Origin of the sequence: Leptospira barantonii (genome assembly GCF_002811925.1) — a bacterium.
Lineage (GTDB): Bacteria > Spirochaetota > Leptospiria > Leptospirales > Leptospiraceae > Leptospira > Leptospira barantonii.
In genome coordinates, this window is sequence record NZ_NPDS01000001.1 from 525001 (window position 1) to 640343 (window position 115343).

108 protein-coding genes, 4 tRNA genes, 2 pseudogenes and 1 riboswitch (2 of these 115 only partly in view) are annotated in these 115343 nt (G+C 45.0%); of the genes and pseudogenes, 62 read left to right on the forward strand and 52 right to left on the reverse strand.

Going from position 1 to position 115343, the window contains the following annotated elements; translation table 11 throughout:
- The 3 genes from CH367_RS02570 to CH367_RS02580 all read right to left on the reverse strand — a co-directional run.
- Nucleotides 1-996, reverse strand: the 5' portion of a protein-coding gene (locus CH367_RS02570; protein ID WP_100760916.1) for a putative Ig domain-containing protein. Its footprint begins 906 nt before the window's first position; only the first 996 of its 1902 coding nucleotides appear in the window; its start codon is at nucleotides 994-996; its stop codon lies off the left edge, out of view.
- Nucleotides 980-2461 (reverse strand): FG-GAP repeat protein, encoded by a 1482-nt coding sequence (locus CH367_RS02575; RefSeq protein WP_165783195.1) that lies wholly within the window; start codon nucleotides 2459-2461, stop codon nucleotides 980-982. The genes CH367_RS02570 and CH367_RS02575 overlap by 17 nt, the downstream gene beginning before the upstream one ends.
- Nucleotides 2462-2872: 411 nt before the next feature.
- Nucleotides 2873-4885 carry a 1-acyl-sn-glycerol-3-phosphate acyltransferase gene (locus CH367_RS02580; protein ID WP_100760918.1) on the reverse strand — a complete coding sequence of 671 codons (2013 nt, stop codon included), beginning with the start codon at nucleotides 4883-4885 and terminating at the stop codon, nucleotides 2873-2875.
- 371 nt (nucleotides 4886-5256) lie between these two features.
- On the opposite strand from CH367_RS02580, the gene CH367_RS02595 reads away from it, so the two are divergent.
- The 5 genes from CH367_RS02595 (at nucleotide 5257) to CH367_RS02620 (ending at nucleotide 8567) form a co-directional block, all read left to right on the forward strand.
- The gene (locus CH367_RS02595) at nucleotides 5257-6291 is read left to right on the forward strand and encodes an ATP phosphoribosyltransferase regulatory subunit (RefSeq protein ID WP_100760919.1); all 1035 of its coding nucleotides are present in this window, start codon (nucleotides 5257-5259) and stop codon (nucleotides 6289-6291) included.
- Between the two features lie 37 nt (nucleotides 6292-6328).
- A complete protein-coding gene (locus CH367_RS02600) occupies nucleotides 6329-7606 on the forward strand; it encodes an adenylosuccinate synthase (protein ID WP_100760921.1) in 1278 nt (425 codons plus the stop codon).
- Nucleotides 7607-7680: 74 nt separating this feature from the next.
- Nucleotides 7681-7753, forward strand: a tRNA-Lys gene (locus CH367_RS02605).
- A gap of 17 nt (nucleotides 7754-7770) precedes the next feature.
- Nucleotides 7771-7845, forward strand: a tRNA-Glu gene (locus tag CH367_RS02610).
- Between the two features lie 332 nt (nucleotides 7846-8177).
- Entirely contained in the window at nucleotides 8178-8567 is a 390-nt protein-coding gene (locus CH367_RS02620; protein ID WP_125226085.1) for a hypothetical protein, read from the forward strand.
- A gap of 61 nt (nucleotides 8568-8628) precedes the next feature.
- Here the strand turns inward: CH367_RS02620 and CH367_RS02625 are convergent, their stop codons facing one another.
- On the reverse strand, nucleotides 8629-9561 hold the full coding sequence (locus tag CH367_RS02625; protein WP_100760925.1) for a TIGR02757 family protein: 933 nt from the start codon (nucleotides 9559-9561) through the stop codon (nucleotides 8629-8631).
- Nucleotides 9558-10454 carry a hydroxymethylglutaryl-CoA lyase gene (locus CH367_RS02630; RefSeq protein ID WP_100761324.1) on the reverse strand — a complete coding sequence of 299 codons (897 nt, stop codon included), beginning with the start codon at nucleotides 10452-10454 and terminating at the stop codon, nucleotides 9558-9560. The genes CH367_RS02625 and CH367_RS02630 overlap by 4 nt, the downstream gene beginning before the upstream one ends.
- 124 nt (nucleotides 10455-10578) lie before the next feature.
- Between CH367_RS02630 and CH367_RS02635 the strand changes: the two genes are divergently transcribed.
- Entirely contained in the window at nucleotides 10579-11343 is a 765-nt protein-coding gene (locus CH367_RS02635; protein WP_100760926.1) for an ABC transporter ATP-binding protein, read from the forward strand.
- Between the two features lie 6 nt (nucleotides 11344-11349).
- Here the strand turns inward: CH367_RS02635 and CH367_RS02640 are convergent.
- Nucleotides 11350-12040: pseudogene (locus CH367_RS02640) on the reverse strand (hypothetical protein).
- The gene (locus tag CH367_RS02645; protein ID WP_425268794.1) at nucleotides 12037-13047 is read right to left on the reverse strand and encodes a tetratricopeptide repeat protein; all 1011 of its coding nucleotides are present in this window, start codon (nucleotides 13045-13047) and stop codon (nucleotides 12037-12039) included. The pseudogene CH367_RS02640 and the gene CH367_RS02645 overlap by 4 nt, the downstream one beginning before the upstream one ends.
- A gap of 59 nt (nucleotides 13048-13106) precedes the next feature.
- Here CH367_RS02645 and CH367_RS02650 point away from each other — a divergent pair, with 59 nt between their 5' ends.
- From CH367_RS02650 to CH367_RS02705, 12 genes are all read left to right on the forward strand, one after another.
- A complete protein-coding gene (locus CH367_RS02650) occupies nucleotides 13107-13763 on the forward strand; it encodes an ABC transporter ATP-binding protein (protein WP_100760929.1) in 657 nt (218 codons plus the stop codon).
- Entirely contained in the window at nucleotides 13735-14406 is a 672-nt protein-coding gene (locus CH367_RS02655; RefSeq protein ID WP_100760930.1) for a heme exporter protein CcmB, read from the forward strand. The genes CH367_RS02650 and CH367_RS02655 overlap by 29 nt, the downstream gene beginning before the upstream one ends.
- Nucleotides 14407-14462: 56 nt before the next feature.
- Nucleotides 14463-15155, forward strand: a complete 693-nt coding sequence (gene ccsA / locus CH367_RS02660; RefSeq protein WP_100760931.1) for a cytochrome c biogenesis protein CcsA — start codon at nucleotides 14463-14465, stop codon at nucleotides 15153-15155.
- Between the two features lie 6 nt (nucleotides 15156-15161).
- Entirely contained in the window at nucleotides 15162-16295 is a 1134-nt protein-coding gene (locus CH367_RS02665) for a PP2C family protein-serine/threonine phosphatase (RefSeq protein WP_100760932.1), read from the forward strand.
- Nucleotides 16292-17158 (forward strand): phosphoribosylaminoimidazolesuccinocarboxamide synthase, encoded by an 867-nt coding sequence (locus CH367_RS02670; protein WP_100760933.1) that lies wholly within the window; start codon nucleotides 16292-16294, stop codon nucleotides 17156-17158. The genes CH367_RS02665 and CH367_RS02670 overlap by 4 nt, the downstream gene beginning before the upstream one ends.
- On the forward strand, nucleotides 17134-17382 hold the full coding sequence (gene purS, locus CH367_RS02675) for a phosphoribosylformylglycinamidine synthase subunit PurS (RefSeq protein WP_010573788.1): 249 nt from the start codon (nucleotides 17134-17136) through the stop codon (nucleotides 17380-17382). The genes CH367_RS02670 and purS overlap by 25 nt, the downstream gene beginning before the upstream one ends.
- Complete coding sequence (gene purQ / locus CH367_RS02680; RefSeq protein WP_100760935.1) at nucleotides 17379-18038, forward strand: phosphoribosylformylglycinamidine synthase subunit PurQ; 660 nt, start codon at nucleotides 17379-17381, stop codon at nucleotides 18036-18038. The genes purS and purQ overlap by 4 nt, the downstream gene beginning before the upstream one ends.
- A gap of 227 nt (nucleotides 18039-18265) precedes the next feature.
- Nucleotides 18266-19282, forward strand: coding sequence for a cytochrome-c peroxidase (locus tag CH367_RS02685; protein ID WP_100760936.1), 1017 nt, complete (start codon nucleotides 18266-18268; stop codon nucleotides 19280-19282).
- A 119-nt stretch (nucleotides 19283-19401) separates the two neighbouring features.
- Nucleotides 19402-19728: a methylamine utilization protein gene (locus CH367_RS02690; protein WP_244284448.1), complete on the forward strand. Its 327-nt coding sequence runs from the start codon at nucleotides 19402-19404 to the stop codon at nucleotides 19726-19728.
- Nucleotides 19725-20084 carry a c-type cytochrome gene (locus CH367_RS02695; protein WP_100760937.1) on the forward strand — a complete coding sequence of 120 codons (360 nt, stop codon included), beginning with the start codon at nucleotides 19725-19727 and terminating at the stop codon, nucleotides 20082-20084. The genes CH367_RS02690 and CH367_RS02695 overlap by 4 nt, the downstream gene beginning before the upstream one ends.
- A 27-nt stretch (nucleotides 20085-20111) precedes the next feature.
- Nucleotides 20112-21824 (forward strand): methyl-accepting chemotaxis protein, encoded by a 1713-nt coding sequence (locus CH367_RS02700; RefSeq protein ID WP_100760938.1) that lies wholly within the window; start codon nucleotides 20112-20114, stop codon nucleotides 21822-21824.
- Nucleotides 21825-21942: 118 nt separating this feature from the next.
- On the forward strand, nucleotides 21943-23325 hold the full coding sequence (locus CH367_RS02705) for a cyclic nucleotide-binding domain-containing protein (protein WP_100760939.1): 1383 nt from the start codon (nucleotides 21943-21945) through the stop codon (nucleotides 23323-23325).
- A 50-nt stretch (nucleotides 23326-23375) separates the two neighbouring features.
- Here the strand turns inward: CH367_RS02705 and CH367_RS02710 are convergent, their stop codons facing one another.
- A complete protein-coding gene (locus CH367_RS02710; protein ID WP_100760941.1) occupies nucleotides 23376-24338 on the reverse strand; it encodes a hypothetical protein in 963 nt (320 codons plus the stop codon).
- Between the two features lie 154 nt (nucleotides 24339-24492).
- On the opposite strand from CH367_RS02710, the gene CH367_RS02715 reads away from it, so the two are divergent.
- The 8 genes from CH367_RS02715 to CH367_RS02750 all read left to right on the forward strand — a co-directional run bounded on the left by CH367_RS02715 (nucleotide 24493) and on the right by CH367_RS02750 (nucleotide 31310).
- Complete coding sequence (locus CH367_RS02715; RefSeq protein WP_100760943.1) at nucleotides 24493-25737, forward strand: EAL domain-containing protein; 1245 nt, start codon at nucleotides 24493-24495, stop codon at nucleotides 25735-25737.
- 256 nt (nucleotides 25738-25993) lie between these two features.
- Nucleotides 25994-26761: a Fe-S cluster assembly ATPase SufC gene (sufC, locus tag CH367_RS02720; RefSeq protein WP_100760944.1), complete on the forward strand. Its 768-nt coding sequence runs from the start codon at nucleotides 25994-25996 to the stop codon at nucleotides 26759-26761.
- Between the two features lie 7 nt (nucleotides 26762-26768).
- Nucleotides 26769-27959 carry a Fe-S cluster assembly protein SufD gene (gene sufD / locus CH367_RS02725; protein ID WP_100761327.1) on the forward strand — a complete coding sequence of 397 codons (1191 nt, stop codon included), beginning with the start codon at nucleotides 26769-26771 and terminating at the stop codon, nucleotides 27957-27959.
- 2 nt (nucleotides 27960-27961) lie between these two features.
- On the forward strand, nucleotides 27962-28273 hold the full coding sequence (locus tag CH367_RS02730; protein WP_100760945.1) for a non-heme iron oxygenase ferredoxin subunit: 312 nt from the start codon (nucleotides 27962-27964) through the stop codon (nucleotides 28271-28273).
- Nucleotides 28274-28278: 5 nt separating this feature from the next.
- Nucleotides 28279-29520, forward strand: coding sequence for a cysteine desulfurase (locus CH367_RS02735; RefSeq protein WP_100760946.1), 1242 nt, complete (start codon nucleotides 28279-28281; stop codon nucleotides 29518-29520).
- The gene (sufU, locus tag CH367_RS02740; protein ID WP_100760947.1) at nucleotides 29504-29941 is read left to right on the forward strand and encodes a Fe-S cluster assembly sulfur transfer protein SufU; all 438 of its coding nucleotides are present in this window, start codon (nucleotides 29504-29506) and stop codon (nucleotides 29939-29941) included. The genes CH367_RS02735 and sufU overlap by 17 nt, the downstream gene beginning before the upstream one ends.
- Before the next feature lie 8 nt (nucleotides 29942-29949).
- Nucleotides 29950-30273, forward strand: a complete 324-nt coding sequence (locus CH367_RS02745; RefSeq protein WP_100761328.1) for a metal-sulfur cluster assembly factor — start codon at nucleotides 29950-29952, stop codon at nucleotides 30271-30273.
- Nucleotides 30270-31310, forward strand: a complete 1041-nt coding sequence (locus CH367_RS02750) for a BPSS1187 family protein (protein ID WP_100760949.1) — start codon at nucleotides 30270-30272, stop codon at nucleotides 31308-31310. Before CH367_RS02745 ends, CH367_RS02750 begins: the two co-directional genes overlap by 4 nt.
- A gap of 45 nt (nucleotides 31311-31355) precedes the next feature.
- On the opposite strand, the gene CH367_RS02755 is transcribed toward CH367_RS02750, so the two are convergent.
- From CH367_RS02755 to CH367_RS02765, 3 genes are read right to left on the reverse strand one after another with little or no spacing between them, the layout of a single operon-like run.
- The gene (locus CH367_RS02755) at nucleotides 31356-31736 is read right to left on the reverse strand and encodes a VOC family protein (RefSeq protein WP_100760950.1); all 381 of its coding nucleotides are present in this window, start codon (nucleotides 31734-31736) and stop codon (nucleotides 31356-31358) included.
- Between the two features lie 57 nt (nucleotides 31737-31793).
- A complete protein-coding gene (locus CH367_RS02760; RefSeq protein ID WP_100760951.1) occupies nucleotides 31794-32300 on the reverse strand; it encodes a hypothetical protein in 507 nt (168 codons plus the stop codon).
- The gene (locus tag CH367_RS02765; RefSeq protein ID WP_100760952.1) at nucleotides 32290-32757 is read right to left on the reverse strand and encodes a RidA family protein; all 468 of its coding nucleotides are present in this window, start codon (nucleotides 32755-32757) and stop codon (nucleotides 32290-32292) included. The genes CH367_RS02760 and CH367_RS02765 overlap by 11 nt, the downstream gene beginning before the upstream one ends.
- 121 nt (nucleotides 32758-32878) lie before the next feature.
- On the opposite strand from CH367_RS02765, the gene CH367_RS02770 reads away from it, so the two are divergent.
- The 5 genes from CH367_RS02770 to CH367_RS02790 are packed head-to-tail and all read left to right on the forward strand — an operon-like array spanning nucleotide 32879 to nucleotide 38559.
- On the forward strand, nucleotides 32879-33682 hold the full coding sequence (locus CH367_RS02770; RefSeq protein ID WP_100760953.1) for a class I SAM-dependent methyltransferase: 804 nt from the start codon (nucleotides 32879-32881) through the stop codon (nucleotides 33680-33682).
- Nucleotides 33679-35355, forward strand: coding sequence for a DEAD/DEAH box helicase (locus CH367_RS02775; RefSeq protein ID WP_100760954.1), 1677 nt, complete (start codon nucleotides 33679-33681; stop codon nucleotides 35353-35355). The genes CH367_RS02770 and CH367_RS02775 overlap by 4 nt, the downstream gene beginning before the upstream one ends.
- Complete coding sequence (locus CH367_RS02780; RefSeq protein WP_100760955.1) at nucleotides 35322-36413, forward strand: N-acetylmuramoyl-L-alanine amidase family protein; 1092 nt, start codon at nucleotides 35322-35324, stop codon at nucleotides 36411-36413. The genes CH367_RS02775 and CH367_RS02780 overlap by 34 nt, the downstream gene beginning before the upstream one ends.
- The gene (locus tag CH367_RS02785; protein WP_100760956.1) at nucleotides 36394-37182 is read left to right on the forward strand and encodes an LIC_10740 family protein; all 789 of its coding nucleotides are present in this window, start codon (nucleotides 36394-36396) and stop codon (nucleotides 37180-37182) included. The genes CH367_RS02780 and CH367_RS02785 overlap by 20 nt, the downstream gene beginning before the upstream one ends.
- A gap of 42 nt (nucleotides 37183-37224) precedes the next feature.
- Nucleotides 37225-38559 (forward strand): hypothetical protein, encoded by a 1335-nt coding sequence (locus CH367_RS02790; RefSeq protein ID WP_100760957.1) that lies wholly within the window; start codon nucleotides 37225-37227, stop codon nucleotides 38557-38559.
- A gap of 54 nt (nucleotides 38560-38613) precedes the next feature.
- Here CH367_RS02790 and CH367_RS02795 read toward each other — a convergent pair whose 3' ends face one another.
- The 3 genes from CH367_RS02795 to CH367_RS02805 all read right to left on the reverse strand — a co-directional run bounded on the left by CH367_RS02795 (nucleotide 38614) and on the right by CH367_RS02805 (nucleotide 41521).
- Complete coding sequence (locus CH367_RS02795) at nucleotides 38614-39510, reverse strand: DUF2167 domain-containing protein (RefSeq protein WP_100760958.1); 897 nt, start codon at nucleotides 39508-39510, stop codon at nucleotides 38614-38616.
- 38 nt (nucleotides 39511-39548) lie between these two features.
- Nucleotides 39549-40571: a hypothetical protein gene (locus CH367_RS02800; RefSeq protein WP_100760959.1), complete on the reverse strand. Its 1023-nt coding sequence runs from the start codon at nucleotides 40569-40571 to the stop codon at nucleotides 39549-39551.
- A gap of 101 nt (nucleotides 40572-40672) precedes the next feature.
- Nucleotides 40673-41521: a tetratricopeptide repeat protein gene (locus CH367_RS02805; protein WP_100760960.1), complete on the reverse strand. Its 849-nt coding sequence runs from the start codon at nucleotides 41519-41521 to the stop codon at nucleotides 40673-40675.
- A 112-nt stretch (nucleotides 41522-41633) separates the two neighbouring features.
- Here CH367_RS02805 and CH367_RS02810 point away from each other — a divergent pair, with 112 nt between their 5' ends.
- Nucleotides 41634-41813 carry a hypothetical protein gene (locus CH367_RS02810; protein ID WP_010573811.1) on the forward strand — a complete coding sequence of 60 codons (180 nt, stop codon included), beginning with the start codon at nucleotides 41634-41636 and terminating at the stop codon, nucleotides 41811-41813.
- 8 nt (nucleotides 41814-41821) lie between these two features.
- On the opposite strand, the gene CH367_RS02815 is transcribed toward CH367_RS02810, so the two are convergent.
- Nucleotides 41822-42649 (reverse strand): crotonase/enoyl-CoA hydratase family protein, encoded by an 828-nt coding sequence (locus CH367_RS02815; RefSeq protein WP_100760961.1) that lies wholly within the window; start codon nucleotides 42647-42649, stop codon nucleotides 41822-41824.
- A gap of 113 nt (nucleotides 42650-42762) precedes the next feature.
- Between CH367_RS02815 and CH367_RS21115 the strand changes: the two are divergent.
- Nucleotides 42763-42882 (forward strand): annotated as a pseudogene (locus CH367_RS21115) (LIC12628 family protein); the annotation flags it as partial.
- Here CH367_RS21115 and CH367_RS02825 read toward each other — a convergent pair.
- The 6 genes from CH367_RS02825 to CH367_RS02855 form a co-directional block, all read right to left on the reverse strand.
- Nucleotides 42877-44262 (reverse strand): histidine kinase dimerization/phosphoacceptor domain -containing protein, encoded by a 1386-nt coding sequence (locus tag CH367_RS02825; RefSeq protein WP_100760963.1) that lies wholly within the window; start codon nucleotides 44260-44262, stop codon nucleotides 42877-42879. The pseudogene CH367_RS21115 and the gene CH367_RS02825 sit on opposite strands and share 6 nt — an antisense overlap.
- 292 nt (nucleotides 44263-44554) lie before the next feature.
- Nucleotides 44555-45652 carry an alpha/beta hydrolase gene (locus tag CH367_RS02835; protein WP_244284449.1) on the reverse strand — a complete coding sequence of 366 codons (1098 nt, stop codon included), beginning with the start codon at nucleotides 45650-45652 and terminating at the stop codon, nucleotides 44555-44557.
- 192 nt (nucleotides 45653-45844) lie between these two features.
- A complete protein-coding gene (locus CH367_RS02840) occupies nucleotides 45845-46963 on the reverse strand; it encodes a peptidoglycan DD-metalloendopeptidase family protein (RefSeq protein ID WP_100760965.1) in 1119 nt (372 codons plus the stop codon).
- Between the two features lie 54 nt (nucleotides 46964-47017).
- Nucleotides 47018-47428, reverse strand: a complete 411-nt coding sequence (locus CH367_RS02845; protein WP_100760966.1) for a bactofilin family protein — start codon at nucleotides 47426-47428, stop codon at nucleotides 47018-47020.
- A 70-nt stretch (nucleotides 47429-47498) separates the two neighbouring features.
- Nucleotides 47499-49991, reverse strand: a complete 2493-nt coding sequence (locus CH367_RS02850; protein ID WP_100760967.1) for a penicillin-binding protein 1A — start codon at nucleotides 49989-49991, stop codon at nucleotides 47499-47501.
- Nucleotides 49992-49997: 6 nt separating this feature from the next.
- Nucleotides 49998-51074 carry a zinc dependent phospholipase C family protein gene (locus tag CH367_RS02855; RefSeq protein ID WP_100760968.1) on the reverse strand — a complete coding sequence of 359 codons (1077 nt, stop codon included), beginning with the start codon at nucleotides 51072-51074 and terminating at the stop codon, nucleotides 49998-50000.
- 76 nt (nucleotides 51075-51150) lie between these two features.
- Here CH367_RS02855 and CH367_RS02860 point away from each other — a divergent pair, with 76 nt between their 5' ends.
- Both CH367_RS02860 and CH367_RS02865 read left to right on the forward strand, forming a co-directional pair.
- Nucleotides 51151-52422: a diaminopimelate decarboxylase gene (locus tag CH367_RS02860; RefSeq protein ID WP_100760969.1), complete on the forward strand. Its 1272-nt coding sequence runs from the start codon at nucleotides 51151-51153 to the stop codon at nucleotides 52420-52422.
- Nucleotides 52400-53125 (forward strand): IspD/TarI family cytidylyltransferase, encoded by a 726-nt coding sequence (locus CH367_RS02865; RefSeq protein ID WP_100760970.1) that lies wholly within the window; start codon nucleotides 52400-52402, stop codon nucleotides 53123-53125. The genes CH367_RS02860 and CH367_RS02865 overlap by 23 nt, the downstream gene beginning before the upstream one ends.
- A 100-nt stretch (nucleotides 53126-53225) precedes the next feature.
- Here CH367_RS02865 and CH367_RS20960 read toward each other — a convergent pair whose 3' ends face one another.
- Nucleotides 53226-53822 (reverse strand): heavy-metal-associated domain-containing protein, encoded by a 597-nt coding sequence (locus CH367_RS20960; RefSeq protein WP_244284450.1) that lies wholly within the window; start codon nucleotides 53820-53822, stop codon nucleotides 53226-53228.
- A gap of 164 nt (nucleotides 53823-53986) precedes the next feature.
- Between CH367_RS20960 and CH367_RS02875 the strand changes: the two genes are divergently transcribed.
- The 5 genes from CH367_RS02875 (at nucleotide 53987) to CH367_RS02895 (ending at nucleotide 57290) form a co-directional block, all read left to right on the forward strand.
- A complete protein-coding gene (locus CH367_RS02875; RefSeq protein ID WP_165783196.1) occupies nucleotides 53987-54274 on the forward strand; it encodes a 2Fe-2S iron-sulfur cluster-binding protein in 288 nt (95 codons plus the stop codon).
- Between the two features lie 19 nt (nucleotides 54275-54293).
- Nucleotides 54294-54689, forward strand: a complete 396-nt coding sequence (cueR, locus tag CH367_RS02880; RefSeq protein ID WP_100760972.1) for a Cu(I)-responsive transcriptional regulator — start codon at nucleotides 54294-54296, stop codon at nucleotides 54687-54689.
- Nucleotides 54690-54724: 35 nt separating this feature from the next.
- Nucleotides 54725-54806, forward strand: a tRNA-Leu gene (locus CH367_RS02885).
- A gap of 122 nt (nucleotides 54807-54928) precedes the next feature.
- On the forward strand, nucleotides 54929-56341 hold the full coding sequence (locus CH367_RS02890; protein WP_100760973.1) for an MBOAT family O-acyltransferase: 1413 nt from the start codon (nucleotides 54929-54931) through the stop codon (nucleotides 56339-56341).
- Nucleotides 56310-57290: a hypothetical protein gene (locus CH367_RS02895; protein ID WP_100760974.1), complete on the forward strand. Its 981-nt coding sequence runs from the start codon at nucleotides 56310-56312 to the stop codon at nucleotides 57288-57290. The genes CH367_RS02890 and CH367_RS02895 overlap by 32 nt, the downstream gene beginning before the upstream one ends.
- Here the strand turns inward: CH367_RS02895 and CH367_RS02900 are convergent, their stop codons facing one another.
- The 7 genes from CH367_RS02900 to CH367_RS02930 form a co-directional block, all read right to left on the reverse strand.
- Nucleotides 57291-57938, reverse strand: coding sequence for an FFLEELY motif protein (locus tag CH367_RS02900; RefSeq protein WP_100760975.1), 648 nt, complete (start codon nucleotides 57936-57938; stop codon nucleotides 57291-57293). It lies immediately after the preceding gene.
- Nucleotides 57939-57989: 51 nt separating this feature from the next.
- A complete protein-coding gene (locus tag CH367_RS02905) occupies nucleotides 57990-58727 on the reverse strand; it encodes an SPOR domain-containing protein (RefSeq protein WP_100760976.1) in 738 nt (245 codons plus the stop codon).
- On the reverse strand, nucleotides 58724-59347 hold the full coding sequence (gene coaE, locus CH367_RS02910; protein ID WP_100761330.1) for a dephospho-CoA kinase: 624 nt from the start codon (nucleotides 59345-59347) through the stop codon (nucleotides 58724-58726). Before coaE ends, CH367_RS02905 begins: the two co-directional genes overlap by 4 nt.
- A gap of 95 nt (nucleotides 59348-59442) precedes the next feature.
- Nucleotides 59443-62487 carry an NHL repeat-containing protein gene (locus CH367_RS02915; protein ID WP_100760977.1) on the reverse strand — a complete coding sequence of 1015 codons (3045 nt, stop codon included), beginning with the start codon at nucleotides 62485-62487 and terminating at the stop codon, nucleotides 59443-59445.
- Between the two features lie 440 nt (nucleotides 62488-62927).
- Nucleotides 62928-63380 (reverse strand): hemerythrin domain-containing protein, encoded by a 453-nt coding sequence (locus CH367_RS02920; RefSeq protein ID WP_165783197.1) that lies wholly within the window; start codon nucleotides 63378-63380, stop codon nucleotides 62928-62930.
- 2 nt (nucleotides 63381-63382) lie between these two features.
- A complete protein-coding gene (locus CH367_RS02925; RefSeq protein ID WP_100761331.1) occupies nucleotides 63383-65053 on the reverse strand; it encodes a GGDEF domain-containing phosphodiesterase in 1671 nt (556 codons plus the stop codon).
- 160 nt (nucleotides 65054-65213) lie between these two features.
- The gene (locus tag CH367_RS02930; RefSeq protein WP_100761332.1) at nucleotides 65214-65618 is read right to left on the reverse strand and encodes an STAS domain-containing protein; all 405 of its coding nucleotides are present in this window, start codon (nucleotides 65616-65618) and stop codon (nucleotides 65214-65216) included.
- A 323-nt stretch (nucleotides 65619-65941) separates the two neighbouring features.
- Between CH367_RS02930 and CH367_RS02935 the strand changes: the two genes are divergently transcribed.
- From CH367_RS02935 to CH367_RS02955, 5 genes are all read left to right on the forward strand, one after another.
- Entirely contained in the window at nucleotides 65942-66355 is a 414-nt protein-coding gene (locus CH367_RS02935; RefSeq protein ID WP_244284451.1) for a globin family protein, read from the forward strand.
- 58 nt (nucleotides 66356-66413) lie between these two features.
- The gene (locus tag CH367_RS02940) at nucleotides 66414-67910 is read left to right on the forward strand and encodes a methyl-accepting chemotaxis protein (protein ID WP_100760979.1); all 1497 of its coding nucleotides are present in this window, start codon (nucleotides 66414-66416) and stop codon (nucleotides 67908-67910) included.
- A 33-nt stretch (nucleotides 67911-67943) separates the two neighbouring features.
- The gene (locus tag CH367_RS02945; RefSeq protein WP_100760980.1) at nucleotides 67944-68384 is read left to right on the forward strand and encodes a hypothetical protein; all 441 of its coding nucleotides are present in this window, start codon (nucleotides 67944-67946) and stop codon (nucleotides 68382-68384) included.
- Between the two features lie 244 nt (nucleotides 68385-68628).
- Nucleotides 68629-69717, forward strand: a complete 1089-nt coding sequence (locus CH367_RS02950; protein ID WP_165783213.1) for a helix-turn-helix transcriptional regulator — start codon at nucleotides 68629-68631, stop codon at nucleotides 69715-69717.
- Nucleotides 69718-69726: 9 nt separating this feature from the next.
- Nucleotides 69727-70989 (forward strand): NHL repeat-containing protein, encoded by a 1263-nt coding sequence (locus tag CH367_RS02955; RefSeq protein WP_100760982.1) that lies wholly within the window; start codon nucleotides 69727-69729, stop codon nucleotides 70987-70989.
- Between the two features lie 75 nt (nucleotides 70990-71064).
- On the opposite strand, the gene CH367_RS02960 is transcribed toward CH367_RS02955, so the two are convergent.
- Both CH367_RS02960 and CH367_RS02965 read right to left on the reverse strand, forming a co-directional pair.
- The gene (locus CH367_RS02960; protein WP_165783198.1) at nucleotides 71065-72243 is read right to left on the reverse strand and encodes a DUF1577 domain-containing protein; all 1179 of its coding nucleotides are present in this window, start codon (nucleotides 72241-72243) and stop codon (nucleotides 71065-71067) included.
- A gap of 280 nt (nucleotides 72244-72523) precedes the next feature.
- On the reverse strand, nucleotides 72524-72961 hold the full coding sequence (locus CH367_RS02965; RefSeq protein ID WP_100760984.1) for an ATP-binding protein: 438 nt from the start codon (nucleotides 72959-72961) through the stop codon (nucleotides 72524-72526).
- Nucleotides 72962-73067: 106 nt separating this feature from the next.
- On the opposite strand from CH367_RS02965, the gene CH367_RS02970 reads away from it, so the two are divergent.
- Nucleotides 73068-73310 (forward strand): hypothetical protein, encoded by a 243-nt coding sequence (locus CH367_RS02970; protein WP_010573842.1) that lies wholly within the window; start codon nucleotides 73068-73070, stop codon nucleotides 73308-73310.
- Nucleotides 73311-73325: 15 nt separating this feature from the next.
- Here CH367_RS02970 and CH367_RS02975 read toward each other — a convergent pair.
- Nucleotides 73326-73398, reverse strand: a tRNA-Phe gene (locus CH367_RS02975).
- A gap of 94 nt (nucleotides 73399-73492) precedes the next feature.
- Here CH367_RS02975 and CH367_RS02980 point away from each other — a divergent pair.
- A complete protein-coding gene (locus tag CH367_RS02980) occupies nucleotides 73493-74158 on the forward strand; it encodes a protein-L-isoaspartate O-methyltransferase family protein (RefSeq protein ID WP_100760985.1) in 666 nt (221 codons plus the stop codon).
- Between the two features lie 167 nt (nucleotides 74159-74325).
- Here the strand turns inward: CH367_RS02980 and CH367_RS02985 are convergent, their stop codons facing one another.
- Nucleotides 74326-74664, reverse strand: a complete 339-nt coding sequence (locus tag CH367_RS02985; RefSeq protein ID WP_165783199.1) for an LIC10421/LIC12816 family protein — start codon at nucleotides 74662-74664, stop codon at nucleotides 74326-74328.
- Nucleotides 74665-75329: 665 nt separating this feature from the next.
- On the opposite strand from CH367_RS02985, the gene CH367_RS02990 reads away from it, so the two are divergent.
- Nucleotides 75330-77030, forward strand: a complete 1701-nt coding sequence (locus CH367_RS02990; protein WP_100760987.1) for an acyl-CoA dehydrogenase family protein — start codon at nucleotides 75330-75332, stop codon at nucleotides 77028-77030.
- A 138-nt stretch (nucleotides 77031-77168) separates the two neighbouring features.
- Here CH367_RS02990 and CH367_RS02995 read toward each other — a convergent pair whose 3' ends face one another.
- Together CH367_RS02995 and CH367_RS03000 are read right to left on the reverse strand one after the other, a co-directional pair.
- Nucleotides 77169-78119 carry a porin OmpL1 gene (locus CH367_RS02995; RefSeq protein WP_425268795.1) on the reverse strand — a complete coding sequence of 317 codons (951 nt, stop codon included), beginning with the start codon at nucleotides 78117-78119 and terminating at the stop codon, nucleotides 77169-77171.
- A gap of 248 nt (nucleotides 78120-78367) precedes the next feature.
- A complete protein-coding gene (locus CH367_RS03000) occupies nucleotides 78368-79327 on the reverse strand; it encodes a porin OmpL1 (protein ID WP_100760989.1) in 960 nt (319 codons plus the stop codon).
- A gap of 445 nt (nucleotides 79328-79772) precedes the next feature.
- Nucleotides 79773-79867, forward strand: a riboswitch (TPP riboswitch).
- Between the two features lie 124 nt (nucleotides 79868-79991).
- Between CH367_RS03000 and thiC the strand changes: the two genes are divergently transcribed.
- On the forward strand, nucleotides 79992-81560 hold the full coding sequence (gene thiC, locus CH367_RS03005; RefSeq protein WP_100760990.1) for a phosphomethylpyrimidine synthase ThiC: 1569 nt from the start codon (nucleotides 79992-79994) through the stop codon (nucleotides 81558-81560).
- 159 nt (nucleotides 81561-81719) lie between these two features.
- Here the strand turns inward: thiC and CH367_RS03010 are convergent, their stop codons facing one another.
- From CH367_RS03010 to CH367_RS03025, 4 genes are all read right to left on the reverse strand, one after another.
- Nucleotides 81720-82691, reverse strand: coding sequence for a fumarylacetoacetate hydrolase family protein (locus CH367_RS03010; RefSeq protein WP_100760991.1), 972 nt, complete (start codon nucleotides 82689-82691; stop codon nucleotides 81720-81722).
- 129 nt (nucleotides 82692-82820) lie between these two features.
- Nucleotides 82821-83747: an alpha/beta hydrolase gene (locus CH367_RS03015; protein ID WP_100760992.1), complete on the reverse strand. Its 927-nt coding sequence runs from the start codon at nucleotides 83745-83747 to the stop codon at nucleotides 82821-82823.
- A gap of 23 nt (nucleotides 83748-83770) precedes the next feature.
- Nucleotides 83771-84577, reverse strand: a complete 807-nt coding sequence (locus CH367_RS03020) for an SDR family oxidoreductase (protein ID WP_100760993.1) — start codon at nucleotides 84575-84577, stop codon at nucleotides 83771-83773.
- Nucleotides 84578-84739: 162 nt separating this feature from the next.
- Complete coding sequence (locus CH367_RS03025) at nucleotides 84740-85138, reverse strand: DUF2721 domain-containing protein (RefSeq protein WP_100760994.1); 399 nt, start codon at nucleotides 85136-85138, stop codon at nucleotides 84740-84742.
- A 125-nt stretch (nucleotides 85139-85263) separates the two neighbouring features.
- Here CH367_RS03025 and CH367_RS03030 point away from each other — a divergent pair, with 125 nt between their 5' ends.
- Nucleotides 85264-85983 (forward strand): fatty acid desaturase CarF family protein, encoded by a 720-nt coding sequence (locus CH367_RS03030; protein WP_100760995.1) that lies wholly within the window; start codon nucleotides 85264-85266, stop codon nucleotides 85981-85983.
- On the opposite strand, the gene CH367_RS03035 is transcribed toward CH367_RS03030, so the two are convergent.
- Both CH367_RS03035 and CH367_RS03040 read right to left on the reverse strand, forming a co-directional pair.
- Nucleotides 85955-86809 (reverse strand): LA_0991 family prenyltransferase-like protein, encoded by an 855-nt coding sequence (locus CH367_RS03035; RefSeq protein WP_100760996.1) that lies wholly within the window; start codon nucleotides 86807-86809, stop codon nucleotides 85955-85957. The two genes, CH367_RS03030 and CH367_RS03035, sit on opposite strands and share 29 nt — an antisense overlap.
- Nucleotides 86806-87843 carry a mechanosensitive ion channel family protein gene (locus tag CH367_RS03040; RefSeq protein WP_100760997.1) on the reverse strand — a complete coding sequence of 346 codons (1038 nt, stop codon included), beginning with the start codon at nucleotides 87841-87843 and terminating at the stop codon, nucleotides 86806-86808. The genes CH367_RS03035 and CH367_RS03040 overlap by 4 nt, the downstream gene beginning before the upstream one ends.
- A gap of 105 nt (nucleotides 87844-87948) precedes the next feature.
- Between CH367_RS03040 and CH367_RS03045 the strand changes: the two genes are divergently transcribed.
- From CH367_RS03045 to CH367_RS03065, 5 genes are all read left to right on the forward strand, one after another.
- Nucleotides 87949-88383: a YHS domain-containing (seleno)protein gene (locus CH367_RS03045; protein WP_100760998.1), complete on the forward strand. Its 435-nt coding sequence runs from the start codon at nucleotides 87949-87951 to the stop codon at nucleotides 88381-88383.
- A 155-nt stretch (nucleotides 88384-88538) separates the two neighbouring features.
- Entirely contained in the window at nucleotides 88539-90767 is a 2229-nt protein-coding gene (locus CH367_RS03050) for an adenylate/guanylate cyclase domain-containing protein (RefSeq protein WP_100760999.1), read from the forward strand.
- Nucleotides 90764-92407, forward strand: coding sequence for a hypothetical protein (locus tag CH367_RS03055; RefSeq protein ID WP_100761000.1), 1644 nt, complete (start codon nucleotides 90764-90766; stop codon nucleotides 92405-92407). Before CH367_RS03050 ends, CH367_RS03055 begins: the two co-directional genes overlap by 4 nt.
- A 4-nt stretch (nucleotides 92408-92411) precedes the next feature.
- Complete coding sequence (locus CH367_RS03060; protein ID WP_100761001.1) at nucleotides 92412-93230, forward strand: fibronectin type III domain-containing protein; 819 nt, start codon at nucleotides 92412-92414, stop codon at nucleotides 93228-93230.
- A complete protein-coding gene (locus CH367_RS03065; RefSeq protein ID WP_244284452.1) occupies nucleotides 93227-93940 on the forward strand; it encodes a DUF1554 domain-containing protein in 714 nt (237 codons plus the stop codon). Before CH367_RS03060 ends, CH367_RS03065 begins: the two co-directional genes overlap by 4 nt.
- Before the next feature lie 32 nt (nucleotides 93941-93972).
- Here the strand turns inward: CH367_RS03065 and xrtN are convergent, their stop codons facing one another.
- The 8 genes from xrtN to CH367_RS03105 form a co-directional block, all read right to left on the reverse strand.
- The gene (gene xrtN / locus CH367_RS03070) at nucleotides 93973-95346 is read right to left on the reverse strand and encodes an exosortase N (RefSeq protein WP_100761003.1); all 1374 of its coding nucleotides are present in this window, start codon (nucleotides 95344-95346) and stop codon (nucleotides 93973-93975) included.
- Between the two features lie 12 nt (nucleotides 95347-95358).
- Entirely contained in the window at nucleotides 95359-97983 is a 2625-nt protein-coding gene (locus CH367_RS03075; RefSeq protein WP_100761004.1) for an XrtN system VIT domain-containing protein, read from the reverse strand.
- A gap of 284 nt (nucleotides 97984-98267) precedes the next feature.
- A complete protein-coding gene (locus CH367_RS03080) occupies nucleotides 98268-98933 on the reverse strand; it encodes a hypothetical protein (protein WP_100761005.1) in 666 nt (221 codons plus the stop codon).
- 12 nt (nucleotides 98934-98945) lie between these two features.
- Nucleotides 98946-99401 (reverse strand): MarR family winged helix-turn-helix transcriptional regulator, encoded by a 456-nt coding sequence (locus tag CH367_RS03085; RefSeq protein ID WP_100761006.1) that lies wholly within the window; start codon nucleotides 99399-99401, stop codon nucleotides 98946-98948.
- A 125-nt stretch (nucleotides 99402-99526) separates the two neighbouring features.
- Nucleotides 99527-100195, reverse strand: a complete 669-nt coding sequence (locus tag CH367_RS03090) for a response regulator (RefSeq protein ID WP_100761007.1) — start codon at nucleotides 100193-100195, stop codon at nucleotides 99527-99529.
- Nucleotides 100192-101253 (reverse strand): sensor histidine kinase, encoded by a 1062-nt coding sequence (locus tag CH367_RS03095; RefSeq protein WP_100761008.1) that lies wholly within the window; start codon nucleotides 101251-101253, stop codon nucleotides 100192-100194. The genes CH367_RS03090 and CH367_RS03095 overlap by 4 nt, the downstream gene beginning before the upstream one ends.
- Before the next feature lie 89 nt (nucleotides 101254-101342).
- Nucleotides 101343-102635, reverse strand: a complete 1293-nt coding sequence (locus CH367_RS03100; protein WP_100761009.1) for an LruC domain-containing protein — start codon at nucleotides 102633-102635, stop codon at nucleotides 101343-101345.
- A 254-nt stretch (nucleotides 102636-102889) separates the two neighbouring features.
- Nucleotides 102890-104416, reverse strand: coding sequence for an HDOD domain-containing protein (locus CH367_RS03105; RefSeq protein WP_100761010.1), 1527 nt, complete (start codon nucleotides 104414-104416; stop codon nucleotides 102890-102892).
- 567 nt (nucleotides 104417-104983) lie between these two features.
- On the opposite strand from CH367_RS03105, the gene CH367_RS03110 reads away from it, so the two are divergent.
- Both CH367_RS03110 and CH367_RS03115 read left to right on the forward strand, forming a co-directional pair.
- Nucleotides 104984-106465, forward strand: coding sequence for an aldehyde dehydrogenase family protein (locus CH367_RS03110; protein ID WP_100761011.1), 1482 nt, complete (start codon nucleotides 104984-104986; stop codon nucleotides 106463-106465).
- A gap of 132 nt (nucleotides 106466-106597) precedes the next feature.
- Nucleotides 106598-107503, forward strand: a complete 906-nt coding sequence (locus CH367_RS03115) for an alpha/beta hydrolase (RefSeq protein WP_100761012.1) — start codon at nucleotides 106598-106600, stop codon at nucleotides 107501-107503.
- A gap of 75 nt (nucleotides 107504-107578) precedes the next feature.
- Here CH367_RS03115 and tpx read toward each other — a convergent pair whose 3' ends face one another.
- Complete coding sequence (tpx, locus tag CH367_RS03120) at nucleotides 107579-108094, reverse strand: thiol peroxidase (RefSeq protein WP_100761013.1); 516 nt, start codon at nucleotides 108092-108094, stop codon at nucleotides 107579-107581.
- Nucleotides 108095-108426: 332 nt separating this feature from the next.
- Here tpx and ilvB point away from each other — a divergent pair, with 332 nt between their 5' ends.
- The 4 genes from ilvB to CH367_RS03140 are packed head-to-tail and all read left to right on the forward strand — an operon-like array spanning nucleotide 108427 to nucleotide 112374.
- Nucleotides 108427-110109 (forward strand): biosynthetic-type acetolactate synthase large subunit, encoded by a 1683-nt coding sequence (ilvB, locus tag CH367_RS03125; protein WP_100761014.1) that lies wholly within the window; start codon nucleotides 108427-108429, stop codon nucleotides 110107-110109.
- A gap of 36 nt (nucleotides 110110-110145) precedes the next feature.
- Nucleotides 110146-110472: a hypothetical protein gene (locus tag CH367_RS03130; RefSeq protein ID WP_100761334.1), complete on the forward strand. Its 327-nt coding sequence runs from the start codon at nucleotides 110146-110148 to the stop codon at nucleotides 110470-110472.
- On the forward strand, nucleotides 110390-111772 hold the full coding sequence (locus tag CH367_RS03135; RefSeq protein ID WP_100761015.1) for an anthranilate synthase component I family protein: 1383 nt from the start codon (nucleotides 110390-110392) through the stop codon (nucleotides 111770-111772). The genes CH367_RS03130 and CH367_RS03135 overlap by 83 nt, the downstream gene beginning before the upstream one ends.
- The gene (locus CH367_RS03140; protein ID WP_100761016.1) at nucleotides 111769-112374 is read left to right on the forward strand and encodes an anthranilate synthase component II; all 606 of its coding nucleotides are present in this window, start codon (nucleotides 111769-111771) and stop codon (nucleotides 112372-112374) included. Before CH367_RS03135 ends, CH367_RS03140 begins: the two co-directional genes overlap by 4 nt.
- 9 nt (nucleotides 112375-112383) lie before the next feature.
- Here CH367_RS03140 and CH367_RS03145 read toward each other — a convergent pair whose 3' ends face one another.
- Both CH367_RS03145 and CH367_RS03150 read right to left on the reverse strand, forming a co-directional pair.
- Nucleotides 112384-114075 carry a GAF domain-containing hybrid sensor histidine kinase/response regulator gene (locus tag CH367_RS03145; protein WP_100761335.1) on the reverse strand — a complete coding sequence of 564 codons (1692 nt, stop codon included), beginning with the start codon at nucleotides 114073-114075 and terminating at the stop codon, nucleotides 112384-112386.
- A gap of 62 nt (nucleotides 114076-114137) precedes the next feature.
- The gene (locus CH367_RS03150) at nucleotides 114138-114611 is read right to left on the reverse strand and encodes an LIC13081 family protein (RefSeq protein WP_100761017.1); all 474 of its coding nucleotides are present in this window, start codon (nucleotides 114609-114611) and stop codon (nucleotides 114138-114140) included.
- Between the two features lie 71 nt (nucleotides 114612-114682).
- Between CH367_RS03150 and CH367_RS03155 the strand changes: the two genes are divergently transcribed.
- A protein-coding gene (locus CH367_RS03155) for a pirin family protein (protein ID WP_100761018.1) crosses the window boundary here: on the forward strand, nucleotides 114683-115343 show its 5' portion. The gene runs 224 nt beyond the window's last position; 661 of the gene's 885 nt are visible here — the first part of the coding sequence; it begins with the start codon at nucleotides 114683-114685; the stop codon falls past the right edge of the window.

The window sequence follows — 115343 nt, forward strand, 5'->3', positions numbered from 1 at the left end:
GATCGTATCTCCTTGGATCGCCACGCTGTATCCGAACGAGTCCCCGGCTTCCGCGTTAGACGCCTTGATATAGGCTTCCTGATTCCAGGTCGTTCCGGTTCTTTTGTAAACGTAGACCGCGCCGGAATAAGGAGCGGAGTTGTCCGCGCTTGCGGTCGTTCCGTTCGTAATCGTTGTCTGACTACTGCCTTCCCCAATCGCTCCTACCGCGATCGTATCCCCTTGAATTGCGACGCTGTATCCGAACGAATCCCAGGCTTCCGCATTGGGTGCTTTGAGATAGGCCTCCTGAATCCAATTCGCGCCGTTTCTTTTGTAAACATAAACGGCCCCCGAACCGTCCGCAGAGTTGTCCGCGCTCGCGGTCGTTCCGTTGGTAATCGTCGTTTGGGAACTGCTCTCCAAATAAGCCCCAACCACAAGAGTCTCTCCGTCCAAAGCGACTGCCCATCCCAAAGAATCCGAACTGTCGGCATTGGACGCCTTCAGATAGGAACCGCCCTTCCAGAGAAAGAGTGTGGCCGACAATGTAAACGTAGTCGAAGTGGATCCGCTTTCGTTTTTGGCGGTGATCGTAAAGTCGGTCGTAGGAATTCGAACGCTCGGAATACCGGAAAGCGCTCCCGTCGCCGGATCCAAGGTGAGCCCATCCGGTAACGAAGGTGTTACCGAGAATTCGGTCGGTGTCCCATGTACGGACGGACGAAAGGTGGGAATTTTCGTATGAGTCGTATATTGATAAGAAGAAACCGGATAACGCAGATCGGAGACCGGCCCTTCCTGCAGAGAAAAAAGATTTAGATAGGACGGAGTTCCGAATCCGCCTTGCAGACAACCCGAGAAACCGAAAAAAAACGTCGAAAGCAATAAAGAATAAAATAATATTCTAAACTGTTTTGGAAAAAAAGAACCAATATCGGAACGCAAGAGGAACGTTACGTTCCGGAATTCGGCCCGTTGATAAAAGAATTCTAATGTTTTATTTTTGGAAGGCATACGTGGCTCCGGCTCGATACATGGAATTATCCGCGTTCGCGGTCGTTCCGTTCGTGATCGTTGTCTGATTGCTCGCTTCCTGAGGGGCTCCGACTACAAGCCTGGTTCCTTCCAACGCGACGCTGGAACCGAACAAGTCGCCGCTTCCCGCGTTAGGGGCTTTGAAATAGGCGTATTCTCCCCACAGTCCCGCCGTTTTTTGGAACATGTAAACCGCCCCGGATTGAAAACATTTTTCGTCCCAAGTCGTTAATGGTCCGAAGGAGATCGCGGACAGGCCGCTCGATTCGTTGATCGCACCGACGACGATAAAGTTTCCGTCGACCGCTACGGCCGTGCCGAATTGGTCCCCGGCTTGGACGTTCTTCGCTTTAAGATAAGCGGTTTGCGACCAAATCGTTCCGGTTCTTTCGTAAACGTAGGCCGCTCCGGAAGCGCCTAATAAGTTGGATGAACTCGCGGTCGATCCGTTGATCACGGAATCCCAATCGCCGTCTTCGAGTGCGGTACCGATGACGATCGTATCGACCGAAATGGAAACGGATTTTCCGAATTGATCGTTCGAAGTCAAGTCGGAGGACTTCAAGAACGCTTCCTGGTCCCATTGTCCCGCCGTTCTTCGAAAGACGTATGCGGCGCCCGATTCGGATTTGGAGTTATCGGAACTCGCGATCGTTCCGTTAGACGTCACCGCTTGACTGTCTTCCTTATACGCTCCTACGACGATCGTCGACCCGGATATGGAAACGGTCGAACCGAAGTAATCGTTGTTATCCGGGTTCGGCGTTTTGAGATAAGCCTCTTGGGACCAGACCCCTGCGTTTCTTCGGAAAACGTAAGCCGCTCCCGAATCGGATTTGGAATTATCAGCGCTCGCGCTTGTTCCGTTTGTGATCGTGTTTTGAGAACTGTCTTCCCATTCCGCACCGACTACGATCACGTCTCCGTCTATGTCCACCGACGAACCGAAATGATCGCCCTGTCCGAAGTTCGAGGCTTTGAGTAAGGCCTCCTGGGACCAGGTTGTTCCGGTTCTTACAAAAACAAAAACGGATCCGGAACCTCCGTTTAAGGGAGCTCCCACCACGATTGTATCCCCCGAAATCGAAACGCTTGTACCGAAGTTATCGTTGGATGTAGGATTGGAAGCTTTTAGATACGCTTCTTGAACCCAAATTCCGGCGACCTTTCGATAGACGAAGGCGGCTCCGGATGAGAAAACGCTGATGTCGGAACTTGCGGGAGCGGGACCGTTCGTAAGTCCGATCTGGTTGCTGTTTTCCCGATATTCCCCGACAACCATCGTATCTCCCGAGACCGCGACGCTGTTTCCATAAAAGGAATCGCCGATCACAAAAGACGGTTTGAAGTAGGCCTCGTTCAACCATCCGCCGCTGTCCGTAGGAAGATTTATAACGGTCGTGGGAGAATCGATTCCGCCTTCCGAAGCGGAACCGACACTCAAGCCGCTTCCGACCAAGGCTAAAAGATTGAGATCGCTTTGGGGTTTGTATTCACATTGAAAAAAGAAAGGAAAAAGAACGCAAAAAAAGAAAATTCGAATTGAACCGTTTCCGGTTCGATTTCGTGCAAGGAAAGAATTTTGTTTTTGCCGGCGGTCCATAATTTTCAAAAGAAGAATGAACATTTCTTCTTAGGCGGAAAATCTACACCGGATTTCGTCTATCGTCGCATCTACTTATAAGTGTATATTCGTTAGTTATTAATTAGTTCTCTATTATGATTTTGACATATTTTCGGAAGTCGATCCGCGCGGAGAACCCATGTAGGACCCCGCCCGTAAAAGCGCGTTCAACGGAAGCCGCGCGCTCACCGTCCCGAAATTTTAAAAACGAAACGATGATGTCGCTTAACGTTAAACTCTCGCTAATTTTCCTTCCATCATTTCGATGATCTGTTGCATCGGCTTTTTGTTGATTACGATTTCATACGCCGCCGCGAGCACGGGAGTGTTTTCCGCGGTGATGTTCATCAGATTCGGCAGAACCTTGAGACCGTAAAAGCCGTTCGACATTCTTTCAGACGGAGAACCGTACGCGATATCGTATCCGGTTTTTCTGTCCTTTGCGTCCGTTCCGAAACAAGAAAGCATAAAGTCGGTCAAACCCGAAAGACCTTGAAAGGTTTCCGGTTGTCCGCCCATCTTCGTTCCGATCGCGGTCATCTCCATAAAGAAACGATTGGAAAGATGAAAGAGAGAATTGTCCACGTTCCCGCCGAGGGTTTGTGTGAAATAACCTTCCACGATTCCCATCGCAAGCGCGTAGATCGTTTTGAGCGCGCCACCCAACTGAACCCCTTTGATGTCCGTTGGAATTCTCGCCGGACGAGGAAAGATATAACCGGTGGTAAAAAGTTTTTGAATTCTCGGAATCAAACTCGCGTTAGATGCCGCTATCTCGAAACCGGAAATTTTTCTTTCCATGATCTGATCCGGATAACAAGCTCCCGCGATTACGCCGAGACGATCGTCTTCCAAACCGAACGCGGTCTGCACTTCGTCGAGGATCAAACCGGTGCTCGTAAATCCTTTGACTACGTTGAAAAACGGAGCCTTGTTCTTGTTTAAGTAAGGCTGGATTTCGGGATAGATGTTGATGAGTTCCCAAGGATTGGTTCCTTGAATGAACAACGTCGCCGTTTTTAAAACTTCAGGATCGGAAGTGAAAATCAAATTCGGCGGAAGTTTGTAAAGAGGGTAGTATTTCAATTCTCTTCGTTCGGTGTTGCATTGTTCCGTATAGGTTTGATCCGGGTGATAGAGATAAACCAATACGTCCTTGTTCGCGAGAAGTGTGGCTACCGCGATCGACATACTGCTCGCGCCGATCACTACGATTTTTTCCTCGGGTTCTTTCGGAACCTTGATCAGAATATTCTTACCCGAAACGTCCCCTTTGTAAAGATTTCGATACGTTCCGTGTTGGTGTTTGTTCAGATTCGATCCTACAAGAAGAGCGAGGTTGTCGATGAGGAATTGTTTTTTGTCTCCGTGTTCCGGGAACTGAAGTTGTTCCACGTCCTTCGGAAAGGTTTCCATCTGTTTGCGCGAAAGTTCTCCAACTAACACGGGTTTACCGATGATGAGCTTTCCGTTCACCTGGTTGAACAGAAGGCTCGTTGTGGGGAGAATCTTATCCGTCTTTTCGAGAGAAATCGGAATGATGACCTTATTCGCGACGTAGTGATAAACCGTTTCTACGAAAGGCATCAGTCTTCCGTCCCGGGAACGGGTTCCTTCCGGGAAAATCGCTACGATCTTACCTTCGGACTGAAGTTTCTGAGAATGACGAAAAGCTCTCATGTTGATTTTGGTCATCACGTCGGAAAGACTCGGGTTATCCGCCATATCCCTTTTGGAACAAACTAAAAGAGTTCCGAACATATAAAGGCCGAGACGGGTAAAGTCCGGTTCGTATGCGAGTCTTCCCGCGATGAACACGAGTTGTTCCGCGATGGACTTCCCTTCGGGAGAACAGTTGTACAACTGATGAAAGATCGCCGGCGCGTCGAGATGCGACAAGTGATTCGAGATCAGAGTGATCGGATATTTTCCAAGAAGAGGTTTGACCGCTTTGAGATTGTCCACACCTTCCACGGTGAACTGCTTCATGATCGGAGAAAGAAACTCCATCATAAATTCCCTGGATCTTTGTTCGGGAGAAGTATAAACTCCCACCGTTTCGAGAAGATTCGGTTCTTTGAATACGTCCATGACCGGAGGCATAGGAGTTACCGAAGAGAGATATAAAAACTTCTGAAGAATCTTTTTGGCTTCTTCTTCCGTCATTCCGGAACGTTTGAATAAATGAATGTTTTCGAAAAATTCTTTCTGCCACTTGCCTACGCTGGATTCTTTCTCAGCCATCTATATACCTTCCTGGTCCGTTCAAAAATAAATTCTTAACAACCGGTGTTTCCCGAAACGGGATCCGGATTCTTCGCTTTCCGATATGTTCTATGAAAGAGGAATCGGAGTTTAAGATCGTTTTCGGTTACTCCGAACGAAAAGAAATTTCGAGTCGGATTCGGGTTCTCACCGCTCCGGGGATCGCCCGGAAAAGCCTTTTTAGAAGGGCTTGTCGATGTCATGGATAGAAATCTTGCGATGGAAAGAATCCCTTGATCGGTTGATAATCATCCGTTTGCAATGGGAATTGTCATTCTATTTTTTTAAAAAGGTTTGAATTCTGACGTCTCGGTTTTGAACTGTATTTTGGAATCGAAGTCTTCCAAAACATGAATCAGAATCTCCCAGAACCCAGCCAGAAAAAATGGATTCCCGACGGGTTTCACTTTCTCGGTCCAGAAGACAGCAAGGACAGAAGGATCTTGCTCGAAACCGTATCCGGTGTTCTTAAAAAAAAAGGGTATTCCGAAGTATTCTTACCTGCATTCGATTATAGCTCAACGTTTCTTCAAACGGTTTCCGCTCCCGATTCTTCCTCTTTATTCAGAATTCGTGATCTTTCCGGTAACGAAATTTCTCCGAGCATCGACCTAACCGTTCAAGCGGTCAAAGGGATGGCCGGTTTTGCCCATCAAAGGGAGAATCAGAACATATTTTATGTCGGAAGAGTTTTCCGGGAAAGCGCGATCGGAAGCGTATCCAGAAAGGAAGTCCTTCAGATCGGTGCGGAATCGATCGGAGCTTCCGGCAAGGAAAACACGTTTAAAATTTTGGAAGAATTGGACGAGATCGTTTCCGTTCTTCCTCTCGAAGATAGCCTAACGCTTGTTTTAGGAAACGTGAATCTGTTTCAGTCCATCGTCCAAGAATTCGAATTGAGTTCGAACGAGATCGAAATTCTTTCCAAACTGCTCTATCAGAAAAACGTAAACGAGATCGAAAGAATTTTCGGAGATAAAAAGAATCACGAAATTCTCATACGTTTGTTAAGCGCTCTCGTGTTGAACTTCGATCTGGATTCGTTGAAGAAATCCCTGAACGTTTCGTCCCTTTCGTCGAATCTTCAAAAAAGTCTAAACTCGATTCTCGAGGAAACCTCCTGGATCTTTCAATCTTGGGAATCCAAAAAAAGAAAGATCGATCTTTGTATCGATTTTTCACTTTTGAGAGATTTGAACTATTATACAGGTTTCGTATTTCAAGGTTATCTGCAAGGTTCTCCCGATCCGGTTTTGACCGGCGGCGCTTACGATCATCTCTACGAAATGTTTTCGGGAGTGCAAAAGGATGCGAGCGGTTATGCGATCGTGGTCAACACTTTGGAAGCTTCCCTTCGAACTCCTCTTCCCGATTCCAAATCATGAAACGCAATTTTACCAAGCATCTATTTGAGGAAAAACTATGCCCGCATCGTTAGTAGTAGGAACCCAATGGGGTGATGAAGGAAAGGCGAAAGTCATCGACTTTCTTTCCAAGGACACGGACATCATCGTTCGTTATCAAGGCGGCGCGAACGCCGGACATACGGTCGTCGTTCATGGAAAAAAATACGTATTCCATTTGGTTCCTTCCGGCGTGATCTACGACCAGACGATTTGTGTGATCGGAAACGGAGTCGTTTTGGATCCTCTATTCTTCATAGAAGAATGTGATCGTCTGCAAAAGGAAGGTTTTCCCGTTTACGACAAGCTTTTGTTAAGCGACGCGTGTCATCTTTTGTTTCCGTATCATTCTCAGATAGATTCCGCGCGAGAAACCACGGTAAGTCAGGAACACAAGATCGGAACGACCAAAAAAGGAATCGGAGTCTGTTACGCGGACAAGATGATGAGAACCGGTCTGAGAGTGGGGGATCTTTTGGATGATTCTTACGAATCCCGTCTCAAACATCTCGTCGACGAAAAAAATCGCGAGCTCGACAAACTCTATGAAATGCCTCCCGTTTCCTTTAAGGAAATCAACGAGGGTTTAAAATTCTTTCTTTCCAAGGTAAAAAAGAATATTATCAATACTGCATATTATCTCGACAGCGAACTCAAAAAAGGAAAACGAGTCCTTCTGGAAGGCGCTCAAGGAACCGGTTTGGATGTCGACTTCGGAACGTATCCGTATGTCACAAGCTCCAACCCGACCACGGGCGGGGCTTTGATCGGAACCGGAATTCCGTTTCAACATTTGAAACACGTGATCGGGATCACGAAGGCTTATACCACGAGAGTGGGCGAGGGCCCGTTCCCGACCGAACTTTTGGGTGAAGCCGGAGAAGCACTGCGTCAAAAAGGCGGAGAATTCGGAGCGACTACAGGACGTCCGAGACGTTGCGGTTGGTTCGACGCCGAGATGTTGAAACATTCGGTTCGTATCAACGGGATCACTTCGATCGCATTGACTAAGATCGATATTCTTTCCGACTATGATAAGATTCCGGTTGCGGTCGGCTACAAGTTGAACGGAAAGAAACTGGATTGTTTTCCGTCTCAAGGTTTGGACAAGGTGGAAGTCGTGTATGAAGAATTTCCAGGATGGAAATCCGACATCTCCGGCATCTGCGAATTTCAAAAACTTCCCGAGAAGTGTAAGGATTATATCTCCACTCTGGAAAGATTTATCGGAGTGAAGATCAATCTGGTTTCAACCGGTCCCGATCGAAAGGATACCATTCATGGAGATTCTTTTTAAGGAATCGTAAGTTTTTTCGACGTTTTTGATTGACCCACCATGCTCGAAAAATATCGTGTATTTCGTAACGCTTCGAGTCGTTAGCTCAGCTGGTAGAGCAATTCCCTTTTAAGGAATGGGTCCGGGGTTCGAATCCCCGACGACTCAACGAAACGTTCTCATAAGCCGCCATCGTCTAGTGGTTAGGACACAAGATTTTCATTCTTGGAACAGGGGTTCAATTCCCCTTGGCGGTACCACTCTTCTTCGATTCTTCTCTTTCTCGCTGAAAACATCTTAGCTTCTTTCCTTTCTTCAAATAATTTCCGACTTTCAAATCGTTTGTTATCGTTGGGTCGCGCGTTTTCAAAACGAAACTTACATTTCGATTTTGGTTCCGCAAAAATCAAAAAAACATTCAAATTTTAGAATATTTTGAGTTTATGATGCGTTTTGCGTCTTCGGATTGTTTTGCGAAGAATGGAGTCCGTTGAACAATTGCAAACGTTTCGGTTCAGAAAATTCAGATTTGTCGGATCGTTTCTGTCCGAAAAAGAATCCCAGTCGGGTAGAACAAACAAGCGAGGAAAGAATGACCATCATCGGACGTTTTCTGAAACTATCGGCTTTGCTGATTCTCATTTGTTCTCTATTGTTTTCCTGCGATACATATTACAGAGTCACCGATAAACATTTGGTTCCCGCGAGTGACGCTTTGATTAAGGTCGAGCTCGCGATTTTGATCGGAATTCTTTCGCTTCCGGATAAAAGTCTTCGATATTATCCGAGCACTCTCGGAACGAGCAGTTTGATCACTTTGATTACCGGACTTGGCCGAGGCGATGTGAAAATGACCGATCTTTTCGAAAAGGATAAGGTCGAGGAATGCGCTACTTCGATCACAGCCGCGATCGTTCTCACAAGAAAACTGGATTCGGGATATGCCGCGGCGGCGAACTGCAAGTTAAAGAAAGTTCAGTGAGAATTTTCAGAAACCGAAACTTTCGAAGCTCGCTTTTTTATACGAGTCACTGCGGAATCGTTCACCGGGATTTCGTTTCTACTCGTTTCCCGTAGACGCTACAAATTGAGCGGATTCTGCAGGTTTCGCAGAGTTCTTTTGTGTATTTCGATTTACATTTTCTTAATATTCCGAGACGACTGAGCGCAAAATCCCCTTTGACCGGATCATCGGGGAATATCGCGGAAAAAAAACGTGTGATTTCCTCTGCCTTTTTCCAATCTGGGGTTTGTCTGGAACTGATTTTCAAAACACTTGCAATTCTTTGAATGTGAACGTCCAACGGAAATTGCAGTTCGCTCGGAGAAATACTTTGATAAATTCCGAAGTCGGGATATTTTTTCCGAACCATCCAGCGAAGATACATACAGTATCGTTTTAAGGACGTCGTTTTCAATCCTTGTCCGATCAGAAATTTATATCCGTAACTTTTCGTTTGTTTCGAGTCTATCGTTTCGGACTCCTTGAGAAATCTCAATTGAAAGGCAAGAATTCTTCTTCGGAGCGGCCCGCCCTGATCGAGAGATTTTTGTTCCTTGGATGAAAGATTGAATTCTTCCCTCTGTGGTAAGGAAAAGAGAGATTCGAGTTTATGATCATTCGTTTTTCGTAATACGTTTTGAATCGTTTGCAGAAATAAAAAAGTATCGGCGGGTTTTTGAAAACGATAGGGAACGAGTTTTTTACGGATCGGCTGAAGATTCTCCTCCGATAAAAAACGATGTGGAGAATTTCCGAAAAGAACAAAGAGACTTTTGAGATGATTTTTGATCGCGGTTACGTTTCCATACGAATACAACGCGGAAATAAAACCCGCGACCTCGCGGTCCTCGGAACTGTGAAACGAATGCGGAAATTCGATCGGATCGGTGGAAAGAAACTCCGGAGTATCGTATTCGGAGAAAATATTCTCCAGAGTCTTTTTGATTTTTTGAAGGGAAGAATGGAAGCTCAAGACTCTCTTTTCTTTTTCGTCGCGAGATAGGTTCTGGATTGTAATTCTCGAGCGAGGGCATTCTCCATAAAAGCGGAAGCTTCCCACAATCGATCGGGGTTGATCCCGGTGGAAACTCCGGACTTTTCAAGAAAGTAAACGAGGTCGTCGGTCGCTAAGTTTCCCGCGGCGCCTTTCGCGTAAGGACAACCGCCGAGTCCGCCCGATGAAGAATCAAAGGAGCGAAGTCCCATCGAAAAGGATTTTTCCACGTTTGCGATCGCCATTCCATACGTATCGTGGAAATGTCCCGCGAGTTTATCGGCCGGAATTTCTTTGAGAAGAAGTTCGAGAAGTTTTTCGACTTCCGCAGGCACTCCGGTTCCGATCGTTTCTCCCAGAGAAATTTCATACGCGCCCAAGTCCAAAAGAACTTTAGAAACTTCTAATACTTTTTTAGGATCGATCTTTCCTTCGTAAGGACAATCGATCACGGTGGACACGTATCCGCGCACTTGGATTCCGTCCTCTTTTGCGAGTTTGAAAATTTCTTTGAACCCTTCGATCGATTCGGCGATCGTTCGATTGATGTTTTTTTTCACGAATGATTCCGATGCGGCCGTAAACACCGCGACTTCCGGATAACCCGCGTTTTTTGCGGCCTCGTATCCTTTTACGTTCGGCGTAAGCGCCGAATAACGTATGTTTCCTTTCAGATCCAATAATGCCGAAAGTTCCGCGGCGTCCGCCAACTGAGGAATCGCGTCCTTCTTTACAAAAGAAGTCGCTTCTATGTTTTTCAATCCGGCTTGAACCAGACGTTGAATGTATTCCGATTTGATTTCCGTGGAAACCGGGCGTTTCTCGTTTTGAAGTCCGTCTCTCGGACCCACTTCCGTGATCTTTACTTTCATTCGTTTCTTATCCAATCGTTCCGTGGAAAACGGGCAAGTCAAATATGCCGTTCTCCTCCATTTGATTGGACTGTTCCTGTTATGATTCTTGTCTTGAAAAGCGGATCGTTCTATCTTGGAACAAATGCCCGATCCAAACAAAGCCTTAGAAGTTCGAAGATTGAATCTGCAATTCGGTCCGAGAACGATCCTCGATTCGATTTCTTTCGAAGCCGATCCGGGGACGATCTTGGGAATTTTGGGGCGATCCGGTTCCGGAAAAACCTCTCTTTTCCGAGTGATCTTGGGAGTTCCTTCGAGCGGAGAATTCGAACAAAGCGGATCGATCTTTTTTTTCGGAAAGGAAAGAAAGGAAATTCCGATCCATCAGCTTCAACCCGTGTTCCAAGATCCGGTGGGAAGTTTTAATCCGACGTGGTCTTTGGAAAAAGCGTTGAAGGAACCTCTTCGAATTCTCGGCGATGAGATCGCGAAAAGGGGAGAAGAATCCTTCCAAGAACTATCGGACTTGTTGGCATTGAGCGGAAAGGATTTGAGTCGAAACGTTCTTTCTTTTTCCGGCGGAGAATTACAACGAGCCGCGATCTTACGGGCGATTTTGGCGGAACCGAAAATTCTTTTTTTGGACGAAGCGTTAGGCGCTTTGGATCCGATTCTTTTGAACGAGGTTTTGGAAGTTTTAAAAAGAATTTCGAAAGAAAGGAAGATCACGATTCTTCTCATCACACACAGTCTGAGGACCGCCAAGAAATTCTGCGATCAAATCGGAATATTAGAAAAAGGTAAACTGTTGGATTTTGGAAAAACGGAAGAGGTGTTCGGGAATTATAAAAGTTCTTTTACGGGGGAACTCATCCGTGCGACCGATCTGAGCTCCCTCCGCGTTTGATCTTGATCAGATATCGATCTGATAGAGGTTTTTTCTGTCTTTTTTGTCTTTATACAAAGCGATCATGATATCGATTCGGTAGATCGAAGATCTAAGGCTGGACTCTAAAAGTCTAAGCGCTTTGATCTGATTTTCCAAGGAGATATCTCCCACTTTTGTATTCTCTATCTTGTCGAATCTTTCAAGTCTGACCTGAGATGCCAAAACATCCGGAGGAGAGAAAATCAGTCTTTTGTTTTCAAAAGCGAATTCGTATTGAATTCTTTTTTTCTCAGAGGCAAGTTCAACTTCCTTGATTTTGCCGCCCTCAAACTTGAAACGAACATACTTGAGCAAGTTGCTCTCGTAACCTTCGTCAAAAGTAAAAGGAATGTCTTCCGTGACGATTGTTTGCACCTTTTCGAGCTCCGGTCTTAGGATTACGAGAAGAGAATGTTTCTTCTCCAAATCCGTAAGCCGTTCGTTGATCGTACTTTCCAGATCTCGAACGATTTTCTGGAGGGATTTCGTGTAAGAACTTCCCTGTTCAGAAAAAACATCGGCGCGACTCAGGTCTTCCTGTCCTTTCTCTTTATTCTGCGCGAACGCAGGAATGCTAAGGAGGAAAAGCAGGATTGTGAGCCAGGTGATTTTTTTCATAGATTCCTCCAAGGTTCAAGATAACGGAAGAAAATTGAAAAAAGCAAACCTTTTTCACTCGGTTTTGTTTTCTTCTTCCAGGGACTTGATTTCGGCGAATCGTTTCGCGAGATCCCTTCTTCTTTCGATCACCTTATATGAAAATTCGGAGAAGAACGGATCGTTCGGATATTTGAGAAGTTGATCGTATTGATCGGCGGCCGTGACATAATCGCCGACCTTACTAGCCGTTTCGGCGTAGAAGAAATGAAACTTTTTGTTGTATTGTTTCTTTTGTCCCAAGTCGTCCACGAGTTCGGTGTTCTTAAAAATCCGATACGCGTAGAGGTCCTTCGAGGAAAGAAGTTCGATTCTCGCGCGTCCCATTCTCGCGTCCGGACTTTGTTCGTCGATTCGAGCGGCTTCTTTGATGTAAAGAAGGGCTCGGTTTCGGAGATCGGTTCGGATATAATGATCGGCCAAAAGAAGCAAGGCTTCGGTGTGGAATTTGTTAAGCGAAACCGCCTTTCTCCAGAGAATGGTCGCGTTAATCGGTTCTCTTACGATTTCATACAACGTTCCCAAATGAATAAAGGTTCTGTAATATTCCGGAATTTCCGCGCTCGCGTATTCGAATTGTATGATCGACTTTTGGTATTTTTTTTCGAGGTGATACGCGCGGCCTAAGTTGTATCGGAAAGGGAAGAATTTCGGATCGAATCGGGTTCCTTCCTCCAACATGGAAATCGCCTTGAGTCGTTCTTCCGACTTTCCGGTTTCCAAAAGTTTAACCGCCTCGTTGTTGAAAAGTCCGCAGTTTAGAATTTCTTTCGTCTCGAACGTAAAACTTCCCTTCGACGCGGGCGGATTTCCTTTCCAGTTCCTTCCGGCCGCGACGATAAAATCCTGATCGGTTCTTAAAAACGATCCGTCGTTGTAGTATTCCGGAGAAAGAATCTCGTTTTCGCCCCAGAGCAAACCCGAATAATAATATCCTCCGATGAGGATCTGAGCGTTCGATTCTCGACTTGTAAAAAGGACGCAGAGAAAAAGAAGAATCGAGAAGATTCTCCGCCGAAGCAGAATAAAAACGCATTGTAAATTCCGTTTCGGAGAGGACTCTGGTTTCATAAGAGGAACCGGTTTTGCCACTTAAAGAACAAGCGCTCTTCGTCTGCAAAGACCTATCTTATTCTATCGGAAAAAAACGGATTCTCAAACAGGTCTCATTCTCCCTTTTCCGAGGAGAGTTTGCGCTTCTGCGGGGAGACAACGGCGCGGGAAAAACCACGTTGCTTCGCGCGATTTTAAATCACGAACATCATAAGGATTGTTTTTCTTTCAACGGTTTAAGCGAGAATGGAATCGAAACTCCGCGGATTTCTTATCTCGGTCACGAACTCGGTCTTTATACTTCCCTCGGTCTTGAGGAGAATCTTCGTTATTTTCTTTCCATCGCAAGAATGGAATATCCCGCCGAAAAGGTGGAGAATCTTTTACGATCGTTTAAACTTTGGTCGAGACGATTCGATCCGGTGTTTACGTTCTCGAGAGGAATGAAACAAAAGGCCGCCTTGGTCCGCGCGCTTTTGACCGGAGGAGATTTGATTCTTTTGGACGAACCTTTCACCGCGCTGGATCGATCCGGTTTGGAGACCGCGATCCGTCTTTTGGAAGATCATTCGCAAAACTCCGCGGTAATGATGGTGACTCACGATCCCGGAATTCCGTTTCAAAAAAGAACGATCACGTTGACCTTAAAGGAGGGAAATCTTGAAACTTCTGTTCTCTCTGCTTCATAAGGAATTTCTGTTATTGGGAAGGGCGATCAACGGAATTCTTTCCGTTCTCGTTTTGATCACTTCGATCGTATTCGTTTTTAATTATGCGTTGGAGCAGACAGGCAAACTCGATCGTCAGACCCTGATCGGAATCAAGTGGTCCGTTTTGTTTCTTACCTCGTATGTTTTTATCGGTCAGTCTTCTTGGGAAGAACGCGAAAGCGGAGGGGGGAGAATCAGTTCTTTGTTTCTTCCTATATGGATGCGATTCCTTTCCAAGTCGCTCGCGGTGTTCGCGGGTCTTTCGATCGCGGCGATCTACTTAATGATTTTATTATCCGTTTTTTTTCAGGCGTTCTCCTTGGGCTGGAAGGATCTTACGGTGAATCTGATTTTTCTTTTGCCGGGAGTTCTTTGTATTTCTTTTTTGGGAGTGGCCTTGAGTCATATCAGCGATTCGTCGAGGTTGAAGGAAATTCTACTTCCTTTGTTGATGATTCCGTTTACGATTCCCATTCTTCTTTTCGGAATGGAAGCCGAAAGAAAACTGGAACGTCTTCCCGTGTTCGATCCGATTCCCGGTCTCGCCATCTTACTTTCGTTCTGCGCTTTTTATGCGGGAATCGGAATTCTTCTTTTGGAACTTTCCGGCGACGAACCCTAAAGAATCCAAGAATCTTTCTTGATTCCACCGACATTCTCGCGAATACTCTATTTCGTATGAAAATCCGAATCGCTCATCCCGCTTGGGACTGGGTTTTATCCGCAGTTTTTTTAATCGGCTTTCCGATCGTCGTTTTATTTTCCCTCAACTATCCGAACGTGATTTTACAACAAGGAACCGCTCATAGAATTTTCTATTTTCACGTTCCGGTCGCTTGGGTCGCTCTGTACGGTCCTATGTTTTCTCTTGTGTTCGCGGTTTTGTATCTGATCAAAAAGGATTCGAAGTGGGATCTTCTTTCTTTGGCCGCCAATCAGGTAGCTCTTTTGTTTGCGATCGGAGTCATTTTTTCCGGAAGAATCTGGGCCTATAGCGCCTGGGGCGTTGCCTGGGACAAAACCGACGCAAGACTTCAGTCGTTTACGGTTTTGTTCATTAGCTTAATTGCATATTTCGTTTTTAGAATATTGATTACGGACGCTTCCAAGAAAAAAATCTTCTCGGCTTTCCTGAGCATCCTTTGCGCGGTGAACGCGGTCATCACCTGGGGTGCGATTCGTTGGATGGACAATCCCGGAAATCATCCGGAGTCCGTTCTCGGAAAGGGCGGAATGGATTCCGACATTCGAATCAGTTTTTGGATGGGTGTTCTCGCGTATCATTTTTTGTTTTTGGTTCTCATTCGTTTCGCGTATCGTTTGGCTAAGATCGAAGATTTTCGGGAAAGTTTGCCGGAAAGGGAAGAGTGAAAAAATTTGTCCTCCGCTCCGAATTACAGTCATTATACGGTGCTCGCCGTTGACGATTCAGAGATCAACTTAAAGCTGATCTTACACACGCTTATGCCTTTGGGCTTTCAGCTTTTCACCGCCGAGTCGGCGGCCGACGCGCGTAATATTCTTCTCACCAACCGAGTCGACATTCTTTTGTTGGACGTAAGTATGCCCGGGCAGGACGGTTTTTCGTTTTGCAGAGAACTCAGAGAAATCGAAAGATTCAAACTTCTTCCCATTCTTTTTATCACCGCGATCAGCAGAGAACTCGGTTTCGACGAAGCGATCTCTCACGGCGGGGACGACTTCATTCATAAACCGTTTCAACCGAGGGAGTTGATCGCAAAGATACGCGCGTTTATTCGGATAAAAATTCTTCAGGACGAGGTTCTCGAACAAAAAAGAAATTACGAACGAGAACTCATCATGGCGAGAAAGGTTCAACAGGAACTTCTTCCCGAAAAAGAATTGGAATGGAACGGTGTAAGTCTGAGCACGATCTTCCAACCTCTGATGCAGATCGGCGGGGATTACACGGACGCTTGGATCGAAAACGAATCGCTTCATATCTTTATCGCGGATTGTTCCGGTCACGGTCCTTCGGCCGCGCTTCTTGCGGCGATGTTGAAGATGCAGGTTTCCAGTCTTTCACCGGATCAAACCTTGCAAGAGAAGGTGCGGACCTTACGTCATAACCTCGAGAAAATTCTTCCGGACGAATTTTCGATCACGTTCTTTTACGGAATTCTGAGCAAGGATCTGAACTTCGAATATTCGAACGGAGGACATCCTTCTCCGATGCTTTATAAAAACGGGGAAGTCACCACGTTACCCGGAATGGGACCGCTCATCATCCCGATAGAAATCAACGTAAGCGAAGAATTCAAATCGGTTCAACTCGAGAAGGGTTCTTATCTTCTTCTTTATACGGACGGAGCCACCGAGATCGCGGACAAGACGATGAACATTCTCGGGGAAGAAAAATTGAAACGTATTTTTCAGGACGGAGTTTCCAAGGGCGGAGATATTCTCGCGTTGATGATGGAATCCATTCTTGCGCATTCGGACCGAGGTACGAATGATGACGATATCGCTATGATGGTATTAAAACTATGAATTTACCGAATCCTTCCTACAGAGGAAAAGTCAGGGACATTTACGATCTCGAAGATAAGTTGATTCTATCTTCTTCGGATCGAATCTCCGCGTTCGACGTGGTTTTTCCGCAAGCGGTTCCGGACAAGGGAAAGGTTTTGAATCGAATCTCCACTTCTTGGTTCGAATTTTTTAAGGACATTCCCAATCATATATTGGAAACGGATGTGAAGAATTTTCCTTCTCCGTTTCAGAATCATCCCGATCTCGAAGGACGTTCGGTTCTTGTTAAGAAGTGCAAACGTATCGACTATGAATGTGTGGTCCGAGGTTATATCGCCGGATCCGGTTGGAAAGAATACAAGGGAGAAGGAACTCTCGCGGGTATAAAACTCCCCGCGGGTTTGAAGGAATCTCAAAAACTTCCCGAGCCCGTGTTTACTCCCGCGGTTAAAAACGATCAGGGCCACGACGAAAACATTTCCGAAAAGGAAATGGAGAATCGAATCGGCAAGGAACTGTTCGGAATTCTGAAAGAAAAATCGATTTCCATTTTCTTACGCGCCTCTGAAGTGGTAGATAGAGCGGGAATCATTCTTTGTGATACCAAGTTCGAATTCGGAATCTTGGACGAACAGGTCATTCTGATCGACGAGCTTTTGACTCCGGATTCTTCCCGGTACTGGTCCGCGGATACGTATTCCGTCGGGATCTCTCCTCCGAGTTTGGATAAGCAGATTCTTAGGAATTATCTCGAAACCACGAACTGGAACAAGATGCCGCCCGCACCCGATCTCCCGGCGGGACTTATTCAAGAGCTGAGAGAAAAATATCAGAAGATAGAGGATCTCATTCTTTCATGTACATCGCAAAAATCCAAGTAGTCCTCAAAGAATCCGTTCTCGATCCGCAGGGAAGCACCGTGAAAAAAGTTCTTTCCGAAGTCGGTGAAAAATCCGTTCAGGATGTGCGCGTCGGAAAATACATCGAACTGAAGATAGACGCTCCCGACGAAGCGACCGCGAAAAAAGACGTGGAAAGACTCTGCGATAAGATCCTCGTAAATCACGTTATAGAAACATATTCCGCGAATATTCAAAAAATATGAAAGTCGCCGTAATCACTTTTCCAGGTTCCAATTGCGACGCGGATATCCACCGCGTTCTGAGAGATCAGTATAAGGCCGAAGTGGATCGCGTTTGGCACAGGGATCAACTCGATAAAAAATACGAACTCGTCATTCTTCCCGGAGGATTTTCCTACGGAGATTATTTGCGCTCCGGTGCGATGGCCGGTTTTTCACCCGTGATGAAATCGGTGAAGGAACACGTGGATAAGGGCGGAAAACTTTTCGGAATCTGCAACGGTTTTCAGATTTTAACCGAAGCCGAATTTTTACCGGGCGCGCTTACCAGAAATAAAACTCTTAAGTACATTTGCAAAACCGTAACTTTGAAAAAAGGTTCTGCGTCCAATCCCGTTACCGCGTCTTTGGATTCCGGTAAGGAATTGAAAATCCCGATCGCTCACGCCGACGGTTGTTATTATGCGACATCGGACGTTCTCAAACAACTCGAGGACGAGGGAAGAATTCTCTTTCGCTACTTCGGCGATAACCCGAACGGTTCCTTGGACGCGATCGCAGGAATCACCTCTAAAAACTTCAAGGTAGCGGGAATGATGCCTCACCCAGAGCGTGCGATGAACTCCGTAACCGGAGAAGAAGACGGAAAAGTCGTTCTCGATTTGATCTTAGGCGCTTAACTATATACTTTACGGTCTTCTTATATAAAAGAAGACCGATTTATCAAAATGTAGGAGCTCCTACGTTTACAAATTCATTTCATCTTTCTTCTAAAGAGTCTTTTGGAGACTTAAATCTTGGAGTTATAAGTGGGAATGTCTCAAGTTATAACCCAAGTAGAGGCAATGGATCTATTAGGATATTCTAAATCAGAGGTTGTGGAAACGCTTCTGAAGGAGTTCCTACTTTGTTTCGAGTTTCGTTCATTCTATTGTTCTTATCGATTCTTTTTTGTTTCAATCTTTGCAAAGAGGAAAAGAAAGAAGTCGTTCCTCAAACTCCGGTCAAGCCCGTAGAAACAATTTCTTATCCGTATCCGGCGGACAACCGACCGACTCCCGAGCGGATCTTGTTGGGTAAAACCCTATTCTTCGATCCGATCGTTTCCGGTTCCAATTGGATCAGTTGCGCATCTTGTCACAATCCGGGCTTGGGTTGGTCCGACGGATTGAAGACCGCGGTCGGTCACAACATGAAAATTCTCGGGAAGAATACTCCTACGATCTTAAACTCAGCCTACGGCAAGAAGATGTTTTGGGACGGCCGCGCGGAAAATTTGGAAGCGCAAGCCCTCGGGCCGATCGCTTCGCCCGACGAGATGAATCAAAACATAGACGAACTTATATTAGAATTAAAGAATATACCCGGATATAAGGAACTTTTCGCAAAGGCCTATCCGAAAGAGGATATCAGCGCGGTAACGATCGGCAAGGCGATCGCAAGTTTTGAAAGAACGATTCTTTCGGGAGAATCTTCTTTCGATCTTTGGAAAAAAGGAAATCAAACCGCGCTTTCCGAATCGGCGCAAAGAGGATATTCTCTTTTTAACGAGAAGGCGCAGTGTTCCGTATGTCATCAAGGCGATCAGTTTACGGACGACGGGTTTCACAATATCGGATTGAAATCGAATCGGAAGGACGCGGGAAGATTCTCCCTCGTTCCCGTAAAGGTGATGAAAGGTTCGTTCAAAACTCCCGGTCTTCGCGACGTAGCATCCACAGGTCCGTATATGCACGACGGAAGTTATGCGACTTTGGAAGAAGTGGTCGAACACTATGATCGTGGCGGAGACGATTCCTCTAACCTCGATCCGAACATGAGAACGCTTAAGCTTACGAAACAGGAAAAGACGGACCTCGTCGAATTTATGAAATCGCTCAGCGGAAAACGGTTGGCGATCGCTATTCCGGCGTTTCCGAGATGAGAATTCTTAGCGTTGGTTCCGCAATTTATGCGTTTGCTTGCGCGATTTTTACGGTCGACGCGTTTGACTTTGTGTTTTTTGCGATTATGGATTCAGGATTTTTAAATTAGGAGAATTGAATGTTGAAAGGATGGAAGATCGTTTTATTTGCCGCTACGTTTGTTGCGTTTTGCGGAACGGGATTGTTTGCGGCCGAGCACGAAGTGGGACAAAAAAACAAAGCGTTTACGGTGGAGGCCCTCAAAATCAAAGCGGGAGACACGGTGAGTTTTCCGAATTTCGATACGTTTTATCACAACGTTTATTCCCTTTCTCCGGTGAAAATTTTCGACTTGGGTTCTTACGCGAAGGGACAAACTCAAAAAGTGAAGTTTGAAAAAGCGGGAAAAGTCACGGTTCAGTGCGCGATTCATCCCGAGATGAAAATGACGATCGATGTACAATGAAAAAATTATATTTTAATATTCTCATATTTCTGTCGCTCGTAGTTTCGACGTTTGCGGGTCTGAACGCGGAAAAGGACAAATCTGTAATTCGCGGAAGTATCGTATTCAGGACGTACTGTGTTCTTTGTCACGGAGAATCCGGCGACGGCAAAGGCCGTCTTTCGGTCGGAAAGGTTCCTCCTCCAGCCAATCTTACGATCACGAAGCTGACCGACGGACAAAAAGAAGACATCATTCGAAAAGGCGGCGCGGCAGTAGGACGTTCTCCTTTTATGCCTCCTTGGAAGGACGAACTGTCCGACGAACAGATCCGGGATTTGATTTCCTATATCAACCTCATCTCCAAGTCCAAATAACGAACAAAAAATCTTTCCAGTTTACAAGTGAATTTACTCGGCAGTATCGGCATTAAAACCAGACTTCGTCTCAGTTTCGGAGCGATCATAGGAATGTTTATTCTTTCCTCGGTGCTCACGGTTTACAACACGTTCGTTTATAGAAAAACGATCCGGTCGATGATCGACAATTCTCAGCCGAAATCCCAACTGCTGAACCTCACTTTGGAAAAACTGATCCTGATCGAACTGACTCTTTCCTCCGAAGTTTCTACGATCGACTTGGTTTTGATCGAAGAGGAGAATAAAAAGATTCTTTCCTTATTCCGAGAGATTGAATCGAACAACTCCAAACTCAAGGAGTTTCCGCTCGAAACGTCCGAGCTGGAAAAGATCGGGAGTTTTGAAAAGGATCTGACTTATTTTACCGGATACGCGGATACGACTTATCTTCTTTGTAAGGATAACAGCAGACAGGACGCGCGGATTCTTTACGTTCGAGGAATCAATCCGTTAGGCGCTTCTCTCAGAAAGACGATCAAGGATCTGATCGAATTTGAAATTTTGAATTCGCGCAAAAGCGAAGATGCGGCCGAAGCACAGTTAACGTTTTCCTTATATACCATTAGCATACTTTCCTTTTTGTCGCTTTTGGCGGGCGTGTGGTTTTCAAGATCGATCATCCGTTCCATCATGTTTCCGTTACGAAAGGCGATCGGTTTTGCGTCGGAGATTCAAAACGGAAATCTGAACAATCAAATCGAAATCGATCGTTTTGACGAAATGGGCGAACTTCTGGATTTTCTAAAAAAAATGGAAACGTCGCTTCGGGAAATCATAGTGGAAGCGCGCATCTCCATCAAAAGTTCCGAAGAGGCGAGCAGAGAATTCTACAAGGTTTCAAAAGAATTTATTTCCACTTCCGAAACTCAGGCAAACGATTCGCGTAACGTCGCGGATCTTATCGATCGTCTGAGTATATTAGTGGAAAAGAATACTTCCACGATTCTTACTTCCGCGGAACATCTCCGCAATTTGGAAAAAGAGATTCAGAAAAATCTTTCCTCCCTGATTCGAGTGACCGAATCCTTAAATTCTCTCGCGCTACAGGCGAAGGAATCTTCCGAAACCGCGATCAAAGGAAGGGAGAAGGTGGACGGAGTTCAAAAATCTTTTTCCGAAGTGAAACGTACGGTTCATAAGATCAAGGATTCGCTCGCGAAGATCGGAGAAATTTCCACGAAGACGAATATGCTTGCGTTGAACGCCGCGATCGAAGCCGCGCGCGCCGGCGAACAAGGACGCGGTTTTTCCGTGGTCGCCGACGAGGTTTCCCAACTCGCGGAACATACGATGAAGAATACGAAAGAGATCACCGATCTCATCGAGTTTACCCGAACCAGCATCGAAGCCGGGAACGGAGAGATTGAACAGTTCTCCGATTTTTTTACGATGATTCAAGAGAACGCGTCCAATATGGCGCATTTTAGTTTGCGTCTTTTGGACGATATGCGTGCGCAGGAATCCGGTTTGAATTTGTATTCCCAAAAGATGCACGAGGTAGCTTCGAATATTACGGATTTAGAATCTTCTTCTCTGGAAAATAAAAGCGCTTACAGTTCGATCAAACGTTTGATTCAGGATCTTTCGCAAGGTGCGCGTTTGATTTCTTCCGGTTCTCAGGAAATCGATTCGGGCGCGAAGAAGATCGACGAACAATCCGATCGTGTAAAACGTTTGATGGAAAAGTTTTCGATATAAAACGCGATGTCGCATTAGAAAAAGAATTACTTTCTTACCGAAACGTGTAAAATACTCCAGTCGTCCGAGTCGCCCATAGGATTTCCCGAACGAAAACGGAAATCCGAGGAACGGTTTTGTGAGTTTATTTCATTCCGAAAACAAGACCCGAGTCGTTTGGGATATTATAATATTCTTTTGTATTCTTTATGCGGCGTTGGAATCCCCGCTTCGTTTGGTTCTGAATTACGAACAGGGTCTTACGATGAGCGGAATTTATATCGCGGTTGATCTTCTCTTTTTCGGCGATATTCTGGTCTGTTTATTCTCGCCCGAATCGTTTCGACACCGATTGATCTACATCGGAAAGGAAAAGACGATTCATTATCTCAAGACCTGGTTTGTGTTCGACTTTATCGCGGCTTTTCCGTTTGAGATCGTCGCACAGAAAATTCTTTCCATAGAATTGTCCTCACATCCGTTTCTGTTTCTCGTGTTCGGGCTTACGAGAATCGTAAAGGTCGTTCGTGTTCCCGCGATTCTTCACAGACTCAATCTTGCGTTCAAACCCGCCCCCGGAGTTTTGCGTCTTGTATTGCTCGGATTTTGGATCAGCGTAGTCGCTCATTGGTGCGCGGTGGGTTGGTTGTATATGGATGAGATCGATTCCTCCAAAACCGGTTGGGACGAATACATTCGAGCCTTATACTGGTCCGTGATGACTCTTGCAACCGTGGGTTACGGAGACGTTTTGCCCGTGACTACCAATCAAAGAATCTACGTGATTCTCGTGATGATGCTCGGCGCCGCGGTTTACGCGACCGTGATCGGAAACATCGCGAGTATATTAGGAAATTTAGATTTAGTCCGCGCGGCTCAGATGAAACGTATGTCTCAGGTCGATTCGTTTTTGAGGGCGAGAAATCTTCCGTATTTGATCCGAAGAAAAATCCGGGATTACTATATGTATATCATGGAACGAGGATTCGGTGAAAACGAAAGAGAATTGTTAAACGACTTGCCGATGTCCTTACAAAGAGAAGTGAAAATTCATCTTCACAGAGAATTGCTCGAAAAGGTTCCCTTTCTCAAAGGAGCGGATTCTTCTCTGGTTACGACTCTCGTGTTCGCGTTAAAACATCATATCTTTTTACCGGGAGATATCGTATTCAGAAAAGGTGATGTAGGTCATAATCTGTATATCTTAAGCGAAGGAAACGTTGAGATTCTCGCGGAGAATGATACGGTGATCGCTTCCCTTTCCGAAGGAAAATTTTTCGGAGAACTCGCCTTGGTAAAAGAAGAACGAAGATCGGCGACGGTTCGATCTATCGGTATTTCTCAGATGTACACCTTGAGCAAGGAAGATTTTTTACAGGCCTTGAATCAGTATCCTAGTTTTAAAGAAGCGATGTATGAAAGTTTAAAGTCTTGGAAAGGAAAACCGGATTCCACGAAATCGGCGCGATCCAAAAAAAACGCAAAATCTACAAAGAAGAATTCTTCCCGGAAGAGAAAGTGATCCGTATCGAATTGGAGATTCAATTCAGATCGAGTTGAACCGAGTTCGGATTAAATTTCCAGAACCGCAAAACCCTTTTTGATCGTTTCCTTTTTGTTTCCTACTCTGATCTTACCGGAAATTTTTCCTTCGATTCTTTCCATCGGAATCTTTTTACCGAAAAAACCGGAGATCGTATGTTGTGTGGTTCGAACCGGAGTTACGGTCAATTCGATTTGATCGGAGGGATCGTGAAGGACGTAAGACAGAGATTCTTTTTTGAAAGTCGCCGTTTCCAAGAAGGTCGGAACTCCGTTCTTCCAAATAAGAATCCCGGTGTTCTTGTTGATGTTCAGACGAAAGGAATTCTTCCCCGAAGTCCAACCGTAGATACGGGATTCCGGGAAAAAGGATTGGTTTCCAAAACCCGTCGCGATGCTGTAAGAAAGTTTTTCCGAAGACTCCAAATTCCAAGTGTTGTCGTCGATCGAAAGCTGACCGCGAACGGAAAGATCGGGAGAAATCAAACGGAACAACCAATCCTTACCGGATTCTTCCAAAGAAGAAACGGGCTTATGCGTTTTTTCGACGGTGCTGACGAGCGCGTCGAGTTGTAAGTTGAGATTGGAGGCCAAGATGGAAGAATGCGTATAACCCTGTTGGATCGTATCGTCCAATCGGAAATTGAATCTTTGGTTTCCTTGGGTAAAACTCCAGTAGCCGTTTCGAAACGTCCCTCTGGAAAGAAATTCTTTACCGGGGCTACCGGCCCATTCGAAGTCCTTAAAATTCTCGTGTTCAAAAAACCAGAGGTTGAGAAGGGCCTTGCAGGCGCCCGGACCGCGAAAAATTCGCAAGCCGAGTAGGAAATCTTCTGTAATCAAATCGACTAAAACGGAGTCTATTTTCTTCCAGGAAGATAAGAAAGAAGTTTTATACTCTCTGGAATTATCGATTCCAAGAGTTCCTGAATAGAGACCGAGATTGGGTTCTAGTGTGGAGGGGTTGAGAAGATGGCCGATCGCCTCTTTCATACGAATTCCTTTACGATTGTCAGTTTTTTCAGAGGTTTCAAAAAAAAAAGAAGAATGTAGTCTTCCCTTCTCCTTAATTTGGGGCTTTTTCTCCGGAATTTTGCTTGCCGGGGCCCGCTTCATGGATTCCAGTAAATAGACTTTAAAAGAAGATATGTTATACAGTCAGGATACAAGCAATTTACTCTCTTACGGAGAGAACTATTACCAACCTCATTACCAGCCTATCCTGGAAGTCACCAACTGCAATATCATAGGATACGAAGTTCTCGGTAGATTTTATTCTCCCGAAAAAAACGAGTATCGTTCCCTCGGTTATCAATTCCACAATCCCGAACTCGATACGATTCGTCTGATCCAGATCGATCGTTTGATCCGAGAAAAGGCGATCCGTCATCTCAAGGACACCGGACTCAGGACCAAGTTGTTCCTCAACATGATGCCTAACTTTCTCTCCATGATTCATACCGGAGACGTTCTGGATCTGAAGAGACTTCACGTTCTCAATCTCATCGAAAAATACGATATATCCCCCGCCGACGTGGTTTTAGAAATCACCGAGGACAAGTTCGACGGAAGTATCGAAAAACTTCTTTCGATCGTAAACGTGTTTAAGGACTACGGATTTAAGATCGCCGTGGACGATCTCGGAGTCGGCTTTTCCAATCTCGAAAGAATCGGTTATATTCATCCCGACATCATGAAGGTCGACATCAAGATCATGCGGGAAAGTTTAAACCGAAGATCCTTCAAAAACGTTTTGAGCGCGATCGCGGACATGTCCCAAAAACTCGGATCGGATCTTCTTTTCGAAGGAATCGAAACCGAGGAAGAATTGCATCTCGCACTTTCGATGGGCGCCAACCTTCTCCAGGGATTTTATTTTTCAAGACCTCAGGTTGAGTTTCAGGATAAGAAACAGTTCAACAGAACGCTTCGAGACACTTTGGAAAAATTCTCGGGTCTTCGCTTTATGGAACTTCTGGAAGAATTTCAAAAGGGTCAAGCGGTCATAGACGCGCTCGGTGAAAAGTTGGAAGCGCTTCGTCATAACGGTAAAGAAGATCTTCCGGTTGTTCTTCATCTTATGCTCGGCAATCTTCCTTCGGAGATTCTTTCCGTATTCGCTTGCGACATCTTCGGTTATCAGATCACTCCTACGTATTTTCGTTCTCATCCCGGGGAAGAATGGGATTCCGACCTGACCGAGATCGGGAACAACTACGCTTGGAGGCCGTTCTTCATTCGTCACAAAGCGAAGGTGGTTCAAAGCGGGGCGAAGTGGACCGTGACCGAACCGGTTTACGATATGGATCTCCACAAACAGGTCGTGATCTTTACCTACACTCTTCGAGATAATTACATTCTCATCATCAAGATGGACTGGGAACGGGTTTAAGAAAGTCGCCCCGTTCTTATGTCGGATTGTCGTACCTCCGACAAATCTTAACGAGTTAGATTTCGGTTGAAATTTAAGAATTTTCTGATATAGAAAATTCTTCCGATTTTTTCCCGCCACCTCTCCACCTCCACCCAATCTGGGTGGGGCGCGCAAGTTCACTGAAAGATTGTCGTACCCCCGACGAACATCCGATCTTTACAATTGATCTCTCCTTACAAAAAAAAACACTGGTAGAATAGGGGAAGGTGCTTTTGTGACCGAGATTCTAAAAATCCAGGACCTCAGGGCGGGAATTCAAACCGGAGATTCCGGAGAAATCAAAGAGATCGTAAAAGGCGTCAATCTTACGATTCGACCCGGAGAAGTGCACGCCATCATGGGACCGAACGGTTCCGGAAAAAGCACCCTGTCCAACGTCATCATGGGTCATCCGAAATACCAAGTGTTGTCGGGTGATATTCTATTCGAAGGAAAATCCATTCTCAATCTACCGACCGACGAACGTGCCCGTCTCGGAATCTTTCTTTGTTTTCAATATCCGACGAGCATTCCAGGAGTTACGATCGGTAACTTTTTAAAGACCATCGTCAAGTCCGTTCGCGGTAAGGATGTTCCCGTTAAGGAATTCAGAAAAGAACTCAAAGAATCCATGGCCGGACTCGATATGCCCGAGTCGTTTATCTCCCGTTATGTGAACGACGGATTCTCCGGCGGAGAAAAAAAGAGAAACGAAATCCTTCAGATGAGTTTACTCAAACCGAAACTTTCCGTGTTGGACGAAACCGATTCCGGACTCGACATCGACGCGCTTAGAATCGTAAGCGAAGGAATCAATCGGAACAAAACCGCGGAACGTTCCATCCTTCTCATCACACACTATCAAAGAATGCTAAACTACATCACGCCCGATTTCGTTCACGTTTTCGCAAAGGGAAGAATTCTCAAAACCGGAACGAGAGAACTCGCGCTCGAATTGGAAGAGAAAGGATACGACTGGATCCTTGCCGAGTCCGGGGACTGAAACGAAAGTGACTTTGGAAGTTCAGTTCGAAGACCGAATCTCCCGGAGCGCGGAGCCGCAGGCTCTGAAGGATTTCCGCAAAAGGGTTTTTGCTAAATTCAAAACTTTGAATATTCCAAGAACGGAAAACGAGTCTTGGAGAAAAATCCCTCTTTCCAATTTTCATCCGGAAGAATTCTCCGAGGTTCCGGGCGCGGACGCCGTAGTCTGCAAAACCCCGAGTTCCGTAAAACTCGTAAGATCCGAGGAGCTTACCGGAAAAGAACTCGAATTCTTTTTAAACGCACTCGAAAGTATATTCCAAAAACGAAATGAAGAATGGTTTACCCTATTCAGCCTTTCCTCCTTTACGCACGGGGTTTATCTCGAAGTCGAATCCGATCGTGTGATCCAAGAGGAGATCGAAATCAAGTTTCGACTCGAAAAAGGAAATCAGATTCTTCCGTTAGTTGTCGTTAAGCTCGGAAATCACAGCAAGGCCTTTGTCGCGGAACGTTACGAATGTCCCGAAGAAAAGGATTTTAAACTCTTTCAAGGTTTGACTTCGATTCACGTCGGTGCGGGCGCGAAGGTCACGTATGCGGGCATAGAATCCTTCGGATCTTCCGTGTTTCATTTTCAGAATTTATTCTCGGATCAAAAAGAGGATTCGGACGTAAAGATCGCAAAGGTAACTCCGGGCGGGTATAAAGGGAAGAATCTTCTCAACGTGGAACTTTCCGGCAAAGGTGCGCGTGCGCGTGTGATCGGACTTGCTCCGATGTCCGACCGAGAATTTCAGGATTCCGAAGTGAAGATCGTTCACAACGAAAGTCATACGGAAAGTTCGATTCTTTACAGAGGTGCGTTCAAGGATAAGGCCCATCATATCTTTACGGGAAATCTTCATATTCCGAATTCCTGCAAGGACGTGAACGCGATCCAGATCAACAACAACCTTCTTCTCAACCGTTCCGCAAGAGCCGAATCGATTCCGAAGCTCGAAGTATATGCGGAGAACGTAAAGTGCGAACACGGCGCGACCGTCGGAGAGATCGACGAAGAACAATTATTCTATCTTGCTTCCCGTGGAATCGACGAGGACGAGGCCAGAAGAATGATCGTGGACGGATTTTTAGGCCAAGTCATTGGTGAAATTGAATCCGATTCTATACAAGAGGAACTTTTTCAATTGATCGTCCGTAAGGTGGAAGGTTAAATATGAGCTTTCGTAAACTCGCAAATCTGTCCGAAATAGAAAACGGGAAAGTCAAAGTAATTGAAACCCGATATAATAGAATCGGGATTACGAGTTTGGACGGAAACCTTTACGCGTTCGAAGACGTTTGCACACACGACGGAGAGGCGATCTCCGAGGGAGAATTGTGTGGAGACGTAATCACCTGCCCGAGACACGAGGCGCAGTTTTCGATTAAAACCGGAAAGGCGCTTTGTATGCCCGCTGTGGAAGATCTCCCGATTTATCCGGTGAGAATCGTAGGTGACTCGATCGAGGTGGACTTGGAGGATTGACATATATGAGTTTTTCCGCGGAAAGAATCAGGACCGATTTCCCTATCTTGGGAACTAAAATGAACGGGAAGCCTCTCGTCTTTTTGGACAGCGCGGCCAGTTCTCAAAAACCTTTTACGGTCATCGATACGATCGAAAAATATTATCGCGAAGAGAATGCGAACATTCACCGGGGCATTTATTATCTTTCACAAAAGGCCACCGAAAAATACGAACTCAGTAGAATTCATCTTTCCCGTTTTATCGGAGCGCAATGCGCTAAGGTTTGTATCTTTACGAGAAACGCAACCGAGTCGATCAACTTAGTCGCTCAAACCTGGGGAAGAACCCAGATCAAAGAAGGCGACGAGATCGTTCTCAACGAACTCGAACATCATTCCAATATCGTTCCTTGGCAGATGTTGGCCCAGGAAAAAAAAGCCGTACTTAAGTTCATACCTTTGAACGAAGACAGCACATTGGATCTTACAAATCTCGACGAAATCATCACCGCCAAAACGAAGTTAGTCGCCGTGTCTCAGATGTCCAACGTGACCGGTACGATTCACGACATTCTTCCCATTCAAAAAAGAGCGAAAGAAGTCGGAGCAAAAGTCCTCGTGGACGGAGCGCAGGGAGTTTGTCACCTTCCCGTGAATATGAGAGAAATGGATTATGATTTCTACGTATTCTCCGCTCACAAAATGCTCGGACCGACCGGAGTCGGAGTTCTTTACGCGAAAGAGGAAATCTTGGAAGAGATGCCTCCTTGGATGGGCGGGGGAGATATGATCTCCCAGGTTTACAAGGAAAGATCCACTTACGCGGAACTTCCTTCCAAACTCGAAGCGGGAACTCCCAACATCGCGGGTGTGATCGGTTTCGGTTCCGCGATCGAATATCTCGAAACGATCGGAATGCAGGAAATTAGAAATCACGAAGTCGAACTTCTTACGTATGCGCTCGATCGTCTGGACGATTTCGGCGGACTCGAACTCTACGGAACGAGAGATCTTTCGAAAAGAGGGGGAGTGATTTCCTTCAACTTTCCGGGGGTTCATCCGCACGACGTGGGAACGATTCTCGACGAAGAAGGAATCGCGATTCGGGTCGGACATCACTGTGCACAACCGTTTATGGCGTTTAAGAATATTCCGGGAACCTGCCGCGCGAGTCTTTACCTTTACAATACAAAAGACGACATCGATCGATTGATCGAGGGTCTAATTAAGGTAAAGGAGATTTTCTCCCGTGTCCTTAAGCGATAGTCTTTACAAAGAAGTCATACTCGATCACTATCAAAATCCCAGATTTCGAGGCAAACTCGAACCGGCGGATCTATTCGAACACGGGATCAATCCCCTTTGCGGAGACGAACTCGAACTTACGATCAATCTAAACGGAGATACGATCGTAGACGTGCGTGTGACCGGAAAGGGTTGTTCGATTTCCCAAGCCTCCGGTTCCATGATGGCGGAATCGATCCGGGGAAAAACGGTCGCGGAAGCCGAGAATATTCTCAGCAGATTTAAGAATATGTTTTTGGAAGATCGGGATCCTAAGTTCGAAGAGGAATTGGAAGATTTGGAATCGATGGAATCCGTAAAAAAGATTCCCGCGCGGATCAAATGCGCGGTTCTTCCTTGGAATACTTTGGAACGCGCGTTGTCGCGGGCCGGAAATAAGTGAGAAAGATTATGTTAGAAGCTCCCACAAACCTTTTGGAAGAACAGATCTACGAAGAAGTAAAAAAAGTGGAAGATCCCGAAATCGGAATCTCCATCGCCGAACTCGGACTCATCTATAGAATCAAGGTCGAAGACGGAAAAGCCAAGATCGATATGACCTATACGTCCATGGCCTGTCCCGCAGGACCTCAAATGAAACAACAGGTTAAGGATCACGCGCTTCGTGTGGAAGGAATTTCGGACGCGGAAGTTGAAATCGTCTGGGTTCCGAAATGGGATCCGAGAGAAATGGCGTCGGAAGATGCGAAGATGGACCTCGGAATCTTCGATTGAAAAAACTATATTACAAAAAAAGAATTCTTTCATCCCTTCTGATTGTGAGCTTGTTCGCGACCTGTTCGCGAATTCAAAAAAAAGAGGATTCCGACTCGGATCTTATTCTCGGCTTGGGGCTCTTGAGTATATTAGGATGTACTCAATATCAAAATGCGCCGAGGGTGGATACCTTGGACGGTTTGACGAGAATTTTCGCGCTTCCGAGTTTTACGTTTCCCTGTGTCGCGAAATACAACGACCCGCATCTGATCTTTGTTCCCGCTTCTTCTCCTAAAAACATTCTCGCGGTTTTTTTGCCCGGTTCGGGTGGAACTCCGATCGGAGTTTCCAAGATCATCGAAGAAGGTGCGGCCCGAGGGTATCACAGTATCGGTCTTATGTATCCGAACGGTGAACCCATCAATGTTCTTTGTAACGGCGCGGGAAGTTCTCCGGTTTGTTTCGGAAACGCAAGGGAAGAAATCATCACCGGAGTCGACAAATCCAACGTAGTCTCCGTGGATACGAACAACTCGATAGACGGTCGTCTTTTGAAACTTCTACAGTATCTCGTGTTAAAACGACCGAACGACGGATGGGGACAATTTTTAAACGGAGATTCCGTAATCTGGAGCAAGGTTTATTTCGGAGGACATTCTCAGGGAAGCGGACACGCCGCGTATCAGGGAAAGATCAAAACTCTCGGAAGAGTTTCCATATACAGCGGGGTTTCGGATTATCATATCGCAAGCGCGACGCCCGCGACTTGGTTGACGTCCTCCGGTTTAACCGCTCCGAACTTATTCTACGGATTGATTCACGTAGGCGACGGCGTTGCGAACATCTCCGGAAATTCGAATCAGGTTACGGATACTTGGCTGAACGCTTTCGGAATGAACGGCGCCTTAACGGACGCAGATTCGGGAACCGCACCTTTCGGCGGAACACAAAGGCTGACTACCAATCGATGTTCCGGTCAGGACGATAATTCCAAACACAACTGCACGATGTTAACCACACAACAGGCGGCTTGGGATTATATTAGTTTTCCATAATTTACAGAAATTCTAATGTGTCTTGCGTTGTTCGGAAACGGGAAATCAGTCGAGTTGATACAACTGAATTAGATTTCCGAAGTTATCGTCGAAAACGGTTTCGGTTCCCACCGCGGACTTCGTGGGTTCTTTGATAAAAACCACGCCGAGTTTTTTCAGACGTTCGTATTCCTGACGGATGTCCTTCACTCCGAACACGATCGCCGGAATATTGGAATGATAAAGACCTTCTTGATACGACTTCGCGACCGGAGAAGTGTTCGGCTCGAGAATCAAACTCGTTCCTTCGGGATCTTCCGACGAGATTACGATCGCCAAATTCGCGTCGGGAACAAACGCCTTTTCTTTAAACCCGAGAATTTCCGTATAAAACCGAAACGCTTTGATCGGATCGTTCACGAATATGCCAGTAAGTAAAACTTTCATAGGTTTGCCCCGCTTGGAATTTGTAGTCGTCTTTAAGAAATGTGGGAACTCCCCGGTTTAATCTTTTTCGAAAAACAGTTTTAACGATAACAAGGTCGTAACACCCCAGGCCCCGAGGAAAGCGTAGAACTTCCAACTAAAAACATAGTCGGCGTCTTTCAAAAAGCTTACGAAAAAAGCCTCGGGGAAAAAGATTCCCGCCAACGCGCCCAAGCCGAGAAGAAATTGAACGCTGAGTAAAAGAGAACCGAGCCAATGAGAACGCCAGAAGGAACCGAAAAAGAAAACACCCGCGGATAAAAATATAAAATAGAAGTTAGACGAAACACGAAGGCCTTCGGTTTCTTCTCCGCCGAGATTGATCGTATATTCGATCCAAGTCGAAAGACTGAACAGAAGTTGAAACGTCACCGCGACAAAAAGGATTTTTTCCGAAGTCGACTTTTCCTTCCAGAACTCGGTGAATCTACCGGTAAAGGAAAGATAAAACGCGAGCCATTCTCTTAAGATGAGAGGAGTCGAACGAAAACTCCACTGGATGTCTCTCCAAAGATTACGGAGCATCTGTAACCTGAAATGTGACTTCCACTTCTATGGGAGCGTTCAAAGGAAGAGAAGGAGTTCCCACGGCAAAGCGCGCATGACGTCCTTCTTCGCCGAAAACGGAAAGAAGAAAATTGCTTCCGTGATTCGCCACAAGATGATGTTCGCTGAAGTTCGGAGAACAGGCCACAAAAACTCCGATCTTGACGATTCTTACGATCTTATCGGGACCGCCGCAAACCGCGGAAGCCGCCGCGATCGCGTTCAAGTTGGCTTGGATCATCGCCTCTTTGACGTCGTCCACGGAAAGGCCTTCGCCCAATTTACCGGTGAGCATCAGTTGTCCGTCTTTGAGAGGAAGTTGACCGGAAGTGAATACTAAGTTTCCGGATCGGTTTGCGGGAATATACGCCGCGATCGCTTGAGGAGCGGGAGGAAGTTTGTAACCTAAGGATTCGATTTTGTTTTGGACGCTCATGTTCTTTCTTATAAGAATAGTGGAAGATCCTTCCAAAAAGATTGTATTCCTCGATTTTTCAAGCAGTTTCGAAAAAAGGAATTTTCTTTCTTTTCCCGTTTCCCTTTTTTAGATCCAGAGAATGTATCCAAAACTCGAGCTCATTCCTCATCCGCAGTTTCCCGAACAGTATCAGATCTGCAAACGAACCGGCGTGTGTTTTTACAAACCCGCCAAATCTCGGGAATACAAGGATTCTTATTTCTTAGAAGAATATAAAAACCAATATCAAAAGACCTACTACGAAGACGAAACCTCTCTCAGAGCCTTGGCTCAAAAACGACTCGGAATTTTACGCAGGTTTCACGATCCAAAAGACGCGTCCTTGTTCGAGTTGGGTTCGGCCGCGGGATTCTTTTTGGACGAGGCTCGAAAATCGGGTTATCAAGTGACCGGTTTGGAGATTTCTCCGGCCGAGGTGGAATATTCTCGGAATACCTTGGGGCTCGACGTTCATTGTGTTTCCTTTTTGGAGGAGAATCTTCTGAAAGATCGATCCTTCGACGTAGTCTCGGCCTTCTTCGTGGTCGAACATTTTCCGGACGCGGACTTCGTATTTGAAAAGTTAACCGATCTTGTCAAACCCGGGGGATTTTTATTCTTAGGTTTGCCTTCTTTGTACGGTCCCACCTTTCAAACAAATCCGGAAGAATGGTTTCGCACACACCCGTCGGACCATTTTTGGGATTACAGCCCAGACTCCCTGAAAAAAATGTTGAAAGGATACGGTTTTAAGACTGAGTATAAGAAACCGATGTCCTACCACCCGTCCCGAGATCGGGGTTGGAGAGGTAAAATCCTGAGTCACCGCCTTTTCGCACGTCTCTCAGACCTCACCTGTTACGGTGATACATTCCACTTAATCGCTCAGAAGCGGCACACATGAAATTCGAAGAACTATCCATACATCCAAAGTTACTTTCAGCCATTCAAGAAATCGGATATACCGAACTCACACCGATCCAAGAAAGATCGATCCCTCACGGATTGGAAGGCAAGGACATCACGGGACTTGCACAAACCGGAACTGGAAAGACGGTCGCATTTTTGGTCCCGGTCATTCACACCATTCTTACCAAAGAAATACAAGGTGTGTCCGCGTTGGTCCTCGCTCCTACGAGAGAACTCACGATGCAGATCGCGGAAGAAGCCAAAAAACTTCTGAAACATTCCAACGGGGTTCGTGCGGTTCCGATCATCGGCGGAACGGATTACAAATCACAGAACAAGGACCTCGAAGGTCTAAACGGAATCATCGTTGCGACTCCGGGAAGATTGATCGACATGATCAAGTCCGGTTCCATCGACATATCGAACGTGGAGTTCTTCGTGTTGGACGAAGCCGATCGCATGTTGGACATGGGATTCATCCAAGACATTCGTTGGCTCCTTCATAAATGTAAGAATCGAAAACAGACTCTATTGTTCTCCGCGACCTTGTCCGTGGAAGTGATGCGACTCGCGTATCGATTCTTAAACGAGCCGGTCGAAATCCAGATCAATCCAGAAAAGATCATCACCGAAAGAATCGATCAGAAGATCGTTCACTTGGGAAGAGAGGAAAAAATTCCTTATATGACGAACCTGATCGTAAACTCGAAAGAGGAAGGTCAGGGAATCATATTCACGAATTATAAAGCGAATATTCCGAAGATCGTTCATACTCTTCGTAAATACGGGATTCCGGTAACAGGAATCTCTTCCGAGTTGGATCAGAAAAAAAGACTCAGACTTCTGCGCGATTTTAAATCCGGCAAATACCGCTACATGGTAGCGACCGACGTCGCTTCCCGCGGGATCGACGTGGAAAACATCGACATCGTTTACAACTACGATCTTCCTCAAGACACGGAGAACTACGTTCATAGAATCGGCCGTACAGCAAGAGCGGGAAGAATGGGGAAGGCGATCGGGTTTTGTTCCGAGTCCGATTACGTGGAACTCGAAAAGATCGAAAAATATCTAAAACAAAAGATCGACGTTCTCGAAGTTCAGGAAGAATACATTCAATTTCCTGCAGGTGATTTTCAAGCGTTTGTCGGCGGCGATTCCTACGATCGTGAAAAGGAAACCCACTTCAAACAAAACGGAAGACGTCCTCACGATCGGGGAGATCGCGGTCCTCACAAACACGATCGTGACAGAAGAGGCGACAAGCGTCACGCAAGTCATACACAATCGCATTCTCCAGCGAGAGACGGTCAGAAGAAAAAACCGGCGGCCGCGATTCAAGAAGCGGAATTCTTTTTGCAGAAAGCCGATTCCGTTTTATCCGCGGAACCGAAAGGCAACAAACAAGGCAATAAGAACCAGCATAGATTTCAAGGTAACAAGGACAAACAACGTCAACCTCAAGGCGGCGGTCAACAACAGAGCGGCGGAAATCAGCAACGCAATCAACAGAACCGCGACCGCAATCAGAACAGAAACCAACAGTCGAACAAACAATACGATAAGAGCAAACGGAATCTGTTCGATATCAACGATTCCACAAGAGAAGATTCCAAAAAGAAAAAAGGTTCGGTTTGGCAAAAAATCAAATCTATCTTTGGGGGCTGATCCTATTCTCCCTAAATACGTGGGAACTCGGCGCGAAAGTCGCCATTCCCACTCAGTCGTCCGAACGTTATGTGCGCTTTGAGGACGTTCAAAAAGAATTTCCTTCCTTAAAATCTTCCTTCAATCCTGCGACATTCGTCGGGGTCATTCAACATCCTTCCGGTGAAATCCGCTTTCGGGTCGGTTCCTCTTTTTATACGTTCAACCAAAGTATAGAAAAAATTTCCGTTCCCGTTCTTTATAAGGAAAAGGACTTTTTGATTCCTCCCGAAATCGTGGAGGCGCTTTTCGTTCAACTCATGTCCGAGGACGTAAGATACGAATATAAGGAAAACGTGTTGGAGTTCGATGTTCTTCCGAACGCGGAAAAACTCGGAATCAAAACCGTTCTCATCGACGCGGGTCACGGAGGAAAAGATCCGGGAACCGCTTCGAACGACGGAACAAACGAGAAGGTCGTGGCTCTTCAAGTGGCTAAGATTCTCAAAAAATTCTTTGAAAAGGTTTATCCTTCGATCAATGTCGTATTAACAAGACCGGATGATAACTTCGTGGAGCTTGATCGCAGATCGGAGATCGCCAACCGGGAACTCAAGAAGAACGGAAGTTCCTTGTTCATCAGTCTTCACTGCAATTCTTCCATCAACGAGGACGTAAACGGCTTCGAGATCTATTATCTTTCCCAAACGGCTTCCACCGAATCGGCTCGAGAAACCGCACTTCTGGAAAACAGAATTCTCAAGCCCAAGGGAACCTCGGCGGTCAAAAAGATCCAGGCGGGAATGATGTCCTCTCTCATTCAAAGAAGAAGCAGAATCTTGGCTCGATCGATCGAATCGGAGATGAAAAAAAAGCTCCAACCTCAGATCCTGTCCAGGGGAGTGAAAAAGGCGGATTTTTCGGTCCTCAGAGGAAGTCTCATGCCCGCGATTCTCGTGGAGATGGGTTATCTTTCTCATGAAAAAGAATCCAAACTTTTGGAAAGCAAGAGTTTACAAGTTAAGATAGCGAAAAGCATCGTAGAAGGAATCCGGGGTTATGAATTGGCAAAAAATTAGGGAATCTGCAATCGCGATCAGAGACGCGGCATGGGAAGCGATCAAGGCTACAGGCGAAAAAATCAATCAAGGATATCTTTGGCTTTTCCGCACGGCAACCGAAGACGGGGTTTCTCGTAAGACCTTGTTCTTAACGTATGCTTGGATCGGAGTCGTTTTATTTTTTACTTCATTCATTCTCGCGGGTAACAGTCCATTCGTTACGCTTGTTCCATTCTCCCTTTACGAAGTCGGAAACAGGGACCCGAGAACTACGATCACCATCTACGGATCGGACGGAGAACGTCAGGTTTTTCCGGTTCAAAGAAAAGTCCTTCTCGAAGACGAAGAATACCGTCACAAGACGATGACCCTGATCGGAGAGATCAGCGAATCCTCCTATTTCGATAAGACCCTCGAAAGCGGTAAGGGAGAACATTATAAAAATCTAAAGCGTCTTCCCGAAATTCAATACGCGGTTAAGGCGATCTGGAAAAACGGGGGAGTTCTCATCCTGGATTTCAGAAAGTCCACTCTTCAGGAAATTCTTTCCGGAATGAAGTTTAGAATCGATTATACATACGTTCAACAGAACATGAAAGAGGAAGACAAACAAAAGGAAATCGCCCGTAAGAAGATGGCGCTTTTGGATTCCACCTTTCTCGCTCTGGAAAAGACCGTTTTTGAGAATTTCTCCGATGTTCAAAGCCTGGAATATAGGCTGGACGGATTATCGGAACGTATTCCCGGAATGGAATATTCTCTCGATTCGACCCATAAAAGGAACTGATTCGCTCTTTCTAACCTCTTTTTAGCCGATACTAGAAACAAGATGAAATCCATTTTTTCGGATCGCTTGTTTTCGATCGGCAATAAGAAGTCCTTTTCGACCTATCTTCTCGTTCTATCGATTTTCGGAGGAAGTCTTTGGGCTTCCGCCGATCTGCAAATTTCACCCGATATTCAAAATATCACCGATTTTAGAACGGATCGGATGGCCTTTCATTTTATTCAGCTCGTCGATAAGGAAGGAAAAACTCTTCCCGATACGAATCCGAGCAGAGATTCTTCCGAAGCGACCTTGATGATCATCTATAAAGGACAACTAACGTTGCTCAAGGACGGTTTCGACGATCCGAACAAGGTAAGAGAGAAGGAAAAGGACTACCTCGTAAAAATTTCCAATTACGCAAGGCTCAGAGAATTGGAAGCGGAATACTTTCGACTTCCAGAAGCGGAAAGAACCGTAACTCCGAACAAAACTTCCGGCAATACGTCCGTCTCGTCGACATCGTCTTCCTCATCCACCGCAAATCAATCGAACACGACAACGTCACCTAACGTAGGCGAGGCGAGCCAGGCTTCTGCAGAACCGTTAAAAAGAACGAAAGAATTGGATCTTCTTTTGAAATATGACGAGGAACTTTTAAAAACGTATTCTTCCGAAAGAGCCGTCAGCGGAGAATTGGAAAGATCCGAACGTTTTTACGGAAAGGATTCTCCCAAAGCGAGTTCGATCCGTTTCAGAGCCGAAGAACTCAGAAAGAAAGTGAACGAAAGAAGAAACGTTCTGATAGACTTTCTAAAAAATCCGGGCGCTTCCACAAATCCGTATCCCGGAGATAGAAAGGACCAAGCATTTTATACGAACACTATCAACGGTGTTCCCGACTTTTATCTTCATTCCACAACTCCGAGAGAACTCGACGGACAAATGAAAGGAGAAGAAGAGGTCGGAAAAAAATACGGAGAACTTTATAAGTCCGCTCGAGACAAGTTGATCGACTCTCAAATTAGAAAATTATACTATTATCTTTGGAACCGCGAGATGACGAACACTCGAGTCAAAGCGGACAAAGTGAAGAAGGGAAAAAAAGCCGTGGTCGTTACTGGTGATTCCACGGTCTTTACGATGATCGACAAGGAAGGGGACGGAGTCACCGAATCCTTTTTTGTGGACAGCCCCGGAATTCGTTTCGCATGGGGAAGAGATCTTCCGAATATCATTTCCATCTCGAATTGTACGGACGAAACGATTCTTGCTAAGATTAAAAATCTCACGGAGGATGTTCTTTCCGGAAGAATGCCCGAAAAAATCGATAAGATAGATCTTACCGTTCCGGAAGAACAATTGGTGATCGAGTTGGGACCGAAAATTCCTCAGTGATCTACTGCGGCTCCGATCCAAAAGAGCCGCAACCTCCGTTTCAAAACGTTTTGATTAAGCGCTCGGTCCATCGTCCGAAGGCGGAGGAGTCGATGCCGTTTCCTTTTCTCGGAAGATGAATTTTTTCAAAACACCGAAGCCGCCTAAGACGGCTAATGCGATCACTTTCCAAAACTTTAATAGAAGCGCGAAAAGACCGGCCTTTGCCAAAACTTTTCCGGCGATCAAACCTCCGATTCCATAAGCCGCAACCGTATCCAAATCCGGATTAAAATCCGCATAACGATTTCCTTCGTTGAATTCGGTGGAGTTTACGATCGCGTCGAGTTCTTCGTTCACCATCGGAAGTTTGTCCGCGTCGGCGATTACGTTTAGAATGATCACACCCTTTCTACCAAGTATTCGAATATTATAATTTAATGTATCTACCTCGGAGCCTTCGAACTTCAGGGTTTTAGCCCAATGCAGTTTTTTGGCTTTCTCGTCGTAAAAAGGAGGGGAGGCCCAGCCCACGAGTTCCACGGAAGGATAACCGTCCTTCTTTCTGGCTTCGTTGGATTCTTTCATATCGCTTTTCATCTCGTCGAGAAGATCGCTATAATCCAGATCCTTCGCGTCGTCGTCCTTGATATAACCTTCTTCCGAATAATCGATGCTGATCGCATACGTAAAGTTATCGCTGATCGGATTTTGATTTTTTAGAAAGAGCATTCCGAGCGGTTCGACGCCGGGAGGGTTTCCCCATACGTTTTCCAAGACGAGTTTGCTTTGTTTGCCGTCTATATATTTGAAATTGGAAGGGACGTTTAACGTCGCGAGTTTTTCCCCCAAGATCACTTTGCCGGTTTGGTATTTAAGACCTTTTATTATATTCGTTACGTCTTCGTTCGCCTGAGCGGACAACGCAAACGAGAATAAAAACAAAAACACCGCAGATACATTCAACTTCATACGAATCTCCCTGATACGATTGATTTAAAAACCTTCGACTAATCGATCTTTTTCAGCTTTTCCAAGGTTCCTTGCAGGAATTTATATTTTTCTATATTCGCCGCAAAAATCTTTTCAAGATCGAGCATTCGAGCGTATAAATCCGGGTGTTGTTTCGGCAGATCGTAATTGGATTGATCCGGGATCTTATTGTGAACCGTGTCTATGTTTCGGATCGTCTGCGGAGCGAATTGAAGAAAGGAATACATGGGAACGATCTGTTTGTATTGATTCCACGGATCTCCTTTTTCGTCCAAGGGTTCGTCGATGATTTGATTGAGCGTTTTTAGAATCATCTGCATCTTTTCCTCGTAGGAAAGTTTAAACTCGGACACGTTGTAGAGATAACCCGCGAGAGACATGTCGTGACCGAGAGCCGCGTATGAAAAATAACCGAGGTTGTCCTTTTCAAAAGATGTGGAAAGAAGAACTTCGAACGGAATCAGTTTGTATTTCGGATTCTTCTTTAGATATTTAAGAATGAACTGAGATTCGCGGTTGTAAGCGTCCAGCTCGTAGAGATATTTTTCGAGAGTGCTCGTCATACTCAGATTGATGAATCGTTCGGGATCGTCAAAATAACTTTTTGAATGTTGGCATTCGTGAACGAATGCGGACAACACGATCGAAGGATGAGTTTGATAGAGATCGAGCAGATAAGGACTTAGATAAATGCTCGGATCGGGATCTTCCTTGGATCGAATCGAAAAAACCGCGGAGCCGAATATATCCCGTTCCAAATCCTCGCGGATGCCCACGCGTAACGCTCCGCTTCGAAGTTTGAGGAGTGTTTCTTGCACTAAAACGTAAACGTCGTCCTTTTTATCTTTCGGATTTTTCAGAACGAGAAATTCCAAATCGTCTAGGATTTTATGAACGGACTTCACCAATCTTTCCTGATCGGGTGAAAGCGTTTGGGAAAAACCCGGAAGACTCCAAAATAAAATCGTTAGGACCGAGAGAATTTTCAGGAGAACGTAGAAACGATTTACGTTATTGTCTAATTTGCGGAGAATTTTCATACGCCTTCCTAAAGGACGATTTGGTCCTAATTCTGATACACGATCGAACTCCAAATGAAGACAGGAAGATAGAGAACGGTCAAGAAATTCTTAAGACCCGATCAGGGTTCTTCTATTTCAACATTCTCTAATGTATCAAAAAAACCGGTTTGTAAAAGCGGAGCGAAATCCACCATGTCTTCGGCGTTTAACTTGAGACCGTTTTCCATCGAATAAGCCTGTAAAAGGGAAGCGCAGGCGAGATGACTTTCTCCGAGTTGCGCGTGCGCTCTCGCTTTGATGATGAGAATGTCCGAATCCGATTCTCCGAAGTATTGGATGTATAAGTCGATGAACTTAAGAGCGTTTTTATGATCCGTGACTTTGAGATAACACTGAGCGATCATATCGTAGTGCAGGAAATTCTCGTCGCTGTCCATACGCATCGAAGTCTTGAGAGAAACCAACGCTGAGTTGTAGTCGCCTCTTTGATAATAAAGATGACCGAGTTCCGCCCAGATGTCCTTGCGAAGAATCCCTCTCCCTCTCGAAAGTTTTTCCTGCGCCAAGGCTTGTTTTAAAACCGCGATCGCCTCGTTGGAACGATCCGTGTCCTTCAACAAGGAAGCCAAAGTAAGATAAAGTTCCAGTTGATCCGGATAAAGATCGATTCCTTTGGAAAGAATTTTCTTAGCCTGTTTGAAGTTGGAAACCTTGATGAGATAATTGGAATAATACAGATAACTTCCGGGTTCGTTCGGATACTGAGTTATGATTTCGTGGAACAGATTTAAGGTTTCGCGCGTGTTCCCAATATGATATTGGCACCAAGCTTGACGATTACGGATCTTTAAGATAGTTTTCGGACTGTTGGTAAAGGAAAGAGCTTCCTTATAGAGGTTGAAAGCTTTGGTGAACTCTCTTTGATTCTCCCTCTGAATCGCAGATCTGATCAATGTAGGGAAACTCACAGTTTGGACAGGTTAAAAATTTTCAAAAAACAATCAAGTTTTCTATTTATCAACCGAGAATAGAATTGGGGGAAAAAGAAAGAAAACCCCGAATTCTCGGAAGAGGGAATTTATGAATATCAACGGAAACACAAACCAGAGTTTACTATTGGAACGGGTGGCCAATCTGCCCAAAGAAATTTTTCAGGCGCAAAGCGATCTGAATCGAAAGATGTTGAATCTCGCCGTGGAGGCGGGGGTCCAGAATTCCAAGGAAGAAGGACAAAGAAGAATCCTGGACCTTTACGCTTAAGTCGTAAATCAGTTTTGATTGTAGACGGGGCGTTTGCGCTCCTTGAAGGATTGCAACGCTCCTCTAAAATCCGCAGAATCTAAGAAGCTCGAATTCCAAAGAGCGACGTAATTCAAACCCGCGTCCATCGGTTTTCCTTCCGAATAACGCATCACATCCTTAACTCCGGAAACGACGATCTTTGGATTCTCCGCGATTTCTTTTGCGGTGGCAAGAGCGACGCTCATCATTTCTTCTTCGGTTTGAAAAACCTTAGTAACAAGACCGATTCTTTCCGCTTCAATTCCGTCTATGTCTTTCCCGGTTAAAGCCAATTCTCTCGTATGACCTTGTCCTATGATTGCGGGAAGTCTGTTGATCGAACCCATGTCCGCGACGATCGCGACCTTCGCTTCACGAAGAGAAATCGAAGCGTCCACTGTCGCATAACGGATATCGCAAGCGGAGATCAAATCGAGACCGCCTCCGATACAATGTTTTTGAACCGCGGCAATAGAAGGTTTTGGAGAATCATAAACCGCGTTGATTCCTTTTTGCATTCTAAGAATGAGATCGAAAAATTTTCTGCGATCTCCTCCAAGAGGCGCTTGGACAGTGTTTCCGAATTCCTTAAAAAAAGAATCCAAGTCCAGACCTGTGGAGAATGATTTTCCTCTCGCGGCCACGACGAATGCGTGAATGTTCGGGTTTGCGTTGATTTCCTCGACGGCGTCCGGGAGATCCCGCCAGAAAGGCCAGTTCATGGCGTTTCTTTTGTCGGGGCGGTTGAGATAAAGAATGGCGGTTTTGTCTTCTGGTCTTACGACGATTTCAAAAAATTCAAAATGGGTTTTCATCCCGGTCAGTCTGGGAGGGAAAAAAATTCTTACAAGTCATTCCTGAGCTCAAAAATGCTGGACAGTTTTTAAATTATGAGAATGATTCTCATTATCTTAAAGAGGGTTTTTGGATGATTATCAGTTGGGAAAAAATTCGTCATCAGCATCCGAAAGAGGAATGGAAGCGGCTTTTGCGAGAAGTAGATTGTTCCGGAAAGGAAGGTCGCGGGAGTTCCCGCATTTTTTTAGATGGAAACGGCGGCAGGAAAATGCAGTTTAACGCAGGCGCCTTCCTGATTGAGAAGTTCGACTTTCCCGCCGATCTGTTTTGCAAGGGATTCCACAAGGGATAGTCCGAGAGATCCGGAACTTCTGTTTCGGATCGATTCTTCGGGAAGTCCGGCGCCGCTGTCGGAAACTTCCAGGGTCAACATTTCGTTGTCTCTCGTGAATTGAATCCGAATCGATCCGGAAGAAGAATTTGCAAGACCATGTTTTAAGGAATTTGTAATGAGTTCGTTGATGATCAAAGCAAGGTTCATTCCTATCTCGGCCTTTACCTTCGCTTCCTTGATATTCAGTTCCAGTAGAACCTTATCCCGATTCACTTGATAAATTTCAAAAAGCGCATCCGTAAGTTTTTTTACATATAACTCGAAGCTGATCGAGGAAAGATCCTTACTCTCGTAAAGAATCTCGTGAAGCAGAGCAACGGCTCGGAGACGATTTTGACTTTCACGGAGGACGTCGGTCGATTCTCCGTTGGTCTGTCCCGATCTAAGACTGAAGATCGAGGAGATGATCGTAAGATTGTTTTTGATTCTATGATGAATTTCTTTTAAGTAAGTGTCTTTTTCGCCGGCGGTCGTATGTTGTTCTTTGGTCCGGAGAATGTTGAACGTTCCTGTAAGTTTTTCTTCCGTTCCGAGGATCGGCGAGCTCTGCAATTGGATTTCTTGGCTACTTCCGTTTTTCGCGACTAAGAAAAGATTTCCGTTTTCGCGGGGAAGTCTGGATTTGATAACTTCTTCAACCACGTTTCCGACCGAGTCTCCGGTTCCATTCTTAAAAAATAGAATTTCTTGAATCGGTTTTCCGAGATGATCCTCGTATTTACAACCAATGAGTTTTTCCGCCGCGGGATTCATAAAAAGAAGAAATCCATTTTCGTCGGTTGTGACAATTCCCGCCCCAAGCTGATCTAACGCGCCCTTGAGTTTTTCTTCGGTTTGTTTGGAGCGTTGTTCGATTTCGTTTTTATAAAGCGCTACTTCTATGGAAGAGCGAAGTTGATCCGACTCGAATGGTTTTACGATGTAGCCTAACGGTTGTGTTTTTTTAGCTCTGTCTAAGGTGTTTTCGTCGGCGTAAGCGGTGAGATAGATAACAGGTGTGTGAAAGCGGTTCCGAAGGACCTCGGCGGTTTCGATTCCATCCAGATTTCCTTCTATGTTTATGTCCATAAGGACAAGGTCCGGATGATTCTCTTCCGCTTTTTGGATCGCTTCTTCACCCGAAGAAGTGATTCCAACAAGCTCATAACCCAGCTTTTTGAGCTTTTGGCCTAGGTTGACTGCGACGATGATCTCGTCCTCAACGACCAAAATTTTGGGTTTCTGAAGCATATTCATTAGTTACTAAAAATAACCCCGAATTCAACAAGATATTTGTCAAAATACGGAAAAAGTTGTGGTAAAAATATGTTTTCCCATTTCGGGAATTCCATACGCTCTTCCCAGTTTTCCCCGACGTCCTAGCCGGAAAACAAAAAAATGGGAAGAAATCGGCGCTCTCTATTACAACTTAACAATTAGACTCAGGATTCGAGCGGTTTCTTTCTCATTAAAATTCCTTTTTTATATTCCTTGAGGAATCAAAAACGGCCTGAAAATTCTCCCTTTTTAAAACTCCTTCCATTCTCGTTCAATTTCGGAGGACGAAGTTCTCATTGCCCGACGATTTTCGGATGAAAAGACGTTTCTCCGCTTTGACTCCGAGTAAGATCTGATAGATGTCCGTTAGGAGTGGCTTGGAAGAATAGTATCCGTGACCGAGTGAAATCAGGGAAGAATCGATGGGGTTAACGTTGATCACGTCGAATCCGGGGATGACCGTGCAGGATCCGAGTCTTCCTCCTTGATTTACGGACGCGGATGCTTGGAGCGCGCTGTCTCCGGGTGAACAATAGAGTGTGGTTCGTTTGGCGGCTTTGTTGAGCGAGTCCGAGATCAGTCTGAATTCTCCCGAATCGAAGTCGGGCGCGTTTAGAATCAACTCTTGGATCAGAGGTTTGTTCGATTCTTTTCCGATTTCGGCTAACGCGGGTAATACGACTTGATGGCCCATCGAATGGACGATGAGGTGGATTTTCTTTCCAGCACCTTGGAGGGACTTTAGAAAATTCTTAAATTCTCCTCGGGACGCTCTTGCGGACGCGAGATTTTTTTCGTAGGTTCCCTTGAGTAACACTTGGTTGATCAGTCCGGCTTCGCTTCCCGAAGGCCAAGTAAAGATCACGACTTTTCCGGGAAACTTAAGATCGTATCGGATTTGTCCTCCGCGAAGAATCGCTTCTTCGAACTTTACGTTGAATCCGTGCACGAATAAGAGCACCTCGTCGAACGGATCTTTTTTGAGGTCCTCGATGAAGTTGTCCTTCGTTTCAAACGGTTTGTGTCCTAAGAATTGAAAGTAATTCTCCCTGCTTCCGAGTCCTGAGGGAAGGGCTCCGACCTCGTGATTGGCCGGAACGTTCGTGATACAATATCCGGTTTTGAGTTCCGTCGTTCCCGTCGTTAGAAAGTAAGAATCGTTACATCCGTTTTGTGCGCCCGTGTTTTGTGCGCGGAGCGTCGCGTAGTATAAGTTGAGCGTTTCGGTTTGGTCGTAGTTTTTGATCAGTCTTTGATCGAGTAGTTCTTCGATGGTCGGGGTTTTGCATTGAAAAAGGATGAGTAAAAGTAAAGGGGCGAAAAGGATACGGTGCGCGTTTTTGATAAGGGCGAGTTTCGCGGTTTTCATTCTGGAAAAGATTTCCGAAATGTTTTTCGTTGGAAATCAAATTCCTTTTGTTCAGGGGAGATTTTTCGGGAGAATGTGGTAGTTCCTACATTCTTTGGAAACGAAGGATCTGCCCGAAGTCGAAGACTCTACACAAAAAACGAAGTAGTTCCTACATTTCTTGTTACGACAAACAGATCCTGCGATTCAAAACTAGTGAGTCGGTCCGCCCTTACGGAACGTAAGGCCTTTTAGATATTTGGAAGGATTGACCGGTTGTCCGTTCTTGATTACTTCAAAGTGAAGGTGAGGACCGAAAGAATAACCGGTGGAACCGGATCTTGCGATTTTCTTTCCCGCTAAAACGTAATCGCCTCGTTGTACGAACAACTTGGAATTGTGCGCGTATAAGGTTTTGAAATCGTCCGTGTGTTCTATGACGACCACGTTTCCGTAACCGCCCATCCATCCCGCGTAGATAACTTTTCCGTTTCTTGCGGCGGCGATCGGTTCGTAGAACGCCTTTAGATCCAAACCTTCGTGGAACTTTCTTCTTGGGAAGGTTCTAAAACCGAAATTGGAAGTCACGATTCGAGACGCGACCGGAATCACCCATTTCGGAGCAGGATCGGGAATCACCGCGCCCGGTAAGAATACTTTTTGTCCCGGTCTGAGAATATCGAGATCGTCGAGTTTGTTTTCGAGCATGATCTCGTCGAGGTTGACCTTGTAAAGACTCGCAACCTTCGCGACCGTATCTCCCGTTTTCATCTTATAGAGAAGACCGGATTTATTAGGAATACTTAATATTTGTCCCGGATAGAGCGTATCGTCGATTTTGATATTGGAGGAACCCGCGATGGATTCCATGGAAACCTTAAAGCGGGTCGCAATTTCGGCTAACGTTTCGTTTCTTTTTACGCGATACGTGGTGACTTTGAGTTGTTTCTTCTTTTCGGAAGGATTCTTGAGTTCCTTGGCCATCAGAATCGTAAGTTTCGCCTTTTCCGATTCTTCCAAAAACTTTTCGTCGCCGGATTTTGCCTTGAGATCCTCGGAATCATTCTCCGTAATCTCGTGTCCGGAAGAATCCATCATCGCGTTACTCGGATTCATTCCAAAACCTAAGAATGCGATAAAAAGCGCGAGGGAAGCAAAGATAGGAATGAGGCGGAATCTTTTTCTGCGGAAATCGAGATTTCCGTGATACAGATTGCCTCTAAAGTAAAAAGAATAATGAAAGTGAAAGGCGCCCAGATAGATCAGGGTGAAGTTGTCCGTTCTTAGGAGTTCCTTCCCCGCGTTCAGTTGTCTGGGCTTTTTGAAGATCATACAGGAAGATTATCGGCCTGAATGCGGCCTTTCCTATAGTAAAGAAAAAAGGACTTATTCGTCCTTTCCGTTGTCCAGAGTACGGGTTCCACCGAAAGACTCTTCCACGATTTTCTTAACGTCTTTCTTTTGTCCGCCGGTGATCGTTATGTTTCCTTTTGCTACCACACCTTTCGCTAAATGTAGGGCAGGGGCTACGATGTCTCCTAAAAGTCTTCCGGTTTCTTCCAGACGAACTTCGTTCTCGGCTTTGATATTTCCGATCATGGTTCCGGAAACGGTTACTTCGCGAGCCGAAATATTGGTTCTTACCTTACCGGTTTCACCGATATAAAGTGTGTCGTCGGTTTTGATTTCTCCTTCGAATTTTCCGTCGATGCGGAGAGAACCTGCGATATAAAATTTCCCTTCAAAAATGGACCCGGGACCGATTACGCTGTTATTATTTTCCTTGCCGATGGCCATCTAAAACTCCTGGTAGCAATAAATCTATTTGTGTACTCAATCCCAAAACGACAAGTATTTTTGTTCGGAATTACCGAATCAAATCATCGTCGCCCTGGAAAATATTGGTTTTCTGCTTCTTTTTAACTTTGGTCGTATGGGAAGAATGGTGTTCCGGTTCGGGTTCCGATACGAATCCCGCTCCTCTATGATCGTCGCAAACTTCTTTGGGAACCGTGTTCTTGGTGAAGTATTCTTCTTCGGTTTGATTGCAATGAGAACCCGGTAACTTTCCGGAGATGGAACAGATCTTTTTGCGGACCACACCGGTTTCTCCGAAGTTAAACGACTTGGACTTTTCTCTGGAAAGCGCGTTGGACATAAATCTTCCCCAGATCGGCGCGGCTACAACCCCGCCCGACATTCCTTTTCCCATCGAAAGAGTTCCCGTATCGTAACCGAGCCAAACGACGCTTACAAGATCGGAAGTATAACCCGCAAACCAAGCGTCCCGAAAGTTATTCGTCGTTCCGGTTTTACCCGCGGCGGGTCTGCTGAGTCCGTATGAAGAAGCTCCGGTTCCCGTTCCTTTTTTGATCACGTCTTCCATCATCGAAGTAAGAATAAAACAAACTTCCGGAGAAAGAATTTGTTTCTTCTCTTGTTTGCTCGCGTCTTCTCGAAAGTCTTTGACGACGTTGCCGCTTCCGTCTTCCACATAAAGAACGCTCAAAGGAAAAACTTGTTTTCCACCCGACGCGATCACCGCGTAAGACCTCGCGAGTTCGAACGGAGAAACCTCGAAGGTTCCCAGCGAGATGGAATAGTTTCTAGGAATGGATCTGTTTTCTATCTGGAGAATTTTTTCCAAGTTCGGCATCAGGTTGCTGATCCCGGTGTGTTCAAGAACTCGCACCGCGACGCTGTTTCTGGAAAGTTCGAGGGCTTCGCGCAACTTTATAAATCCTGAATATTCTCCCGTGTAATTGGATGGATTCCATTCATCACCGTCTTCTAATACGTATTGAAGTGGAGAATCGGAGAACAACGAAGCCGCGGTTACGTTCTTCTTCGGATCGGGATGTTGATTGTAGTATTCCATCGCCGCCGCGTAGACGAGAGGTTTGAACGCGGAACCCGGTTGTCTATACGCTTGAAACGCTCGGATCTGTTGATTGTCCGATCGAAATCCGGAACCGCCTACCATCGCGGTGATATAACCGCTATCGGGACGAATCGAAATCAAAGCGCCTTCCACGGGAAGAAGAAAGTCTTCGGTTTGTTGACTTCTGTAACTCCACTCGATGGCTTCTCCGAGAGATTCGGTTCCGCTTAACAAGTTGAGTGCGCCGAGTTCGTCTCTTAAATCTTCCTGCCATGCGCGACTGAATGTGCGAACCGATCTTGAAATTTTAAACTTAAACTCGGGAACGTCGTGGATCATCGCGAGCATATCGTAGATTTCTCCATATGCGTCGTCGAACGCGTCGATCTTCGTGAACGTTCTTTGATTGGATTCTTTCGTTTGATTTTTAAGACCCGCATACAAAGCCTTTTCGGCTTGTGTTTGGTGTTGAATGTTGAGCGTGGAATAAATCTTCAGACCGCCGCTGTACAAAGTCGTCTTCGGAATATAACGGGATAAATTCTTACGAACATATTCCGTGAAATACGGAAAACGATTGAGACGATCCCCGAACGCGGAATCGTTCGGAGAACGGTTTAGAGTTATGTAATATTCGGAAAACGCTTCGTATTCGCGCTCGGCGGTTTTTACGTCCAAGATCCCGTTTTCCACAAACTTCTTAAAAACGACTCGGACCTTTGCGCTGGAAGAATTCGGATTCACCAAGGGTGAAAATTCCGTCGGTCTCGTTGTTAAACTCGCGAGAAGGGCCGATTCTCCCCAAGTAAGTTCCTTTACGTCCTTGCGGAAATAAAATCTCGCGGCGGCTCCGACTCCGATCGTTCCGTGTCCGAGAGGGATTTCGTTGAGATAAATTTCCATGAGTGTGTCCTTGTCGAACACGGCTTCGAGGAGAAGCGCAAGCCAAGCCTCTCTTGCTTTTCTTAAAAAAGATCGTTCCGTGTTTAAGAACTTAAGTCTTGCGACCTGTTGTGTGATCGTGGAAGCTCCTTCCTTGATTCTTCCCGCGAGAATGTTGACCATAAACGCGCGAAAGATTCCTCGAAGATCCAGTCCCCAATGAGAATAAAAATTATTGTCCTCGGTGGAAACAAAACTACGAATCAACTTGTTCGGTTTGCCGTCCTCTTCGGGTGGAAGTTCTTTTATATTTAATACGACACGGGAGAATCGATAGAATTCCGCGATCGGTTCGTATTCGTTCTTATCGTTGAGTCCGTAAAGAACCGAAGGTTTTTCGTATTGATTCGAATCGGGAACTCTCCATAAATCTTTTACGGAGAATACGAACAAGAATCCGTTCAAAAACAAAAGTCCCGCGCAGACCTTGGTCAATTGTTTCAACGGATCGGGAGAGTTTAAAATTCTCTGTAGAATTTTGTCCCTGAAATGGATCACAAAAAATCGGAAAAGATAACTGACTGGTTCGTGTTTCATAATCGATTAAACTTCTTCTATCGGTGAAAATTCTTTCATGCTGTCGACTCCCTGAAAGCGGAGCCCCGTATCCAAATTGTATCCCTGGTATTCCTTTAAGAACGCCGATCGGGTCATTTTGTTTTCCAGATAATTCCAAGCGTGTGTCAACGCGTCCTTTCCGTTCTGCGCGGAACGATTGATGAGTTCCACGAAAGAATCTTCGCGAACGATCGAAGGGTTCGCGGGATAGTTCCACTTCTTGTGTTCTTCGTTCATGATTCTTTTGTCGATATGTTCCTTGAGAGGAAGCATAAGAACGGATGAACGCACCTTGTGAAAGGTTATTTTGTCCAGAAGTTTCAACGCGCCGCGCATCCACTTGCTTCTCGAATCGAGAACGCTGTGAAATTCAAGATAACCCAAGAAGGATTCGTTTAACAAATCTCCGGGAATGATCTTATCCTCGGAGCCTATATAATGTTTTTTGAATTCTTCAGTGAACGTGGACTTGAGACCTCTGAGCCAAAAATGCCAGAGCATAGGATCCATCTTCCACGTTTTTTTATCCGACTTGAAGATCGCGTCCACGTGATGAACGAAGTCGTATTCTTTCGGAGTCATTCCCCAGCGGTAATCGAGAAGCCAAGAATCGAGCGCGTTCTCCACTCTCATGTGATTGTACTGAGCGAGACTGCTGATCTTCTTGTCCTTGTTGTAAAAATCTCCGGAGATGTAGAAGATATACGGATGTGTGATGATGTCGACGGCGCAGTGACAGATATAACCGAGAGTGAACGCGATGTAACGATCTCTGTGAATTCCTTCTTCGGTCTGAAGAATCAGATCCAAAAAACTCAACACGAGTTCCGCAACTCCGTTGTGATGACTCATGTCTCCCCAGATGGTTGCCTTTTTCGTTTTGCGAGGAGAAAGAATATGATAAAAATAAAATATATCGGGAGCGATCGCTCCGATGTTCGCGAACTTTCGGTTGGATTCGGCGCGCATCAGGCCGGCGATTTTTCTTTGCTCGGCGGTTCCGTGATCCAGATGTTTACAAACCTGTGAAAGGACTTCGAGATGAGTGATTTTGCCAGCCATAAAATGAAAATGCCTTTAAAAAAACGGGACACCGACGGAGCCTGTTCTAAAACCATTTAGAAATGCCCGTTTCACTATGCAATCAATAGAAAAATTAAAATTTTTGACTGAATCCCAAGTGCGATCGATCGCACAACAATTTGGAACCCCGGTTTTTGTTTATTCTCGGGAAAGAATCGAAAAAAGTTGCGATACCGCTCTTGCGTTTCCGAACGCGTTCGGTCTGACCGTTCGTTACGCGATGAAGGCCAATCCGAACAGAACCATTCTTGAAATCATGAAACGCAAAGGAATTCAGATCGACGCTAGTTCCGAATACGAAGCGCAAAGAGCGATTCACTACGGATTCAAACCGGAACAGATCATGCTCACGTCGCAAGAGCTCGCGAAAAATCTGAAAGAACTCGTGGAGAAGGGAATGATTTTCAACGCCTGTTCCTTGCGTCAGCTGGAAGCGTTTGGAAAATTATTTCCAGGCAAGGAAGTCAGCGTTCGTTTTAATCCGGGGCTCGGTTCGGGACAAACGAAGAAGACCGACGTGGGAGGAAAAACTTCTTCCTTCGGTGTTTGGCACGAAGACATCGATCAGGTAAAAGAGATCGCGAAAAAATACGATCTCAAGATTTTTAAGGTTCATACTCATATCGGATCGGGAAGCGATCCTGCGGTTTGGAAAGTGGTCGCACAAGTTTCTTTGGATATCGCCGCGCAGTTTCCGGAATGTAGAATTCTCAACTTAGGCGGAGGATTTAAGGTGGGGAGAATGGAAGACGAAAAAACCACCGACTTCCAGACGATCGGAGCGCCCGTGGTGGAACTCTTTCAAGAATACTCGAAGAAACACGGAACGAAACTTCACATGGAAATCGAACCCGGTTCTTTTATGATGGTGAACAACGGAGCGATCTTAACCACCGTGGACGACGTCGTGTCGACCGGAGATAACGGCGGTTTTACGTTCGTAAAAATCGACGCGGGAATGGACGTAAACACGAGACCTTCCTTATACGCCGCAAGGCATCCGTTAGTCGTCGTTCCTAAAGAAGGAACTCATTCCGGCAAAACCGCGGAATACGTTTATGTGGGACATTGTTGCGAAAGCGGCGATTTGTTCACGCAGGCGGAAGGCGGCGGACCGATCACAAGAATATCAGGAGAAGCTAAATTAGGAGATTATGTTGTAATGGAAGGCGCCGGGGCTTATTGTTCCTCCATGTCCACCAAAAACTACAACTCGTTTCCCGAAACGGCGGAGGTTCTTGTAGGTTTGGACGGAAGTTTTCAACTGATTCGCAAACGTCAGAACTTGGAACAAATCTTTCAGAATGAAGTCTCTGTTTCTCTCTGAGAAAATTTACGTATTGATTCTTGCCGGAGGAACCGGCACGAGAATGGGTTCGGACGTTCCGAAACAATTTTTGGAATTCGGAAACGAGCCCATTCTAATTCACACACTCAAACGTTTTCAAGAATGGGGAAAACAAAAACGAATCGTATTGGTTTCCCATCTTGAATCCATTCCAAAAACCGAAACGCTTTGTGGGCCTCATCTTCGAGACGAAGATTTGATCGTCGAAGGAAGTGACACAAGACACGGATCGATGTTGAAGGGTTTATCCGCGCTTTCCATTGCGAGCGAGGATATCATTCTCGTTCACGACGCGGCCCGACCTTTTGTTCTTTCCGAAGAATTGGATTTGTTATGCGAAAGCGTTCGTAAGAATGGAATCGCGACGCTCGCATCCCGAACCTCCGAAACCGTATTAGAAGAATTGAATGGACAAACCGCCTCGCTTTTGGATCGGGAACATATCTGGTTTATGAAAACTCCCCAAGGGATCCGAGGGGACGTTTTAAAGGAATTGTTGTCCTTTTCCGGAAATTTTGTTCCCACCGATCTTTGTTCTTGGGCCTTGTCCGCCGGAAAAAAATCCGCGATCGTGGAATCGCACCCTTTCAATCTGAAGATTACTCGCAAAGAGGATTTGGAACTCGCGGAGTTGTATGCGGGTTTGTTCGAGAAGTTGTCCGAGTCGGCGGCGGATCAATAAAAACGCCGCGCGCTTCAATGTTTTAATATAGATACGGTTTTTTCTTTTTCCGATTCGTTCCTGTATTTCGTTTTAAAATACGGAAACGAATTCGAAGTTTCTATTTTTTCGAAATCGGCAGATCGTAAACCGCGTCGATTCCTTCCATCTTTTCTCGAGTCGCTTTCAGAACAATTTTACCCGAAGCTGGAATTTTGGAAACGGGACAGAAAAAATGATCCGGATGCGCCTGGCATTCCAACTTCTGTTCGGATTTACCTTGGACGATCTTCGCCTGAAGTTTACCGTTTTTGGTCGAAGGGTTTTTGAATTCGATATCCAGAAGATAAACTTTTAGGCCTTCCTTTAAAAGAACCAGCTCGGTATGAAAACCTCCCGGCATACGAATCGTTCCGCCGTTGGGACCGACCTCGTGTTCTCCGTGTGCGAGTAAACCATAACTTGCGAATATTAGAAAAATCGAAATTATCAATTTTGCGGTTTCACTTTTCGGAAAAGTTTTACTTTTAGAAACGGGATAACCACATTCTTCGATGAGGTTTGCGAGTTCTTTTTCGCTACGTCCGCTTTCTACGCGAACGATTTGTTTTGCGACATCCACGTTGACTTGAACGTTCGGATCGATCGTTTTGATCGCTTTAGAAATCACGTTCGCGCAACTTCCACAGGTCATATTCTCCACTTGAAATTCCATCATAAGATTCTCCTTGAACGGCTCTAAGAACCGATCTTGGAATTCAGAGTAAACCTTCCCACAAGGGTAAGGTCAATAGCCGATTCTATTTTTTTTCCATTTCGCAATAAAATTTTCACAGTTCGATCCTTGACCTTCCCACAATGGGAAGGTTTAGAATCGCTCGTATGACGTATAAAATTTACTTTCCCGATTGGAACCGCAGTGCGGAAGTTTTGGAAGGGGAGAACGTTTTGGATTCTTCCTTAAGATCGAAGATCGATCTTTCGTATTCTTGTCGTTTCGGTCGATGCGGCGCGTGTAAGATTCTTCTTTTAAAGGGAGAAGTGGAACATTTGTCTCATAGCCGTTTTGCTCTCACGGAAGAAGAAAAAGAAAACGGTTTTATTTTGGCTTGTAGGTCCGTTCCGAAATCGGATCTTTCTCTTCGCAGGATCGATACCGGGTCTAACTAAAAAAGAACGGCGAGGGATTATGAATATCGGAAACGCTTCCAAAGAATCGGGAGTCAGCGCAAAACAGATTCGTCATTACGAGTCGATCGGTTTGATACCGAAGGCGCGTAGAATGGATTCCGGCTATAGAACCTATTCGACGGACGACGTGCACATTCTCAAGTTCGTAAAGCGGTCTAGGGAGATGGGGTTCGGACTTTCCGAAATCAAAAAGTTAGTCGGTCTCTGGAAGAATAAAACCCGTGCGAGCGCGGACGTAAAACTTCTGGCGCTTTCTCATCTCAAAACGCTGGAGAATAAGATCGCTGAACTCCAGGATATGGCCGCCACTCTCAAACACCTCGCCAAACATTGTCACGGAGACGACCGGCCCAGTTGCCCGATTTTGAAAACACTTTCCAACGAAACCGCTTGACTCCAAGAAACATTCACAAACATTGGAAAGACCACGCGAGTATGGTGGAATTGGTAGACACGCCAGATTTAGGTTCTGGTGCAGTAATGTGTGGGGGTTCGAGTCCCTCTACTCGCAAGCCTTCCTCTTTTGACTTTACATTTACGACGAATCTCAAAATCTGATTTAACTCAATCGAAATGTCGGCCGGAAACCAAACTTAGTTTCGACCGAAGAATTGTTCGCAAAAGAACCGATCCATGTTATTCAACTCGATTCACTTTCTCGTTTTCTATCCCGCGGTCGCGGTTCTTTACTTTTTAATTCCGTTCCGTTTTCGCTGGATTCTTCTGCTCGTTGCGAGTTGTTATTTTTATATGGCCTTTATCCCGGCCTATATACTGATCCTCGCGTTTACGATCGTTTTGGATTATTATCTCGCGCTATGGATCGAAGGCGCAACCGGACCCAAACGAAAAACCTATCTCATCTTCAGTCTTTGCTCCAACATTGGAATCCTAATCTTTTTTAAATACTTCAACTTCGTATTGGACAACACGGGGGCCTTGTATCGGTTTCTGTTCGCGGCCGATATGCCCGTATCTCCGTTGCAGATCATACTTCCGATCGGATTGTCCTTTCATACGTTTCAATCGATGGGATATATCGTGGAAGTGTATCAGGGGAGAATCAAGGCGGAAAGACATCTCGGATATTACTGGGTCTACGTCATGTTCTTTCCGCAGTTGGTGGCCGGTCCGATCGAAAGGGCGCATCATCTGATGACCCAGTTTCACAAGGAACACAAACTCGTTTTTCAGAGCGTGGAGAACGGGTTGAAATACATAGTTTACGGATTTCTAATGAAGTTGTTCGTCGCGGACCGGTTGTCCGTCTTTGTGGACGCGATGTACAACGAACCCGCCGAAAAGTCCGGAACCGACCTGCTCGTAGCCACGTATTTTTTCGCATTTCAGATCTATTGCGACTTCGCGGGATATTCGAACATAGCGATCGGAACTTCTAAAATATTGGGAATCGATCTGATGAGAAACTTCGATCGTCCTTATTTTTCCTCCAGCGTTTCCGAATTTTGGGGACGTTGGCATATATCGCTCTCGTCCTGGTTCCGGGATTACGTTTACATTCCACTCGGCGGAAATCGAGTATCGACGTTTAGGCATATTCGAAACTTATTAATCGTTTTTGCGTTATCGGGAATCTGGCACGGGGCCAATTGGACGTTCGTCGTATGGGGAGTGTTAAACGGAATTTATCTGACCTCCGAGGTTCTTTGGAAACGTTTTGTAACCGAAAAAACTCCGAAGGCTCTTTGGTTTAGAGCGATCGGAGTTCTCGTAACGTTTCATTGTGTATTGTTCAGTTGGGTTTACTTTCGAGCGGAATCGATCGGAACGGCGCATTTGATTCTCCATAGAATTTTCGACCTTGCGAGTGGGCAAGGTTTGGACCTGATCGTTGAATTTCAAAAGAAGGCCGGGATTTTTGCGATCGTTCTCTTTTTGATTTTGGAAGGATTGTTTCCGTTCTGGGAAAAAACGAAGGAAGGATGGAAAAAATACGGGGATTGGGTGGTCGCCGGAATTTTTATCACTCTGATTTTTACGGGAGGGGTTTTTTATGGATCCAGTTTCATCTACTTCCAGTTCTAAAATTCTCCGTTATGCTTCCTTGACGTTTGTTCTTCTTTTATCGGTCTTTTTATTCGATCGGGTTTGGTACGCGCTTCTGTTCGGCCAATACGATAAGATGTTTTCCATGACCAAGAATTTCAAACCCGCGAATACGTTGATCGTCGGTTCGAGTCATATCCTTTGGGATCTCGACGCGGAGGTTCTTGCAAAAGAATCCGGAAAACAAGTCGTTCTTTTGAACGTTCCCGGCGCGAACCTGACCTTGAGAAAGGAAATCGTAAGCGAATATTTAAGAAAGAACAAGAACCAACTTCCTTCCTTACTCGTTTTAGAAACGGATAAGTTTGCGTTTAACAAGGAACGTTATCCCGATTCCGCGTATAAATCCGTGAAGGGATATTATCACAAGGGATTGTTTCAAAACTTTTTGGACAAAAAGGTTTCCGAAGAATCTTTGCTCGAATACTGGACGTTTCGGGTTTCGCATTCTTACTCGTTGAATTCTTATTCACATTTTATCTTTTCCAAACTCTACGATAAATATTTATCCTCTCTGTTCGTATGGAAGTTGAACGCGGAAGAATCAAAGTCACAGCAAAGTCAAATCGACGCACGTGTTTCCGCTTGGAAAAAACAATATGAAGGTTTGGCTCCGAAACTCGAACCCGACCTTATACAAGAACTTTATGATATTCTAAAATTGACCAGACAAGCCAGAGTAAAGACGATTCTTCTTGAAACTCCGAATTATCGTTTCTCAAAGGAAGAAGATTTGAGTTACGAAATCGTTCGGGAAGGATTGAAAAAGATCGCGGAACAATCCGGCGCGGTTTATCTTCGATTGAATCCCGAAGAATTCGAAACCGATCCGGAAATCTTTTTTGACGCTTCTCATTTCAATCTTTTGGGAAAGGCGAAATATACCGCGGCGTTTCGTTCGGAATTGAAAAAAAGAAATCTTCTTTGATCAGTTCGCCAATTCGCCGACCGGGTTGCCGGTTTCCAACTTACCGATCAAACGTGTTTCACGATCGACAAACGCTTCGATAAACGGATTGAGATCCTTGATCTTGCTCGATAACTCGTAACCCGCTTCCATGGTTTCCACCAAAGAAGTCGCGCCTACCATCGAAGCCGCGACTTTGATCGGAGCCATCACGAGTTTGATCATCGGAAGTTTGGAAAGGGAAAAAAAGAATTTCAAAGTATTGCCGACCATCTGGATCTGCGATCTTCTTTCATCGAAACGATCGGTTTCACCCATCGCGGCGTATAGATTGTCTCTGGAAATTTTACCGTCTTCCATCAGATTGTTTTCGATCACGACCTTGGCCGTGTCGTAATCCAACGAATCCGTTAGGCGGTTCAGGAGAATGATTTGATGAATGTTGTCGGTCATCGATTTACCCGCGACCGTTTTCAACTTTTCATAAAGACTTTCTAAAGCGTTATCTCTTTCTTCCTTGTTCGAGGGAGAATACAAATTGAACTCGAAAAAATCCGGTATTGCATCGTATCCCTTGATGATGAGAAGATCCGAATACGTTGTGCGAAGCCTCTCGATAGTTGCGTGAACAACTGCTTTACGCGTTAGCTCTAACAGCTCTTGATCCATTCTGATTCAGAAACGATTTCGTAGGCCGTATAGTCGAGGTCAATATAAAAATCAATCCTTGACTACGATGACTCCGGATCTCAGTTTCGCAGGTAATAACTTTGCAAGACTTTCTGCTTCTTTTTTAGACGAAGCGGATCCGAACCGTACCGTATAATACCCGTTTCTTGATTTTTTGACGGTTGCTTTCGCGTTTTTCTCCTTACCGGAGATCGATTTTTTTAATTCGTCGGCCTTTTCTTTTTCCTTAAACGCGGCGACTTGGAGGGTAAAACCGGAGGATTCTTCGTCGGACGCCGACTTGGAAGAAACCCGTTTCGATTTTTTCTCGTCGTTTCGTTTCGTTTTTTGGGAATCCTTGGAAGTTTCCGGTTCTTTTACCGAAAGAGTTTCCGGCGCGGATTTGTTTTCCTTATCTACGTTCGAAGGATTGGTTCCGGATTTTTTAAATTCCACAACTTCCGTAGCGGGAGGAATGTTTTTAAAAGTCACGGAGTCTTTTGTGTTCGATGGAGAATTGACGCTCGCCGCGGGAATTTCCGAGGAAGCCACGGTGTTGTTTCCTTCGACGGGAATCTGCCCCGGCTCCGCAAAAGGAATCGAACCTTGCACTTCCTGATTTTTGATTTCGTTTAACGTAAGAGATTCTTCAGCGGAACCGCCGGCTCTTTTTTTGCCGACCGAAACTCCCAAAAAGAAAAAGGAGAATAGGAGTCCGATTAAGAAGATGGAGAGAATTAGAATTCTCTTATTATCCAGATTGATCACATAAAAAATTTTTTCTTTCATAACATTCTTCCCGACAGAGTGGAGTAGAGAGTTTTACATTCTTCCCTGAGCGATTCCAAATTCCCTCTGTTCCTGATAATATAATCGGCCTTTTTCATTTTTTCCGTGATAGGAAGTTGGTTTTTGATTCTCGCCAAAACTTCTTCCTTGGTAGCGCCGTCCCTTGAAATCGTCCTTTGGATCGATTCTTCCGGATCTGAATCAACGGTCACGGTAGCATCGCAGAGAGTATAAGCGTCCGTTTCGAACAAAAGTGGAACTTCCCAAATCACCATTCTTCCTTTGGCTTCGGTTTCCAAAATTTTTTGGAAATCCTTTCGAACTCGGGGATGAATCAATCGATTGAGTCCCTCGAGTTTTTGAGCGTCGTTGAATACGATGTTGGAAATTTTTTTCCGATCGGGTTTTCCGTCGGAATCCAAAATGTCCTTTCCCAAAAGTTCCACGAGTTCGGTGAGAATCGGCGAGTCCGCTTCCGTATAACGTTTTGCTAAACGATCCGCGCTGATTCCGTAGCCGCCCAATTCTTCCAAAATTTTGGCCGCGGTGCTTTTGCCGCCTCCGATCATTCCGGTAATTCCCACCAAAAAGGCTTTTTTACCGGAGTCGGAACTCTGCATGCGTTGAGGATAGAGTTCCCGCACAAAAGTACAAGCAAAAAAGGAACTTCCTTTCGGAAGTTCCCAAAATGAGCATAGGGGAATGATAGTAGAAGTTAATCTATTTTTCGAATGAGTCGCATATACGGATGCATTTCCACTACGAAGATGCTTTTACCGTTGGTGACGATTCCTTTCGGAGCGAAGAAACTTCCTTCGTTGGCCTGACAGGTTCCGATCGTTCCTCCGTCGGGACCTCCCGATTGTGCCGATCCGCTTGTCGGAGGTTGTGGTGAACATCCCAATAGATTGGTCAAGGTATACGGAGCCGTTCTCGACATTCTTTTGATGAGCGTAGTTCCGTCTACGATGTAGAGGTAGGTCCCATCCATAGTAATCGCCACGGGTTTGGTAAGTCTCGCGTTCGTTCCCGTGCCGCCGGTTGCGTTGGTAACGTTCCCCGAGGTTCCTGCGGGATCTCCCGCGATTGTAGTTACCGTCACCGGACTGGTCGTAAGATCGACCAACTTGATGTTGTTCGAATTCGTATCGGTCACATAGAGTTTGTTGGAATCATACACGAGATGGCTCGGTTGGTTAAACTTCGCGGCCGTTCCCAAGCCGTCGAGAGTTCCCGCAGTTCCGCTTCCCGCGATCGTAGTAACCGTGTTATCCGAGATTTTGATCTTACGGATCTTATGATTTCCCGTATCGGCCACATAGAGATACGTTCCGTCGGTTGCGATTCCTTTCGGTGCGTTGAAACGAGCCGCAGTTCCGACTCCGTCCGTGGTTCCGCTTGTTCCCGCCAAACCCGCAATCGTAGAATACGTATTGTTCATCAGATTGTATTTCACGATGTAATGATTTGCGCTCGTTACATAGAGGAAGATTCCGTCCGTCGTAATTCCTTTCGGAGTATCGACCGTGATCGATAAAGTCGAAAGAACTCTCGTCGCTATGTTGAGTTTACGAACCTTTCCGGAAGCCGGAGTCGCGAGGTTATAATCCACCGCGTAGATATTGATTCCGTCGGTCGTGATATGATACATGTTGGAAAGTCTTCCGATCGGAGTGGAAGCGGTAGCAAATCCAAAACCGTCCAACATCGTATCGGGATCTCCGCCCGGGTCCCCGCTAAACCAATCTCCGCTTCCCGTCGCCGGATTTTCCACATACGGAGCGACCGGAAGTGTACTGACCACGCTGTTACCGCTCACCAAGGTTCCGAACGTCGTACCGTTCACGCAATTGATGAGAATGGTGTTCGCATCCGCGGCGGCGATCGTTCCGGAAGGTTGTGCGATATAACAGGTTTGTCCGGTAGGTTGTCCCGTGATCGTAACGTTATACGAGGAAGTATCCGCGATCGGAGTCGTCATCGTAAATGCTCCGTTAGACGAAATCGTAGTCGTGTCGCTTCCGTTGTTCTTTAAGGTGAGATTTCCGGTAAGTCCCGAGATCGTTCCTCCAACCAAGTAGAGCGCGGATCCGCAGGAGATTCCGACGTTCGATATATTCGAAGAGGAAATCGTTCCCGTATCGTTGCTCAACGTACAGAGCTGGGCCGGAGAAGTCGGATTCTGTTGAATCGTAACCGCATAAGCCGATCCGCTTGAAATCGAAGTGGAGAATGTAAACGTTCCGTTAGACGAAATTGTGATCGGATCGGCTCCGTTGTTTTTTAGAACGAGGTTGCTTCCGATCAACGTCGAGATGCTTCCTCCCACGCTGAATGCGCTTGTGGAACAGGTCACACCGATTCCGGTTATGTTCGAAGAGGAAACCGTGCCGCTCCCGCTCGTAACCGAACAGGTTTGAGTCGGAGAAGAAGGATCTTGAGAAACGGTTACGTTGTATCCGCTTCCGCTCGCGATCGATGTGGAGAACGTAAAAGATCCGTTAGCCGAAATCGAAAGATCGTCCGTTCCGTTGTTTTTCAGGACAAGTCCGCTTCCCGCAAGACCGGAAACGCTTCCGCTCACCGTATAAGAATTCGTCGAACAAGCTACGGCTACGTTCGTGATATTGGCGCCCGCGACAAGACCGGTTTCGTTCGTAACCGAACAGGTTTGGGTCGGGGAAGAAGGATTCTGCGAAACAATAACCGTATAAGTGGCGCCGCTCGCGATCGAAGTGGAAAACGAAAAAGATCCGTTAGCCGAAATCGAAAGATCGTCCGTTCCGTTGTTCTTCAGGACAAGCCCGCTTCCGGAAAGCCCCGAAACGGTTCCGCTGATCGTATAAGAATTCGTGGAACAAGTTATGTTCGCGTTCGTAATATCCGCGCCTGCGATCACGCTCGAACCGTTGGAAACGGAACAGGTCTGGGTCGGAGACGTGGGATTTTGTGAAACTGTAACGTTAAACCCGCCTCCGCTCGCTACCGAAGTTAAAAAAGAATAAACACCGTTCGCGGTGATCGCTAAGTCGTCGGTTCCGTTGTTCTTGAGAATCAAACCGCTTCCCGCAAGACCGGAAACACTTCCTCCCACCGTATAAGAATTTGTGGAACAGGTAACGCTTACGCTCGTAATATCCGCGCCTGCAATCAAACCGGAAGCGTTCGTTACGGAACAGGTTTGAGTCACGGAACTCGGACTCTGCGACACCGTGACGTTATACGTTCCCGTATTTACTACTTTCACCGGAAATGTAAAACTTCCGTTTGCGCTGATCGAAATCGGATCTGTTCCGTTATTCTTGAGAATTAAACCGCTTCCCGCAAGACCGGAGACGCTTCCAGAAACGAAAAACCCCACGACAGAACAGATAACTTGAATATTCGAAATTGATTGTGAGGATACGATTCCCGATCCGTTACTTACGGAACAAATCTGAGGAGGAGAAACCGGGTTCTGTCGAACTGTGATATTGTAAGAACCGCCGCCGTTCACTCTTTGGGAGAATAAAAAGGTTCCGTCCGCGGAGATCGTGACCGGATCGCCGTTGTTATTGGCGAGAATCAGCCCCGTTCCCGTAAGACCGGTGACGTTTCCACCGATCGCCGCGGGTGTAGGATCGATTCCGCTCGGAGTGACAAACCCCGGAATATTAAAGATAGCCGCAAGATTGGAAGAATGTCTTTCTCCCAGACAGCTCCAAGTAAATAGAACCGCCGAAACGAATAGTAAGTTAAGGAACTTGAATGTGTTTTTCATGTGTTTCCCGCGGCCCGAACCGATCGAAGTTTTTTTTATCTATGAACCCGAAACGGATTTTCGATTTTGATCGGACCTTCCTCCAACATTTTATTTAAAACAAAAAAATCCTTCGCGGATTCTCACGGATTTATCTACGAAAAAAGATTCAAAATCCGAACAGAAAATCACAGGAATCATTTTACGGACTTATTCCAACCATTGTCGGATTAAATTTTCAACTAATTTATTAAAACAAGTTTTGAGGTATTATAAATCCGTAACATTTATACGGAATAATTCGGAGTGGTCGACTGCGCATTTATATCGAGTCCCAGGATTTTATAAAACCAAACTCATTGTTGTCAAAACCGTTTTCATTGCCTCTGCGTTGACTCGATTTCTTTTCGAGCCTTTTTCGATGCGCATAACGTTTGTGTAAGAATTCCGCACTTCGCTTATCATTTTGCCGTCTTTGTTTCAAGCGCGAGTTTCCGAAGAATCTCCTCGATTAGGGGATAGAACTCGGATTCTTCCCTGTCGATTCTGCTTCTGAGATGATCGAGGATCTCTTCCGTTTCGTCCCGAAACAGGGAAAAGTTCATTTCGATCGTAAGGGGATCGGAATACTTGCTCGCGTAGTCGAGAAGCGTATCCTTTAAACCGAACATAGTCTTTTGATATTGTTCGAAAAGGGAAACTAACGTAGGCGAGTTGTGCGTATAACTTTCCATCTTCAGATACAATTCCATATCTTCCACGTTTAGATGGAAAAGCAGGGACGCCGAAAAGATGGAAAGCAATTCGACGAGATGCCCGATGTTCGGGTTTGCCTTATCGATTTCCGATTCGATTTGGTGAGCGTATTCGTTCACGATTTGGTGTTGTTTTTTGAGTTTTCCGATCAGTTCCACGTTCAACTCCTTGAGATTTTTTGATTGAATTTCGCTTTAACATATTCCTCAACCTTCGAAGATTCCAAAGGATAGGAATAAAAATAACCTTGTGCAAAGTTGCAGTTGAGCTCCTTCAAGAGTTCGTGTTGGCTCGGATTCTCCACGCCCTCCACGATGATCGCCTTGTCCATAGCCTGGATCAAATTGATAAGCGAAGAGATGATCGTTTTGCTCGAAGACTTGAAGTAGTTGAACAGGAAGACCTTGTCGAGTTTGATGTAGTCCACCGGAAGGGTCTGCAGTCTTCCCAGGGAAGAATATCCCTTTCCGAAGTCGTCGATCGCAAAGCGGTAGCCGAAGTCCTTCAGAAGAGAGATTACTTTTCCGACCTTGACCAGGTTCGTGTCGAACGAATCCTCGATGATTTCAAGAATGATCGAATCTGGAGAAATTCCGTAGAAGTCGGTCGCTTCCTTAAGAACGTTGAATATCTGTTTGTCGTTCAGTTGTTTCGCGGAAATGTTAAGCGAAATACAGATCTGATTGTCCTTTAGAATCGAAGTGCTGTAGGATTTAAGAGTGTCCCAGATCAACCATTCTCCGATCGTTTTTATAAAACTCGAACTTTCCGCGATCGAGATAAAACTCGCGGGCATTAGCTTTCCTTTTTCGGGATGATTCCAACGTAGAAGAACTTCCATCGAAAGAATCGAATCCTGTCTCAGATCCAAAATCGGCTGATACGCGAGTTCCAACTCATTTCGGTTTAACACTTTTCTTAAATCGATTTCGATTTTGGCGCGTGTAGCGTTCTGTTCGATTGTGTTTCTATCGTAGTGGTAGAAGGAATTCGGCCCGATCAACGCGGATTGTTGAACCGCTTCTTCGAGAATTCTAAGCGAATTCAAGTCCGAATTGACCAGCTGATCGAATTGAGCGTAACCGACGTTTGCGTTTAAGTGAAATTCCCTTTCTCTATACGTGAACGGAAAGGAGAACAAGAGTATGATACATTCCGCGAACCATTCCGCTTCCAACTCGGAATCGATGTTCGAAGTGGCGATCAAAAATCTTTCCGAACCGAGTCGAAAGATCTGATCTCCTTTGGAAATGTATTTCTTAAGTCGATCCGCGATTTTAAGAGCGATGGACTCGTAATAAAAATTATCCTCTTTGTTCAGGATAGAATCCGGATTGGAAAGGGAGATTAAGAATAGAAAGTATTCATTCTTGGATTTATCGTTGTACATCCGATTGTTGCTGTAGATCGAAAGAAAGTAATTCTTATTCGGAAGACCCGTGAAACGATCCTGATAAAACGATTCTTTCGTATCGACTGAAAAGTTCTGTCTGACCGTAAGGAATCGAACCGCGTTGACCTCTTCCAAGTCGTGAACTATAAAGTTCAACATCAGAGTCATATCGTTGAAATAAGCAACGTCGATGACTCCGGATTCCAGCAAAAGACTCGAAAGCCCCGTTTCCTTTTCGTAGGAAATTTCTTTTGTAGATTTGAAGTGGGATAAAAGAGCGTCGTAAATACTTTGAAAATTCGGAGATTGAAGCAAGTTTTCGAAAGTACTATTCGAATACAACAACTCCCAATTTTTGGAAAAGAGTATGATTCCCTCTTTCGAATTATCGGAACAGAATTTAATCGCTCTTCTTAATATAAGAGGAGATACTTGCACGTTGTTAGTCACTTTGCTACCAGCCTATGGCTTAGTAGTTTATCAAAGAGGACGTGCAATGGAAAATGGACTTATAAAACTTTCAATTCAGTCTTATAATACTTTAGTAATCATGGTTTCTTGGTCTTTACGACGGGAATTTGAAATTCTTTTGAATCGATTAAGCGCTGAATAACCGAATCGCTTCCGAAAGATTCGAAGCGGTTTTAAACAACGCCTTGAGTCTTGTCAGCTCCAACATTTTTTCTATTTGAGGCGTTAGGGAATACAACACAAGACCCGCGTTAGGCGTTTTGTTCAATCGAGTTTGCGCTCCGATAAACGTGGCGATTCCCGAAGAATCCATTCCTCTCACGCCCGAAAGGTCTATTAGAAGAATATTAATTTCTTTCTCGATGGAATCGTTGAACGTGTCCTTCAATTTTTTCGCAGAAAAAATATTAATGTCTCCTTGGATCTGAATGATGACGGCCGGTCCGGGGAGCGTTCCCGCGGAGGAAATGTTCTCAATCGTAAGCATCATGTCGTTCGTTTTGTGGCTGATCGTATCGGCTTTGGTTTCCATAAATTCTCCCGTAAAAACATCTTTGTTCAACTTATTTGTTGTCGATCTATAAATTCAATAACAATTGAAAAACAATTATTTGATCTAATTTATACTTCGTTTATAGGCCGATTTTCTTCCATTACTAAAACTGCACAAGAATTAGCAAAATAATTCTCGAACGTGGAAAATAAAACGAATGTGGCAACGAATTATAAATCAATATTATCTCTGTTTTACAATACGAATTGAATTAAGATGAAAGTTTCATATTATGCAGAAGTTTAAAATCCGCTTGTGATCTCCATTATCGTTTGATACAATCCGAAAAAACGGAGAGCAAAATGATATTAGGAAATGATGAAATAGAATTGGTAAGATCTAGTTTCGAAAAAGTTTATACGAATAAGGACGAAGTCGCCACGTTGTTCTACAAAAAACTTTTCGAATTGGAGCCAGGTTATAAGGCGATGTTCAAAGGCGATATGACCGAACAGGGAAGAAAGCTTATGGTAATGCTTAGAACCTTGGTTTCGGGCTTGGGAGATCTTTCCAGTTTGATTCCGGTCATTCAGGACATGGGTAAAAGACATCTTAAATACGGCGTAAAAACCGAGGATTACGACGTCGTCGGCGCCGCGCTTCTCGCCACACTACAACAAGGATTAGGCGAAGAATTCACTCCTAAGTTGAGAGGATTGTGGACCGATATCTATCAGATCGTCGCCAAAACGGCCATCGAAGGCAGTAAACAATAAGACTTCGTACTGATACGAAGTTAGGAAAAACCGTCTCAAAGACGTTTGGTTCGAATCTATGAAAACGAAATCCAAAAGAAAATTCTTTATCGGGATAGGAAGACTCGTACGAAGTCCGCGTGCGGTATTGGCTTTGACCACTCTTCTTTACGCGTTTTTTTTCTGTTACACCTTGTATCGTTTTTTAGATCGAAACGATAGGGCGGCGGAGGAGCTTTATCTCAAAAGAATCGAACAGTTGCAGAAATTGGAATATTCCGTAAGATCGAACGTTCTCATTCATACGGATGTTAGGCTTGTGGAAGTGAACGAGGACGTTTCTCCCTCCATTCTTCTTAGAACCGATTTGATTCGAGACGGACTATCCGAACGAAAAGACGTGCAGACGATCACACTTTTCGGAATGATTACGTTAGGCTTCTTCGTTTTTTTAAACGGATTTTTTTACTACGATTCAAAAGCTCTTTCGGGAAGAATCAAGATTCTGAATCGACAGGTTGAATCCGATTCTTTTCAGCTTTCCACGTTTGCAGAAGAACAACTTATCGATAGCCCGGCCTTGTTGTCCCTCGCCGAAACGATTCAAGAATGCGGAATGAATCTCAAATCGGAAACCGAAACGATAAAAAAACGTTTTATGGAAGTTTCGGATCTTGCGGATTTGATCAACGAAACATCGCATATTCTAAATTCGAAAGTGAATGAAAAACACGAAAGAATTCTCGAGATCCATTCCTTAGCAAACTCCATCAAAAGCGAGATCAGCAATATGGATCGTAACTCGGATTCGTATTACGTTTTGGTTTCCTCCTTGAACGTTGAAATCAAACAACTCGACGAGATGATCGATCGTGTGGGGGACGCGGTTGAGAATTCCCTATTGGGCGTTTCTGCGATGGAAACGAACATAGAAGTGGGCTCGGACACGATCGGTTTGCTCGCGGAGAGCGTCACGAAAATCGAAAACAATTCGAAGGAGATGAAACTCATCACTTCGCTTATCAAGCAGATTTCGGAGCGTGTCAACTTACTCGCGTTAAACGCCGCGATCGAATCGGCGAGAGCGGGCGTTTACGGAAGAGGGTTTTCGGTGGTCGCAAGAGAAATCCGATCCTTAGCCGAAGAAACGGATAAAAGCGCAAAAACGATAGAATCTCTGATTCACAAAAGTTTTCAAGAAGCGAACACGGGTCATTCTCTCGTGGAAAGATCCAAGGACTTATACGAGATCATCATAAACGATCTTAAAAAATTGAAAAGCTCCAGTGATGAAATCGTAAACCTCGTCGAACTTCAAACACAAAAGCGCGCGCGTATAAAATACAGCGGCGATCAGATCGATAGGAAGTCGGACGAGATCTACAACTCGATCAAACAGCACAAAAATGCGAACCTCGGAATGGAGACGCAGATTTCAAAGATTTCACTGATAGCACGGGAAAGTCTGACGATTTCAAAATCTCTAATGGATTATTCGAACAGACTGAATGAAAAGTCGATTCGAATCGATTCCGACCAAAACAAACAAACACTAACACAAGAAGAATCTGGTTAAGATACGAAGACGGATAAAGGTGAGAGAAGAAACATGCAAATCGAAGTTTATAAGAAACAAAACGAGATACTCAAGAAGTTGGTGATAGAGTTGATCCGCATTTTAAGAAGCGATTCCGCAACGGATAGGGTCAATGAAGTCCTGGATATTCTTGCGACCTTAAATGCGAAATTGAGCGAACACATGATGATGGAATCCAATCTGATTCTTCTCGAATTTTTACCCGAGGAGAAACTTAGAGACGAGCAGTATGAGTTTTGTACGAAACCCGCAAGGAACGAACTGAAGAATCGAGTCCGTACTTACGTTACGAAATGGTCCCTTCCATCTTTGATCCTAGAGAAGCCGTCTCAGTTTATCAAAGATTCGAATGAGCTGATGGACATACTGTATATACGCATTCAGAACGAAATAGAACTTCTATTTCCGATATTGATCAACGTTACTTATGCGGTTCGTGAGAAGATCGGATAAAACAAGTTATGGAGTAAACATCGGGGTTTGTTCTTGAATACATGTCGATCGTTCCTTTCGGTTAACGTAAGCGATCTTTGAAGTGAAAAAAAACGGGCTATATTTTGTTGGTCATTTGAATCGTTAGTGAGGAGTGAAGGTAAATATCTTATTAATTGGAACGATTGATATGAATTAAGAATTCTTCATGAATTGAAAATCGAATTATAAAAGAAGAAATTCAAGTGTGGAAGTTGAAACTATGTTGAATACGATAGAATGGTTACTACGGGAAGATCTGCTGAGTGAGATCGCGAGGTTTGGAGCGTTTTTCGCATTGATCATCGGCATCGGACGTTTGATTAAGGCCAAAGGACAGATCGATTATTTTCTTTCGGCGCTTTTGGTTCTTACGGCGATCTTTCAATACTTCGACGAAAATACGATCAATTCGGTTTCTTATAACTGGATGAAGCGGTTCCTATTTCAGATCGACTTAATAGCGTTATCGACCGCGGGCATTTTGGTATATTTGATTTCCATAATGGTCTTTACGAAATATTCGAAACTGCCCTCGAAATACTATTGGAATCTTATTCCTCCCATAGTCCTTTCCATACCGGTCGCGAGTTTATACGATCAACAGAGCAGATTCGAATTTGGAATGTTTCTCTATCTTACGGACATGTTCGTGATGGTCTACGTGGGAATCGCGGTCTATCGTATGTTCACGAACCACGTATTCGATTTTAGAAGCGCAAAGTCCAAGGTGCTCGCGGGTTTGGTCTTCACCGTTTCACTTTGTGCCTTGCTTGAAATCGTAGGGATCTTTATGGACAGTAAGGTTCTCGTGTTGCTTTCGGGCGTGGTTACCACTTTCGAGATCGTCTACTTCTACTATATCAGCGTATATTTTCAGGATTTGTTAAGCGACGAGACCACGGCCGAGGCGCAGAAGAATACTCCGAAAAAATCGATCCTCGGGGATATAGACATAGAGGCTTTGGAGAAACAACTCAACTATCTGATTCACGAGGAAAGAATCTATCTCGACGAGGATATCAGACTTCCGAGCGTCGCCGAAGAACTCGGAGTATCAGTACATCAGTTGTCTTCTTACCTGAACGATCATAAGGGGATCAACTTCAACAATTACATCAACCAATTCCGAGTGGAAGAGGCTAAGATGATTTTGATCAACGATCCGAGCCGTTCCGTGATTTCGGTGGGAAATGCGGTCGGTTTCAATTCGAATTCGGTTTTTCACAGGGCTTTCCTAAGGGAAACCGGAATGTCTCCCAAAAAATTCAGAGAAGCGCATTTGTTTAAAAAACATTCGTATACTCTAAATTAGAATTCTTGAATGAAACAACTTCTTCTTTTATTTTTCGGTTTTGCGTTCTTCGGGGCCTGTTTCGTAAAGGCTCCGAAAAATCCGCTCAGTGATTCGATTCTAAACATGTTGATCTATCGTTGCAGGGTCGGGATCGATCCCGGTTGTGGAGCGGGGGGGAAGGATCCGAATCAACCCGTTTCCGATCCTACGGAAGCGGGAGTCTGTTCGGATACTCCTTTGCAAGTCATACAACCGAGCGAATGGAGCAAGGTTCAGGCCGAACTGCAAGCGCAAGCGAGCAAGGGAAGTAGCGGACCTCCGACCGCTACCACGTTCGGAATTGTAACGGAAAGCGCCGCGTATACGGGAGCGGTTCTTGCAAAGAACGGAAAGATCTATCCGATACCGAGTTCGGCTACGGCATTTGTTGAATTGGATCCCGATACACAAATCTTTACACCTTTTGCGCCCGCACCGGGATCGCTTACATTTTCGTGGTTCGGAGGAGTTTTGGCTCCGAACGGAAACATAGAATTGATTCCCATAGGTGCGTCAACATTTGCATCCCTCGATCCGATTGCACATACCGTAACAAACTACGGAACTGCTCCGGGCGGATCTGCGTTTGCGGGAGGTACGATGGCGCCTAACGGTAAATACTATCCTGCACCTTATTCTTCGACAACGTTCGCCATGATCGACCCGATTGCTCGAAGCCAAGTTAATTTCGCGACCGTACCTTTGAACCCCGGATATTCCGGAGCGGTGCTCGGACCGAACGGAAAAATTTATCTAGTACCGGCAAGAGCAAGTCAATTCGCCGAACTCGATCCGACTACCAATGCGAGAACGGATTTTTCATCCTTTATTTTCAGTTTCGATGGTAAATGGTCGGGAGGGGCGATTGCGCCTAACGGAAAAATTTATGTTGCCCCGGATAATTATACTTTCTTTATGAGAATCAATCCGGAAGTGCCTTCATTCACTTTGTTGGATCCGGCTCCCGGCGGTATCAATCAATATTCCGGGATGGTGCTCGCGCCGAACGGAAAGATCTACGGAATTCCGTTTGCGGCAACTTCCTTTGTGGAAATCGATCCGACTACGGATACCTTCACGTATTTCGGAACCGCACCCGGAGGAGGAGCGTGGATGGGAGGGATTTTGGCGCCGAACGGAAAAATCTACGGGATTCCCTACAACGCGGGCGCTTTTGTGGAGATCGATCCCAAGGCAAACGGAAGAATCTGCGACGCCATCCTACAATCCGCGTATCTCAACAAATTCTAAACTGAAAAATTATAAATTCTTTATATTCCAAAAATAGAGTCTTCTAAATCGAAATCGAATTGCGGATTCAAATCTTCAGATCGCGTGCGTTTTTAAACCCGTGAATTTTCCCTGACCCAGAAGCTCCACGTTTTTATGAAACTTTTCTCGTTCGCCCGGAAAGGAAGACTTACCTACCAATTCCAATCCGAGTAGAAGATTTCCGATTTCGTCATAAGAAACCCAACGAATCGCGCCGAAGACCTTAAAGTAACCTTGCATCCGAATATAAATATCGAAAACAAAACCAGTGTGTTTCGGAAGAGTTTGGATGAGATGAGGTTCCGTGATTTTAATGCAGATTCCGTTGTTGGAAATATCCACGATCGGAAATTTTTCGGTCGTCAAAACCGTGTTGGATTCCTTGATTCGCGCCACCATCTCTTTGGCAAGTTCCGAAAGTTTACCGATCGTATCCGCGCCGAGAGTTTTTTCCTTATTCTTCACCCAGATATAGCCGAGAGGAATTGCCTGTCTGGAATGATTGACGTAAACGATCGGATAGATGATTTCGGAAATAATCTTTTCGTCCTTGTATTTCCGCATCATCGAAGGAATTTCTTCATGGATCTGATCTTCTATGTCGATTTGATTTTCGTTTTTTGATCTATAAGATTCTTCTAATGAAGTGTTTTCTATATGAATGAACTTCTTCGTTCTTTTTACCAGCTCGAACTTCTCGTCCTGATCGGATTTAAAAACGTCGATCTCGATCAAACCGAGGTGATCCGTTTTTAATTTCGTTTTGTAATCCTCGAAACTAACCTTGACCAAGGTGGGAATGTTGAATAAGGAGGCGTCGATCACTGTCTTGGAAGAATTGATATTGGTGACATGGGCCGCGTCTTCCGCGACCGAATATCTCGGAAACGCGCGGTTGGATTTTGCGATCGAGATTTTATTTACGCTGAGTTCCACGAGCCCGGGGTTGATCGATTTTAAAAAAATGCATTCCAATTGAACATACTTGGCGAGAATTCGATAGAGGACGATTTTCTCGTTTTCAGAAAGTCCCTTTTCACCCGACAGTTCAACTAAAATTCTTTCACCTTCGTCTAGGTATTTTTGGATAATTACGGATTCTTTCTCTGTGTCGCCTTTTATAATTAAACTCTGCTTCAATAGATGTTTTTCTATAATATGCTTTCTTTGTTCCGGAGAATCAATCACGTCTAAATCTCTGATTTTCATTTTATTCGTATGCATAGAATCCATCCTACAAAAGCTTACTCACCTACAAATAGAAGCAACATAGGATAGGATGGCTCATGAAATTGGTAAATATAAAATTTCCTAAGCGACTTTTCAAATTATAGGATCGATAATTTGATATTGAATTTGGGAAGATTATAGAATGAAAAGAAAGAGGAGGAATATTCCGAGAGGGATGTTGTTCGTTCCTAGTTTAGAATCACGTTATGTGTTTTGATACGATCTTACGTTCAAAACCGTTTCTAAAGGAACATAAAAAGGTTCGTTCTAAAGTAAGAATCTTTTAAGAAGAAAGTTCTTCCGGTAAAAGTCGGATCTTATACTTAGAGGCCATCTTTTTTAAGGATTCGTCATCGATGGAATGAATGTTCTTTCCGTTGTGACGGTTTTCCACCGTTAAAACGAAAATCGTATAACCGAACTCGGAAGCGATTTGAAAGTAGGGTTCCATTTCCCAGGAAAGAGTAAACGTGTTGTCCAAGAAAATCTTTGAGGTTCCATTCTCCGCTTCCTTTCGCGCGCGCTCCTCGCAGAGTTTATACGCGAGATGATTCTCCTTATAATCGAATCGATATTGCCCCGTTGAAGAATCCGTAAAATAATCATCCACGCTTAAAACGGGGTATTTCCCGTTTTCTGATAAGATTTTTGCGAGTGTGCTTTTTCCGGCTCCCGGAAGTCCTCGGATCAGGATGATGGACTTGGCTTGGTCTGCGTTCATTTCTTTTACTTTACAAATACGTTGAATCTGTTTAGCCTATAGGAAACATCCAGCAGGAAATTCTTCGCTTGTTGTAAAGCGGGGACAAAAGAGGTTTAGGAGAAGAATGAAATATTTAGAAACGGAACAAGTCATTCCTTCCAAGGGAATGTCTTATACAATGTACGAAGTGGAAGGCGAGGATCAGATCCAAAAGATGATGACTTACATTCCCAACACGGACGAAATTCATATCTATCCGAAACCTCCGGTCAAAAAATTGTATAAACCGGAACTTTGTAAGGTAATCGATGAAGTCGTTTTTTCGGAACTTTGGAAATTGGGAGAAGAAAGAAAAGCGGCTAAGTAAAAAGGAAGTGAGTTCTGGCCTCGGAGAGAATCGAACTCCCGACACAAGGATTTTCAGTCCTCTGCTCTACCGACTGAGCTACAAGGCCGAACTCATGGACAGCATAGAAAAACAGTCCTCACTGTCAACGAAAAAGATCGGAAACTCCTCATTCTCCCCGGACGCTTTCCGGGAGAGGTAAAATGTCTTCCTCTTCCAAAATCTGCGACCCGAGCCTTCGTGAAGAAGAAAGAATGAAGATGGTCGATTCTCAAATTGTTTCTCGCGGGATACGAAATAAGGAAATTCTTTCAGCGATGCGTTCGATTCCAAGAGAATGTTTCACGCTCGCTTCTCATTCTTCTCAAGCTTACGAAGACAAACCTTTGCCCATCGGTTTTCATCAAACGATTTCGCAACCTTTTATGGTCGCTTGGATGTCTCTGCTTCTCGAGGTTCGGAAGGGAGATCGGATTTTTGAAATCGGAACCGGCTTCGGTTATCAAAGTGCGGTTTTGATTTTTTTAGGGGCGAAACTTTTTTCGGTAGAGTTCTTCGATTCTTTGCATAAGTCTGCGGTTGAGAATTTGGAACGTTGGAATTCGGGTTGTACGAGTTCGAATCGTTTCGTGAGTGGAAGCGCTCCTCAGGTTCTCGGTCCCGATCTTCAATTTGATAAAATGATTTCTTGCGCGGCTCTTCCCGATCTTCCGAGTGTGGGGAGTTCCTACTTTCAATCCTTGGTTCCCGGTGGGATTTTTATTTTTCCTTTGGGGCAAGAAGAACAGTTTTTGATGATTGGAAGAAGAACCTTGAACGGTTGGTCCTTTGCGTCGAAGGGTGCGGTGAAGTTCGTTCCTTTGTTGTAGTCGGAATGCTTGGTAGGGAGTTCCTACGATTTTTCGTGTTATGTCGGCCCCCACCCGAATTTGGGCGGTGGTGGTGGGCTTTGTGGGAGAATTGCGGAGGATTTTCTATATCAAAAAAACAGCATGAAGTCAAGTCGAATCGTGTTGTAGGAACTCCTACAGAAATTTCAAAGTTCGTTCAAAAGAATTTGATATCTTTCAACTTCTCTTTCTAAGGCTTCGGCCTGTTTGCGGTAACGATCGGACTGAGATTTGCTCGCCAAAAACTTTCCTCCAGTAGAACGTCTGGAGAGCTCCCGCAATTCTTCCGCTCTCGCGGCTTTTTGTGCAGAAACGGCGCGTAGATAATTGGCAACCGCAGTCTTTTGTTCTTTGGTTACCGCACTTTCGATCAAAGCTTTTTCCATCAGTCTTTGTTCCGTCTCTTCGGAGATCGCAAAGTTAGAATTCGAAACAAGAAAAAAAGCCAAAAGGAATAGGGATGTTAAGATGCTTCGTGATTTCATAAATAGCCTATGGCCTTCTATCATTTAGACGCCATGGTTTTAAAGGGGGTTCTTTCTGAATCGTTCTTTTTGTTTCATTGGAGCGTTTTAGATCTTAGGTTTTAAAGGTATAAGGTGAAATCGTTATCTTTCTTTTCTTCAGGCTTGTGTTTGATTTGAAGAAAGGAGAATTTTCGCTTTTTGAAAGCGCGCACAGAGTTCCCGCACGAAACGAACGATTCTCAGTTGACGGAACTCCGTATTCCAAATCGGATCTTTTACTGCCTTTATTCTAAAATCCTCGAACGCTCTTTTGTCGCACTTGAATGCTCGCGGGCGCGACGTTTTTTGGACTTGGACGAGAATGTATTCGATTTAGAATATTCTATAAATTGAATGTAGTTCGACGAAATTCCGGTTTGCATTTTGGGTTTTAGTTTTTTTCGAAACGACGTAGTTTGCGGGTTTTCAATTCCCGTTTTTGCTTCAATTCTTTCTTCTCTTAACAAACAGGATTCGGTAAAAAAGGGTTTTGGCTTGTTTCCTTAGATTTTAGGGATGTGGATAAATTTCTTATTTACAGTCCTTTTCAGGGTTTGATTCTCCTTTAGAGCGTTTTCCGAACGTCGTTTTCCACCCGGAAAAGCTCCCATTCCCGATACGAACGGATAAAAGAAGAGATAAATATGGATCTATTGAACCCCAAAAAAACGGAATTCAAACATCTGGATGAAAAATCCAGAAACATCATGAAGCGGACGATCGCCTTTTTTGAAAAGAAAGGAAAGAATAAACTGAAAGAAGACGATCGCAATCAGGCTTGGTACGGCGACTTTCTCGAGTTTCAAAAACAGGAAAAGGTTTTCGCGACTCTGATGACTCCCGCGGGTTACGGCGAAAGCGATTCTCGATGGGATACGACTCGTATCTGCGACTTCAACGAGGTCGCCGGTTTTTACGGTCTTTGTTATTGGTATACTTGGCAGGTTACCATGCTCGGACTCGGTCCGATCTGGAACAGTAAGAACGAAGAGATCAAACATAAAACCGCAAAACTTCTTCAGGAAGGAGAAATCTTCGCGTTCGGTCTTTCCGAAAAAGAACACGGAGCCGATTTGATTTCCAGCGATATGTCCTTGGAGAATAAAGGCAACGGCGATTACATCGCAAACGGAAGAAAATATTATATCGGAAATTCGAACAAGGCCGCGATCGTTTCCACGTTCGGTAAGATGAAAGATACCGGTAACTACGTTTTCTTCGCGGTCAACTCCGGTCATAAGAATTACGAACTCGTTCAAAACGTGGTTAACTCCCAAAGTTACGTGGGAGAATACGCGTTGAAGGAATATCCGATTCAGGAAAAGGACATTCTTTCCAAAGACAGAGAGGCTTGGGACGCTTCTTTGAGTACGATCGCCGTTTGTAAATACAACTTAGGTTGGGCTTCCATCGGAATCTGCACTCATTCTTTTTACGAGGCCCTCAATCACGCTTCCAAAAGAAAACTTTTCAATCGTTACGTGACCGACTTCTCCCAAATCAAACAGATGTTCGTCGACGCGTATTGCAGACTTTTTTCGATGAAACTTTTCGCCGCAAGAGCGAAGGATTATATGAGATCCGCGTCCGCGACCGACAGACGTTATCTTCTCTTCAATCCTATGGTTAAGATGAAGGTTACGATGCAGGGAGAAGAGGTGATCAATCTTCTTTGGGACGTGATCGCCGCGAAAGGTTTCGAAAAGAATATGTATTTCGAAATGGCGGCGAAAGATATCAGAGGTCTTCCTAAACTCGAAGGAACCGCTCACGTAAACATGGCCTTGATCATCAAGTTCATGAACAACTATTTCTTCGAATCGAATTCTTCCCTTCCGGTGATTCCGAAGATCGACGAATTTAAAAACGACGACTTCCTTTTCAACCAAGGAACAACTTCGAAAGGTTTCGAAAAGATCACCTTTCACGATTACAATAAAGTCTACGCGAGCGTGGATCTTCCGAACGTGAAAATCTTCAGAAAGCAGATCGAAGTATTGAAGGACTTTTTGAAATCCACCCCACCCGATTCTAAACAATCCAAGGATTTGGATTTTATGCTGATTCTCGGAGAATTGTTCGCGTTAGTCGCTTATGGACAGCTTTTGATTGAGAACGCGGCGATCGAAAAAGTGGAAGACGATCTTCTCGATCAGATTTTCGATTTTATGGTGAGGGATTTTTCCAAATACGCGCTTCAGCTTTATTCAAAAAGAAGCAGTACGAAAGAACAGATGGAAAAATGTCTTTCTATGATTTATAAACCGGTGGAGAACGAGGAACTTTTCAATCGCATCTGCGCTAAGGTTTATTCTTACAAAGACGCCTACGAAATGGCTCCCTAAAACGCGGAGAAATTTGTAGGAACTACCACAAACTTACCTCAGGACTTCGGCGGAGCTCCGTTGAAGTCCGCTGATCTCGAAAGAATCTGCAGAATTTCGCGGAAAATTCGCAGAGTTCCCGCGTTTTCTACATTTGAATCAAAGCTCGTGTTTGTAACCGGCGCGAAAAACCTGACCACCGACTTGAATCGGATACGCGGGAGTAGGGGATAGATTCAGAACGGTTCCCAAGGATTGACTTGTGGTCGAATCCATCTTGGACGCGAATACGGTTTCCACTTCCAAAAACACGTGACCCTTATCCGTGATTCTCGCCTGAGTTCCGATCAACCAGTGGGGAGAAAAACCCGAAATTCTAAACTGTGTATTCTCGCGAACGGAAGGAGGATCGGGTCCGTCCTTTAAAAGATCCCGAACCAATGCCAATTGAGGAACGCTCGGAACAAGAGCATCTAACGTGTCGTTGATCGTCTTGGAATCGTTTCTTCCGCGGATTCCCCAGCCGCCCGTATAATAATTCAAACCGGCGCCCATATAAATCGAAGTGTCTTCGGTGACGTTGATTTTGATTCCGATCGTCGCCGGAATGATGATCGATTGAAAGTTCCAATTCGCGTCGATAAAACGATAACCGATAAAGCTGGCCTTTGTGATTCCACCCGCGATTTTCTGCGTGTAGTTTGCGGAGATTCTCCAGAAAAAATACTTCGCGAAATCCTTTTCGAAACCGGCCATGATACTGCCGCCGACCATCGCACCTTGCGCGCTTTCCACTTGAAAAACTCCGCCCGTGGTTCTTTCGATCGTAAGAAGTCTATTTTCGGGAACGACCAATCTTCGAAGCGCGACCCCGTTGACCGTTCCGCTCGAGTTGCAACCCGCTTTGGTCGCGTCGCAAGGATTTGAAGATTGAACCGGATAGTATTGCGCGGAATTGATCCCGTCTTTTGTGATGACTTCTCCCATGTTTCCCAAATCGAATTGAAGACCGAGTCCGGTGACGAAGTATGATTTTGCGGAGACGTTTTTACAAAGGAAGAATAAGGATAACAGAAGAATCGTCTTCCAAGAAGACGCCTTTCGAATCAAGATTGAGGGTTTGTTGAGAATCATTTACGCTTTAAAGAACAATCCGAAAATTAGGAAGCTAAATTCGGAGACGCTCCTGTCAAGGTTCTTCAATATTTTTTTGACCTATCTATCTCGGTGCGCACGATCGGAGTCGTCGTTGTAGTCTTATTTTATATTCAGATTCTACAAAGCCTTAACCTTCGAAGGCATAAAAAAAGGCCCTCCGAGGAGAGCCTTTTTACAAATGAAATTCTTAAGAATAAATCTTAGAGTTCGTGTTTGTAACCGAATCTGTAGATTTGTCCACCGACAACGATTGGATACGCAGGGTAAGGAGAAAGGTTAGAAGCTCCCCCTACGGACTGAGTTTTACCTACAGCGTAAGCCGCAGACATGATCGTTTCGAGTTCTAAGAATACGTGACCTTTATCGGAAATTCTTGCTTGAGTTCCGATCAAGAAGTTAGGAGCGATACCGGAAGCTCTAAATCTTGTGTGCTCACGAGTAACCACAGGATCAGTTCCGTCGCTCAACAAGTTTGCAACGCTGGTAAGTCCAGCCGCAGTCAATGCGTCGTATCCGGATTTAATGTTGTTCATTCCGTTCAAAGACCATCCACCGTTGAAGTAGTTCAAACCGGCACCCATGTAAACTGCCGCGTCTTCAGTTACGTTCAATTTGATACCTACAGTAGCAGGAATCACGATAGAGCTGAATCCCCAAGTGATGTCTACGATGTTGTAACCTAACATATCAGCTTTGGTAACCCCACCGGAAATCTTTTGAGTGTATTCAGCCGCAACTCTCCAGAAAAAATACTTAGAGAAATCGGACTCGTAACCTACCATCAAGTTACCACCGACCATTGCGCCTTTAGTTGACTTTGCGTTAACCAAACCGCCGGTAGTTCTGTCGAGAGTGATCAGTCTGTTTTCAGCAGGAATCGCTCTTCTTGGAGCAACCCCAACGTAAGTTCCAGTTCCTGCCGCTTTGGAAGGATCTTGGATACAACCTGCATCCGCACCAACGGAACAAGTATTGGAAGAACGGACAGGACCGTAATAACTTGCGGCGTCCAAACCGTCTTTAGTGATAGTTCCACCTAATTGACCCAGGTCTAATTGAAGACCGAATCCTACAACTGCGTATGATTTTGCGCTTAAGCTTGCAACCGACGACAACAGTACGGCTAGGACAAGCAACACCTTACTCATGTTACGAACCATTGATAACTCCTTACTCACGATTCAATTTGAATTTGATTGTGTTTCCGGAAGTTGTATCTATTTCCTGAATCCCGGACACAGGGTGAAACTTTAGAAGTTCGCGGATTAGTGTCAAACAGGATTTAGCGAAAAGGCTGAAAAGTTCCCAAAATTCTAAAAAGTGAGTGATAATTTTTTAACTTATTTATAACAAATGTTATGCATTTGTATTCGTTTGTTCATCCGAATTGCGACGAAAAAATTCCCCACAGTCCTTGAGGGATTTTGGAAAAACCGATTCTATTTTTTGAGTTCGAAGCCTTTTTTACTCTGAGTGTTATAAATGAAGACTGAGCATTTCCGAAAGTGGGCAGACAACGAAATTCTTTCGCAACTACCTTGTTAGGTTAGACACCGAAGGTCTTTTTCTACTTGTCATCGGATTCTTTCCGTGGGATTCTACTTTTGAAACCGTTGGGGGTGGGGCTTTATAAGCCTCTGAGAGAGTCCCCGGAACCTGATCAGGATAAGGCCTGCGTAGGAAAACGGATCAGTTAAATTCTTATTTTGAGAGTTATCGCGCAATTGCTCGAGGACTTTCTAATTTGATTTTTTTCGATATCTAGTTTTTAACAACGTCCACTTTACCTCAGTTCCATCTCCAAACCGGCGGTCAGGAGAATGTATGGAACCCACTCAAGAATTTCAAGTCCCACTCAAAACGATCCGTCTTACAGACGGCACCGAATACAAATCGTATCATACGGAAGGAGCGCTTTCCGATCGAACCCCTTCCGATTACAAAAACGGAATCGCACCTCTTCGTAAGGAATGGATTCAAAAACGTTTGGATCGGGGCGACACGAACCATTCTCAGATGTATTACGCGAAAAAGGGAATCATCACCGAAGAGATGCGTTATGTGGCCATTCGGGAGAATATGAATCCGCAGTTCGTTCGTTCCGAGATCGCGTCGGGCCGCGCGATTCTTCCTTCGAACCGAAAACATCCCGAACTCGAACCGATGATCATAGGAAAGAATTTTCTCGTAAAAATCAACGCGAACATCGGCAATTCCGCGCTCGGTTCTTCGATCGAAGAGGAAGTCGAAAAACTTCACTGGTCCGTCAAATGGGGGGCCGATACCGTGATGGATCTTTCCACCGGAAAAAACATTCACGAAACGAGAGAATGGATTTTGAGAAATTCTCCCGTGCCGATCGGAACAGTTCCCATTTATCAAGCCCTCGAAAAGGTGAAAGGTAAAGCTGAGAATTTGAATATTCAAGTTTTCTTGGAGACTCTCGAGGAACAAGCGGAACAAGGTGTGGATTATTTTACGATTCACGCGGGAGTTCTTCTACGTTATATTCCTTTTACCGCAAATCGTGTGACCGGAATCGTTTCCAGAGGCGGATCGATTTTGGCGAAGTGGTGTCTCGCTCATCATAAGGAGAATTTTTTATACACCCACTTCGACGAGATTCTGAAGGTTATGAAAAAATACGGGGTTTCATTCTCCCTTGGCGACGGTTTACGTCCGGGTTCCATCGCGGACGCGAACGATAAGGCTCAGTTCGGCGAATTGGAAACTTTGGGCGAATTGACTTCTCGCGCTTGGGAAGAAGACATTCAAGTGATGATCGAAGGTCCGGGTCACGTTCCTATGCATCTCATCAAGGAGAATGTGGATCTTCAGATGAAACTTTGTAAGGAAGCTCCGTTTTACACGTTAGGCCCTCTTGTTACGGATATCGCTCCGGGTTACGATCATATCACTTCCGCGATCGGCGCCGCGATGATCGGTTGGTTCGGAACGGCTATGCTTTGTTATGTGACTCCCAAAGAACACCTCGGCCTTCCAGATAAGGAAGACGTGAAACAAGGAGTGATCGCTTATAAGATCGCGGCGCACGCGGCGGATCTTGCGAAAGGTCATCCGGGTGCGATCGAACGAGACAATCTTTTGAGTAAGGCCCGTTTTGAATTTCGTTGGGAGGATCAGTTCGCGTTGTCCTTAGATCCGGAAACCGCAAAGTCCTTTCACGATGAAACTCTTCCTCAGGATCGTATGAAAACCGCACACTTTTGTTCGATGTGCGGTCCTCATTTTTGCTCGATGAATCTCACTCAAGAATTGAGAAAGTTCGCGGAAGAAAAAGGAATCGAAGAATCGAAGGCCGTCGAGATCGGAATGGAAGAAAAGTCCAAGGAATTTTTAGATCAAGGCGCGGAGATTTATAGCGCTCCTTGATTGTGGGAACTCCTGCAGGTTTCATGAATGTTTTACTTTGAATGCGAAAGAATGTAGGAACTACTACGTTTCAAAGTGGAATATGCGAGATCTGTTATGGTCATCACTTGGTCCGACAAACAAAGCCGGGCCAAAATTACATTGACGAACCGCGCAATTTTACTCGGAGACGATATTCAAAATCTGTTCTCCGAGATCGATCCTTCCGTCCGGGGTGCGAATCGTGGAACGAACTACGTCCCCCGGTTGAAGGTATTGTCGTCGTTTGCTCTGACCTTTGACGAACAATTTCCATTTTTTCTTTTCGGGTAAAAGACTTGCAAGATTTTGAATAAACTTTCCGGGGGCGAGAAGGGCGCAACCGGAAGGGGTTCCCGTCAACAAAACGTCTCCCGGTGAAACATTACAAAATTCTGATAGTTCCAAAATGCTTTCGGTAGGATTAAAAACCAGATTGGAAGCCTTATCTTTTTGACGGACTTCTCCGTTTACGGAAAGAGTCAGTTCCAAAGAACCCAAAACTTCGAAGTCGCCCGGATCCAAAACGGTGAGATAAGGACCGGAAGGACAAAAGGTTCGATACGACTTTCCCTTATACCACTGCATTTGCGGAAGTTGTATGTCCCTCGCGGAAACGTCATTCGCCATAAAGAACGCGGCGACGTATTCGCTTACGTTTGAGGAATTCTTTGCAAGAGGTTGATCGAAACCTTTTCCGAACACAAGACCGAGTTCGATTTCATAATCTAAAAGTTTTACGTGCGCGGGCCGAACGACTTCTCCGATCGGAACAGAAAGGGAAGCGTCCGATTTTGTGAAGAATAGATTGTAATTTTTTTCGTCCGGATCGAGGCCCGATTCGATCAGATGTTGTCTGTAGTTGGCACCTTGACAGAGGATCTGACACGGGGCCGTGATCGGAGAAAGGATCGAAACGTTTTTTAAAGAAAGACTTTGCGTTTTTGTTTGTATCTTTGTCTTTGCGGACTTCTTTTTGATTCGAACGAATTCGAGAAATTCCTTTGTGGATAAGTCTCCGCAGTTTAACGGGAGAACGTTTTTATTTCCGCCTTCGATTTTTCCCCAGTCGATCTGATTCTTTTTGTAAAATCGAATATAGTTTGTCGCCATAAGTGTAAAGCCCGCCTAAAGTTTTTCGAATCGATTGCAACTTAAAAAAAATGCAACGATTGTTCCGACAAATTATTTCCGGATTAAAATTCTGTTTGTAAAATATACAGGTTCGATGACTGGAGCGCCTTAACGAAGTAGAAAATCTTTTTGAGAATCGATCGCTCTTCTCGATTCCTTCAACGGATTCAACATCATAAAAACGTGAAACGCGTCCGGATATTCTTCGTATCGAATCGAAACGTCGTTTTCCTTACACTTTTCGTAAAACTTTCGAATGTCCGGTAAAAGAATATCCGCGGTTCCACTTTGCATCAGGATCGGAGGTAATCCCTTTACGTCTCCGTAAATCGGGGAAATCAAAGGATTTTTTAGATTCGCGTTAGGCGCGTATTGAGCGGCCGCATCGACCAAGAACTTTTTAGTAAGCATAGGATCTTCTTTGGCGACGAGGTCCACGTTCGGATTGTCCATATTCAAATCCAACCAAGGAGACATGAGAATCAAACCTTGCGGAAGAGAGGATTTGGTTTCTCTAAGACGAAACGTGATCGCAAGAGCCAAACCTCCGCCTGCGCTGTCGCCTAACAAAAACCAACGATCGGTGAGAGAACCGTTCTTTTGAAGTTCATGGATCAACTCCAAAGAACCTTCCAGTCCGTTCGGAAACGGAAACTCCGGCGGCATTTTGTAATCGATCACGAGTGCCGCCATCGAAGTTTTTCGAATCATCCTTGAAACGTATTTCCACTGAGTTTCATAGGGACCTTTGATATACCCGCCTCCGTGAAGATAGACGAGAATTCCTTTGGAGGAATTTTTACGATCGAGCCAAGTCGCGGTCGTGTTCTTGACTTTGATAATTTCCACTGCGTGATCCAGTGCGACGTTTTTCGGAGGTAGGGGAGAATTCTTTCGGATTCTTTCCATGATATCCGTGTTGCGCATCACGAATTTGACGATAGGAAGAGGATTCCACAAGGACCAAAGCAGAAGCGCGAGTAAAAACGCGGAAAGAGCCGCAACGGACGCGTATCGTATCGAATACTTTTTCATTTTATTCTTCCGTATAACAACGATTAATGGACTTTCGCCTTCGCGATCATCTTCGCGAAAATTCCGGGGAAGAATTTATACATAAAAATTCCGAGTCTCTCGCGACTTCCGGCTATGACGATCTTATGTTTTTCTTCCGCGATTCCGTCCAGAATTCTGCGGGCACATTCGTCGGGCGCGATTCCCTTTTCGATCACCTCGTCCATTTTTCCCTGTTTACTTCCGTCGCCTTTGAGAGCGTTGTTGGAAATTTGAGTTCTGATAAAACCCGGATAAATCAGGGAAACCTTTACGTTCTCCTTTATATTTTCGGCGCGTAAGGATTCGTAAAATCCGGTGAGAGCGGCCTTGGTCGCGCTGTATCCGCTTCGAAGAGGAACTCCGAACAAACCTGCGACGCTTGAAATCGATGCGATCGTTCCACCGTTTTGTTTGCGGAGAATCGGAAGAACTGCGAGTGAAAGCGCGATGTTTCCGAAGTAGTTCACGTCCATGAGTTTTTCATACGTATCCAACGAAGTTTCGTACGTATAAGAACGCTGACTGATTCCTCCGTTGTTGATCAGAACGTCGATGCGTTGAAACTGATCGGTTACTTTTTTCGGAACGTTCTTTAGTTTTTTATAATCTTCTAAATCTAAGGGAAGAATCAAACTGTTCGTCTTCGTGAGTCCGCATTCTTTTTTGACTCGTTCCAATTCCTTGATTCTTCTCGCGGAAAGGACGATCTTTGCTCCTCTTTTTGCCGCTTCCTTTACGAGTTCCTCTCCGATTCCGGAAGAAGCGCCCGTGATCCACACCACTTTGTCTTTATAAAATCCTTCGTTCATTGCAAATCCTCACAAAAGGAAAGGTTTTCTAAGAATGGAAAAGGATTTCAAGAATTCTTCCGTGCCGAACGGAATTTTAATGCGAAGAATCGCCTATCGGAACCAAGACGATCCGCCGTATTTTTAATGAAAGGGAGGTTCGAAAATCGGATTTAAAATCGATCAGTCGTTTTTGTCCAATGCGTGCATTTCTATATCCAACGCATGAACCGAAAGATGAATTTCCAAAAGACAAATACAAAGCGATACGACCAAACAAAGAAGAGCCAATCCGAAAAGAATCCAAGCGGTTTGTTGCAGATCGAACGCGAGAACGGTCAGACAAGAAGTGCAGGAGAGTAAACTCAAAACTCCCATACTTTGTGTGTGTCGAATCAAAGAAAGACGAAAGCGAAGATTCTGAATCTGTGAAAGAAGATCCGGATTTTTATTCTCCTGATACTTTCCGATGAGTTGTCTTGCAAGGTTCGCGAGACCCAAGAAACGATTTGTATAGGCGAGCATCAAAAGGGAAATCGCGGGAAACAACAAACCGGGCGTATTGAAAGATAGGGGAGTCATTTCAAACTTAGAATCGAACGGAGGATCTCTCTGTAAAGTTTCATTTTTTTCGGAACAAAGACATTCTTCGTCGAAAAAATCTCGCCTGAATTCTTATCTATGATAAGAATACAAAAGGCAAAAGTATGAAACCAGAACCAACTCAGCTTCAAAAACCGGATCTTACGATTCATAGAATTTTCGAAACTCTCAGCGTGATCGCTTTCGTTTTTTTATCCGTCTATTTGGGCTTTCGGCTTTTTCAAATCCTTGAGAACGATTCCGTTTCGAATTCGTATCTGACCTGGGCGATTCCTTCGGTCGTTTTGTTGTCCTGGCTCGGTGCGGATTTTATATCGGGTTTGGTTCATTTTTTGGGGGACAGCGTCGGTTCCGAAACGACTCCGATTTTCGGTCCGGCTTTTATCTTCCCGTTTCGAGATCATCACGTCGATCCCAAGGGAATCACGAGACACGATTTTATAGAAACGAACGGAAACAATTGTCTGGTTTCCCTTCCTATATTAGTATATTATGTTTTCTTTTGGGAATCGTCCGGCGTGATCAGTTCTCTGATCGCTTTGTTTTGGTTCTTTCTTTTGTGGGGAATTTTTGCGACGAATCAGATTCACAAATGGGCGCATCAGGATTCTCCGAACGTTTTTGTGAAAACATTACAAAAATATAAACTGATTTTGGGTCCAGTTCACCACAAGGTTCACCACACCCCGCCTCACGACACGTATTTCTGCATCACGACCGGTTGGTTGAATCCGATTTTGAAAAGTTTGAAGTTTTACGACGCGCTTCGTTGGATTCTTCGGATTCCGCCCGCGATCAAAACGGAAACGATAACCGAACCGTAACGGGAACGCAGGCCAGAAGGAAATAACCTTCTCCGAAAATTCTATAGACTTGATTTTTCTGAAAAGAATTTTCGAAAAGAAGAATCTGAGTCGGAATCCAATAACCCAAACTCAGAAATAAAAATTCGGGAAGAATCGATCCTTGGTTTTTCCCGATCCAAAAAAGATTCAAACCCATGCCGATTGCGGCTAACGTAAATACGGATTTTTTCAACGTGTTCGGCGAGATCCGTTTTAGAATGGATTCCGCGTTTTCCTTTCGGTCGATTTCCCTTTCCATATAAGAATTCACGAACGAGTTGCACAACGCCGCGATAAAAAACAACGAACAGGGAATCCAGGTTTCCGAGAACGTATTCTCGGTTAAAAGGATCGGTCCGAACCAAACCCCCGCCGTATAAAGAACCGCGACCGAACATTCCTTCCAAAAAAAGGAAACTTGCAAATACGCAAATACCACGTGCAGAAATACGAAACTTCCTATGATCAAAGCGACGGTCCAAACCCATTCTCGAAGAAACAGAATTCCACAAACGAAACAAACGATCGCCGTGAGCAAGGTCGCAATACTTAAGAAAATTCTGTTTTTATAATGGAACGTATGGCGTTGATTTTCGCTTTTTTCGCGCAGTTTCCAGCCGTCCACGAGATGGTCCGCGCTGTAGATCACCCAAACGGCGGCGGGTAACAAAAACCAAAATGCGGTTCTCATTTTGGTATGGAGAATGGAGGAAGCAAACCAAGCCGAGGCTACGGAGCCGCACACTATGTCCACGCTCAATACATTCCAATAGTAGAATATTCTTTTGAAGAATGCGCGGATCATTTTTTCTGAAGACGGAGTTCGATTCCTTCCTTTTGAAAACGGGAATGAAGCAGTTTGATGAATTCGTGTTTGATCGGGAACTGATCCGTGAACTCGAGCGAAGGAAGAACGACCTTAAAGTCGATCGAATTCTCCCCAAACTTTTGATAAGCGAAGGAGACTTCCTGAGAAGACGGCGTCTTGTAGAATTTTCCGAGAACTTCCTTTCCGATTTCGATCGAAAGGGATTCCACCTTTTCCAAATCGGATTGATAAGCGACTCCGACTTCTATCTGAATCGAAAATTCTTTCGTGGGTAGATCGAAGTTAGTAAAAACCGAGGAAGCCATCACCGAGTTTGGAACCACGATCGTGCTGTTGTTGAATCTTCGGATCGTAGTACTTCTCCAAGTGATGTCTTGCACGTAACCTTCCAGATTCTCCCCTTGAAGCCGAACGTAATCGCCTTTTTTGAGTTGTTTGCCGAGCAGAATACTTAGGCCCGAGAATAAATTCGAAAGAGTGGGTTGCAATCCCAATGCGACCGCAAGACCTCCGACTCCGAGAGCTCCTAAGATCGGCGCGATCGAAATTCCGAGCGATTGTAAAACCAAAAGGACGCCAATGGCGAATAACGTGATTCGGATTACGTTGCTGATGATGGACGCGGAAGAGAGCAAACCTTCCGTTTTTTCGGAATACGTTTCGAACACGGCGGAAAAAAGATGAACGAGCGCGAACGTCAAAAGGATGATCGAAAGAATTCTGAATCCTAAAAAGAGGGATTCTCCGGAAACGGAAATCGGTTTTAAGAATTGAAGAAACAAAAAGGACGCGAGCAGAAAGAACAATAAGCGGATGATTCTTCTTCCCGCTTTATAAAGAGGATGTGAACTCGGAATTTTATTCTGAAACAAAACGCCGGACAATCGTGGAACGATTCTATCCCCCAATATATAACCGAAAAATAATACGAATAGAAAAATTCCCGTCGCCGTTCCGAGCTCCGTTAGAAATTCCTTCGAGAACCAGGTCTGCGGAAAGTTCCAATCCATGAAACATAGTTTTCAGTCGAATCCCAATCGTGCAAGGCCAAATCGTTTTCGTTTCACTTCGCGTAACATTCGAAAAATAAAATCGAACTATTAAACGAGGTGAAAATGAAAAAGTTTTTTTCGGTTCTCGTTCTCTTTACGGTTCTTTCCCTAAACGCTTCCGAAATCAATAAAACGTTATGGAAGAATCTTGCGATCGACGGTTATGATCCGGTGGCGTATTTCACTTTGGGAAGACCGGTTGAGGGTAAAACGGAATTTTCATTTCGTTGGAAGGACGCGGATTGGAGATTTTCCTCCGCTGAAAATCTAAAACTCTTTCGTGAACATCCGGAACAATACGCCCCTCAGTTCGGCGGTTATTGCGCTTACGGAATCGCGATGGGTGAAAAGGTAAACATCGATCCGAATCAATGGAAGATCGTGGACGGAAAGTTGTATCTCAACTACGATCACGACGTCCAAGTTCTTTGGGAAAAGGACACTTCCGGTTGGATTCGAAAAGCTCGGGAAAAATGGGACGCGATTAAACTAAAATAAAAAACGGAACCGGAGTTCTTCTTTGTCCTATTTGTGTCCGTTTTCGTTCAAATCGTTCCCGTAAAACTATGTCTTCTGTTTAAATTTTCGATTTTAGGATGACAGGATAAAAAACATCTTCATTCTACTCCAGAATTAAGGAGAACAGGGAACGGATGTCCAGCCTGCTTGATTTATTTAAAAGGAAGAACGACAAATCGATTCGTTGGGAAGAATTGCCGAATCTGCATTCCGATTCGGAAGACCCCGATTTATTAATCCGAAGTTTGATTTCGGAAAAACTTTCGCTCGGAATTCGCGAAGTCGTTTTTTGCCTTCCCGGAAAAGAGGCGGAGTCCCTCAAAAAATCCAATGATTTTTTAAAACTCGTGCGGGATCTGAAACAAGGCGGTTTTACGATCTCTTCCGCGGACAGCGATAAGATTCTTTCCGGTACGGGAGAATCCTCCGAAAAGTTTTTTCAATTTTTGAGGAATCGTTCGCACAATAGTTCGTGTCTTGTTTGGACTCGTCACGGGGTCGCGTCCGAAATCGAATCACAATATCATGATTTTCTAAAGCACCCTCATCCGATTCACGGACATGAATTCGAGCCGTTTCGTCCTTCAAGGTTTACGATCCGCGTAAAACTTCTCTCCATCGTTTCCGCGATCATCATGATCAGCATGAGTTTGATGATTACGATGGCCACGTATTTTTTTAGAATGTACAGCGAGATTCTCATCCAGGAATACAATCTTTCTTTGGCGAGAATGACCGGTCTTCAACTGAGCGGACAATTGAAGGAAACAACGCGTAAGATTCAGGACTTCCGCCCGGCAGAATCCGAAAAATTCTTTCGAGCCAACTCGAACGCGGTCGCCTACGTACGTTTTCGTTCGAAACCCGGAGACTCGGTTCGTGAAATCAGTTCCTTGTTTTGGAATTTGAAGTTTCTAAAAAACAATTCCGTTTCGGGTGTTCCCGATCCTGAAACTCTGAAAGCCGCTCTTGAAAAAGCGTCTTCTCGTTTATCCGGTGCATTAGAAGTATTGAATGTTTCTTCCGAGTTCGGTTTTCCGGCCGTTGCGGTTTTGCTTCCGGTCGAAAACGGAACCGAAATTTCGGGTTTGGTTTTTTCCGCCACGGAATTTTTGGATTCCTTTCTTGCGGTAAGACAAACCGACTTCTTTCAGATGTCCGTGGTCGATTCTTCCGGAAATCTGATCGCACATTCCAACGATAAGGAGGCGATTTCGGGTAAGGATTATAAAAAACATCCGCTTGTGGAGAATATGCTCCGTAGCCCTTCCGATAACGGATCACAACGTTTCGATTTCGAAGGCAGAGAAGTGTTGGGTTCCTATCAACAATTGGAAGTGGGGGGCCTGGGAATCATTTCCACGTTAGACGCCGATCTCGCCTTCGAAGCCGTTTACAAAATCAGAAGACAGAATCTTCTCATCATGATCTCGGTGTTGTCCGTCGCTTTTTTCGTCGTGTTCGTGTTTTCCAGAACTCTTACGATTCCGATCATTCAACTTCTTTCCGCTACGAGAAAGGTCGAACAGGGAAATTATCACGTAGATATACGAGCGACCACACACGACGAGGTCGGGGTTCTCACCAATTCGTTCTTAAGAATGGCCAGAGGACTTGAAGAAAGGGAAAAAATCAAAAGCACTTTCGGTAAGTTCGTAAACAAGGAGATCGCCGAACGCGCGTTATCTTCCGATCTCAAACTGGGCGGAGAAAACCGGGAAGTCACGGTATTCTTTTCCGATTTGAGAAACTTCACCGGGATGTCCGAGAAAATGAAACCGGAAGAGGTGGTCGAATTTTTAAATCAATACTTCACCGAAATGGTGGAATGTATTCATCTTACGCAAGGAATCGTGGATAAGTTTATCGGAGACGCGGTTATGGCGCATTGGGGCGCGCTCGTCTACGACGGAAACGAACCGAAAAACGCGATCAACGCCGCCCTGTTAATGCGAAGAGCCTTGATCGAGTTCAACCGAAAGGGACACGAAATCGGAAGACCGTTTACCCGTTTCGGTTGCGGAATCAACTCGGGTCCCGTGATCGTGGGGCAGATCGGTTCCGAAAAAAAATTGGAATTCACCGTGATCGGCGACACGGTCAATCTCGCTTCCAGAATCGAATACTTAAACAAAGAATTCGGAACGGACATTCTGATTTCCGAAACTACTTATCAACAAGGAAAGGATCATTTTAACTTCGTGGAACTTCCTCCCGTTTGGATTCGGGGAAAGGAAAAGCCGCAGTCCATCTACGCGGTGTTAGGTTGGAAAGACGATCAGGATTGTCCTAAGTCCTTGGAAGAATTGCGCGTGTTGTGCGGAATTCCGGATCCCGAATCGCCTTCTCGGTCCTTGGCATGAATCTATATTCTGAATTTCGAAAGGAAATTCATGTGGGAGCCTTATCTCTCCTCGCACTCACGGCTTCTCTTTTTCTTTTTTGGAGAGAAGGCGCCGCGGATTTCGGAGAGGGGAGAAAAGAAACCGTAGGAAACATCACGTTCAAATACAAAACCGCGCAGAGAAAATTCTCGGATAGAATGATCTGGCAGGACGTGGAACAGAACTTTCCGATCTTCAATCACGACTCGGTGAGAACGGACGAACTTTCGGAAGCCGTGGTCACACTAACTTCGGGAACCAAGTTCGAATTGGATCCGAGATCCATGATCGTAATCAATCTTAAGGAAGAAGAGGAACTCATCGAATTGGAAGAGGGTTCCGTGCGGGTTCAATCGGGCAAGTCCGTAAGTTTGATTTCCGCTAAGAATACTCTGAAGTCCTCCAACGAACCGAGCCTGTTTCGTATAACGCGTGAGTCCACCGGAGAAAATCTTGTCGAACTCGCCAAAGGAAAACTAAAATGGATGGGCTCCGACCAATCGGGCGGAGAAATACAGGAAGGCCAAAAGGCGAAAATCACGGACTACGTTTCGATTCCCGTTAAGGAAGAATGGAAACTGATCGAACCGGAAGACAATCACAGGATTTTTCCGGAAACCGGAGAAGCGAAGATCGGATTCAGATGGAAATCGGATCCGAATTCTCAAGTCGGATTATTGGAAATTTCGTTAAACCGAAGTTTTAATCCGATCATTCTCAAAAAAGAATTTAAGGGAGAATTTTCGGACGCGAATCTTCCCGAAGGGATCTACTACTGGAGACTCGTTTCCATCGATAAGAAAAAGATCTCCGATGTTCGCAAGTTTAGAATTCTTCCCAATCCTCCGGTCACATTACTCTTTCCTTTGAAGAATACGAGCTTGGAAGGAACTTCTTTACAATCCTTTCGTTGGAAACCTTCCCGATTGGCGACCGGTTATATTCTTGAAATTTCCGAATCGGCCGATTTTAAATCGGGTTTAAGACAACTTACGGTTTTTAAAACTTCGATATCGCTTCCTTTGTCCGGCGGAAAATATCATTGGAGAGTGAAGTCGTTCTCCAATTTACCCGGAACTGAATCCGTTTCCGAGGCCCGATCCTTTCAGGTGGAAAAAACGGAGATCGCACAAACGAACGTCGAGCCGGAAAATTCTTCCCTTGCTAATGCGACATCGCCGAAAGCGGAGGAAAACGTTCCGGCCTCCAACGTTGCGGCAAACGGCGGGGCTAATACGACTTCCGTTAATACGAACGGTATAAAAAACGAAAAGGAAAATTCTTCAATTCCCACCCTCGTGTTTCCGATCAAAGGAAGAACCGTGGATATGACGGGACAGAATTCGATCGTGTTCCGATGGAAACACAGTGCGAACTCCAAGAACGAAAAATGGAGTCTAAATCTTTACGGGGCCGGAGGGGAATCCATTCTCAAACGGTCCGTTAACGGAGAATCTTTTCGGCTTACCGATCTGAGCGTGTTGGACGTGGGAAAATTCTCCTGGACATTGGTCCAAGAAGGGAACGAAACAAATCAAACCAAAGCGGATTTTAAAATCGTATTGAGAGAAGACTTGGCCGCGCCAGAAACGAAAACGAGCGGCAAAAAAGGGGAATAGACGATTGAAATCTTTAGCGGGAAAAATTCTACTTCTGCTTTGCTTGTTTATTAGCTATTCTGCATATTCGGAAGATAAAAAATACACCTTTTACATAGAATGGAACGAGGTGAAGGGAAACAACGGATATAAGGTGGAAGTTCGCAAAACGTCGACTCCCGAAACTCTTTTCGCGGAGGAAAAGGTGGTCACGAACAGCTTGGAATTCCTGATTCCTGCGGGAGAATACGAGTTTAGAATTTCGGCTCTCAATCGTTTCGGAAAACCTTCTTCGTGGAGCCAATGGTCTTCGTTTCTTGTGGAACACGATCGACCCAAAAGCGTTTATGAAGCGGAGAAAAAACAGGCGGTGACCGGAGTTTCCACTTGGAAAGTCTGGGTTCCGGGTTTGCTTCCGATCGAAAGAAAGGAATACAAAAAAGCTTCTTTGATTTTTTTATGGTTCGGTGCGCTCGCGGTTGCGGGTAACGCGGAAAGAATGGCGGGGAATTCGCTTTCTCAATCCTCCTCGAACGATCCCGCGTTTTTAACGTTAGCCGCCTTGACGACTCCTCTTCCCGTATCCTTTTATCTGATTCATCAAAGGGACGAGGATAAAAAAGAATACAAAAACCATCAAAATAATCAAGTGGGAATAGGCGTCTTAGCCCTTTTGAGTTACGGCTTGAACGTGTGGTTGGAAAAACGTTCTTTTCAATCCACCACCGTTTTGATAGAATCAAAATCGGAAGGACTATCCAGATGGAATCAGCCGAACATACAACCGAATTCTTTTCTTTCCCTGGGAAGAATCGAACTCAGTTTTCGAAAGGAGTTCGAGTGATTCGAAATAATATTCTGAAATTCGTATATTCTATTTTTCTACTTTTATTTTTCGGGACCGGGTGTTCGGTTCCGTTTCCCGGCGATACTTCCGGCGTTTTGCTTCTCGCCCTTTTGAATTCGAATGCAAGCAATGGCGGCGGTGGGACGACCGATCCGGTTCTTTCATATAAGTTTCTTTTTGTGACGAACGGGACCACATCCGGGCAATTGGGAGGAGGAACTCGAACCGGTGGAGATAGTATTTGCGCGAACGAAAAGAACAACAATTTTGCTTCTTTACCGGGAACTGGAACCGATTATAAGGCTTTGATCGTAACGAACGTCGGGCCGACACGCATTGCCTGCACGACGGCTTATTGTACGAACCCGGCTGAAAATTCCAATTGGGTTCTTTCGCCGAATCAAGCCTATTATAAAGGCACCACCGCATCTCCCGTAAAAGTGTTTACTACGAACTCGGCGGGGATTGTCGTTTTCCCCACACCCGGACTATTGACCAATATAGACCCCAGCGCCGGTGTGTTATGGTGGACCGGCTTGAGCACCGATTGGACGGTCAGTACGACTGAGATTTGCAACAATTGGTCGGATGGAACAGGTGGATCGAATGGAGCTTATGGCATGGGGAATGCGACGAATGACACTTCCATTTCCTTTTTCTCCGAAGCGTGCAACCTTTCGAAGCGGCTCGTTTGTGTTCGGCAATGACTTCGTTTTAATAAATGCTTTGATACGCGCTCTTATATCGGATCTTTCGAAATCGTTTTCGCAATTCGATAGAGTTCGTTTTCGTTCGGGCCGTATAAATTCCACTGAATCACATCCGCTCCTAGAAAACGTTTCCATCTCCAGTCCAAATCGGATGTCGATCTCCGAGGCGCGTGATTTTCTATGTTTGCTAATCCGGCTTCGTCTAACGTGTTTTTTTCGGTGATCGAAAACCACCAAAGAAGAATCGGTTTTGCACCGGACGGACTTTTGAGTTGTCCTCGGCTGATCCCGTTGTCGGCGCCTTGTTCCGTAAACGAGAATCCCACAGCTTCGAAGCAGATTCTCGGGTCGTGACCGGTGCCGACCGCGAACAATTCCCTTTTTAAAATCAGATAATTCTCACCCGAAACATACACCGCGATCCGAGGATCTTTTAAGGTGGAATCCGCATCCAATTGAAACGTATTGATCTGCGCCGGCCAAGAATGGGTTTTGATCGGAATCAATCGGTTTGAAAACAAGAAGCCGATCGTCAACAAAGGAAGAATCAGCCAAAGAATTTTCGAAGGAGAACGCAAAACTACATTCGAAAAATTGAATTCTTTTTGATCTCGATTCGGAAAAATCAAAGAAAGAATTGCGAGAGGGACAACAACTCCGCAGACAAAAAGAATCACTCCGATGAATTCGTGTCTCCAAGTTCCCGCGGGAATCTGAAACAAAACTAAAAAACAAATTCGGCAAAGATTGGAAAAAAACCAAAGAGGAAGAAGCGCAAACCCGATCACGGTTGCACCGCTCCGATCGGATCGAAGCGCAAACGCGGCTCCGATGAGAATCGATGCGAGCCCCATCTTCATTCCTTCACAAACACGATCCACCAGGAACCATTCTCCGTGAAATAGGATTTGATTGCCGACCGCGATCGAACCCTTGTCCACAAGTTGAATGAATTGAACGGCGATTTCAGTCACGATCAAACGAAGTTTGTAACCCACGAACAAAGAACCGAAACCGGTGATCGGCGGAATGGCAAAGATCAAAAACGGAGCGGGCCATGCGAATCGAATTCCTCCGAGATGAATCACGGAAATGATATTCCAAAAAGAGCCGATCCATACAAGACTGAGTCTTTGGAATGCGATTCCGAAAATCACGAATAGAGTTCCCGGCAAAAAAGTAAGAATCGTTTTTTTAAAATTGGAAATCGTTTCCGGTTCCGTTCGAGATCGTATAAAAAGAGGAAGAAACAAAACCGGATACAATTCAAAAACGGAACGCGCGCTCAAAAGATCCTGTCCGACTCTGATCATCGGAATCAGACAGACGATCGAAAGAAATCCGATCGAAAAAAGCGCGCGACTCCTTGTGTTCGCATCCGAAGTAGTAAGAGTCGTCGTCATGGTCTTTGATTGTTAAGCGAATTGCCTTCTTGTTTTCCAATAGAAGAGCGCGCCGAAAAGGATACAAACGATCAACAACCATTCTTCCGGTTCGGGAACGGAACCAGGAGCTTCCAACTTACTTTGACCGAGTGCGGATGAGTTCGCGTTGATTCCAAAACGTTTGTAGTCGTGTTCCGTTTCCAAAACGATCAACGTAGAAACGGGAGAAACCACCATCGCGTCCTTTGCCAAATCCACAAGGTCCGCGTTATCCAAATCACGATCGAAAAAACGTTTTCCCAGTTGTTTCATGATCTTTCTTTGAATCGACATTCGGATCAAAAGATCGGAACCGGGTCGCGGGTCCTCGGCCTTGTTAGATCGTTGTAATGTGAGTTCGGAATAGGGAAGCGCGATTTCGTTTTCGTCGTCCACGGGAACGTTGATACTTTTGTTTTTTAGAATATTATAAAGTTCTTCTTCGTTTTCCGCAACGGAAACCATCTGGTTCAGATCGATCAGGCTCGCCACGTATTCGGAATGTTTTCCGTTTAGAACTGCGATCTTTACGGGTTCCGATCTTTTTGCGGAGGCGAGTTGAATTCCCTCAAAACGATTCGAGTTTCTGAGTTCTCCTAATGGAATCGATTGAGTTTCACCGGCGGTGATCCAAAGAGGATTTTTCCCCGAAACCCTGGAAGTCAAAAGTTCCTCCAAGTGCAAAGGAAAAAGATTGAACGATGGAATTTCACATTCGTCCAGATAACGAATCGCCTTTTCGACGTCCGTCGCCTGAAACCATTCGTTCGTAAGGATCGTAACCGGAATTCCGAAAGAATAAATCTTACGAACCGCGTTCTTCCATTCCGATCTTGAAAGCGCGGAATTTAATGCGACAACGATCCTGTCCGGCTCGAACCGGGACGTATGTTTTTTTAGAGGAGACACGTTATACGTCATACCCGCGGCCGAGATCGTTCCCGAAGGAACCGTGGACGGAAAGGAAAAGGACCAACCTCTAAAACCGCTACTTCCGGTCCATTGACGAACTTGGGAATCGGAAACGATCTTTTCTTTGAGGGAAATCCCGGAGGAATCCAACTCGATCGGAGCCTTTGAAAACAAATCCACGTTCACCGTTTGATCTGCAAAATCGGAAATAGGTCCTTCGAAACGAATTCTTTCGTAGACGAGTTTGTTTTTGTCCGCCTTGAGCGGGGAGACGATACCGATTCTCACCATTCTATAGTTTCCGGGATCGACCGGAAAAATTTTTAGACGAAGTCGATTGCCGTCCAACCATTCCACGTAAGAAGGATCCCTCCGTTCCGTTCCCACGATCGTCCGATACGCGTTATGCGCCTTTGAACGAAATGTAAGTCTTGCCGGTCTTTCTTCGCCGTCGATCCAAAGAGAAAGTTTCGTGCAGATACTTCCCTCGGGAACCGTGATCGTATAGATCGCTTCTTCCGGAGAGGCAAACGCCGAACCGAAACCGATCCAAGGTCGATTCGAGGAAGAATTTTCGTTATAAACGGAGAGGGTGGTTTCCGTATAAGACACTCTAAGTTCCGGATGAATCTGCACGTGTGAATTTATATCCGTCGTAATCAAAGAGTTCCCTCTCCACAATCGTTCCAAATGAGCGTGCGATTTTCCGAAAAGAAGATGTAACATTTTTCCCGCGTCCTCTCCCGAAATTCTTTCGGATCGAGTTCTAAACATAGAAACGAATCCCTGCGACGCGAAATACGCAAGCGGATCGAACTGAGTCTGAGCGGCGAACAAACCGAGTTGAGATCCCCGATCGGGTTGAAGAACCATTTCCGTAACGTGATTCACTCTCAGACGGGAAGCCTTTTGAACCCAATCCGGTAAGTCCGCATCGATTCGGTTGTTTCCTTGGATCGTTTCCGGTTTGGAAAGAATATGTTCCGCGTGGTTCCACTGAACGAAATAATATGCAGAATAACTAATGAATAAAATCGCGGTTCCAAAAATCAAACCCGTTGAAATTTTTTTGAGCTTATCGTCCAGGGAAGAATGGATCTTAAAAATCGCCTGACCGAACGCGGTGATCGCAAACAAAGGACCGTAGGGAAGAAACCCCAAACCCGCCATCCATACCAGAGCCCAACTGAAAATCATCAAAGGCGCCAAAACCAAAGCGAACGACGTGGAAACGAACACTCCCAAAATCAGAATCGGTTGGAAGAAAGGCAACACGATCGAAGGAATTTTATCCATAAAAAAGGATAACGCGAGAATCGAAAACGAAATCCAAAGAACCCAAACCGTTCTTTCCGTAAACGGAGGAAACACTTCGTGGTTGAGAACGTAAGAATTCGTGGAAAAACAAATCGCGGAAATGATCAGAGTGAATATTAGAAAAGGTTTATAGTTCGGAAACAGGGAATAGATCAACAAAGAGAACAAAAATAAGAATAGGATCGCGAGCCCGCCAAAAAAAACGAAAACCATAAACTCGGACGAACCCGCTTGTCTTATGCCGAGTTCCAAGATTGCGTAGGCTACGATGCCCAGCGCGGCGATTGCTCCGATCAAGGAAAGAAACCAAATCCAAGCGGGCGCGACGAATGTGAAAAGATTCACGTTCCTCAAAAAGTAGTTTTGAATCTTGTTTTGTGGGCTCATAGTTCTTTCATTCTTCCTTTGTTGGAGATATCAGGAATGTATCCTAAAAATCCGAGCTCGTCTTCCTCTTGAGTGTTTTCAACAAAGCACTCAGGTGCTTGACCTTCGGAGTTCGTATATAAGAGATACGCCTTGTGTTTGCGAACGAGGTCAGGTTTTCTTGCCTTTATCGAAAAAGAAAAGAATAAAAAGAACGCCGCTTGGAACGAAATCCAAACGGCGCGGAACGATCGACGGGAATCGCCGATCCATGCATTCGTTTTTGTATATCGTTTAAGCGAAAATTATCGGATCACTTTTGCGATTTTGCTTTCGCGAATCAAACGATAGATTGCGTAACCGCCAGGAATCATCGGTAAAACCGCGGTGCACATTCCGGAAAAGTAATATACTCCCGTGGTTTTGATATAATAGTTCGGCATGTTCGCCACGAGCGTTCCCTTGATCACCTGATCGACATTCGCAAGATTTCCGGGTTCGATAGCCGGAGGAATCAACGGGAAGATGAAGTGTGTGAACTCCGCGAAACCGGGACCGATGAAAATAAACCAAGCGACGAAGCCCGCGATTCTTACCTTGTAAAACAGTCCCAATGTGGTTAACGTGTAGATGATCGGACCGACCATCATAAAAATCAGCATAAAACCGCTTTCGGTCCAGGGAATGTTAAACAATCGGCTCATGGCAGGACCGAAGCCGCTGAAAAATTCCTCGACTAAGTGAACCTGTAAACCCGCAACCGTTAAAACGAACAGGGGAAGAATCAACTTGGGTTCGATTGGATTCCAAAGATAGGTTCGATACCAGAGGATAAATCCGATGGTTCCTGAACCGCCGATGATGATGAGCGGAGGTATTCCGATGGTGCGATAGCACATAACGCATCCAAAAATAAGAACCGAGAGGGCTACTCCCGCGATTAAAAAACCGATTTTCTTTTCATGATTCATAGTTTGTCTCCTTCATTCTTGGAAAGAATCGAGGTTGGATAGATTTGTTTCGATTTGCTTCAATGTCTCGAGAGTGATTCGTAGATGTTCGGGTGAAATTCCTTTCGCCGCATTCGACATCAGTTCTTTTGCGATCGGGATCAACCGATCTTTCAGCTTTTTTCCTTTTGCGGAAAGATGTACGTGATTGACTCGTTTGTCTTCCGTCGAAGATTTTCTTTGAATCAATCCGTCCTCTTCCATCTTACTCAAAAAACGGGTCACTGTCGTTTTGTCTTTGATCGTCTTTTGCGATATTTCGTTTTGGGTGAGGCCGTCGTTTTCCCAAAGTCGGTTTAATATGATCCATTCTTCCGGTGTGATCGAATGACCTTGTTCGTTAAACCGACGTCGTAAATCCTGTCTCATCGCGATTCCACAACGATTGACTCTATATCCCAAAGTGTTTTCTATTTGGAACTCGCTCATATATGTAGTTGTATTATACAACTATTTGGGGGCGAGGTCAAATTCTTTTATCGAGTTTTTTAAACCGAAATGGAAATTTTTATTAAGTGTCACTCACCTAGAAGGGGCTCGAGGTGAGTCGTTTGTTAGGATTCGATCAGGCCCGCGCGAATCGCATACATCACAAGATCGGCTACCTTATGAAGATCCAATTTTTTCATGATATTCGCACGGTGAACCTTAACGGTTGCCGGAGAAATTCTCAGGATCTTTCCGATCGATTCGTTTGAATTTCCTTCCGCTACGAGTTTTAAAATTTCCCGTTCGCGATCCGAAAGAACGGAGAACGCTTTTTTAGCGTCTTGATTTTCTTCTCCCGGTTTACCACCCACAAAGCCGGATAAGAAATGAGCCGTGATGCCCGGACTCAAATACGTTTCCCCTTTGTGAACCGCTTCGATCGCACGCAGTAGATCGTTGCCCGCGTCGTCTTTCAAAACATAACCGTTGATCCCGAGTTCCAATAGTTTCTGAACGTATTCTTTGTTGTCGTGACGGGAAAGAATGATGGTGCGAATGGTCGGATAATACTTTCTCAGATTTTTTACGAGATCGATTCCACTCAGACCCGGCATGGAAATATCGGTGATCACCAAGTCGGGATTCAGTTTGCCGATTTGATCGAGCGCCTTTTCCGCGTCTCCCGATTCTCCGCAAATTTCAAAACCGGTTTGTCCGGATAAAATCATCTTAAGCCCTTCTCTAAGAATGGCGTGGTCATCAACTAAGAATATTTTCGTCACAGCAGGTTTCATATTTTTTTGGTGGATGTTGTTTTGTTTTTTTCCAAAGGAATTCGGATGATGAACTTAGTACCTTTTCCGGCGGAAGAATCAATCTTAAATTTTCCGTTTAAATCTTCCACTCTTCTTCGGATATTTTCAAGTCCAAAACCGGAAGACCTCGCTCTTACCTTTCTTTCCTGAAAACCGATTCCGTCGTCCTTTGCGTCCAAGGATAACTGCCTTCCTTTGACGTGGATCTTCAAAGAAATCTTTCTCGCTTGAGAATGTTTGATCGCGTTCTGAAAGATTTCTTGGACGATTCTAAAAACCTGATTGGCGATCGTCTGTTGAAGATCCGGTTTTAGGTTGAGGTCCAAATCAGCGATCACATCGGTTGGAGGAAACAAGTCGGAACTCAACGCTCGGATCGCGGCTTCCAAACCGATTTCCCGCAAAGTGGAAGGGTGAAGATTCGTATAAATGTCTCGAAGCTCCTGACTCGCCTTGTCGATCAACAAAAGCCCCGTATCAAACTGAGCCTCGTAGATCTTAGGATTTCTGCTATAGGCTTGAAAGTTGAGTTTGGCCGCGAGAATGGTTTGTCCAACGCCGTCGTGGAGTTCCCGCGAAAGTCGAATTCTTTCCTCTTCTTGAGACTGTAGGAGCTTTGTGTGAAGGTTGGCGATTTTCCTTTCCAACCTTTTGTTTTCGGTGATGTTCTTGAGAATGATTCCCGTACTTTCTCCGAAACGAAACACCGAATAACCGTAATAGATCTTTTGTTTTCTGAATTCTTGGTTTTGAACCTTTCCTCTTTTGGAAAGATTGATATTGGATTCCATTTCTTCCTGATCGACCGGGTTGAGACCGAAGATCCGAAACAGATTCTTCCCCATTAAATTGCGGGAACTCCCTCCGAATTCCTTACGAAAGGATTCGTTTGCAAAAAGAATCGTTTGTTTGTCGTCGATTGCGACGATCGGAGAAATTTCCTTCAATAGATTTAGAAAGAATTTGGGTGAAAGACCCGATTCTAAGATTGCCGGAGAGGAAGGAAGTTTTCGATTCTTAGGTTTTAGTTCCCGCATAAGAGGTTAAAACAATCTCATGCGCCGCTAAGAAAGAAAAGAAAAAAAGAGGCCCCGGGAAGAAAATCCCGGGGAAATGAGTTCAAAGTTCAATTCGTGGCAGGGAAAACTTCGGAAGTAACCGGAGTCAGATACCAATCTTGGTTCGTGTTTCCGGAGGATTCATACCAAGGTTTGAAAGAAGGATACGATTTACGAATATCCGTGCTTTCATAAGGCCAGAGGAAATTTCCGGGAACCAAAAGCGCCCATGGAAATCCGGTAGAATCCAGATAGAGATCCTTTCCGTTCGCGTCGAAATATCTTTTCGGAAAGTGAATCTCCTTATTGGTGTTGATGACTTTTACGAACGTATCATACGGAGCGGGTCCTAAACTCACGCGATTGATCGCGTTTTGTAAGATCACTTCTAAGTTCGCCGATTTTCCTTTTTTGAAAACCGTATTCGATCTGGAAGAGTTCGAGTTTTGGATCGTCGTATTGGATCTAGGAAGAATTTCCAGAGAAGAAATCGCAGAATCGTTTCCGCCCGTATTGGATTCCACGGTGGTTCCGTCGAAACCGTATCTTGTCAAAGCGTATGAAGATGCGGTAACTCCCGGAATCGTAAGATGAAGAGTGTGGTTGTAACCCGCGCCCTTCGCTACGTGAACGAAGTTTGCGCGCACTCTTGACACTTCACCTTTCGCGTTCCAATCCTCTTCAAAGACGACTCTTGCGTTGTAATCGTTAAAGTCCGCGTCCCCTTGTGCGGGATATAAGTCTTCGAAAGAAATCGTATAATAACCTTCGGTCGGATAACGGAACGTAGACGCACGAGTCGCGTCGTTGGGATATGCGTCGTCTTTGTCCGCAATTCCGTCCCCGTCGCTATCGGGATAAGCTACGTTGCTGTTCCCCTTGATGACCACGGTGATTCTTCTGGAAATGCTGTAAGAATTGATGATTTCGATTTCGGCTTCGTAGAGTTGTCCGAAAGCTTCCACTTTCAGAAAAACCTTACGAGTCGCTTCGTCGATGGTGAAACTTCCCTTAACTTCCCCGTTTTCGGAAGTGGCCGCTCTGAAGATGGACTTCTGCGCGGTGTTATCTATATTAAAAATTTGTACTAAACTTCCGGAAATCGGAGATTCCGGACTCAGAACCTGAATGTTTACGTTCACCGTTTTGGTCGTATCGAACACGAAATCCACGGGTGCTGTTTCGTCGTTGATCACGATGCTAAATGGTTGTTCTCCGTCCGGAGCCGCGGAAGGATTGGGCTGAGTTGCGCTTAAAAGCCAAAGAAGGTTGGGATCCTGCGAGTTCGTGCAGGCATTCGCTCCAAAAAGAAGAACCCCTCCCACCAGAACCACACTCGCTAATTTTAGAAAGCCTTTCATCGATCCCTCCGGCATGTAGCCTTAACGAGTTTTATTCTCGCATGGGGCCAAAGGAGAGACAATAATCCGAAGTGACTATTTTGTTAAGCGAACAGGTATAAAGCGAAATGAGAAATTTATTTCATAACTGACGAAAAGCTGGCTTTTAGTGACGAAAAAAAATTCTTACGACTTTTTATAAAAACGTATTCAAAAAACGTTTTATATCGTCGTTGTTCTTCGGAAGTTTAGCCGGCTAAACTCGTTCGCCGATTTTATCTCGTACTCGCGAGAAAGTTTTCGAGCGCCTTGGTTCTGAAAGAATGGAAATCTCCCGAACTTCCGAACTTGCAGAACTGGAGAATCTTTTCCGGAATCTCGCTGTACTTCGCTTCCTCGTTGTTGATCTTGATCATCATATCTCCGATATAGATCGGATAGATGTAAGGCGCGAATTCCTCGTCCACACTCAACGGTCTGTGATGGTATTCCATCGCCTTTGCGTAAATGTCCGGGAAGTTCCATTTTTCGGCGATCAGCGCGCCGACTTTTGTATGAGTAATTCCTAATGCGGCTTCTTCCATCGAAACGGCGGATGCGATTTCCTTGGAAGCCGAGATTTTGCCGATGCTCTTCATCGTTCTTTCTTCCAAGGAAAGAAGGATGATTTCTCCGATGTCGTGTAACAATGCGGCGGACATCAGGTTGCTTACCGTGTCCTTGGGAAGATTCATCCTGTTCGCGACAAGTTTGCAATAGAACGCGCACTGATTCGATTTTTCCCAGATGGAAAGAAACGCGGGGAACTTATCTTCCAAGATCTGTTTGGTTCCGAGTGAATAAAGAAGTTGATTGAGTTCTTTGAGTCCGATGAGTTGGATCGCTCTGTCCAAGGATTCCACTTTGTTCGCTCGGATGAACGCGGCGGAATTTGCAAGTTTTAGAATATTCGCGGAAAGAGCCACGTCCTTCTTGATCGTTTCCGCGATTTGTCCGATGGAAGAATTCGGTCTTTCGATCATCGCTTGGATATCTTGGATCGACTTCGGAAACGTCGGAAGTCCGTCTATGTTCTTGATGATGTCCTGAGTCTTTTGTAACTGAAGATTCTCTTTCGTGATGTTGAGAGGAATGTCTATGATTACGCTCGTGTTGTTTCCTTGACTTTCGATCTTATAAGAGGTGGCGGAAAGTCCGTCGTTCTTCAACATGATCAGCGACATGATCAGTCCGAGTCCCGCGCCTTCGGTTTCGTCGCCGGCTTCCATAAACGCTTCCGCGAGATCGCTGTAAACTTTTGACTTCTCGATTCTTTGATTGATTCTTTCCACTTCGGTAGGACTGAGTTTGACGTTGTTCATCACTCGGATGCGAATCATGTCCTTGTTGTGGATAAAGGAAACTAGAACTACGAAATTATTCTTAAAAAGAAGTTCTTCGTATTTTTCCTTGTTATCGATGTATTTCTTTTTGAAACCTAAAATCTTTTGTTTATAAACTTCGGGGTTGTGAATGTCGGCTTCCATCTCGCGGAAATAAATTCTTTTGATGTTCGCCTTGATCGAGTTGGCGATCGTTTCCTTTAAGGTCGCGAACACGGAGTCCCTTACGTAGATGATATCGAGCTGTAACAGATAACGATCCAAGGTTCTGCTGATGATCGAATCCACGTTCTCGGTGAGATTGTGAAATCTATAATGAACGGGAGAATTTTCGAGTACTGGATGATTGAGATCTTTCAGATTGCTGTAGAGACCGAGGTCTCTATGATGATGGAGCTCTAACGTTTTGCTCTGACTCATATACTTTGATTCTTCCGGTTGCGTTCTTTTCTTGTCAAGTCATCGGAATTTCTTCGCAAGAAATCTTGGAAAAATATTTCCAATTCTATTCTATTTTTTCGATATAGGAAATAAATTCTTTGTTTAAATTTTAACATTTTATTCCGTCTCATCACGAATCTCCGATCCGATAGCCGTTCTTCATTTATCTTCCTTCATTCGATCCAAGGTAGTTTTCTTTGACGTTCGTTCCTTATCGGAATCGAAATCCAAAACAACTCGATAATCTTCTTGAAGAACTCGTCCATTTCCATGTCTCATTAAAAAATCGACGGATAACGTCTAACGTTAGGGAGATTTGCTGAATTCTTAAACGGATTCGACGGAAACTTTGGAAGGCTTTCGATTCTCCCCAAAAAGGGGGATCGGGGGAACGTCTTCGAAGAGGTCTTGGGTCTCTTAAGGGACAGACAAAAGGGCCTCATAAAAGAATTGCTTTCCGATTCCGCGATGATAGAATGAGGCCGCCCGAATCGGGCTCGTTTCCCGAAAAAAAATCTCTGTAACTAGATTAAGGAGCTACTTCCGATGCCAACTTTACAGGAATCTCCGGTAAAAATACCGAATTCTAACCAGACTCCAAACTTTCCGCCTTTAGATAAGGCAGAGATTGAACGTGTGTTCAAGCTCCAGAAACAGCATTTTCATAAAGTTATGAAACTCACCTCCGCGAGCCAGCGGATTGATCGTTTGAAAAAATTGAGACAGGCCATTTTCAAATACACTCCCGAAATCGAAAAAGCGGTGAATTCCGATTTTCGCAAACACGCAAGGGAAGTGGACATCACGGAAATTATGCCTTCGATTTCCGAAATCAACGACGCGATCCATCACGTTCGCAAATGGATGAAACCGGTTCACGCGAAAACTCCGATGACCTTGTTCGGATCGAAAAGCCAAATCCTCTACGAACCTCGCGGAGTTGTGTTGATCATCGGACCTTGGAATTATCCGTTTTATCTTACGTTTGCTCCTCTTGCCGCGGCCATCGCGGCGGGCAATACGGTTTTGATCAAACCTTCCGAGTTCACTCCGGCAACAACCGAAATCACTCAGAAGATCATCAGCGAAGTTTTTCCAAAAGAAGAAGTTGCGGTTTTCGCGGGAGACTATCAGGTTTCCGGCGCGCTTATGGAACTTCCTTTGGATCATATCTTTTTTACCGGAAGCACTCAGGTAGGAAAGATCGTAATGACCGCGGCGGCGAAACATCTTACCAGCGTTACTCTCGAGTTAGGCGGTAAGTCTCCGGCGATCATCGATCGTAGTGCGGATCTGAAAAAGGCCGCTAAAAAACTCGTTTGGGGAAAAGTTTTGAACGCGGGACAAACCTGCGTAGCTCCCGATTATCTGTTGATTCCGAACGATCTCATCAAACCTTTCGTGGAAGAAGCGAAAGCGGTTGTTAAGGATTTTTACGGCAAGGACGGAAAACCTCTGAAGGAGAATGCGGACTTCTGTAGAATCATCAACGATCGTAACTTCAACCGAGTTTCCGGTTATATTCACGAAGCGGTGGAGAAGGGCGCGAAGATCGAAATGGGAGGGGATACGGACGCTTCTCAAAACTACATCGAGCCTACTCTTCTCAGCAACGTACCAGACAATTCGAATATTATGGAAGATGAAATCTTCGGACCGGTTCTTCCTATGATTCCTTACACGAACCTGGACGAAGCGATCGAAAAGATCAACTCCAGACCGAAACCTTTGGCTCTCTACATCTTCGGTAAAAAAGAACGTGCGATCAAAAAGATTCTTAAGGAAACTTCTTCCGGCGGGGCCGCGGTTAACGATGTGATTCTTCATCTCGCGAATCCGAATCTTCCTTTCGGCGGAGTGAATCATTCCGGTCACGGAAGTTATCACGGTTATTTCGGATTTAAGGCATTCTCACACGAACGTTCCGTTCTAAGACAAGCCGCTTTGAGTTCGATCGATTTGATGTATCCGCCTTACACCAATTTTGTGAAACGTCTCGTTTCCTTGACGAAAAAGTTTCTCGTTTGATCGGATAAGAATATCGGGGATTCGATTTCGAATCGAATTCCCTTGAATTTTGAAATCCTTTGAGACTTCGCCTTCGGGCCTTGTTTCAAAGGATTTTTTATTGGAAAAACATCGGAAGAGAATCGGAGGTTTATGTCTAAACGTTTTTTGCTGAATGGAATTTTAGGATTTATATTCTTTCTTTTTATCGCTTGTATCGGAGGAGCTTGGTATTTTGCGGAAGTATTGCTTCATCCAAGACCGCCGCACAAATGCAAACCGGAACATTACATTTTTTGCAACGATCCGAAAGCGGATCTGGACTTAAATTACGAAAACGTAAAATACAAAACCTCGGACGGGATGGAAATCTCCGCTTGGTGGGTTCCTGCGAATCGCCCGAGCGATAAGGTTATGATTTCGATTCATGGAAGAGGTGCGACAAGAAGAGAAGGTCTGCGTTATGTGAAATTGTTCCACGATCAGGGAATCAACGTGATTCTTCCCGATCTAAGAAACTGCGGAGAAAGTCAAAAGTCCTTTAGTTCCATGGGATTTCACGAACGAAAGGATCTGCAAGCGACCTTGGATTTCGTAAAGAACAAGGGAATGAAGTCCACGGGCATTCTCGGGTTTTCCATGGGAGCCGCGACCTCCATTCTTTTTATGGCGGAACAACCCGAGATCAAGATCGGAATTTTTGATTCCGGCTTTGCGGACTTCGTCGAAGTGGTTTCTTTCGTCGCCAAACGCGACTTCGGTTTACCGAAATATCCTTTGCTTCCTTTTGTGATTTTCTTTTACGAAACGAGGGGGAATTTGGAAACGGACGATCTTTCTCCCGAAAAGGTAATCGGATCGATTTCTCCAAGACCTGTTTTGATCTTTCACGGAACCGCGGATAACGGAGTTCCTTACGAACACGGGCTTCGTTTGGAAAAGGCGGCCAAGGAACCGAAAGAATTGGTAACCGTGGAAGGCGGAGAACATACAAAACTCTGGCAGAAAGACGAAAAACTCGTCTCTTCGAAGATTCTTCAGTTAATTCAAAAATTATGATATTCTAAAATTCTCCGCTACCGATCGGAAGCGGAGAATTTTGTTCGAAAGGGAATTCTATTTTTGTAATATCTCTTAAAGCGCCGCGTTTGCCGCGGCAAGCGCCGCCGCGTAATTCGGTTCCGTTCCGATTTCGGGAACCAATTCCACATAACGCACCGTATCCGTTTTATCCACTACGAACACCGCTCTTGCCGAAAGTCCTTTTAACGGACCGTCCGCGATATGAGTTCCGTACGCTTTCGAAAACGAAAAGTCTCTGTACTGAGAACCTGTGACGAGATTGGGAGAATCGATTCCTTCCGTGGAACAAAAACGTTTCATCGCGAACGGAAGATCTCCGGAGATGATTAAGGTTGCGATTCCGGAAAGTCCCGCCGCTTTTTCGTTAAACACTTTGGTTTCGATCGCGCAAACGGAAGTGTCCAAACTTGGAACGGCCACGAGAATTTTCACTTTTCCCGCATAGTCTTTGAGACCGAATTCGGAAAGATCCTGTTTGATCGCTTTGAATTCGGGTGCCTTATCGCCGGGAGCGGGAACTTTACCTTCGAGCGGAATCGGATTGCCTTTGAGTGTGACTTGTGCCATTTGGGTTTTCCTAAGTAAGATTGGATTTAAGGAATAGAATTAAAAAATTGCTTGCAAAAGGAAAGAAGTTTCCGGCAAGTTGGAGGCAGAACTCATTTTTATGAATCTCAACCGCGTAGCAAAACAAGTATCTCTTAGCGTCACCGTCATGGTGTGGCTCGTGCTTGTGGTGGTCGTCTGGCCACCGGGACCCCGCTTTACGCTGTAGAGATTTACTTCAGGCGCAATCCTAAGAAAAGCCTCCTCCGGTGTAAAGCCGGGGGAGGCTTTTTTATTTTAAGGCGGTCGTTTGGAATGAGATCGGAATCAAAAAGTTCGCAAGGAAACGAGTTATGAATATAAACGGAGCGGAATTGATCATTCGATTTTTGGAATATGCAGGAATCGAAATCGTGGCAGGTATTCCGGGAGGCGCAAGTCTTCCCATCTACGACGCGTTACACGGAAGTAAGATCCGCCATATTCTCGCGAGACACGAACAAGGCGCGGGTTTTATCGCGGGTGGAATGGCGAGGGCGAGCGGCAAACCCGCCGTTTGTATCGCTTCTTCCGGTCCCGGTGTTACGAACTTAATCACCGCGATCGCTGACGCGAAGATGGATTCGATTCCGTTGATCGCGATCACGGGTCAGGTTCCCGTTTCGTTGATCGGAACCGATGCGTTTCAAGAGATAGACACTTTGAGTCTGTCGATCCCCGTCACAAAAAGAAGTTATCTCGTAAAAAACGCGGAGGATCTGATCACCATTCTTCCCCAAGCTTGGAAAACCTCGATCGAGGGAAGGCCCGGCCCCGTTTGGATCGACGTTCCCAAGGACGTGGCCTCAGCAAGGATAGAATGGGACGAACAAAAAGAAAAAGAATTCTGGAATATTCAAAAAACTGAATTTATTTTGAAGATCGAAAAAAACTGGAAGGCCGATTTCGCGAGAATGTTGTCCGAATCGAAACGACCCGTTTTTTACATCGGAGGCGGTCTCAACCGCCCTTTATCCGCTGAACTTTTCGGAATTCTTCAGGAACGTTTGAACTTTCCCGTGGTTTCCACGTTGATGGGACTCGGAATCTGCAAGGACGATCATCCTGAATTTTTGGGAATGCTCGGAATGCACGGTTCCAGAGCCACGAACCTTGCTTTGGAAGAAGCCGATCTTTTGATCGCGCTCGGAGTTCGTTTCGACGATCGCGCCACCGGTAAGTTGAACGAGTTTTGTCCGAACGCGAAAATCGTTCACGTCGACATAGACGCGACCGAAATCGGTAAATTAAAAAATCCTAATTTATATTTGAAACACGAGATCGAGGATTTTATCAGACAGATTCTGGAAGAGGAATATTCTTCCGTATATGTCGCCAAGGAAGAATGGTTGGATCGCGTTCAAACCTTGAAGACGTTATACGACTTTCCGATGCCCGATGAAAAAGATTTCTTACATCCTTTTAAGATCCTCAAGGACGTGGGAGAAATTTTAAAAGATAAGGCGATCGTGACCACGGATGTGGGTCAGCATCAGATGTGGGCCGCTCAATACTATCCGTTTCAAAAACAAGGATCTTTGCTGACCTCGGGGGGACTTGGAACGATGGGTTTCGGACTTCCCACCGCGATCGGAGCCGCTCTTGTTTCGCCCGGAAAAAGAATCGTTTGTGTTTCGGGAGACGGTTCGATTCTGATGAACGTTCAGGAACTCGATACGTTACGCGAGCTCGATCTGGACGTTACCGTTCTTCTGATGAACAACGGACATTTGGGGTTGGTAAGACAACAACAGGAATTGTTTTTCTCGTCCCGTTTCTCCGCGTCTCGATTTTCGATGCCGACGAATTTCTTAAAGATCGCGTCCTCGTTCGGAATTCCTTCGTTCTCTTTAAACGGAGAATCTTCCCCATACGAAGTTTTGGAGGAGGCTTTGAACCGCAAAGGGCCTTCCTTCGTGATGTTGCAGGTCGCTCCCGAGTTACACGTTCTTCCCATGGTTCCGCCCGGTAAGCCGAACCGCGAGATGATCCATTAAAATATTAGAATATTAAAACATAGAATAGGAGTTCATATGACGTTTCAGGAAAACAAAAAGGAAAAGAATTATACATATAACATCGCGTCCGAAGAGGGCGCCGGGGCGATTCTGCGTTTGATCGGGATCTTATCGCGCAAGTCGATCAATTGGAAGGATTGGCGCCTCTGGCGCAACATAGAGAACAAAACCCAAGACATTCATATCGTGATTCAAACCGGGGAACCGGAAAAAATTCTGAACTTGTTCCGGAGCATTCCGGAAATAACAGGGGTCCACTATGTCGAATCGGATTTCGAATCTGAAACAATACCTCAACTCTCTGCCGGAAAAACCGGAGAGCAACCCGTTTCCGTTATGTGAAGAGGAAACGGAATCATTTCTATTTCGCTTAACAAAAAAGTATTCCGGATGTTTTCTTTTGGAAAGTCATCCGGGATATCCGGATAATTACCGTTATTCGATCTTCGGCTTTGCGCCTTCCTTTCGCTTTCGGGGTTATCCCGGAAAACTGGTCCTCGACCGAGAAACCATTCCGGTTTCCAATCCTTACAAAACCCTTAGGGAATTATTTCCCACAAAGCGGGATTCCAAAAAATACCGGGGCGGTCTTGTGGGTTATCTCGGTTACGATTCTTCGGTTCTTTTCGAACCCGTAACCGATCTGCGTCCACGCGAAGGATATCCTCTATTCTCTTTCGGTTTGTATCTGGACGGGATCGTGATCGACCATCTCACGGGTTCCGCGGAATACTTTTACTATTCCCAAAATCGAATCGAGGAATTGATCTCCTTATCGGAATCGAAAGAAGAAGTTCTTCGCGACACAGCGGTCAGTTCCTTGGGATTCTCCAAAACAAAAGAAGAATATTCTAATATGTTTGATCGTACGCGAGAAGAGATTCTCGCCGGGAACACGTTTCAGTGTCAGATCGGTTTCGAAGAAAAATTCGAGATCGAGGGAAGTCTCGTTCCGATTTACGGAAATTTAAAAAAGGGAAACCCTTCCCCTTATCTTTTCTTTTACAAGGACGAAGAAATCGAAATGTTCGGTTCGAGTCCGGAGCTTTTGTTTTCTCATAAGGATAGAATCGCAGAAACGTATCCGCTTGCCGGAACGTATCCGAGAGGCGCAAGTCCAGAAGAAGACAAGATTCTGACCGGAAAATTGTTAAGCGACAAAAAGGAAATCGCCGAACATTCCATGTTGATCGATCTACACCGAAACGATTTGAGCCGAGTTTGCGAAAGAGGAACGGTGCGACTCAGAAAAGAATTCGAAATTCTGAAGTTCGCACACGTGCAACACATCACGAGCGAGGTTTTCGGAATTCTAAAGGTGGACGAGGATTCTTTCGGAGGACTCGAATCCGTATTTCCCGCCGGAACGTTGACCGGAGCGCCGAAGGTGGAATCCGTCAAACTGATCCGCAAAACGGAAGGGGACGATCGCGGACCCTACGGAGGAGTTCTCGGATATTTCTCTTTGGACGGAAGTTCCCAGTTCTGCATATTAATCCGAAGTCTTTACAGATCGGGGACGAGGGCGTATTCGAGGGCGGCTTCGGGTATCGTTTTGGATTCCCAGAAAGAATTAGAATATCAAGAAATTCTAAATAAACTCAAGGCAGTCAGAAGATCCATGGAGGAATTCCTAAGATGAAACGTTGTATAGTGATAGACCATTACGATTCCTTTACGTTCAATCTCGTACATCTTTTGGAGGAAAGTCTGGAGAATTCCTCCGAACGTTTCGAGCTGATCGTTTTTAGACAGGATGAGGTCGGATTAAACGAGATTCTTTCCCGAAATCCGACGCACATTCTACTTTCTCCGGGGCCGGGTCATCCCGAAGATCCGGAATATTTTGGCGTTTCCGAATCGATTCTTAGATTAAGAAACCCTTATATTAGGATTTTCGGTGTTTGTCTCGGAATGCAGGGAATCGTCACTTCCTTCGGCGGACGTTTGCAAAGATCCAAGGTTCCGTATCACGGTAAAACTTCGGATATCACACATGATCGTCTCGGGATTTTTTCGGAAATCCCGGATCGAATTCGAGTGATGCGTTATCATTCTTTGGAAAGTGTGGAAAATTCTTTACCGGATTGTTTGGAAGCGACCGCCAAGGTTCAAACGAATGACGAGAATTCGGTTCTTATGGGAGTCAGACACAAAACACTTCCCATCGAAGGAGTTCAGTTTCATCCCGAATCGTTCGCTACGGAGTGCGGTAAGAAGATGATCGAGAATTTTTTGAAGTAAGAGAAACGTTTATAACTTCGAAGAATTCTTTTTGGAAAGATAACTGTTGATTAAATCGGCGATCTCTTCCTTACGGAAGGGTTTGCTGATATAGTCGTCCATTCCGGAAGCGATACAATTCTCTCGATCCGCCGGGCTCGCGTTAGCTGTCATCGCGATGATGTAGGGTCGAAGAGATTGATTCGTGTGTGTGCTAAGGATTTTCGCGGTGTCGATTCCGCTGAGCTCGGGCATCTGTATATCCAAAAACAAAACGTCGGTTTCGTTCGTTTCGATATAATGTAACGCTTCGATTCCGTTCGGAACTACGATCGGTTTATATCCTAGTTTTTCGAGAATTCTTCGGATCAACATCTGATTGATCTCGTTGTCTTCCGCGACTAAAATTTTCAAGTCTTCCACCGGGTTTCCGTTCGTCGTAAAGTTTAACTTCTTGGGTTCTAAACTGAGTTCCGCCGTTTCTGCGCGAAGAAGTTTTCCCGAAATTTCAAACACACTTCCTTTGTTGATCACGCTTTGTGCCGTCAGTTTTAGATTCATCATCTCCGCGAGACTTTTGCTGATTGCAAGACCGAGTCCAGTTCCGCCGTATTTTCTGGAAACGGAAGTGTCCGCTTGTGTGTAAGCCTGAAAGAGTTCGTTGAGTTTTAGTTCCGGAATTCCGATTCCAGTATCTCTAACTCGGATGTGGATATCGTGTTGTTCCTCGTATGTTTCGAAGTCGAGTTCGATGTGAACGCTTCCTCTTTCGGTGAACTTAAACGCGTTGGATATGAGATTGACGAGAATCTGTTTGAATCGGTTCGGATCGGCGTAGACGATCAAGGATTCGGGAATTTCGCCCTTGAGTTTGAATTCTATCTTTTTGCGTTTTGCGTCCGCTTCGAAAAGGGAGAATACGTCCTTCAGAAGATCGATCAGATTGAAAGAGATGATCTCGATCGTCATATGAGCGGATTCTAATTTAGAAAAATCTAAAATGTCGTTTAACAAACTGAGCAGAAGGCTTCCGCTTCTTCGGATCGTGTCCACGTATTCCTTTTGTTCGTGATGAAGATCCGTTTCGGACAAAAGACTCGCGACTCCCAAGATTCCGTGGACTGGAGTTCTGATTTCGTGGCTCATGTTCGCGAAAAATTGGCTTTTCGAATTCTGAAGTTCCTCTTCCTTCTTGCGAATTATGATCAGTTCCCGATTTTTTTTGATCAGTTCGAAATTCGCGATGATTTGATTCGAAAGAACCTTAAGGATGATCCTTTGTTTCTGATCGAGTCGTTTCGGTTTTTGATCGATGACACACAACGTTCCTATGTTGTAACCGTCCGGAGTTTGTAAAGGTGTTCCCGCGTAAAAACGTACGTAAGGATGGCCGAGAACACTCGGATTGTTTTTGAATCTCGGATCCAAGAGGGCGTCTTCGATTTCGAGGATCTCGTCCTGCATGATGGCGTATTGACAGAATGAATCGCTTCTCGGGGTTTCTTCGTCGTCCAATCCCAGTTTCGATTTGAACCACTGCCGGTTCATGTCGATCAATGAAATCAATGCGATGGAACTATCGCAGATATAAGCGGCGATCTGAGTCAGGGAATCGAATTTTTCCTCGGGGGCCGTGTCTAAAACTTGGTAAGAATTTAATGCGACAAGCCTTTCTTTTTCGTTGGCGGGAACCGGTAGGGATTGATTATCTTTTGTTTCCACGAAAACACGAACCGGGAACATTCTTCTTAAAAAATTAATTTAGGCAAGATTAATTTAAGAATCTAAATCCGTATGATCTGAAAATGTTTCGGAGAGCCGCATCCGTTTCGATATAAACAATTCTGCAACTGTCTCATTTCCTTACAAATTCTTCCGCGAATCCCCGCCCCGAGTGCCCATTCGCCGAAATGATACGGAAATTTAAGTTTAGAATGGTTCGTGAACGTTATTTTCGTTCCCTTATCCGAATTTTGAAACGTATAGATGTCTCTCTGATCCACAAAAGAATTTTGAGTTTCCATGATCATTCTCGAATTAGGAATCCATTCTTTCGCGAAATAATTCGCCTTGAGTTTGAAAGGCCCGAAAGAATAAAGTAATTCGAAAGTGGGCAGATGATTTCCGTTGTTTGATGGAAGCGGAGAAACGCTACAAATATCTTCTCCCCAAAAAACGAAGTTTCTAAAATCGGCCACAAATCGAAATGCATCGTCTAAAGAATATGAAACTAAAAAAGTTACAGTAGTGGTTATCATGGTCGCAACCGTTATATGAATTCGAAAAAGAATTTGCACCGTGACCAGAGAGCGAGAGGAGCGCTTGATTTATGAATCTTAGAAAAATTAAAACGATCAGACCTTCGCTGAGAGCGATCGAAGGAGGAGGTTTTCCGGTACGCAGACCGTTCCCCGTTCAAGATCTGATTCAGCTCGATCCGTTCCTGTTATTAGACGAGATGGGACCCGTAGAATACAAACCCGGAAAAGCGATCGGAGCGCCGGATCATCCGCATAGGGGATTCGAAACGGTCACTTATTTATTGACCGGTGAAATGGAACACCGCGATTCTTGGGGGAATTACGGAAAATTAAAATCCGGCGACGTTCAATGGATGACCGCGGGTTCGGGTTTGGTGCATTCCGAAATACCTTCGGACGAATTTCAAAAGACCGGCGGTTGGATGCACGGTTTTCAACTTTGGGTCAATCTACCTTCTTCTCAAAAAATGAGCGATCCGCGTTATCAGGATACTCCTTCGGAAAGAATTCCCGAAGTGGAAACGCCGGACGGTAAAACAAAAGTAAGAGTGATCGCGGGAGAGGTGTTCGGAACCAAGGCGGTGATCGAAACTAAGATTCCGATTTTATACTATCACTTTCATCTGTTGCCGGGCGCGGACGTTACGATTCCAGTTCCGGATTCTTACAACGTGTTCGCTTTTCCTTTTTCAGGAGACGGGGTCTTGCATACCGAACAAGGAACTCAAG

What these genes read in the sequence shown, in the direction of transcription:
- CH367_RS02630 (WP_100761324.1), bottom strand. Translation starts at nt 10,454, where the DNA reads ATGAAAGTAAAGATCACGGAAGTGGGTCCGAGAGACGGACTTCAAAAC.
- CH367_RS02795 (WP_100760958.1), bottom strand. Translation starts at nt 39,510, where the DNA reads ATGAAGTTGAATGTATCTGCGGTGTTTTTGTTTTTATTCTCGTTTGCG.
- CH367_RS02735 (WP_100760946.1), top strand. Translation starts at nt 28,279, where the DNA reads ATGAGTTTTTCCGCGGAAAGAATCAGGACCGATTTCCCTATCTTGGGA.
- CH367_RS02635 (WP_100760926.1), top strand. Translation starts at nt 10,579, where the DNA reads ATGCCCGATCCAAACAAAGCCTTAGAAGTTCGAAGATTGAATCTGCAA.
- CH367_RS03095 (WP_100761008.1), bottom strand. Translation starts at nt 101,253, where the DNA reads ATGCGGGAACTAAAACCTAAGAATCGAAAACTTCCTTCCTCTCCGGCA.
- CH367_RS02935 (WP_244284451.1), top strand. Translation starts at nt 65,942, where the DNA reads ATGATATTAGGAAATGATGAAATAGAATTGGTAAGATCTAGTTTCGAA.
- CH367_RS03085 (WP_100761006.1), bottom strand. Translation starts at nt 99,401, where the DNA reads ATGAGCGAGTTCCAAATAGAAAACACTTTGGGATATAGAGTCAATCGT.
- CH367_RS03150 (WP_100761017.1), bottom strand. Translation starts at nt 114,611, where the DNA reads ATGATAACCACTACTGTAACTTTTTTAGTTTCATATTCTTTAGACGAT.
- CH367_RS03100 (WP_100761009.1), bottom strand. Translation starts at nt 102,635, where the DNA reads ATGAAAGGCTTTCTAAAATTAGCGAGTGTGGTTCTGGTGGGAGGGGTT.
- CH367_RS02875 (WP_165783196.1), top strand. Translation starts at nt 53,987, where the DNA reads ATGACGTATAAAATTTACTTTCCCGATTGGAACCGCAGTGCGGAAGTT.
- CH367_RS03030 (WP_100760995.1), top strand. Translation starts at nt 85,264, where the DNA reads ATGAAACCAGAACCAACTCAGCTTCAAAAACCGGATCTTACGATTCAT.
- CH367_RS03000 (WP_100760989.1), bottom strand. Translation starts at nt 79,327, where the DNA reads ATGGTTCGTAACATGAGTAAGGTGTTGCTTGTCCTAGCCGTACTGTTG.
- CH367_RS02895 (WP_100760974.1), top strand. Translation starts at nt 56,310, where the DNA reads ATGGATCCAGTTTCATCTACTTCCAGTTCTAAAATTCTCCGTTATGCT.
- CH367_RS02855 (WP_100760968.1), bottom strand. Translation starts at nt 51,074, where the DNA reads ATGGCTGGCAAAATCACTCATCTCGAAGTCCTTTCACAGGTTTGTAAA.
- CH367_RS02915 (WP_100760977.1), bottom strand. Translation starts at nt 62,487, where the DNA reads ATGAAAAACACATTCAAGTTCCTTAACTTACTATTCGTTTCGGCGGTT.
- CH367_RS02690 (WP_244284448.1), top strand. Translation starts at nt 19,402, where the DNA reads ATGTTGAAAGGATGGAAGATCGTTTTATTTGCCGCTACGTTTGTTGCG.
- CH367_RS02765 (WP_100760952.1), bottom strand. Translation starts at nt 32,757, where the DNA reads ATGAGCGTCCAAAACAAAATCGAATCCTTAGGTTACAAACTTCCTCCC.
- CH367_RS02985 (WP_165783199.1), bottom strand. Translation starts at nt 74,664, where the DNA reads ATGAAATCACGAAGCATCTTAACATCCCTATTCCTTTTGGCTTTTTTT.
- CH367_RS02845 (WP_100760966.1), bottom strand. Translation starts at nt 47,428, where the DNA reads ATGGCCATCGGCAAGGAAAATAATAACAGCGTAATCGGTCCCGGGTCC.
- purQ (WP_100760935.1), top strand. Translation starts at nt 17,379, where the DNA reads ATGAAAGTCGCCGTAATCACTTTTCCAGGTTCCAATTGCGACGCGGAT.
- ilvB (WP_100761014.1), top strand. Translation starts at nt 108,427, where the DNA reads ATGAATATAAACGGAGCGGAATTGATCATTCGATTTTTGGAATATGCA.
- CH367_RS02595 (WP_100760919.1), top strand. Translation starts at nt 5,257, where the DNA reads ATGAATCAGAATCTCCCAGAACCCAGCCAGAAAAAATGGATTCCCGAC.
- CH367_RS02815 (WP_100760961.1), bottom strand. Translation starts at nt 42,649, where the DNA reads ATGAAAACCCATTTTGAATTTTTTGAAATCGTCGTAAGACCAGAAGAC.
- CH367_RS03080 (WP_100761005.1), bottom strand. Translation starts at nt 98,933, where the DNA reads ATGAATCATGAAAAGAAAATCGGTTTTTTAATCGCGGGAGTAGCCCTC.
- CH367_RS03140 (WP_100761016.1), top strand. Translation starts at nt 111,769, where the DNA reads ATGAAACGTTGTATAGTGATAGACCATTACGATTCCTTTACGTTCAAT.
- CH367_RS02940 (WP_100760979.1), top strand. Translation starts at nt 66,414, where the DNA reads ATGAAAACGAAATCCAAAAGAAAATTCTTTATCGGGATAGGAAGACTC.
- cueR (WP_100760972.1), top strand. Translation starts at nt 54,294, where the DNA reads ATGAATATCGGAAACGCTTCCAAAGAATCGGGAGTCAGCGCAAAACAG.
- CH367_RS02620 (WP_125226085.1), top strand. Translation starts at nt 8,178, where the DNA reads ATGACCATCATCGGACGTTTTCTGAAACTATCGGCTTTGCTGATTCTC.
- CH367_RS02755 (WP_100760950.1), bottom strand. Translation starts at nt 31,736, where the DNA reads ATGAAAGTTTTACTTACTGGCATATTCGTGAACGATCCGATCAAAGCG.
- CH367_RS02785 (WP_100760956.1), top strand. Translation starts at nt 36,394, where the DNA reads ATGAATTGGCAAAAAATTAGGGAATCTGCAATCGCGATCAGAGACGCG.
- CH367_RS02865 (WP_100760970.1), top strand. Translation starts at nt 52,400, where the DNA reads ATGAAGTCTCTGTTTCTCTCTGAGAAAATTTACGTATTGATTCTTGCC.
- CH367_RS03055 (WP_100761000.1), top strand. Translation starts at nt 90,764, where the DNA reads ATGAATCTATATTCTGAATTTCGAAAGGAAATTCATGTGGGAGCCTTA.
- CH367_RS03115 (WP_100761012.1), top strand. Translation starts at nt 106,598, where the DNA reads ATGTCTAAACGTTTTTTGCTGAATGGAATTTTAGGATTTATATTCTTT.
- CH367_RS02695 (WP_100760937.1), top strand. Translation starts at nt 19,725, where the DNA reads ATGAAAAAATTATATTTTAATATTCTCATATTTCTGTCGCTCGTAGTT.
- CH367_RS02960 (WP_165783198.1), bottom strand. Translation starts at nt 72,243, where the DNA reads ATGGATTCTATGCATACGAATAAAATGAAAATCAGAGATTTAGACGTG.
- ccsA (WP_100760931.1), top strand. Translation starts at nt 14,463, where the DNA reads ATGAAAATCCGAATCGCTCATCCCGCTTGGGACTGGGTTTTATCCGCA.
- CH367_RS02835 (WP_244284449.1), bottom strand. Translation starts at nt 45,652, where the DNA reads ATGAAAACCGCGAAACTCGCCCTTATCAAAAACGCGCACCGTATCCTT.
- CH367_RS02715 (WP_100760943.1), top strand. Translation starts at nt 24,493, where the DNA reads ATGTTATACAGTCAGGATACAAGCAATTTACTCTCTTACGGAGAGAAC.
- CH367_RS02905 (WP_100760976.1), bottom strand. Translation starts at nt 58,727, where the DNA reads ATGAAAGAAAAAATTTTTTATGTGATCAATCTGGATAATAAGAGAATT.
- CH367_RS02860 (WP_100760969.1), top strand. Translation starts at nt 51,151, where the DNA reads ATGCAATCAATAGAAAAATTAAAATTTTTGACTGAATCCCAAGTGCGA.
- CH367_RS02945 (WP_100760980.1), top strand. Translation starts at nt 67,944, where the DNA reads ATGCAAATCGAAGTTTATAAGAAACAAAACGAGATACTCAAGAAGTTG.
- CH367_RS03020 (WP_100760993.1), bottom strand. Translation starts at nt 84,577, where the DNA reads ATGAACGAAGGATTTTATAAAGACAAAGTGGTGTGGATCACGGGCGCT.
- CH367_RS02745 (WP_100761328.1), top strand. Translation starts at nt 29,950, where the DNA reads ATGTTAGAAGCTCCCACAAACCTTTTGGAAGAACAGATCTACGAAGAA.
- CH367_RS02990 (WP_100760987.1), top strand. Translation starts at nt 75,330, where the DNA reads ATGGATCTATTGAACCCCAAAAAAACGGAATTCAAACATCTGGATGAA.
- CH367_RS03130 (WP_100761334.1), top strand. Translation starts at nt 110,146, where the DNA reads ATGACGTTTCAGGAAAACAAAAAGGAAAAGAATTATACATATAACATC.
- coaE (WP_100761330.1), bottom strand. Translation starts at nt 59,347, where the DNA reads ATGCAGAGTTCCGACTCCGGTAAAAAAGCCTTTTTGGTGGGAATTACC.
- CH367_RS02600 (WP_100760921.1), top strand. Translation starts at nt 6,329, where the DNA reads ATGCCCGCATCGTTAGTAGTAGGAACCCAATGGGGTGATGAAGGAAAG.
- CH367_RS02825 (WP_100760963.1), bottom strand. Translation starts at nt 44,262, where the DNA reads ATGAATATGCTTCAGAAACCCAAAATTTTGGTCGTTGAGGACGAGATC.
- CH367_RS02890 (WP_100760973.1), top strand. Translation starts at nt 54,929, where the DNA reads ATGTTATTCAACTCGATTCACTTTCTCGTTTTCTATCCCGCGGTCGCG.
- CH367_RS20960 (WP_244284450.1), bottom strand. Translation starts at nt 53,822, where the DNA reads ATGATGGAATTTCAAGTGGAGAATATGACCTGTGGAAGTTGCGCGAAC.
- CH367_RS03040 (WP_100760997.1), bottom strand. Translation starts at nt 87,843, where the DNA reads ATGGATTGGAACTTTCCGCAGACCTGGTTCTCGAAGGAATTTCTAACG.
- CH367_RS02955 (WP_100760982.1), top strand. Translation starts at nt 69,727, where the DNA reads ATGAAACAACTTCTTCTTTTATTTTTCGGTTTTGCGTTCTTCGGGGCC.
- CH367_RS03045 (WP_100760998.1), top strand. Translation starts at nt 87,949, where the DNA reads ATGAAAAAGTTTTTTTCGGTTCTCGTTCTCTTTACGGTTCTTTCCCTA.
- CH367_RS02580 (WP_100760918.1), bottom strand. Translation starts at nt 4,885, where the DNA reads ATGGCTGAGAAAGAATCCAGCGTAGGCAAGTGGCAGAAAGAATTTTTC.
- xrtN (WP_100761003.1), bottom strand. Translation starts at nt 95,346, where the DNA reads ATGACGACGACTCTTACTACTTCGGATGCGAACACAAGGAGTCGCGCG.
- CH367_RS02970 (WP_010573842.1), top strand. Translation starts at nt 73,068, where the DNA reads ATGAAATATTTAGAAACGGAACAAGTCATTCCTTCCAAGGGAATGTCT.
- CH367_RS02710 (WP_100760941.1), bottom strand. Translation starts at nt 24,338, where the DNA reads ATGAAAGAGGCGATCGGCCATCTTCTCAACCCCTCCACACTAGAACCC.
- CH367_RS02760 (WP_100760951.1), bottom strand. Translation starts at nt 32,300, where the DNA reads ATGCTCCGTAATCTTTGGAGAGACATCCAGTGGAGTTTTCGTTCGACT.
- CH367_RS02850 (WP_100760967.1), bottom strand. Translation starts at nt 49,991, where the DNA reads ATGAAACACGAACCAGTCAGTTATCTTTTCCGATTTTTTGTGATCCAT.
- CH367_RS02800 (WP_100760959.1), bottom strand. Translation starts at nt 40,571, where the DNA reads ATGAAAATTCTCCGCAAATTAGACAATAACGTAAATCGTTTCTACGTT.
- CH367_RS02810 (WP_010573811.1), top strand. Translation starts at nt 41,634, where the DNA reads ATGAATATCAACGGAAACACAAACCAGAGTTTACTATTGGAACGGGTG.
- CH367_RS03135 (WP_100761015.1), top strand. Translation starts at nt 110,390, where the DNA reads ATGTCGAATCGGATTTCGAATCTGAAACAATACCTCAACTCTCTGCCG.
- CH367_RS03035 (WP_100760996.1), bottom strand. Translation starts at nt 86,809, where the DNA reads ATGATCCGCGCATTCTTCAAAAGAATATTCTACTATTGGAATGTATTG.
- CH367_RS02980 (WP_100760985.1), top strand. Translation starts at nt 73,493, where the DNA reads ATGTCTTCCTCTTCCAAAATCTGCGACCCGAGCCTTCGTGAAGAAGAA.
- CH367_RS03025 (WP_100760994.1), bottom strand. Translation starts at nt 85,138, where the DNA reads ATGACTCCCCTATCTTTCAATACGCCCGGTTTGTTGTTTCCCGCGATT.
- CH367_RS02790 (WP_100760957.1), top strand. Translation starts at nt 37,225, where the DNA reads ATGAAATCCATTTTTTCGGATCGCTTGTTTTCGATCGGCAATAAGAAG.
- CH367_RS03010 (WP_100760991.1), bottom strand. Translation starts at nt 82,691, where the DNA reads ATGGCGACAAACTATATTCGATTTTACAAAAAGAATCAGATCGACTGG.
- CH367_RS03110 (WP_100761011.1), top strand. Translation starts at nt 104,984, where the DNA reads ATGCCAACTTTACAGGAATCTCCGGTAAAAATACCGAATTCTAACCAG.
- CH367_RS03090 (WP_100761007.1), bottom strand. Translation starts at nt 100,195, where the DNA reads ATGAAACCTGCTGTGACGAAAATATTCTTAGTTGATGACCACGCCATT.
- CH367_RS02930 (WP_100761332.1), bottom strand. Translation starts at nt 65,618, where the DNA reads ATGGAAACCAAAGCCGATACGATCAGCCACAAAACGAACGACATGATG.
- tpx (WP_100761013.1), bottom strand. Translation starts at nt 108,094, where the DNA reads ATGGCACAAGTCACACTCAAAGGCAATCCGATTCCGCTCGAAGGTAAA.
- CH367_RS02670 (WP_100760933.1), top strand. Translation starts at nt 16,292, where the DNA reads ATGAATTTACCGAATCCTTCCTACAGAGGAAAAGTCAGGGACATTTAC.
- CH367_RS02840 (WP_100760965.1), bottom strand. Translation starts at nt 46,963, where the DNA reads ATGATCTTCAAAAAGCCCAGACAACTGAACGCGGGGAAGGAACTCCTA.
- CH367_RS02965 (WP_100760984.1), bottom strand. Translation starts at nt 72,961, where the DNA reads ATGAACGCAGACCAAGCCAAGTCCATCATCCTGATCCGAGGACTTCCG.
- CH367_RS02900 (WP_100760975.1), bottom strand. Translation starts at nt 57,938, where the DNA reads ATGGATCAAGAGCTGTTAGAGCTAACGCGTAAAGCAGTTGTTCACGCA.
- CH367_RS03050 (WP_100760999.1), top strand. Translation starts at nt 88,539, where the DNA reads ATGTCCAGCCTGCTTGATTTATTTAAAAGGAAGAACGACAAATCGATT.
- CH367_RS02730 (WP_100760945.1), top strand. Translation starts at nt 27,962, where the DNA reads ATGAGCTTTCGTAAACTCGCAAATCTGTCCGAAATAGAAAACGGGAAA.
- purS (WP_010573788.1), top strand. Translation starts at nt 17,134, where the DNA reads ATGTACATCGCAAAAATCCAAGTAGTCCTCAAAGAATCCGTTCTCGAT.
- thiC (WP_100760990.1), top strand. Translation starts at nt 79,992, where the DNA reads ATGGAACCCACTCAAGAATTTCAAGTCCCACTCAAAACGATCCGTCTT.
- CH367_RS03015 (WP_100760992.1), bottom strand. Translation starts at nt 83,747, where the DNA reads ATGAAAAAGTATTCGATACGATACGCGTCCGTTGCGGCTCTTTCCGCG.
- CH367_RS02775 (WP_100760954.1), top strand. Translation starts at nt 33,679, where the DNA reads ATGAAATTCGAAGAACTATCCATACATCCAAAGTTACTTTCAGCCATT.
- CH367_RS03075 (WP_100761004.1), bottom strand. Translation starts at nt 97,983, where the DNA reads ATGAGCCCACAAAACAAGATTCAAAACTACTTTTTGAGGAACGTGAAT.
- CH367_RS02770 (WP_100760953.1), top strand. Translation starts at nt 32,879, where the DNA reads ATGTATCCAAAACTCGAGCTCATTCCTCATCCGCAGTTTCCCGAACAG.
- CH367_RS03105 (WP_100761010.1), bottom strand. Translation starts at nt 104,416, where the DNA reads ATGAGTCAGAGCAAAACGTTAGAGCTCCATCATCATAGAGACCTCGGT.